This is a genomic window from Sporomusaceae bacterium (assembly GCA_031460455.1).
Lineage (GTDB): Bacteria > Bacillota > Negativicutes > Sporomusales > UBA7701 > Anaeroselena.
In genome coordinates, this window is record JAVKTQ010000001.1 from 1 (window position 1) to 115,343 (window position 115,343).

At 59.1% G+C, this 115,343-nt stretch carries 122 protein-coding genes, 1 other RNA gene and 1 other annotated feature (1 of these 124 running past the window's edge); of the genes, 116 read left to right on the top strand and 7 right to left on the bottom strand.

What is annotated here, in order from left to right:
* From RIN56_00005 to RIN56_00105, 21 genes are all read left to right on the top strand, one after another.
* Positions 1–216, top strand: a 216-nt coding sequence (locus RIN56_00005; GenBank protein MDR7865161.1) for a hypothetical protein, incomplete at its 5' end; no start/stop codon positions are given.
* 4 nt (positions 217–220) lie between these two features.
* Complete coding sequence (locus RIN56_00010) at positions 221–1,681, top strand: phage tail sheath family protein (protein ID MDR7865162.1); 1,461 nt, start codon at positions 221–223, stop codon at positions 1,679–1,681.
* Between the two features lie 15 nt (positions 1,682–1,696).
* On the top strand, positions 1,697–2,218 hold the full coding sequence (locus tag RIN56_00015; GenBank protein ID MDR7865163.1) for a phage major tail tube protein: 522 nt from the start codon (positions 1,697–1,699) through the stop codon (positions 2,216–2,218).
* A gap of 55 nt (positions 2,219–2,273) precedes the next feature.
* Positions 2,274–2,549 carry a phage tail assembly protein gene (locus tag RIN56_00020; GenBank protein MDR7865164.1) on the top strand — a complete coding sequence of 92 codons (276 nt, stop codon included), beginning with the start codon at positions 2,274–2,276 and terminating at the stop codon, positions 2,547–2,549.
* A 179-nt stretch (positions 2,550–2,728) separates the two neighbouring features.
* The gene (locus RIN56_00025; protein MDR7865165.1) at positions 2,729–4,810 is read left to right on the top strand and encodes a phage tail tape measure protein; all 2,082 of its coding nucleotides are present in this window, start codon (positions 2,729–2,731) and stop codon (positions 4,808–4,810) included.
* On the top strand, positions 4,803–5,018 hold the full coding sequence (locus RIN56_00030) for a tail protein X (GenBank protein ID MDR7865166.1): 216 nt from the start codon (positions 4,803–4,805) through the stop codon (positions 5,016–5,018). The genes RIN56_00025 and RIN56_00030 overlap by 8 nt, the downstream gene beginning before the upstream one ends.
* Positions 5,019–6,107 (top strand): contractile injection system protein, VgrG/Pvc8 family, encoded by a 1,089-nt coding sequence (locus tag RIN56_00035; GenBank protein MDR7865167.1) that lies wholly within the window; start codon positions 5,019–5,021, stop codon positions 6,105–6,107.
* Positions 6,097–6,579, top strand: coding sequence for a phage baseplate assembly protein V (locus tag RIN56_00040; GenBank protein MDR7865168.1), 483 nt, complete (start codon positions 6,097–6,099; stop codon positions 6,577–6,579). Before RIN56_00035 ends, RIN56_00040 begins: the two co-directional genes overlap by 11 nt.
* 1 nt (position 6,580) lies before the next feature.
* Complete coding sequence (locus RIN56_00045; GenBank protein MDR7865169.1) at positions 6,581–7,045, top strand: phage tail protein; 465 nt, start codon at positions 6,581–6,583, stop codon at positions 7,043–7,045.
* Positions 7,042–7,359: a hypothetical protein gene (locus RIN56_00050; GenBank protein MDR7865170.1), complete on the top strand. Its 318-nt coding sequence runs from the start codon at positions 7,042–7,044 to the stop codon at positions 7,357–7,359. The genes RIN56_00045 and RIN56_00050 overlap by 4 nt, the downstream gene beginning before the upstream one ends.
* Positions 7,349–8,467, top strand: coding sequence for a baseplate J/gp47 family protein (locus RIN56_00055; protein MDR7865171.1), 1,119 nt, complete (start codon positions 7,349–7,351; stop codon positions 8,465–8,467). The genes RIN56_00050 and RIN56_00055 overlap by 11 nt, the downstream gene beginning before the upstream one ends.
* Entirely contained in the window at positions 8,460–9,107 is a 648-nt protein-coding gene (locus RIN56_00060; GenBank protein ID MDR7865172.1) for a phage tail protein I, read from the top strand. The genes RIN56_00055 and RIN56_00060 overlap by 8 nt, the downstream gene beginning before the upstream one ends.
* Positions 9,107–9,988, top strand: a complete 882-nt coding sequence (locus RIN56_00065; protein ID MDR7865173.1) for a phage tail protein — start codon at positions 9,107–9,109, stop codon at positions 9,986–9,988. The genes RIN56_00060 and RIN56_00065 overlap by 1 nt, the downstream gene beginning before the upstream one ends.
* 12 nt (positions 9,989–10,000) lie before the next feature.
* The gene (locus tag RIN56_00070) at positions 10,001–10,498 is read left to right on the top strand and encodes a hypothetical protein (protein MDR7865174.1); all 498 of its coding nucleotides are present in this window, start codon (positions 10,001–10,003) and stop codon (positions 10,496–10,498) included.
* Positions 10,499–10,516: 18 nt separating this feature from the next.
* Positions 10,517–10,705, top strand: coding sequence for a hypothetical protein (locus RIN56_00075; protein ID MDR7865175.1), 189 nt, complete (start codon positions 10,517–10,519; stop codon positions 10,703–10,705).
* Positions 10,706–10,714: 9 nt separating this feature from the next.
* Entirely contained in the window at positions 10,715–11,116 is a 402-nt protein-coding gene (locus RIN56_00080; protein MDR7865176.1) for a hypothetical protein, read from the top strand.
* A complete protein-coding gene (locus tag RIN56_00085; GenBank protein ID MDR7865177.1) occupies positions 11,097–11,669 on the top strand; it encodes an N-acetylmuramoyl-L-alanine amidase in 573 nt (190 codons plus the stop codon). Before RIN56_00080 ends, RIN56_00085 begins: the two co-directional genes overlap by 20 nt.
* Entirely contained in the window at positions 11,670–12,296 is a 627-nt protein-coding gene (locus tag RIN56_00090) for a hypothetical protein (protein ID MDR7865178.1), read from the top strand. It begins immediately after the preceding gene.
* Between the two features lie 24 nt (positions 12,297–12,320).
* Complete coding sequence (locus RIN56_00095) at positions 12,321–12,548, top strand: hypothetical protein (GenBank protein MDR7865179.1); 228 nt, start codon at positions 12,321–12,323, stop codon at positions 12,546–12,548.
* A 109-nt stretch (positions 12,549–12,657) separates the two neighbouring features.
* Positions 12,658–13,383, top strand: a complete 726-nt coding sequence (locus tag RIN56_00100; GenBank protein MDR7865180.1) for a hypothetical protein — start codon at positions 12,658–12,660, stop codon at positions 13,381–13,383.
* 767 nt (positions 13,384–14,150) lie between these two features.
* The gene (locus RIN56_00105; protein MDR7865181.1) at positions 14,151–14,348 is read left to right on the top strand and encodes a DUF6471 domain-containing protein; all 198 of its coding nucleotides are present in this window, start codon (positions 14,151–14,153) and stop codon (positions 14,346–14,348) included.
* A gap of 206 nt (positions 14,349–14,554) precedes the next feature.
* Here the strand turns inward: RIN56_00105 and RIN56_00110 are convergent, their stop codons facing one another.
* Both RIN56_00110 and RIN56_00115 read right to left on the bottom strand, forming a co-directional pair.
* Positions 14,555–15,157 carry a hypothetical protein gene (locus RIN56_00110; GenBank protein ID MDR7865182.1) on the bottom strand — a complete coding sequence of 201 codons (603 nt, stop codon included), beginning with the start codon at positions 15,155–15,157 and terminating at the stop codon, positions 14,555–14,557.
* Between the two features lie 224 nt (positions 15,158–15,381).
* Entirely contained in the window at positions 15,382–15,654 is a 273-nt protein-coding gene (locus tag RIN56_00115; protein ID MDR7865183.1) for a helix-turn-helix transcriptional regulator, read from the bottom strand.
* Between the two features lie 121 nt (positions 15,655–15,775).
* Between RIN56_00115 and RIN56_00120 the strand changes: the two genes are divergently transcribed.
* The 25 genes from RIN56_00120 (at position 15,776) to RIN56_00240 (ending at position 41,987) form a co-directional block, all read left to right on the top strand.
* A complete protein-coding gene (locus RIN56_00120; GenBank protein ID MDR7865184.1) occupies positions 15,776–15,985 on the top strand; it encodes a helix-turn-helix transcriptional regulator in 210 nt (69 codons plus the stop codon).
* Between the two features lie 274 nt (positions 15,986–16,259).
* Entirely contained in the window at positions 16,260–16,475 is a 216-nt protein-coding gene (locus tag RIN56_00125; protein MDR7865185.1) for a hypothetical protein, read from the top strand.
* A 190-nt stretch (positions 16,476–16,665) separates the two neighbouring features.
* Positions 16,666–16,923 (top strand): hypothetical protein, encoded by a 258-nt coding sequence (locus tag RIN56_00130; GenBank protein ID MDR7865186.1) that lies wholly within the window; start codon positions 16,666–16,668, stop codon positions 16,921–16,923.
* Positions 16,920–17,078 (top strand): hypothetical protein, encoded by a 159-nt coding sequence (locus tag RIN56_00135; protein ID MDR7865187.1) that lies wholly within the window; start codon positions 16,920–16,922, stop codon positions 17,076–17,078. Before RIN56_00130 ends, RIN56_00135 begins: the two co-directional genes overlap by 4 nt.
* Before the next feature lie 50 nt (positions 17,079–17,128).
* Positions 17,129–19,630, top strand: coding sequence for a diguanylate cyclase (locus RIN56_00140; GenBank protein ID MDR7865188.1), 2,502 nt, complete (start codon positions 17,129–17,131; stop codon positions 19,628–19,630).
* 23 nt (positions 19,631–19,653) lie between these two features.
* A complete protein-coding gene (locus RIN56_00145; GenBank protein MDR7865189.1) occupies positions 19,654–19,980 on the top strand; it encodes a GRAM domain-containing protein in 327 nt (108 codons plus the stop codon).
* Positions 19,981–20,010: 30 nt separating this feature from the next.
* Positions 20,011–20,340, top strand: a complete 330-nt coding sequence (locus tag RIN56_00150) for a hypothetical protein (protein ID MDR7865190.1) — start codon at positions 20,011–20,013, stop codon at positions 20,338–20,340.
* 127 nt (positions 20,341–20,467) lie between these two features.
* Complete coding sequence (ytxC, locus tag RIN56_00155) at positions 20,468–21,370, top strand: putative sporulation protein YtxC (GenBank protein ID MDR7865191.1); 903 nt, start codon at positions 20,468–20,470, stop codon at positions 21,368–21,370.
* Between the two features lie 298 nt (positions 21,371–21,668).
* Positions 21,669–23,579 carry a threonine--tRNA ligase gene (gene thrS / locus RIN56_00160; protein ID MDR7865192.1) on the top strand — a complete coding sequence of 637 codons (1,911 nt, stop codon included), beginning with the start codon at positions 21,669–21,671 and terminating at the stop codon, positions 23,577–23,579.
* Positions 23,580–23,647: 68 nt separating this feature from the next.
* Positions 23,648–23,770, top strand: a sequence feature (ribosomal protein L20 leader region).
* Entirely contained in the window at positions 23,733–24,317 is a 585-nt protein-coding gene (gene infC, locus RIN56_00165; GenBank protein ID MDR7865193.1) for a translation initiation factor IF-3, read from the top strand. (Overlaps the previous feature by 38 nt.)
* Before the next feature lie 13 nt (positions 24,318–24,330).
* Positions 24,331–24,528 carry a 50S ribosomal protein L35 gene (gene rpmI, locus RIN56_00170; GenBank protein MDR7865194.1) on the top strand — a complete coding sequence of 66 codons (198 nt, stop codon included), beginning with the start codon at positions 24,331–24,333 and terminating at the stop codon, positions 24,526–24,528.
* Positions 24,529–24,567: 39 nt separating this feature from the next.
* Positions 24,568–24,924, top strand: a complete 357-nt coding sequence (gene rplT, locus RIN56_00175) for a 50S ribosomal protein L20 (GenBank protein MDR7865195.1) — start codon at positions 24,568–24,570, stop codon at positions 24,922–24,924.
* Positions 24,925–25,147: 223 nt separating this feature from the next.
* Positions 25,148–25,996: a class II fructose-bisphosphate aldolase gene (locus RIN56_00180; protein ID MDR7865196.1), complete on the top strand. Its 849-nt coding sequence runs from the start codon at positions 25,148–25,150 to the stop codon at positions 25,994–25,996.
* Positions 25,997–26,165: 169 nt separating this feature from the next.
* Positions 26,166–27,527, top strand: a complete 1,362-nt coding sequence (locus tag RIN56_00185) for a TrkH family potassium uptake protein (GenBank protein MDR7865197.1) — start codon at positions 26,166–26,168, stop codon at positions 27,525–27,527.
* Positions 27,528–27,539: 12 nt separating this feature from the next.
* On the top strand, positions 27,540–28,202 hold the full coding sequence (locus RIN56_00190; GenBank protein ID MDR7865198.1) for a TrkA family potassium uptake protein: 663 nt from the start codon (positions 27,540–27,542) through the stop codon (positions 28,200–28,202).
* The gene (locus RIN56_00195) at positions 28,199–29,011 is read left to right on the top strand and encodes an RNA methyltransferase (protein MDR7865199.1); all 813 of its coding nucleotides are present in this window, start codon (positions 28,199–28,201) and stop codon (positions 29,009–29,011) included. The genes RIN56_00190 and RIN56_00195 overlap by 4 nt, the downstream gene beginning before the upstream one ends.
* Positions 29,012–29,443: 432 nt before the next feature.
* Positions 29,444–30,466 (top strand): phenylalanine--tRNA ligase subunit alpha, encoded by a 1,023-nt coding sequence (pheS, locus tag RIN56_00200; GenBank protein MDR7865200.1) that lies wholly within the window; start codon positions 29,444–29,446, stop codon positions 30,464–30,466.
* 13 nt (positions 30,467–30,479) lie between these two features.
* A complete protein-coding gene (pheT, locus tag RIN56_00205) occupies positions 30,480–32,909 on the top strand; it encodes a phenylalanine--tRNA ligase subunit beta (protein MDR7865201.1) in 2,430 nt (809 codons plus the stop codon).
* A gap of 169 nt (positions 32,910–33,078) precedes the next feature.
* On the top strand, positions 33,079–34,479 hold the full coding sequence (locus RIN56_00210) for an amino acid permease (GenBank protein MDR7865202.1): 1,401 nt from the start codon (positions 33,079–33,081) through the stop codon (positions 34,477–34,479).
* A gap of 87 nt (positions 34,480–34,566) precedes the next feature.
* Positions 34,567–34,836, top strand: coding sequence for a cell division protein ZapA (gene zapA / locus RIN56_00215; GenBank protein ID MDR7865203.1), 270 nt, complete (start codon positions 34,567–34,569; stop codon positions 34,834–34,836).
* 65 nt (positions 34,837–34,901) lie between these two features.
* Entirely contained in the window at positions 34,902–35,564 is a 663-nt protein-coding gene (locus RIN56_00220) for a DUF421 domain-containing protein (GenBank protein MDR7865204.1), read from the top strand.
* 54 nt (positions 35,565–35,618) lie between these two features.
* The gene (locus RIN56_00225; GenBank protein ID MDR7865205.1) at positions 35,619–36,536 is read left to right on the top strand and encodes an alkaline phosphatase family protein; all 918 of its coding nucleotides are present in this window, start codon (positions 35,619–35,621) and stop codon (positions 36,534–36,536) included.
* Positions 36,529–39,027, top strand: a complete 2,499-nt coding sequence (locus RIN56_00230) for a DUF3656 domain-containing protein (protein ID MDR7865206.1) — start codon at positions 36,529–36,531, stop codon at positions 39,025–39,027. Before RIN56_00225 ends, RIN56_00230 begins: the two co-directional genes overlap by 8 nt.
* Positions 39,028–39,074: 47 nt before the next feature.
* Positions 39,075–41,441: an endonuclease MutS2 gene (locus RIN56_00235; GenBank protein ID MDR7865207.1), complete on the top strand. Its 2,367-nt coding sequence runs from the start codon at positions 39,075–39,077 to the stop codon at positions 41,439–41,441.
* An 18-nt stretch (positions 41,442–41,459) separates the two neighbouring features.
* Positions 41,460–41,987 (top strand): DUF2148 domain-containing protein, encoded by a 528-nt coding sequence (locus tag RIN56_00240; GenBank protein ID MDR7865208.1) that lies wholly within the window; start codon positions 41,460–41,462, stop codon positions 41,985–41,987.
* A 62-nt stretch (positions 41,988–42,049) separates the two neighbouring features.
* Here the strand turns inward: RIN56_00240 and RIN56_00245 are convergent, their stop codons facing one another.
* From RIN56_00245 to RIN56_00255, 3 genes are all read right to left on the bottom strand, one after another.
* Positions 42,050–43,234 (bottom strand): PLP-dependent aminotransferase family protein, encoded by a 1,185-nt coding sequence (locus RIN56_00245; protein MDR7865209.1) that lies wholly within the window; start codon positions 43,232–43,234, stop codon positions 42,050–42,052.
* Between the two features lie 208 nt (positions 43,235–43,442).
* The gene (locus RIN56_00250; GenBank protein MDR7865210.1) at positions 43,443–44,000 is read right to left on the bottom strand and encodes a hypothetical protein; all 558 of its coding nucleotides are present in this window, start codon (positions 43,998–44,000) and stop codon (positions 43,443–43,445) included.
* A 12-nt stretch (positions 44,001–44,012) separates the two neighbouring features.
* Positions 44,013–44,333, bottom strand: coding sequence for a YbaB/EbfC family nucleoid-associated protein (locus RIN56_00255; protein MDR7865211.1), 321 nt, complete (start codon positions 44,331–44,333; stop codon positions 44,013–44,015).
* 228 nt (positions 44,334–44,561) lie between these two features.
* On the opposite strand from RIN56_00255, the gene RIN56_00260 reads away from it, so the two are divergent.
* Entirely contained in the window at positions 44,562–44,813 is a 252-nt protein-coding gene (locus RIN56_00260; GenBank protein ID MDR7865212.1) for a hypothetical protein, read from the top strand.
* An 889-nt stretch (positions 44,814–45,702) separates the two neighbouring features.
* Here the strand turns inward: RIN56_00260 and RIN56_00265 are convergent.
* Complete coding sequence (locus RIN56_00265; protein MDR7865213.1) at positions 45,703–47,832, bottom strand: penicillin-binding protein 1A; 2,130 nt, start codon at positions 47,830–47,832, stop codon at positions 45,703–45,705.
* 261 nt (positions 47,833–48,093) lie between these two features.
* On the opposite strand from RIN56_00265, the gene tyrS reads away from it, so the two are divergent.
* The 4 genes from tyrS to RIN56_00285 all read left to right on the top strand — a co-directional run bounded on the left by tyrS (position 48,094) and on the right by RIN56_00285 (position 51,968).
* Positions 48,094–49,314, top strand: a complete 1,221-nt coding sequence (tyrS, locus tag RIN56_00270; protein ID MDR7865214.1) for a tyrosine--tRNA ligase — start codon at positions 48,094–48,096, stop codon at positions 49,312–49,314.
* 113 nt (positions 49,315–49,427) lie between these two features.
* Complete coding sequence (gene pxpB, locus RIN56_00275; GenBank protein MDR7865215.1) at positions 49,428–50,177, top strand: 5-oxoprolinase subunit PxpB; 750 nt, start codon at positions 49,428–49,430, stop codon at positions 50,175–50,177.
* Positions 50,174–51,202, top strand: coding sequence for a biotin-dependent carboxyltransferase family protein (locus tag RIN56_00280; GenBank protein ID MDR7865216.1), 1,029 nt, complete (start codon positions 50,174–50,176; stop codon positions 51,200–51,202). Before pxpB ends, RIN56_00280 begins: the two co-directional genes overlap by 4 nt.
* 4 nt (positions 51,203–51,206) lie before the next feature.
* Positions 51,207–51,968: a 5-oxoprolinase subunit PxpA gene (locus RIN56_00285; GenBank protein ID MDR7865217.1), complete on the top strand. Its 762-nt coding sequence runs from the start codon at positions 51,207–51,209 to the stop codon at positions 51,966–51,968.
* 74 nt (positions 51,969–52,042) lie between these two features.
* On the opposite strand, the gene RIN56_00290 is transcribed toward RIN56_00285, so the two are convergent.
* Positions 52,043–52,411: a small, acid-soluble spore protein, alpha/beta type gene (locus tag RIN56_00290; protein ID MDR7865218.1), complete on the bottom strand. Its 369-nt coding sequence runs from the start codon at positions 52,409–52,411 to the stop codon at positions 52,043–52,045.
* Positions 52,412–52,555: 144 nt separating this feature from the next.
* Between RIN56_00290 and yunB the strand changes: the two genes are divergently transcribed.
* The 65 genes from yunB to RIN56_00615 all read left to right on the top strand — a co-directional run.
* Positions 52,556–53,224 carry a sporulation protein YunB gene (yunB, locus tag RIN56_00295; GenBank protein ID MDR7865219.1) on the top strand — a complete coding sequence of 223 codons (669 nt, stop codon included), beginning with the start codon at positions 52,556–52,558 and terminating at the stop codon, positions 53,222–53,224.
* Positions 53,225–53,436: 212 nt separating this feature from the next.
* A complete protein-coding gene (locus RIN56_00300) occupies positions 53,437–55,389 on the top strand; it encodes a methyl-accepting chemotaxis protein (GenBank protein MDR7865220.1) in 1,953 nt (650 codons plus the stop codon).
* A gap of 136 nt (positions 55,390–55,525) precedes the next feature.
* A complete protein-coding gene (locus RIN56_00305; protein MDR7865221.1) occupies positions 55,526–55,777 on the top strand; it encodes a (2Fe-2S) ferredoxin domain-containing protein in 252 nt (83 codons plus the stop codon).
* Positions 55,774–57,459 carry a [Fe-Fe] hydrogenase large subunit C-terminal domain-containing protein gene (locus RIN56_00310; protein MDR7865222.1) on the top strand — a complete coding sequence of 562 codons (1,686 nt, stop codon included), beginning with the start codon at positions 55,774–55,776 and terminating at the stop codon, positions 57,457–57,459. The genes RIN56_00305 and RIN56_00310 overlap by 4 nt, the downstream gene beginning before the upstream one ends.
* Positions 57,459–58,610 (top strand): SpoIIE family protein phosphatase, encoded by a 1,152-nt coding sequence (locus RIN56_00315; GenBank protein MDR7865223.1) that lies wholly within the window; start codon positions 57,459–57,461, stop codon positions 58,608–58,610. The genes RIN56_00310 and RIN56_00315 overlap by 1 nt, the downstream gene beginning before the upstream one ends.
* Positions 58,611–58,627: 17 nt before the next feature.
* Positions 58,628–58,864, top strand: coding sequence for an NAD(P)H-dependent oxidoreductase subunit E (locus RIN56_00320; GenBank protein ID MDR7865224.1), 237 nt, complete (start codon positions 58,628–58,630; stop codon positions 58,862–58,864).
* A gap of 15 nt (positions 58,865–58,879) precedes the next feature.
* Entirely contained in the window at positions 58,880–60,367 is a 1,488-nt protein-coding gene (locus tag RIN56_00325) for a 4Fe-4S dicluster domain-containing protein (GenBank protein MDR7865225.1), read from the top strand.
* 94 nt (positions 60,368–60,461) lie between these two features.
* Positions 60,462–61,202 (top strand): YebC/PmpR family DNA-binding transcriptional regulator, encoded by a 741-nt coding sequence (locus RIN56_00330; GenBank protein ID MDR7865226.1) that lies wholly within the window; start codon positions 60,462–60,464, stop codon positions 61,200–61,202.
* Positions 61,203–61,445: 243 nt separating this feature from the next.
* On the top strand, positions 61,446–62,021 hold the full coding sequence (locus tag RIN56_00335; protein MDR7865227.1) for a BofC C-terminal domain-containing protein: 576 nt from the start codon (positions 61,446–61,448) through the stop codon (positions 62,019–62,021).
* 205 nt (positions 62,022–62,226) lie between these two features.
* Positions 62,227–62,802: a phosphate propanoyltransferase gene (locus RIN56_00340; protein ID MDR7865228.1), complete on the top strand. Its 576-nt coding sequence runs from the start codon at positions 62,227–62,229 to the stop codon at positions 62,800–62,802.
* A gap of 56 nt (positions 62,803–62,858) precedes the next feature.
* Entirely contained in the window at positions 62,859–63,929 is a 1,071-nt protein-coding gene (gene buk, locus RIN56_00345) for a butyrate kinase (GenBank protein MDR7865229.1), read from the top strand.
* Positions 63,930–64,053: 124 nt separating this feature from the next.
* On the top strand, positions 64,054–64,551 hold the full coding sequence (gene ruvC, locus RIN56_00350) for a crossover junction endodeoxyribonuclease RuvC (protein ID MDR7865230.1): 498 nt from the start codon (positions 64,054–64,056) through the stop codon (positions 64,549–64,551).
* Positions 64,548–65,150: a Holliday junction branch migration protein RuvA gene (ruvA, locus tag RIN56_00355; GenBank protein MDR7865231.1), complete on the top strand. Its 603-nt coding sequence runs from the start codon at positions 64,548–64,550 to the stop codon at positions 65,148–65,150. Before ruvC ends, ruvA begins: the two co-directional genes overlap by 4 nt.
* A gap of 6 nt (positions 65,151–65,156) precedes the next feature.
* Positions 65,157–66,185, top strand: a complete 1,029-nt coding sequence (ruvB, locus tag RIN56_00360) for a Holliday junction branch migration DNA helicase RuvB (protein ID MDR7865232.1) — start codon at positions 65,157–65,159, stop codon at positions 66,183–66,185.
* 5 nt (positions 66,186–66,190) lie between these two features.
* Positions 66,191–66,775: an epoxyqueuosine reductase QueH gene (locus tag RIN56_00365; protein MDR7865233.1), complete on the top strand. Its 585-nt coding sequence runs from the start codon at positions 66,191–66,193 to the stop codon at positions 66,773–66,775.
* Positions 66,739–66,966 (top strand): DUF2905 domain-containing protein, encoded by a 228-nt coding sequence (locus RIN56_00370; protein ID MDR7865234.1) that lies wholly within the window; start codon positions 66,739–66,741, stop codon positions 66,964–66,966. The genes RIN56_00365 and RIN56_00370 overlap by 37 nt, the downstream gene beginning before the upstream one ends.
* Positions 66,967–66,981: 15 nt before the next feature.
* Positions 66,982–68,304, top strand: a complete 1,323-nt coding sequence (locus RIN56_00375; GenBank protein ID MDR7865235.1) for a SpoIID/LytB domain-containing protein — start codon at positions 66,982–66,984, stop codon at positions 68,302–68,304.
* Positions 68,305–68,314: 10 nt separating this feature from the next.
* Positions 68,315–69,334 (top strand): tRNA preQ1(34) S-adenosylmethionine ribosyltransferase-isomerase QueA, encoded by a 1,020-nt coding sequence (gene queA / locus RIN56_00380; protein MDR7865236.1) that lies wholly within the window; start codon positions 68,315–68,317, stop codon positions 69,332–69,334.
* A gap of 25 nt (positions 69,335–69,359) precedes the next feature.
* On the top strand, positions 69,360–70,472 hold the full coding sequence (gene tgt, locus RIN56_00385) for a tRNA guanosine(34) transglycosylase Tgt (GenBank protein MDR7865237.1): 1,113 nt from the start codon (positions 69,360–69,362) through the stop codon (positions 70,470–70,472).
* Positions 70,473–70,530: 58 nt separating this feature from the next.
* A complete protein-coding gene (gene yajC / locus RIN56_00390) occupies positions 70,531–70,809 on the top strand; it encodes a preprotein translocase subunit YajC (GenBank protein MDR7865238.1) in 279 nt (92 codons plus the stop codon).
* Positions 70,810–70,811: 2 nt separating this feature from the next.
* Positions 70,812–71,399 carry a 5-formyltetrahydrofolate cyclo-ligase gene (locus RIN56_00395; GenBank protein MDR7865239.1) on the top strand — a complete coding sequence of 196 codons (588 nt, stop codon included), beginning with the start codon at positions 70,812–70,814 and terminating at the stop codon, positions 71,397–71,399.
* Between the two features lie 37 nt (positions 71,400–71,436).
* The gene (locus RIN56_00400) at positions 71,437–72,141 is read left to right on the top strand and encodes a PP2C family protein-serine/threonine phosphatase (GenBank protein MDR7865240.1); all 705 of its coding nucleotides are present in this window, start codon (positions 71,437–71,439) and stop codon (positions 72,139–72,141) included.
* Entirely contained in the window at positions 72,122–72,529 is a 408-nt protein-coding gene (locus tag RIN56_00405) for a hypothetical protein (GenBank protein ID MDR7865241.1), read from the top strand. The genes RIN56_00400 and RIN56_00405 overlap by 20 nt, the downstream gene beginning before the upstream one ends.
* A complete protein-coding gene (locus tag RIN56_00410) occupies positions 72,495–73,160 on the top strand; it encodes an HD domain-containing protein (GenBank protein ID MDR7865242.1) in 666 nt (221 codons plus the stop codon). Before RIN56_00405 ends, RIN56_00410 begins: the two co-directional genes overlap by 35 nt.
* An 85-nt stretch (positions 73,161–73,245) precedes the next feature.
* Entirely contained in the window at positions 73,246–74,451 is a 1,206-nt protein-coding gene (secD, locus tag RIN56_00415; protein ID MDR7865243.1) for a protein translocase subunit SecD, read from the top strand.
* A 12-nt stretch (positions 74,452–74,463) separates the two neighbouring features.
* Positions 74,464–75,378: a protein translocase subunit SecF gene (gene secF / locus RIN56_00420; protein MDR7865244.1), complete on the top strand. Its 915-nt coding sequence runs from the start codon at positions 74,464–74,466 to the stop codon at positions 75,376–75,378.
* Between the two features lie 134 nt (positions 75,379–75,512).
* Positions 75,513–76,526: a hypothetical protein gene (locus RIN56_00425; GenBank protein MDR7865245.1), complete on the top strand. Its 1,014-nt coding sequence runs from the start codon at positions 75,513–75,515 to the stop codon at positions 76,524–76,526.
* A gap of 42 nt (positions 76,527–76,568) precedes the next feature.
* Positions 76,569–77,030 carry a DUF456 family protein gene (locus RIN56_00430; GenBank protein ID MDR7865246.1) on the top strand — a complete coding sequence of 154 codons (462 nt, stop codon included), beginning with the start codon at positions 76,569–76,571 and terminating at the stop codon, positions 77,028–77,030.
* 161 nt (positions 77,031–77,191) lie between these two features.
* Positions 77,192–78,523: a magnesium chelatase gene (locus tag RIN56_00435; GenBank protein MDR7865247.1), complete on the top strand. Its 1,332-nt coding sequence runs from the start codon at positions 77,192–77,194 to the stop codon at positions 78,521–78,523.
* Positions 78,516–80,276, top strand: a complete 1,761-nt coding sequence (locus RIN56_00440; GenBank protein ID MDR7865248.1) for a VWA domain-containing protein — start codon at positions 78,516–78,518, stop codon at positions 80,274–80,276. The genes RIN56_00435 and RIN56_00440 overlap by 8 nt, the downstream gene beginning before the upstream one ends.
* 155 nt (positions 80,277–80,431) lie before the next feature.
* On the top strand, positions 80,432–80,752 hold the full coding sequence (locus RIN56_00445; protein ID MDR7865249.1) for a LapA family protein: 321 nt from the start codon (positions 80,432–80,434) through the stop codon (positions 80,750–80,752).
* A gap of 103 nt (positions 80,753–80,855) precedes the next feature.
* Positions 80,856–83,309 carry a single-stranded-DNA-specific exonuclease RecJ gene (recJ, locus tag RIN56_00450; GenBank protein MDR7865250.1) on the top strand — a complete coding sequence of 818 codons (2,454 nt, stop codon included), beginning with the start codon at positions 80,856–80,858 and terminating at the stop codon, positions 83,307–83,309.
* Positions 83,310–83,345: 36 nt separating this feature from the next.
* Complete coding sequence (locus tag RIN56_00455; protein ID MDR7865251.1) at positions 83,346–85,553, top strand: bifunctional (p)ppGpp synthetase/guanosine-3',5'-bis(diphosphate) 3'-pyrophosphohydrolase; 2,208 nt, start codon at positions 83,346–83,348, stop codon at positions 85,551–85,553.
* On the top strand, positions 85,550–85,999 hold the full coding sequence (dtd, locus tag RIN56_00460; protein MDR7865252.1) for a D-aminoacyl-tRNA deacylase: 450 nt from the start codon (positions 85,550–85,552) through the stop codon (positions 85,997–85,999). Before RIN56_00455 ends, dtd begins: the two co-directional genes overlap by 4 nt.
* Positions 86,000–86,013: 14 nt before the next feature.
* A complete protein-coding gene (locus RIN56_00465; protein ID MDR7865253.1) occupies positions 86,014–86,637 on the top strand; it encodes an MBL fold metallo-hydrolase in 624 nt (207 codons plus the stop codon).
* A gap of 198 nt (positions 86,638–86,835) precedes the next feature.
* Positions 86,836–87,843, top strand: a complete 1,008-nt coding sequence (locus tag RIN56_00470; protein ID MDR7865254.1) for an AI-2E family transporter — start codon at positions 86,836–86,838, stop codon at positions 87,841–87,843.
* 22 nt (positions 87,844–87,865) lie between these two features.
* Positions 87,866–88,315, top strand: a complete 450-nt coding sequence (locus RIN56_00475) for a Fur family transcriptional regulator (protein MDR7865255.1) — start codon at positions 87,866–87,868, stop codon at positions 88,313–88,315.
* On the top strand, positions 88,305–89,813 hold the full coding sequence (gene hemZ, locus RIN56_00480) for a coproporphyrinogen dehydrogenase HemZ (GenBank protein ID MDR7865256.1): 1,509 nt from the start codon (positions 88,305–88,307) through the stop codon (positions 89,811–89,813). Before RIN56_00475 ends, hemZ begins: the two co-directional genes overlap by 11 nt.
* 15 nt (positions 89,814–89,828) lie before the next feature.
* Complete coding sequence (hisS, locus tag RIN56_00485; GenBank protein ID MDR7865257.1) at positions 89,829–91,094, top strand: histidine--tRNA ligase; 1,266 nt, start codon at positions 89,829–89,831, stop codon at positions 91,092–91,094.
* 1 nt (position 91,095) lies between these two features.
* Positions 91,096–92,883 carry an aspartate--tRNA ligase gene (aspS, locus tag RIN56_00490; GenBank protein MDR7865258.1) on the top strand — a complete coding sequence of 596 codons (1,788 nt, stop codon included), beginning with the start codon at positions 91,096–91,098 and terminating at the stop codon, positions 92,881–92,883.
* Positions 92,884–93,039: 156 nt separating this feature from the next.
* Positions 93,040–93,219, top strand: a non-coding RNA gene (gene ssrS / locus RIN56_00495) — 6S RNA.
* A 313-nt stretch (positions 93,220–93,532) separates the two neighbouring features.
* A complete protein-coding gene (locus tag RIN56_00500) occupies positions 93,533–94,576 on the top strand; it encodes a GntG family PLP-dependent aldolase (protein ID MDR7865259.1) in 1,044 nt (347 codons plus the stop codon).
* Between the two features lie 17 nt (positions 94,577–94,593).
* On the top strand, positions 94,594–95,904 hold the full coding sequence (locus RIN56_00505) for a replication-associated recombination protein A (GenBank protein MDR7865260.1): 1,311 nt from the start codon (positions 94,594–94,596) through the stop codon (positions 95,902–95,904).
* A 170-nt stretch (positions 95,905–96,074) separates the two neighbouring features.
* On the top strand, positions 96,075–96,497 hold the full coding sequence (locus RIN56_00510; GenBank protein MDR7865261.1) for an Rrf2 family transcriptional regulator: 423 nt from the start codon (positions 96,075–96,077) through the stop codon (positions 96,495–96,497).
* 10 nt (positions 96,498–96,507) lie between these two features.
* Positions 96,508–97,716, top strand: coding sequence for a cysteine desulfurase NifS (nifS, locus tag RIN56_00515; protein ID MDR7865262.1), 1,209 nt, complete (start codon positions 96,508–96,510; stop codon positions 97,714–97,716).
* Positions 97,717–97,737: 21 nt separating this feature from the next.
* Entirely contained in the window at positions 97,738–98,112 is a 375-nt protein-coding gene (gene nifU / locus RIN56_00520; protein MDR7865263.1) for a Fe-S cluster assembly scaffold protein NifU, read from the top strand.
* A 4-nt stretch (positions 98,113–98,116) separates the two neighbouring features.
* A complete protein-coding gene (mnmA, locus tag RIN56_00525; GenBank protein MDR7865264.1) occupies positions 98,117–99,205 on the top strand; it encodes a tRNA 2-thiouridine(34) synthase MnmA in 1,089 nt (362 codons plus the stop codon).
* 148 nt (positions 99,206–99,353) lie between these two features.
* Positions 99,354–99,878 (top strand): PRC-barrel domain-containing protein, encoded by a 525-nt coding sequence (locus RIN56_00530; GenBank protein MDR7865265.1) that lies wholly within the window; start codon positions 99,354–99,356, stop codon positions 99,876–99,878.
* Between the two features lie 198 nt (positions 99,879–100,076).
* Positions 100,077–100,277, top strand: coding sequence for a hypothetical protein (locus RIN56_00535; protein ID MDR7865266.1), 201 nt, complete (start codon positions 100,077–100,079; stop codon positions 100,275–100,277).
* A 39-nt stretch (positions 100,278–100,316) separates the two neighbouring features.
* Positions 100,317–101,351: an AI-2E family transporter gene (locus RIN56_00540; GenBank protein MDR7865267.1), complete on the top strand. Its 1,035-nt coding sequence runs from the start codon at positions 100,317–100,319 to the stop codon at positions 101,349–101,351.
* Between the two features lie 112 nt (positions 101,352–101,463).
* Complete coding sequence (alaS, locus tag RIN56_00545; protein ID MDR7865268.1) at positions 101,464–104,088, top strand: alanine--tRNA ligase; 2,625 nt, start codon at positions 101,464–101,466, stop codon at positions 104,086–104,088.
* A gap of 119 nt (positions 104,089–104,207) precedes the next feature.
* Positions 104,208–104,462 (top strand): IreB family regulatory phosphoprotein, encoded by a 255-nt coding sequence (locus RIN56_00550; GenBank protein ID MDR7865269.1) that lies wholly within the window; start codon positions 104,208–104,210, stop codon positions 104,460–104,462.
* Positions 104,463–105,407 carry an aldo/keto reductase gene (locus RIN56_00555; GenBank protein MDR7865270.1) on the top strand — a complete coding sequence of 315 codons (945 nt, stop codon included), beginning with the start codon at positions 104,463–104,465 and terminating at the stop codon, positions 105,405–105,407.
* A 270-nt stretch (positions 105,408–105,677) separates the two neighbouring features.
* Positions 105,678–106,106, top strand: a complete 429-nt coding sequence (ruvX, locus tag RIN56_00560; GenBank protein ID MDR7865271.1) for a Holliday junction resolvase RuvX — start codon at positions 105,678–105,680, stop codon at positions 106,104–106,106.
* A gap of 55 nt (positions 106,107–106,161) precedes the next feature.
* Positions 106,162–106,497: a DUF1292 domain-containing protein gene (locus tag RIN56_00565; GenBank protein MDR7865272.1), complete on the top strand. Its 336-nt coding sequence runs from the start codon at positions 106,162–106,164 to the stop codon at positions 106,495–106,497.
* 90 nt (positions 106,498–106,587) lie between these two features.
* Positions 106,588–107,604 carry an endolytic transglycosylase MltG gene (mltG, locus tag RIN56_00570; protein MDR7865273.1) on the top strand — a complete coding sequence of 339 codons (1,017 nt, stop codon included), beginning with the start codon at positions 106,588–106,590 and terminating at the stop codon, positions 107,602–107,604.
* A complete protein-coding gene (locus RIN56_00575) occupies positions 107,605–108,213 on the top strand; it encodes an O-methyltransferase (GenBank protein MDR7865274.1) in 609 nt (202 codons plus the stop codon).
* Positions 108,200–109,429: a U32 family peptidase gene (locus RIN56_00580; protein ID MDR7865275.1), complete on the top strand. Its 1,230-nt coding sequence runs from the start codon at positions 108,200–108,202 to the stop codon at positions 109,427–109,429. Before RIN56_00575 ends, RIN56_00580 begins: the two co-directional genes overlap by 14 nt.
* Positions 109,422–109,640 (top strand): DUF4911 domain-containing protein, encoded by a 219-nt coding sequence (locus RIN56_00585; GenBank protein ID MDR7865276.1) that lies wholly within the window; start codon positions 109,422–109,424, stop codon positions 109,638–109,640. Before RIN56_00580 ends, RIN56_00585 begins: the two co-directional genes overlap by 8 nt.
* Before the next feature lie 117 nt (positions 109,641–109,757).
* On the top strand, positions 109,758–111,416 hold the full coding sequence (locus RIN56_00590; protein MDR7865277.1) for a penicillin-binding transpeptidase domain-containing protein: 1,659 nt from the start codon (positions 109,758–109,760) through the stop codon (positions 111,414–111,416).
* A 51-nt stretch (positions 111,417–111,467) separates the two neighbouring features.
* On the top strand, positions 111,468–112,808 hold the full coding sequence (locus RIN56_00595) for a TldD/PmbA family protein (protein MDR7865278.1): 1,341 nt from the start codon (positions 111,468–111,470) through the stop codon (positions 112,806–112,808).
* Between the two features lie 81 nt (positions 112,809–112,889).
* A complete protein-coding gene (aroQ, locus tag RIN56_00600; GenBank protein MDR7865279.1) occupies positions 112,890–113,348 on the top strand; it encodes a type II 3-dehydroquinate dehydratase in 459 nt (152 codons plus the stop codon).
* The gene (locus RIN56_00605; GenBank protein ID MDR7865280.1) at positions 113,345–114,403 is read left to right on the top strand and encodes an aminopeptidase P family protein; all 1,059 of its coding nucleotides are present in this window, start codon (positions 113,345–113,347) and stop codon (positions 114,401–114,403) included. The genes aroQ and RIN56_00605 overlap by 4 nt, the downstream gene beginning before the upstream one ends.
* Before the next feature lie 34 nt (positions 114,404–114,437).
* Positions 114,438–114,995: an elongation factor P gene (efp, locus tag RIN56_00610; protein ID MDR7865281.1), complete on the top strand. Its 558-nt coding sequence runs from the start codon at positions 114,438–114,440 to the stop codon at positions 114,993–114,995.
* 129 nt (positions 114,996–115,124) lie between these two features.
* Positions 115,125–115,343: the 5' portion of an AraC family transcriptional regulator gene (locus RIN56_00615; protein MDR7865282.1), read on the top strand. Its footprint extends 210 nt past the window's final position; 219 of the gene's 429 nt are visible here — the first part of the coding sequence; its start codon is at positions 115,125–115,127; its stop codon lies beyond the right edge, outside the window.

Genomic DNA, 115,343 nt, shown 5'->3' on the forward strand with positions numbered 1-115,343 from the left:
AATATCCCAGGCGGAGCGCTGCAGCAGCACACCGTTTTCAAGGGCAAGTTGCCGGCTCACCTGGACCGGCTTATCGAAAAATGCCCGGCGATCAAGGCGCTTTGTGTGCCGGTCAGCAGCCTGGCGGCTACGCAGAAAGATCTGGCCGTTACCGGCAGTCCCGCGCATATCGCCTATGGCCAGGTTCTCGACTATCTCAGAAAAGGAGGTAAGTAAATAAATGGCCTATAAACACGGTGTGTACGCATCCGAAATCCCCACCTCGATCCTGCCGCCCGTGCGCACCAGCGCTGGCTTGCCGGTCGTGTTCGGCACGGCGCCGGTCAACCTGGCGACGGCGCCGGCAGCGGTCAACACCCCGGTGCTCTGTTACACCTACGCCGAGGCTGTAGCCGCCCTCGGCTATTCCGACGACTGGGCCAACTACACCCTATGTGAGTTCATGAATTCGCATTTCTCCCTTTTCGGCGTAGCGCCCGTCGTTTTCGTCAACGTCCTGGACAGCGCTACCCACAAAACTGCGGTCACCAACTCTGCCGCGGTGCTGGTTGCCGGGCAGAAGACGCTGACCGATCTTGGCATCCTGCTCAGCTCGCTGGTCGTCAAGCTCACCGAAGCCGGCCAGCCGCTCATCAAAAACACTGATTACACCGCCGCTTTCGATGACGACGGGAAGGTTCTCATCACCCGCATCGCCGACGGCGCCATCACGACCGATACCACGTCGTTGGTTGTAACCTACGACAAGCTCGACCCGTCCGCCGTCGACAAGGACGATATCATCGGCGGCATCGACGGCACCACCGGCGCGCCCGAGGGCCTGGAGCTCGTCAACAAAGTGTTCCCCTTGTTCCGACTGGTTCCGGGCATGATCTTGGCGCCCGGATGGTCGCACGACCCCGAGGTCGAGGCGGTCATGAAGGCCAAGGCCGGCAACATCAACAGCCATTTCAAGGCCATCGCGGTCGTCGATATCGACAGCACCAGCACGGGCGCCGACCTCTACAGCGAGGTCCCCGCATGGAAGACTACCAACAACTATGTCGACCCGCTGGAAATCGCCTGCTGGCCCCAGGTCAAGCTAAGCACCAAGCAGTATCACCTCTCCACCCAGCTGGCCGGCATCATGTGCAAAACCGATGCCGCCAACGACGATATCCCGTATGTCAGCCCGTCGAACAAGTCCCTCCAGGCTAACGGCGCGGTGCTGGCGGACGGCACCGAAGTGTCGCTCGGCCCCGAGCAGGCGGCCTACCTAAACGGCGAGGGCATCGTGACGGCTCTCAATTTCATCGGCGGCTGGAAGGCCTGGGGCAACCGTACTGGCTGCTACCCGGGCGTGACCGACCCGAAAGATGCGTTTATCCCCATCAAGCGCATGTTCAACTGGATCGCCAACACGCTGATTCTGACCTACTGGCAGAAGGTCGACAACCCCATGAACCGGCGGCTCGTCGAAACCGTCACCGATTCGAACAACATCTGGCTGAACGGTCTCGCCGCCCGCGGCATCATCCTCGGTGGCAGAGTTGCGGTTCTGGCCGAGGAAAACCCGACCACCGACCTGATGGACGGGATAATCCGGTTCCACGTTTACGTGACGCCGCCCGGGCCGGCGAGGGAAATTGACTTCATTCTCGAATACGATCCGGCTTACCTGGCCACGCTGTTTGGGGAATAGGAAGGGGGATAAGAGATGAATCAGGTACCTGAAAAACTCATCTCCTACCGGGTTTATCGTGACGGCGTGGACCTGGTGGGGACTGCGGATGTTCAGCTGCCCGATCTGGAGGCCATGACCGAGACGATCAAGGGCGCCGGAATCGCCGGTGAGGTTGACAGTCCCGTCCTTGGCCATTACGGCAGCATGACGCTCGTACTGAACTGGCGGACGCTGGTCAAGCCAATCGCCTTCCTGTCGCGGCAGGAGGTTCATGCGTTGGATCTCCGTGGGGCAGTCCAGGTGATGGATGCGGCAGCCGGGGTTTACAAGGTCGTGCCGATCAGGGTGGCCATACGGGCTACCCCGAAGAAAACCTCGCTGGGCAAGTTTGACGTCGGCGCACCGATGGAGAGCAGCAACGAGCTAGAGGTGTCCTACATCAAGGTTTCAATCGACGGCGCGGACGTCATCGAGATCGACAAGTACAACTACATCGCCAAGATTGACGGCGTGGATGTGCTCGCCGACGTCCGATCGGCGCTGGGTCTGGTTTAAGAAAAAGGGGGGCTCCGTAAAAACGGGGCCCCTACTTTACGAAAGGGCTGTGAACATGAACATTAAGTTTGGCAAAACCCACACTTTCGAAGGTAAGGAGTACAAGGACCTGAAGATCGACCTCGACGGCCTGACTGGCAAAGACCTTGTCGACGCTTCTCGGGAGGCGCGTCTTCTGGGGGACGCGGGGCAGGTGCAGGAGTTTTCGGCCGTTTACCTCGCCGTCGTGGCCGCCAAGGCCGCTAAGGTACCCGTCGACATGATCCTCTCCCTTCCCGCCAAGGATTTCACGGCGGTGAAAACGGCGGTGCAAAATTTTTTATTAGCATAGACCTTCCCGCGGGAGACCCCGGCTCGTTGCTCAGAGTCGTGTGTGTCCGACTGGCCAAGGCGACGTATACTCCGGCCACGGTCTGGTTCAACACACCGATATTGGAGCTGGCGCAGTGGGTAGACGCATCGATTAAGGTCGCGTGCGAAAAGCCGACCCGTTAGAAAGGATGGTGCCGAATGGCCAGTAAAACTTACGAAATAGCCTTCAACCTCGCCGCTAGGCTCGGCAGTTCGTTCAGCAGCACCTTCTCCGGTGCGTCGCAGCAATTGTCCACCCTGCAGACCAACGTCAAGAGCACCCGGGCGGCGATGCGCGAACTGGAGATGCAGCAGCGGAAAGGTATCGTTTCCACCCTGGAGTATGCGGCAAGTTATGAGAAACTGACCGCGCAGCTCTATAAGGCCGAACAGCTGCAGACGAAACTGGCCAAGGCAGAGGTGATGCAGAGCCGGCTAAAGAACTTCCGTGGGCAAGCGGTCGCAGGATTGGCCGGATCGGCAGCTGCTGGCGCCGTTGTGGCGGCGCCGGTGCTAGCGTTTGCTAAAGCCGAACAGAGCGCTACAGCGTTAAAAGCCGCAATGATGGACTCCACGGGAAGCGTGGGAGAGAGCTTTGCGAAAATCAATAGTTTGGCCGTCGAACTCGGTAATAAATTACCGGGGACCACGAGCGACTTTCACGATTTGTTCCGGGTGATGCTTCAAAATGGCATTGCAGCGGAGCAAATCCTGGGCGGTGTCGGTCAGGCAGCCGCCTACCTCGGGGTTCAATTGAAACTTCCCTACGAAACGGCTGGCCTCTTCGCTGCGCAAATGCAGAAGTCAACCGGGACGGCCGACGCCGACATGATGAAATTTATGGACACGGTCCAGCGACTAACGAATCTCGGCGTTAAAGCCGACGACCTCAACCAGGCGTTTTCAAAATTCGGGCCTACGATGTCTGTACTGAAAGCGCAGGGTCTGGACGGAGCGAATGCTTACGGTACACTGCTTGCGATGCTGACGCAAGTCGGCATGGAGGGCGGTTCCGCAGGCAACTCTCTCGGCAAAGTTTTCCGGGCCGGTTTCGACGAGAAGAAGCTCGGGAAGGCCAATGACTCTTTGGCGGAATTCGGTATGTCGCTGAAATTTACGAATGAGCGGGGCGAATTTGCAGGACTGGACAATTTCTTCACGCAAATGGAGAAGCTGTCGACACTCGACACCACTACACGAGTGGGTGTCATTAAGGAATTGTTTGGCGACGACGCCGAAGTGTTGCAAACCGTTAACATTATGCTTGAAAAAGGACGAGCCGGATATGATGCGTTGCTTGCGAAAACGGCAAAACAGGCAAGCCTCGAACAACGGGTAAACGAGCAGCTAAAGACTATGACGAACACCTGGGATAGTCTTGCCGGTACCGTAACAAATCTTGTGGCTGCATTAGGCGGCCCGCTGGCCGAGAAGCTGAAACCCATTCTTGATGCGGCCAACAGTCTCGTAGGTGATCGCCTCATGCCATGGGTTGAGAATAATGCAGGTCTAGTCGGTACGCTGGGCGCGATTGCCGCGGGGGCCGTTACCCTGAGCGCTGCCTGGTGGGGCATGGGGCTTGCGGCAGCAACAATACTGGCGCCGATGATTACGTTTTATAAATGGATGTTCTTGGGCAGGACAGCCATCGACGGCACGGTCATTGCTTCCAGGGCAGCCATCATCGCGACGCGGGCCTGGACGACCGCTCAGTGGCTGATAAACGCGGCCATGGCAGCTAATCCCATCGGGCTCGTTATAATTGGCGTTACGGCCCTGATCGCTGCCGGCTGGGCGCTATACAAGAACTGGGACACGGTAATTTCTTGGCTTGAAGAAAAGTGGAACAACCTCAAAAACTTATTCGGCGCCGGCATAAACGTCCCGGTCAGTATGCCCGTCGCTGGCGGAGTCGGCGACATCCCGGTTATCCCCCACGCCGCCGGCGGGATATTCTCCCGGCCACACGTCGGTCTGCTCGCCGAGGCAGGGGTACCGGAATCTGCAATCCCTATCGACGGCAGTAGCCGGTCGCTGGGGCTGTGGCAGAAAACGGGGGAGATGCTGGGCGCGTCGGCGGGCGGCGGCGGTACTTTTACCGCCACGTTTGCACCGGTCATCCAAGTGGGCGACAGCGCGAAGGCGTCGGATGTGCAAAAGGTACTCGACGATGAGCGGGCAAAATTCCGTCGTATGTGGGAAGACATGATGCAGGAAGCGAGGCGGCTCAGCTATGCCTAGCACATACACGACCGTCCAGGGCGACGCCTGGGACATCATAAGCCTGAAAGTCTATGGCACCGAAAAGAGTATGTCGACGCTCATCGAAGCCAACCCGGCACACCGTAACACCGTCATCTTCGCGGCCGGGGTGCTTTTGACCGTCCCCACCAGGTCGGTCTCGGCCATCCCCAGCAGTGTCCCCCCGTGGAAAAGGGGCGTGGAGTAGGTGGAGTCCCGGCGCGTGGAAGTCAGCCTGACCTATAATCACACGAAAGTATCCAGCGACATCGCCCGGTTCCTGCTCTCCCTGACCTACACCGACAACTCCAGCGGCCAGGCCGACGATCTGCAGATCACGCTGGAAGATCGCGAACAGCTCTGGGCAAACGGCTGGGTACCGGAGAAAGGCGATACGATTTCGGCGCAGCTGACGGCGCTCAATTTCAACGGCGAGGGCAGTCGCGAAAAACTCGACTGCGGCTTCTTCGAAATAGATGACTTCGAAATGGCCGGACCGCCCAACATCGTGACAGTCAAGGCGGTTTCCGCGGCCGTCTCAGCGGCCCTGAGAGGCGAGGAGAATACCCGTGCATGGGAGAACATCCGCCTCCGCAACATCGCCCAGGACATGGCCGCCAAAGCCGAGATGGGGCTGCAATACCTGGCGGAATACAATCCGCTATATAAGCGCCGGGACCAGACGGAACAGTCTGACCTGGCGTTTTTGCTCGAATGCTGCGAGAAGGCCGGGCTGGCGCTAAAGGTGACCAACGACAACATCGTTATTTTTGACGAGGAGCAGATGGAAGCCCAGGACCCCGTGATGACCATCGAGAAGGGAAAAAGCAACGTCCTCCGGTACCGGTTCAACTCGCGCAGCCGCGACATCTACCGAGCCTGCGTCGTTCAGTACAAGGATCCGTCGACCGGCCAGACATTCAAGCATATTTATGAGCCGCCGAACGCGCCGGCGACCGGCCAACTGCTCAAGATCAACGAGCGTGTCGAGGATGCCGAGGAGGGCAAGGTCCTGGCCAGGAAGCGTCTGCGGGAGAAAAACTGCAAGGAGAACATGGCCAGTCTGACTCTCGTCGGCGACGTCCGCCTGGTTGGCGGGGTGACCGTCCTGGTAAAGGGGTGGGGATCGTTTGACGGCAAATACTACGTCACCCGCGCGCAGCATTCCCTGAACGGCTACACCGTTGCCATCGACATCCACAAAACCATGGAGTACGCCCTGAACGAAGCCAAGACCATTGTCATCGAGAAGAAGGCCCGCAAGCGGACACGGAGGCGGAAGTGGTATGACAAGTAACTTCAAATTCGTGCGCTACGGCGTGGTGTCGGGCGTCGCCGCCGATCGAGTCCGCGTCGCCTTCGAGGACGAGGACGGCCTGGTCAGCGACTGGCTGCCGGTTATCGTGCCGAACACCAAGGGAAATAAGGACATCAAGCCCATGGACGTGGGCGAAGACGTCGTTTGCGTATTCTTGCCGAATGGAGTGTCGTCCGGGTTTTGCCTCGGCGCGTTCTACCGCCAGGGGAACCCCCCGCCACACGCTGACGTCAACGTGCGAAGCGTCAGGTTCTCCGACGGTACCATCGTATCATATGACCGCGAGACCCATGTCCTGGACATAAAATGCGGCACCGGCACGGTTAACATCGTCGCCGGTGGCAACGTCAACGTGACCGGCGACGTGATCGCCGACGGGATAAGCCTGAAGCAGCATGTGCATCCGGAGAGCATCGGCACCCAGACCGGGCCGCCGTCGGGAGGTGCGTAGTTTGGCATTAGGGACTTTGGGCGATATCGCCTTCGAAGTATCAACGGAAAAGATCCGCACTTTTCATAGGCTGCGGCGGCGCGGCAGCGCCAGATTCGCTACCCATGATGTTCTCGGGAAAAAGCCGGTTAAGGAATTTATCGGGCCAGGCCTGGAAAGCATCGGATTTACGATGTTTTTTTCCGTGTCTGCGGGCCTTAACCCGCTGAACGAAATCAAGAAGCTTCGCGAGCTTCGAGACAAAGGCGATCCCCTGGAACTAGTTATCGGCGGCGCGGCCGCGAGCGAAAACCTGTGGGTAATTGAAGAGGTTTCCGAAGAATGGGTACAGCTCGACAATAAGGGCAACCTGTTGTTTGCGAGAATCGACATCGACCTCCAGGAGTACCCGCGCGATTCTGACGCGACCGCCACGGCTACCAACGCCAGCGCCGCAGCGGCGAGCGGAGAGGAGGAATCTGGGTGAGCGAATTCGACGTGACGGCGACGCTGGACAAAATCGACTTCGGCGCCACTGGCGTGAAGGAAATCCTCCAGAACGTCCGGACCATCTTGACTACGCCGATTTACAGCGTACCCCTCGACCGGCTTTTCGGCCTGGACGCCACCATGCTGGACGAACCCCTGCCGGTCGCGCAGGCGAAACTGACCGCGAAGGTCATCGCCGCTGTGCATAAATACGAGCCCCGTTTTCGGGTGACAAGGGTGTTGTATGACGGCAACGCCATCGACGGCGTACTCCGGCCGACAGTGAGGGGGAGGATCGTCAGTGGAGTTTAAAAACTTGCCTCAGATTACTTTCGCTGAGCGCTCGGCCGCGGTGACCGAGGCGGCGCTTATTGCGAAGTACAAGGAGAAAACGGGCAAAACCCTGTACCCGGGCGACCCGGTGAGGCTGCTGCTGGAGGCTGTGGCGTTTATGTTCGCCCAGATCCGCAACGAGATCGACTACACTGGCAAGCAGAATCTCCTGGCGTATACCGCCGGAGACAACGAGGATCATCTGGGCGTGTTGGTCGGCACCGATCGCCTTCAGGCGGCCGCCGCGACCGTGACGCTGCGGTTTACGTTGTCTGCTGCCCAGGCCGGGGCGGTAATCATACCGGCCGGCACCAGGGCGACCCCTGGGGAAAACCTGCTGTTTGCCACCACGGCGACGGCGACCATCCCGGCCGGCCAGACGTACGTCGACGTCGACGCCGCCTGCACCGAAAACGGCGCGAAGGGGAATGATTATGCTCCCAGCCAGATCAACAAGATCGTCGACCCCATCCAATGGGTGGCGTCGGTGACGAACACAACCACCAGCGAGGGCGGCGCTGACATCGAAAGCGACGACGCTTACCGCGAACGGATCAGGCTGGCACCGGAGTCGTTTTCGACGGCCGGCCCCGGCGGCGCTTACGAATACCATGCGAAAAAAGCGTCGGCGCTGATCGTCGATGTCTCGGTTATCTCCCCTGAGCCCGGCACGGTCGAAATCCGCCCCCTGCTGAGCGGCGGCGAAATTCCCGGCCAGGAGATTCTGGACGCAGTGACAGCCACCTGCAACGACAAATCGGTGCGGCCGCTGACCGACCTTGTCAGCGTGCTCGCGCCTACGGTTGTGTCTTACGACGTCGACGCGACGTACTGGATCGACAGCGACAACTCCACAGTAGCAGCGACCATTCAGGTGGCTGTGGAGCAGGCTGTGGCGGACTGGGGGCTTTGGCAGAAATCAAAGCTAGGCCGCGATATCAACCCGTCGGAGCTTAACAGGCGCATGGTCAACGCGGGGGCCAAACGGGTGCTGATAGCGTCGCCGGCATACACCCCGCTGCTAAAATCCCAGGTGGCCGTCGCTGGTACCGTCGCGGCGGCATTCGGAGGTTTTGAGGATGGCTAAGATTCTTCAATCCGTGAAGATGGCCGACATACTGCCGCCAAACCTTCTGGGCGATGAGGATATTCAGGCCATCGCCGAAGCGATAGACGAGGAGATGCAGCTGCTGGTGGCCGACATAAATCAGGGACTGCACCTGCCGCGTCTAAACGAACTGGTCGAGGCGGTCGTCGCCCTGCTGGCCTGGCAGTGGCACGTTGATTTCTACGATTCGGCACTGCCGATCGCGAAAAAGCGTGAGCTTGTCAGGCAGTCGATAGCCTGGCACCGGCGGAAAGGTACCCCCGGCGTTGTACAGGAAATGGTGTCGACAGTTTTATCGAGTGGCGTTGTCTCCGAATGGTTTGAATACGGCGGCGATCCGTACAAGTTCAAGGTCGAAACGGACGAGATAATTTCCGATGAGACGGTTTATGATCGTCTTTTTAGTTTGATTCTGGCTGTCAAAAACGAGCGCTCCTGGTTGGAGAGCGTGACGATCCGGCGGACGTGGTCGGGCGCCGTCTATTTTGGGGCAGCGCAGGTTTTCGGCAAAACTCTGACCTTGTACCCGGTTGCGTTCACTATGGAATCGGTCACTGGGCCGACGTATTTTGGAGGCGCGCTGCATAGCGGTAAAATACTGAGTTTGGAGGTGTCGTGATGGCATTTAACGGTATGACTATGACGACCAAGGGCGTTACCCTGCAGACCAAGGTTCAGGCTGGGGCGACGCTCGCATTTACGAAAATTAAGCTGGGCGACGGCACGTTGCCCGTGGGGGGTACTCTGGAGGCACTGACCGACCTGGTAAGCCCGAAGCTGGTTGTCAATATTGAATCGGTTACGTCCCTGGAGGACGGTACCTGGCGGGTGAGGGGAACGCTCACAAATACCGGTCTTGTGACCGGCTTTTTTGTGCGCGAGGTCGGCCTGTTCGGCACCGATCCGGATGACGGTGAGGTCTTGTACTCGGTAGCCAACGCAGGCAGCCAATGCGATTACCTGCCGGCCGGCGGCGGGGCTGTTGTAGTCGAGCAGGTCGTCGATATCGTGGTGGCTATCAGTAGCTCGGCGACGGTGACGGCGACCATCAACGAAGCGGCGGTGTTCGTTTCACTGGCGACCATGCTGGAGATGCTGGGGCTGTATCTCCCCCTGGCCGGCGGCACAATGTCCGGTGCCATCGCCATGGACAGCAACAAGGTAACCGGACTAGCAGACGGCACGACCATCGGCGACGCCGTTCATTTCGGTCAGTTCGCCAACACCGCGGGTGCCTCGGGGTACCAAAAACTGCCCGGCGGTAAGATTTTACAATGGGGAACGACTGGGTCGCTAACGCATAATACTCCCGCGACTGTTACTTTCCCTATGGCATTTCCAACCGCATGTCGCGGTTTTTTCCCGTGTATTAATGGAGATATTGGTACCACGGCTACCAGCTTACAGGTCACAGCTCTTTCAGCCTCACAGGCGACCGTAAAGCATATTGCGGATACAAGTGCATCCGCAAACTATTTCTATTTGGCGATAGGCGAATAGGGGGAGAGGGACATGGTAAAGGTACATCATGATTCAAGCGGCAATATTCTCGGATTTTACCCCGACGGTGTTGGCTATGCCAGTATCCCGGAGCCGTTTATTGACATTGACGATGCAACCCATGCCGACTGCATCGCCAACCCCGGCCGGCGCCGGGTGGATGTGGCCGCCGGTCAAATCGTGGCATACACCCCGCCCGGCCCGACACCGGAGGAGAGGGCAGAAGGAATAAAGCGAAGCCTTATCAATGTGGTACAGGCTAACATGGACGCAGCCGCCCAGGCGTTGGGCTACGACGATATCAAAAGCGCCGTAACATACGCCGACGAACCTGCCGTGCCGAAATTCCAGGCAGAGGGGCAGGCGTTTCGCGCGTGGCGGTCTCGGGCGTGGCAATACTGCTATGACCAGCTTGACGCAATCACGACGGGCGCCAGGACGAACGTTCCGACGGCGGAAGAACTGATTGATGAGCTGCAAGCTAACGTTCCGCTGGTGCTGCCGGAATAGTAGGAAAGGGGTGGGAGGATGAACCACGAAAGCGTCGGTAGCGAGCTGGCCAAAATTGCGCCGCCGGTAGTTGTCACAGCAGGAGCGAGGTTCGGGTGGTTTACGCTGCAAGAGTGGATGTGCGTCGTCACGATAGTATACACAGTCTTCGGAATATGCTACCTCGCCCTGAAGATCAGAAGGGTATGGAAGGAAAGGAACAAGTAGGAGGTCGATATGGAGATCATCACCGAAATACTTACCTGGCTTGAGCAGCACCTGGCGTGGGCGCTGCTCATCGTTTTTGTAGCCATCAACGTCCTGGTGCTGGTCGTTCACCTGGCTGGCAAATTCGTTCGTGAGAACGGCCTGCCGCCCGGGCCGTTCAAGGACAAGCTGGACAAGATCATCTATGAAATCGACCGGGCCTGCGACAACATGGAGAACCCGACGAAGCGGTCGATGGCCATGATCCAGCTTCAGCAGGTGCTCGGGTGGAAGCGGGTATTCCTGCCGAGTGCAATCATTGGCTGGATTATCGACACCGAAGTGGCGTTTATTCGAAAGGTGCAGCAGGTAACCGGTACCCCGGATCTGCACCAGGAAGGGGGACAGACAAATGGCCAGAATAATGCTTGACCCCGGCCACGATGGAGCGGTCGACCCCGGCGCGATCGGCCAGGCCGGAACCCAAGAGGCCGTCATGGCCATGACCTTCTGCGAGGAGCTCGCACGCATCCTGGCCGGCCGCGGCCACGAGGTGGAGCTGACCCGCTACGGCCCGGACGCCGAGATGGAAAGCCTGACGAAACGGGCGATGAAAGCCAACGACTGGGGCGCGGACGTCCTTTTGTCCGTCCACTACAACGCATTTGTCAGCGCCGGTGCTCACGGCTTCGAGGTATGGACCACCAGCGGCCATACTCGCAGCGATGACCTGGCCACGCTGATATACAACAACATGCTGGCGCTGGTGCCCGAGGTTGACGGCCGGCCGGATATGTCTGACGGAGATCCGGACAAAGAAGAGAACTTCACCGTCATCACGGTGGCCGCCATGCCGGCGGTGCTCGTCGAGTTGCTGTTCATCACCAACCCGACCGAAGAGATGCTGGCCAACGACGCGACCTTCCGACAGCGGCAGCAGGAGGCCATCGCCCTGGCAGTCGATCAGTTTCTGGGGGTGGCGTAGGTGGGTGAGACGCCCGTGTTCCTTTCGACCGGCCTGTCGCCCTCCTGGCGGGCATCAGCAATAGCCTGCATCGTTTTCCTCGTCGTCGGCATCGGTCTCGGCGCGTGGGGGATGCACACCTGGCAGGTGAGCGATCTTCGCACTCAGCTGGCACTCGAAAAAACGAAGCCTCCTGTGGTAAAAGAGACGGTAAAGACGGAGACCAAAACCCAGTTGCAGTACGTTAAGGGAGAAACGGTTTACCTGCCGGCGCCGACGCCGGATAATCCGAACGCCACGCAGGCCACAAAACTTGACGGCAAATTTGTTTTTGAGAAGCCCGAATTTATCTACATGGTCAATGGCAAGCCTGGCCGGTTCACCAAGGCCGACGACGAACGGTTCGTATTCGATAAAAATATGATGCTGTTAACCCAGGCGACTACGATCCGCATCGAGGCGGAAATCCCGACAATCGATAAGACCAGGAACAAAACCGCGCTGCTGGATGCTGTGATTGATATTAAGGACAAGCGGGTTCATCCGGGGGCATCGTTCCAGTACACGAATAAGTCCGGATTTACTGTTGGGGCCGGAGCGACATTCGACGGCAGCCATGCCAGGATCGGCGCTGGCTGGAGTTTCTAATCCAATAAGGAAGGAGGTGCAATTATGTCATACGGGTTCATCAATCCATGCCACGGTGGCGCGGACGGCAACAAATGCCCGAAGCTCGACCAGTGCTCTGACCGGCACGCCATTGAAGGCGCCGTCTACGGTATTCATCAGACCGGGATGGAGAAAGGCCATAAAGGCTGGGGAAACATCGAACTCCAGTGTTCGGCCAAACAGCATCATTTGAGGCAGGCCGAAGAAGCGGCCGGAGAGAAAAAACAGTAAAGCAAATCAACGACGAAGCCCCCGGCTAACGCCAGGGGCTTCGCAATGCTAATATGAAATTACTAATTAATTTGTTATAATATGGATGTGTAGGGTGAGGTGTTATTGAATGGAAAAATATCTTGCTATAATAATGCTTGCAGCACCTGGTTTTATCGCTAAATCAGTTGCTAAACTGCTTGGCGACTCGCCGCCAAAGCGTGGTGAACTAGAATCAGTAATGGTCTATTTTACCTACAGCATTTTTGCACTATTTCTTACAGTCATCTTCGCCTCGTGGTCATGGATAGGGCTAATACCGCCCGGCGCGACGTGGGCGGGTATCGAAAAATTGTTTGAGTCGCCGTCATTTCTAATCAAGTTTTTCTGTGTCTCTCTTATCTGCAGCGTTCTTGTTGGAGCCGCATGGCAACTGGTGTTGGAAAAAAGAATTGTGAAAGGCTTTAATTGGATTAATAAAAAGTTGGGCGGCAATGAGATCTTTTTAAATGGATCGCTCTTTGATCGGCTATTTGTTGATGATAAGAAGGACCACTTTTTGGTTGTCGAGAAGGATGGCAAGATTGTTACAATGGGATTTTTGCGAAGTTGGAATTCGCCTGACTCCGATAGACTAGAATTCTTTGTGGCAGAACGTCCTGCTTATCGAGAGTGGATGAATTATGTAAAAGCAACAGGCATAGAGCATCCACTGAAAAAAATTTTAGGTGTTTATCTCGATGTTACAAACAATACTATTATTCGCGAACACGAATTCCCCCAAGAATGGTTAACAACCTCACCGGGTAGGCCGCCAGGTCAAGTTAACCCGGATTGCTTGGCGGAGGAGTTGTAGGTCTAGCTCCTCCACCAGGTATATTACGAGGGTCCGGCACTGAGGGGGACGTGGGTTTTGGTGTCGGTCTGGGTGTCGACATTATAACCACTCCTTTTAGTTTTGCCGTCTCGGGACGGCTTCTTTTTCATATATTTGGCAAAGAATATCATAATCCTGCAAGTTTCTTATCTGACGACGAAATCCCCCTGGTTGCGGCCAGGGGGATTTTTTACGTTTGTGCGCATGCTGAATAAACGGGTGAGCCCGAATCATGCGCGGCGTTTTCGTTTTTGAAAGAGCAATCTATGTCAAGGGCCAGCATGCACGCCAGCCTCGATGCGGGTTCCCGCGACGCCCTGGTGGGCGTTTCGGCCTGTACCCGGCAGGCCATCGTCAGGCGGGTTTGCCGGCCGGCGCCGGCGTCACTCTGCGATCTGGAATGTAAGAAAAGCGTTTCTCCCCGGGTAAACCACTTGTGAGAGATAAGTTATTTTCCTTCTGCCTTCGGCCGCAACTTTTTTCATGAATTCCGACCGTTTCTTGTCCGTATTGAACGAGATGCAGACCTTGTTATCAATAATCACCTGGTAAACGATGGTTTCGTTTTTGTGCTTGTTATACATCGTCCTCACTCCTTCTGCCGGGGTGGCCGGTCATGCAATTTAATTGCTTGATTAAATTATAAACTGAATAATTAAAGATGTCAATTAATATTTTAACTATTTTCTTAAAAAGTTATCGACAAAGTTTAAAACATTTGATATGCTGTTTTTAGAGGTGATGGTATGTCAAATTTCATCAAGGCAAAAATCGTCGAGTCCGGCATGACAATGACCGAAGTCGTCAAGGCGCTGAATGAGCGGGGCAAAGAAGGCAGCATACAAAACCTAAGCCAGAAGCTGACACGGGGCAGCCTTCGGTATGACGAGGCTGTAGAGATCGCCGATATTATCGGCTACGAGATCCAATGGCATAAAAAATAGGGCAGATTGCTCTGCCCTAGACGATTCCCCCGGCCAGCGCCGGGGTTTTTTATTGCGCAAAAAGGCGACCAGGAGCATAATCTCCTGGCCTTGTTCGATATACGGATTGTCTTTATCATAACCGATAAACATGGGCGGGTAAATAGGATGCTGGGCTCAATAAATAGGATGTTGGTCCTAGACAAGCGCCCCGACGGCAGGCCTTTTTATTTAACCTTTATTTTTGCACCGACGAATTTGACGTATTGCCCATTGGATACATTAACATACTTGTCACCCTGGAAGAGGTCGTTAGCGATAATATCATCAAGAGTATGGCGGCTAGTACGACTTGTCTCTATGTAGCTGTTCTGGGCCTCAGAAATGATCTTGTATTCTCCCGCCGGCAAGTCAACGCCTACTTTATACATACCTGGTGGCAGGAATCCCCCCACGTCTTTTACCTTTGGAGCATCTTTAAGTGCATACAGAACGCATTTTTGGATTTTTAAGAATTGACCGTCAGATACGGATATTATGCTCCTGTTTTGGAAAAGATCATTCGCCAAGATGCTATCCAGCGTCCCGGTCGAATTCTTTGCAATTTCGATATACCCGTTGCCATCGGCAATGGCCACATATTCACCAGCAGGCAGGTCGGCCCCTACTTTGTACTGGCCGGGTTTGTATGTTTTAACACTAGGCTTTTCTGCGGCCTTTTGGCTTTGCGCTTGTGGTGACTGCGAGGAAGTCGTAGGGCTGCCGCCGCACCCTGATAATATGGCGGTTGTCACAAAAATAACTGCCAAAACACTAAGATGCTTTTTCATGGGGTACCTCCCTCAATGGTTTTCCAATTATCTACAGCATACCACTTTGGAAATAATTGGACAAGTGCCAGGTTGTGGCGATATAAGGCGGAATTTGGCGAAAAGTATTTCTATTGTTACACTCGCCAAGGTATTGTTTAGTAAAAAAAGGTATATTATAATAGAACGTGTGTTCGGACAAAATGCCAAACAAAAACCCGGTGACTTTTTACCGGGTTGTTCTGTCAGGTTTTATATTTCCACTTCAGGTATTGTTTAAATAGATTCAATTCTTGTTGGGCTTCAATGGGCAAATCGTTGCTATCTCGGAAAAAGTCCTCCAGAGTAATTCCTAGACCATCGCAAATTTTTTCGATAGTGCTGAGCTGTGTAGTTGATGTTGAACCTGAGACGAGACTTTGAAGTGTAGATTGAGCTATGCCTGATATGTCTGCTAAGTGGTTAACGGATATGTTTAAGGCATCACAATATAGTAATATGCGTTTTGCAATATCCATTAGGCCCTCCAGCTATTTGCATACTAGCCAGATTATACCTAATGTTTTATAATTATTTCCACCGACATGTCGCACGAAAGCGACCGATATACCGGTAAAATGACAAAAAAGGAGAATAACCATGATGGACGACGACCTTGGTAAGTACATTGTAACTCTTCGCCTTCAATCCGATGTTTCGCAGTTAACCTTGTGCCAAAGAATCGGTAAGTCCAGAGGATGGTTAACGCGTCGGGAGAACGGGCGAGCCAGTCTCTCGGCCAGCGACTTATATATTATTGCCCAAGCGTTAAAAGCCCCGGTTGATGCTTTCGCTACAGATTTATCCTAATCCATTTCCTAATCCCGGCCCTTGGTCTTTGTTTTGACCTCCTATAAGCTAAAGTTGATAAAGTCAATAAGTACGCTATTTCTTTACACTTTACATAAATTTATTTACAGCAAAAATACACTATCTTATCGTTGACATCGAGGAGGCCAGCGGTTCGAGTCCGTTTAACCCCACCACCGAAAACCTCCGGCTAATGCCGGAGGTTTTTTTATTGTCCGCTACTCCTGTCAGGGCCGTAACGTGAATATGATTAAATAAAAAAAGGGGGGCCGTCGTGAACAGGCAGGACCTCGATCAGAAAGCCGACCAAACCCTGGTTGCTCCAGGCGCCGCGATAAAAACGGGCAACTATGTCGCCGTTTTCACCATGCTCATTCTCCAGGACATTCTCATCCAACTCACCGTGAATCCTCTCACAAACTTCAATAATATCATCGCTGTGGCCAACAGCATCGCCAATCTGAACGCCAGCATAAAACCCATCCAATAGTATCGATGAACCGGAAGGGACAAACGTACCGATAAGTGTACCGAAAGGTGCGGTTTTTTTCGCTGAAGCGATTGTCAACGGCGTCTATTCAAGAGAAACAGGGGATGGCACGTTTGTTGCATTTTAATCATGAGGCTAAGGAATGCCGGACAAATCATACCGGCTCAATTGTTCTCCGGGAAGTGATACAATGGCTGGAACCGATAAAACAACGCCTTCCGGGAGGCGCGATTCGCAGTATCCACCCCTCGCAGCGGTTGAGACCGCCAAAGTGCTGGCCCTTTCGATCGAAGATGAGCGGCGTAAAATAGGCGAACTAGCCTTTACCGATCTCAGCAGCCTTGCCGTAATCCACCGGATACGAAAACTCGAGCAGTTGATAACTCAATACATGTTAATAACCAATGCCAAAAATGCGCGTCGGAATAAACCGGAAGACGCCAAGTGACCGGGTCTCCCTCCGCGGTCGTCCGCATCGGGGCGGTCGAAGTAGTGATATTGTTCTCCAAGCGGAATGTCGGCTGGTATCGCCTGCCGTCATTCCGCTTTTTCGGCAGGGGTGAAGCACTTGAGGAAGGAAAGCCGGAAATTGGCTCGAATTAGAATGATACGCCATAACAGTAAGCGAAATGACCGTCATTGAGGATACGTACATGAGAATGAACAGCCTGAAAACAAAAATAGCCGTTTCCGTTTCCTTGCTGGTGGTCCTGCTCGCTACATTAACATCTTCTTATATCCTTTCCTATTTCGAAGCAACATTCAAAAAAACGATCGCCGAGCAGGAGTTTACCCTGATTTCCGGCATGGCGCAGGAAATCGACAATAAGCTGGAAACGGTGCATAATGCCCTCATCGCGGTCAGCAAATCGATCGACCCGGTATTGCTGGCCGATCCGGACAAGGCCCAGGCATACCTTGACTCCAAGGCAGGCTTAAATTCATTATTCGATAACCATATTTTTTTCTTTTCCCCTGCCGGCAACATCATCGCCGAATCGCCTTTTGAGCCCGGACGCCGCGGCCTGAGCTTCGCGCACCGCGAATACATCCAGAAAACGCTGGAGTTGGGCAAGCCATACATCGGCGAGCCATACATCTCCAGCCAATCTCATGGTCACCCCGCGATCATGCTCACCGCCCCCATATACGATGCCGACGGAAAGCTTGTCGGTATAATCGCCGGCGGTTTAGATCTGATAAAAGACAACTTTCTCGGTACTTTAACCCGTACCAAGCTCGGCCAAACGGGTTTTTTGTACCTATATGACACTAACCGGACAATGATTATCCATCCCGATACCGAACGGACCCTCAAAAGAGACGTTCCTCCCGGCGTCAACAATTTGTTTGACCAGGCAATCAAGGGCTTTGAGGGGTCGGAAGAAACCATAAGCTCCCGTGGAGTCCATCATCTGGCAACCTTCAAGCACCTGACCAAGACGAACTGGATTTTGGCCGCCCATCATCCCATCAGGGAAGTGTATGATCCGATTATCAAGGCCAGGCAGTACTTCGTTATCGCGCTCGTTGCCGGAGTTCTCCTCATTCTCATAGGTATCTGGTTCATCGTCGGTAATTTTACCGCTCCGCTTGTGGCCTTCACCCGGCACGTCGAAAAAGTCGGCGGCAATCAAGGGGAACGGCGCTTCAGCGCCATATTTCCCAACGATGAGATCGGCGCCTTGTCCACAGCTTTCAACAAAATGCTCAGTGAGCTTGACGGCAAAGCCGCATCACTGGAAAAAAGCGAAGAGCTATACCGCACCATTACCGAGTTTGCCTCCGATATGGTGTTTTGGCGCGGCCCAGCCGGCGAAATGTTTTACATTTCTCCCAACTGCGAACGGGTCACCGGGTATCAAGATTGCGATTTCTATGCACACCCGCGCCTGCTTGACGACATCGTATATTTTGGCGACATGGCCAGATGGCAGGCATATACCGGCAGACTCGGCGATACCGCATCCGGAAGCCTTGAGTTTCGCATCGTGACCAAGGAAGGCAGCGTCCGCTGGATAAACTGCGTAACTCGCCAGGTATTCAACGATAAGGGCGAATTCCTCGGTTTTCGCGGCAGTCATCAGGATATCACCGACCGCAAGCGCGCCGAAGAGCAACTACACTTTGTAAGTTTGCACGATTACCTGACTGGCTTCCGAAATCGGGCCAGTTTCGAAAAGGACCTGGATTTCTTCGCTCATTCCGGCTGCCTGCCGGTAAGCCTGGTCGTCTGCGACGTCGACGGCCTGAAATTCGTCAACGATACTCTGGGGCACAACGCCGGCGACGAGTTGCTGATCAAAGTGGCCGCTATTCTGAAAGAGCACTTTTCCGCCGATGCAGCTATTTACCGTTTTGGCGGCGACGAGTTTATCGCCATCCTGCCGGTCACCGACCAGGAAACCGTCGCCAAACTGTGCCATGGTCTCAGGAGCGCCATCGTCCGTCATAATGACGACAGCGAAATGCCGATCAGCGTGTCGATCGGTTATGCCACCGGCGCTTCGGCCAACATTGACATGGCCACCCTGTTCAAAGAAGCGGACGACAACATGTATCGCGAAAAACTCAATCACAACTTAAACGCCCGCAGCACGACGCTCGCCGCTCTTACTAAAGCGATGGAAGCCCGCGACTCGTTTACAGCGGACAACGCTGCCCGGATGGAGCGGCTGATTGCGTTGTTCGGCGAAAAAGTCGGGTTAAGCGAAAAAGCTAGGAACGATCTGCAATTATTGGCCAAGTTTCACGATGTTGGCAAGGTGGGGATAGACGACAGCATTCTTTTAAACCCCGGTCCTCTTACGGCGCAAGAGCGGATTATGATGCAGCGCCACGTCGAAATCGGCTACCGTATTGCCATTTCCACCCCCAATCTTGCTCCTGTCGCCGAACTCATCCTAAAGCACCACGAGTGGTGGAACGGCGAAGGCTATCCCCTGCAGCTGCAGGGAGACAAGATCCCCCTCGAGTGTCGGGTATTCGCCATTGTGGACGCCTATGACGCGATGGTCAGCGATAGGCCCTACCGGGCTGCTATGACGCACACCCAGGCCCTCGCCGAGATCAAGCGTTGCGCCGGCGCTCAGTTCGACCCCTACCTGGCAGAAGTGTTCGTAGCCGCGATGGCGGTCCGGGAAACAGACGAATAAGGTGTCGTTGCGGGGGGAGTAATATGTACGTATTCAAACTCAACGACAACGAAAGCATTCTGAAGAAAGGCGTCGGTTTTGCGCAAATAGGCGTAAAGGCCGGTTTGGGGGCGCTTTACTTAACGACCGAGCGGCTTGTGTTTATCGGGTACGAGCGTACTTCGATCACCAGCACTGTAGAAGAAGAAGTTCCCCTCGAACACATCGAGGAACTAAAAGCGATGAAAACCTTCGTTCTGCTGGCGAACGCGATTGAAATCAGCACCATCCGCGGGCGGCGGTTCCGCATCAATATCGATGACCGCGACAGATGGATCGAAGCGATTAATGAGCAGATGGACAAAATATAAAACGACGAATTCTTTGGATGAGGTGGTAGCATGTATAGTTTTCCTTTAGCGGACACGGAAGAGATTATAAAAAAGGGCCACGCCAGTCTTCATCTTGAAGACAGCGCGTTTACCGGCGCTTTCTATCTTACCAGCGAACGGCTGGTATTTGTCGGCTACGTCATGAACATCACCCGGAAGTACATAGAGGAAGTACCCCTCACCCATATAAGAGAAGTTCGTGGCGAAAAGACTTTTTTCATCATTCCGAACGGCTTGGCCGTTTCCACCATAACAGGCAAATGCCTCAAGGTTATCGTCGATCCGGGTGACCGCAACGCCTGGCTCAAGGCCATCGACGAGCAGCTGGCAAAAATTTGACTGTGCCCGACGGCTAAGCAAGCAATCCCTCAGGGATTGCTTTTTTTATTTTGTTCGCGCCGCCGCCATCGCTGTCGTATGCCTTCAATCCCGGTCACATATAATAACAGCGAAGGGAGTGAGAAACGTGAAGATACTCTCTCTTGGCTTAAGCGGCGCCCCAGACGAGGTCCGGGCCAGGCTTCAGCGCGACTGCCGGACATTGGTGCAGGAAGGGTTTCGAGTGGCGGTCGACGAGAGCAGCAAAGGGAATTATACCTTTCTTGGCTGTAACATCGCAGAAGGGGAGCTTTCCTTTCGCAACTATGAACACGTCAAAAACATGCTCAAAGCCTATGTCGCCCAAATATTGGCAGAACATATCGTCGTCTATGAAGAGAAAAAGCTTATCCGTAAAATCATCAGCCACAACTATTACTACTTCGGCGAGCATGAGCGCGCAGCCATTTATGACAATGCCCTGAAACTGCTTGGCGAACCAGGCGGCGATTTCGGCTTAACTGACCGCAGTAATAGGATCCTGGTCAAACTCAAGGAATACTTCGACATCCATCACGAACTCGTGCTGGACGGCTTTATTTCCTTCCGCCTCAAGGACTACCACGACCGGCTGACCGAGATCGTGGACAAGGCGGTTGACGAATACATGCTCGACATGGAATACAAAGAATTCATCCGGGTTCTCCGATACTTCGTCGATGTGCAGGAAACCCAGGTTGATGAGGTTCATATCGTCCTCGGCGACGGAGACACCTTCAAAATCCGGGATGCCCGCGGAAGGAACATCCATAATCAATACCTGGAATCCCTGATGATCGGGAACGAGGAAATCAACTACGAGGATCTTTTGATCAGCGCCCTGATTACGATCGCCCCGCAGACCGTCATGCTGCACTTCTCGTCCGAACTTGGCAAAACCCACTCCGCCGTGGAAACCATCCAGAAAGTATTTGCCGGACGGGTCAGCATATGCCGGGGCTGTAGCCTGTGCATCAGCAATATCGGTATCCCCGAGACGGAGAGGAATTGACAGTAAGCATCAAACTGGCTATAATAACCTTAACTAAATACTGTGAACAGTAATGCGGAGGACAAGACGGCAGCGTACGGACGTTGCAGAGAAGAGGTGCCGTGGCTGAGAGCACCTTTACAGACACCTGCTGTTACCCCCTCCAAACTGCGCGGCTGAACAAAGTAAGCTGTGCCGGGTGACGCCGTTATAGTATAACAAGCTGGGCTTCCAATGCCAATCAGGGTGGAACCGCGGGCAACAACCCCGTCCCTACGAGGACGGGGTTTTATTATTTATCGTGGAAAGGGGAATACACGTGGACAAAGTAAAAATTACCCTGAAGGACGGGGCAGTGAGGGAAGCGGCCGCAGGGGCATCGCTGCAGGAAGTGGCGGAATCAATAAGCCGCAATCTCGGCAAAAACGCTCTCGCCGCCAAAGTGAACGGCCAAACCGTCGACCTCCGGCAAAAAATAGAGCAAGACGCTCAGGTAGAATTTCTGACCTTCGAGGATGCCGAGGGCAAAGAGGCGCTGCGGCACAGCGCCTCGCACATCCTTGCCCAGGCTGTCAAAAGACTGTACGGCAACGTCAAACTCGGCATCGGTCCGTCGATAGCCAACGGTTTCTACTACGACATCGACACCGCCCACACATTCGTTCCTGAAGACCTTGAGAAAATCCAGGCCGAGATGGAGAAAATCGTTAAAGCCGATCTGCCCATCGAACGCATGGAAACAAGCAGGGAAGAGGCGCTCAAGCAATTCGGCGAAATGGGCGAGACTTACAAACAGGAACTCATCCGCGACCTGCCTGAAGACGTAACAATATCCCTCTATAAGCAAGGCGAATTTGTCGACCTGTGCGCGGGTCCTCATGTTCCCTCCACCGGCCGCGTTAAAGCGATCAAACTGCAAAGTCTGGCCGGAGCCTACTGGCGGGGCGACCAGCACAACAAAATGCTCCAACGCATCTATGGCACCGCTTTCGAAAAGAAGAGCGACCTTGACGACTATCTGACGATGCTCGAAGAAGCCGCCAAGCGCGACCACCGCAAACTTGGCCGCGAACTTGATTTGTTCAGCATTCAGGACGAGGGTCCGGGCTTCCCCTTCTTTCACCCCAAGGGCATGATTGTTCGCAACGAACTGGAAAACTTCTGGCGCCAGCTACACGTAAAATACGGCTATCAGGAGATCAAGACACCGATCATTCTCCACCAGAAGCTCTGGCAGCAATCGGGCCACTGGGATCACTACAAAAACAACATGTACTTCACCACCATCGACGACGAAGGCTATGCCGTAAAACCCATGAACTGCCCGGGCGGCATCCTTATCTACCGGTCTCAGCACCATAGCTATCGCGAGTTTCCCTTGCGCACCTGCGAACTCGGCCTCGTTCACCGTCACGAACTCAGCGGCGCTCTCCACGGCCTGATGCGCGTACGCAGCTTCACCCAGGACGACGCCCACATCTTCTGCCTGCCCTCGCAGATCAAGTCCGAAATCAAGGGTGTTATCGATCTCTTCAACACAATCTACGGCACCTTCGGCATGAGCTACCATGCCGAACTCAGCACAAAGCCCGAAAAAGCCATGGGCTCGGACGAAGTCTGGGAAGAGGCCACCGAAGCCCTCCGTGAAGCCCTCGAAGAATACGGCATGGTGTATAAGATTAACCCCGGCGACGGCGCCTTTTACGGCCCCAAAATCGACTTCCATCTCCGCGACTCCATCGGCCGGACGTGGCAGTGCGGCACAATCCAGCTTGACATGCAGATGCCGGAAAAATTCGACCTGACCTTTGTCGGCGAAGACGGGCAGAAACACCGCCCGGTTATGATCCATCGCACCTGCTACGGCAGCATCGAACGCTTCATCGGCATTCTTATCGAGCACTATGTCGGGGCATTTCCTGTCTGGCTCGCCCCCGTCCAAGTCAAGATCCTGCCGATAACCGACCGTCAGATAGAATACGCCCATACCCTGGCGGCCCAGATGAAGGCCAAGAATATCCGCGTCGAAATCGACGACCGCAACGAAAAGATCGGCTATAAAATTCGCGAAGGCCAGATGGAGAAAGTCCCCTACATGCTGATTATCGGCGACAAGGAGAAGGATACCGGCACCGTAGCCGTGCGTCAGCGGGGCAAAGGCGACATCGGTTCCGTGCCTGCGGCAGACTTTATCGCCGGCGTTATGGACGAAATCGTCGCCAAGTCCTGATATTATCCGCAACGCACGCTTGACTTTGCCGATCAGTGATGCTAATATTACTAAGTAAACAAAATATTTTTCTAAAGTAGAGGCCATCCGCTTCTCACCTTACAACGCATAGCTGTTCGTAAGGTCAGGCAACCAAGCTGATTATTGCTTTTTATGCGGGTGGTGTATGCCATCCGCATTTTTATTTTGTTACGAATTATTAGGAGGTGTGCCGCGATTAGTAAGGATAACCTTCGGATCAACGAAGAAATCCGCGCAAGAGAAGTCAGGGTCGTTACAGCCAACAACGAACAGTTAGGGGTCATGGTGCTTCGGGAGGCATTGCGTATTGCCGCCGAATCACAGCTTGACCTGGTGGAAGTCGCTCCTCTCGCCAAGCCGCCGGTTTGCCGGATCATGGATTACGGCAAGTACAAATACGAACAGCAGAAGCGAGAAAAGGAAGCCAAGAAGAAGCAGAAGATCGTCACCCTAAAGGAAGTCAAGGTTCGTCCCAACATTGAGGACCATGATTTTCAGGTCAAACTTAAAAATGCCCAGCGCTTCCTCCAGGATGGCGATAAAGTAAAGGCGACCGTCATGTTCAGGGGCCGCGAACTTTCCCACCCCGAATTAGGTCGTCAGGTACTTGTCCGTTTGGCGGGCGAACTCAAGGATATCGCCAACATTGAACGCGACGCCAAACTTGAAGGCAAGAATATGATAATGATTCTCGCAGCAAAACAGCAACAACACTAAGGGGGAGACTGACATGCCGAAAATCAAAACTCGCAGAAGCGCCGCCAAGCGGTTTAAAATCACCGGCAGCGGCGAATTCAAGCGCGCCAAAGCTTACAAAAGCCACATCCTGGAGAAGAAGTCGCCGGCCCGCAAACGTAACCTGCGCAAAGCCGGGCTTATCAGCAAGGCCGACCACGACCGCGTTTCCAAGATGCTTCCGTACGCATAACAAAAATAATTTATCGATTTTTGAATGGGGGTATAAAACATGCCAAGGGTTAAAAAAGGCGTGACTGCACATAGAAGACACAAGAAGATTCTCAAACTCGCCAAAGGATATCGCGGGTCAAAGAGCAAGCTTTTCAAAAAAGCCAATGAAACGGTAATGAAGGCCCTCTACTACGCCCGTCGCGACCGTCGGGCCAAGAAAGGCGAATTCCGCCGCCTCTGGATCGCCCGTATCAACGCTGCCGCCCGTGTCAACGGCATCTCCTACAGCCAGCTGATGAACGGCCTGAAAATAGCGGGCGTACAGGTCAACCGCAAAATCCTCGCCGATCTCGCCATCCACGACAGCGGCGCGTTTACCAAACTGGTCGACACCGCCAAGGCTGCGAAACAATGATAACACAACCCCGGACAGTGTCCGGGGTTTCTTTTTTTCTGCCCTAATTATTGCGGCGACCGCCACCTTGTGGGTTGCATAACCGCGTGCAGAACTGGACACAATGGGTGCAAAACATAATCCAAATTTTTTAGAACATTCCGAAGGTTTTTTTGTCGGCAAGCGCGAATATCATATAACACAATCAGCCTGTATACAGCAATTTGTAAGGGAGGAGTTTAACTTGAGCTTGGTAACTATGCGGGAACTGCTGCAGGACGCCAGGAGAAGGAAGTATGCCGTCGGCGGATTCAACGTATTCAACTTCGAAACACTGAGCGCGGTAATGGAGGTAGCAGAAGAACTCAAAACTCCCCTGGTCCTCGGTATTCCCGAACGCCTCTTCAAGTTTGTCGATGTGGACACCTTGAGCGCCGCCATGGTTCGGGCCGCTCAGAAAACGTCGGTGCCCATCGCATTGCACCTGGATCACGGCCATACCTACGAAGGGGTGCTGAAAGCCATCCGCTGGGGCTTCACTTCCGTGATGTTCGACGGATCGGCGCTGCCTTTGGCCGAAAACCTCAAAAGAACTAAAGATATTACCCGCATAGCCCATACTCTCGGTATTTCCGTCGAGGGTGAACTGGGCTATGTTGGTTTTAACGATAGTAAAACGGATATCAAAGACGACAACATCGTCACCCCCGACATCGCCGCCGATTTCGTGGACAAAACGAAAATCGACGCCCTGGCGGTGGCGGTGGGCAACAACCACGGCGCCTATCGCGGCAGTCCCAAACTGAATTTCTCGCGGCTGAGCGAACTCAACCAGGCCGTCAACGTGCCTCTGGTGATGCACGGAGGATCGCGGCTCAGCCGGGACGACTACCGCAATTCCATCGTATCCGGCATATCAAAGATCAATGTCGCCACCGACATGTCGCAGGCGGCCGCTGAAACGCTCAAAGCGGAATTGCTCAAGAGCCCTAATGCCAACTACATCCACCTCATGTCGGTGGTGAAGAAGGGCGTCAAAGACTCGGTCCGTAAATACATGCTCGCCTTCGACTGCATCTCCAAAGCGGTGTAAACACGCGAAACCACACACCCGCCGTTATCGGCGGGTGTGTCTTTTCCCCAGTCAAGCATATACCGGTAAAATCGCTCATAAATCCCGGTAGACAGCGGGAAACTGTAAGTATATAATAAGTCCGACACACCCGATTCCATATATTCCCGGAAAGAGATGGAAGCAAAGCATGGCTGTACGCGATAACGTAACCGACCTTCTCGACATATCCCAATGGAAGCTCACTCCTTATCAGATCCTGGCGGCCGGCTTTGCCGGCCTTATCATCGCCGGAGCAGCGCTCCTGGCCACGCCGCTGGCGTCCGCCACCGGCGAGCCGCTGCGATTCATCGACGCCCTTTTTACCGCGACCTCGGCCGTATGCGTCACCGGCCTGGTTGTGGCAGATACCGGCACACGGTTCTCGCTGTTCGGGCAAATAGTCATTGTCCTCCTTATCCAGGCGGGCGGACTCGGCATTATGACCATGGCCACCCTGATGGCTTTGCTGATGGGCAAAAAAATCAACCTGCGCGAACGGCTCATCATCCAGGAAGCTATGAACCAGCTGACCGTCGCCGGCGTCGTGCGCCTCACCCGCTATATCATCAAAGCCACCCTGCTGATAGAATTTATCGCCGGTACAATTCTGGCGGTCCGCTTTTACCAGGACTACGGCGTAAAGGGCATCTATTTCGGCTATTGGCACGCCGTTTCGGCCTTCTGCAACGCCGGTTTCGACCTTTTCGGCGAATACCGCAGTCTTACCGGCTATGTCGACGACCTGACCGTCAACCTCGTTATCTCCGCCCTTATCATCCTCGGTGGTATAGGATTCTCCGTCATGGCCGACGTCTGGGAAAATCGCCGTTTCCGGGATTACTCCCTTCACAGCAAACTCGTTTTAACCGTCACAGCCTTTCTCATCACATTCGGCGCCGTCGTCATCTTCGCTTTCGAGCAGGACAACCCGGCCACACTCGGCCCGCTCTCCTGGGACGGGAAAATCCTTGCCAGCTACTTCCAGTCGGTAACGACCCGCACTGCCGGCTACAATACCGTGCCGATCGGCGAGATGGGCAACGCCGCCCTATTCTTCATCGTCATCCTGATGTTTATCGGCGCTTCGCCCGGCTCCACCGGCGGTGGCGTAAAGACAACCACGGCCGGGCTGCTGGCCGCCGCTATCTGGGCGCTCGTCCGCGGCCGGGAAGACGTGGAAATATTCGAGCGTAGCCTGTCCAGATCGATAATTTACAAAGCGTTTGCCCTGGTGTTCATCGCCGCGCTGCTGGTAATCGTGGTCACCATGATACTATGCGTCAGCGAGTCGGCCCCCTTTCTCAACATCCTTTTCGAAGTCGTATCCGCCTTCGGAACGGTAGGGCTCAGCACCGGCATAACCCCGGACCTTTCCGTCACCGGCAAACTGTGGATTATACTCACCATGTTCGCCGGCAGGGTCGGCCCGATAACTCTTGCCCTGGCGCTGGCCCTCCGTCAGCGCAAAGCGATGGTCAAATACCCCGAAGGTAAAGTAATAATAGGTTAGAGGTGACGAACAATGGCCAAGAAAAATAAACAGTTCGCGATCATCGGTTTGGGGCGTTTCGGCACGAGCGTCGCCCTAACGCTGTCCAAGGCGGGCTATGAAGTGCTTGCCATCGACGCCAACGAAGAGCGGGTCCAGAAATTCAGCGACGAGGTCACCCACGTCGTACAGGCGAATACCACCGAGGAAGCGGCCCTCAAGGCCCTTGGCATCCGCAATTTCGACACCGTCGTCGTGGCCATCGGCGAAGACATCCAGGCCAATGTTCTCACAACCCTGCTTCTCAAGGAGATCGGCGTGCCCAACATCGTCGCCAAAGCCCGCAACGAACTGCATGGCAAAATGCTCGAAAAAATCGGCGCCGACAAAGTCATCTATCCCGAAAGGGACATGGGGATGCGAGTTGCCCACAGCCTCGTTTCCGCCAATGTCCTCGATTATATCGAACTGTCCCCCAACCTCAGCCTGGTCGAAGTGGCCGCCCCGGTAACGCTTCAGGGGCGCAGCCTGGCCCAGGCCAACCTCCGCGCCCTATACGGCGTCAACGTCGTCGCCATAAAGCGCGGCGAACAGATCATCGTGCCGCCCCAACCGGGCGAAATGATCAGCGATCAGGATATTCTGATCGTCGTCGGCACCAACGACGGCGTGCAGAAACTGGAGGAACTGGAATGACCGAAATCATCGCCAGCCCCCACAACCAGCTGGTGAAAACGGTCGCGTCCCTGCGGCAGAAAAAATATCGCGACGAACTTGGCCTTTTTACCGTGGAAGGCGTCCGCCTGGCGGAAGAAATCGTAGCCGCCGGCTGGCCAATCGAAAACTGCGTTTTCACCGCCGCCGCGGCGGCCGATTCCCGCGCGGCAGTATTACTCGACGCCCTGCGGGAAAAAAGGTGCCGGCTGGTTCAGGTTTCCGACCAGATCTACGCCAAAATATCCGATACCCAAGAGCCGCAGGGAATCATGCTCGTCGCTGCCAAGCGCCCCGTCTCCTTCGCCGACGTCCTCTCCCGGTCGCCCAAACCCCTCATCGCCGTTCTCGATGGCATCCAGGATCCGGGGAACGCCGGGACGATCATCCGCACCGCCGACGCTGCCGGCTGCAGCGGCGTGGTGTTGCTAAAAGGCTGCGCGGACCTCTACGCCGGGAAAACCGTGCGGGCTACAATGGGCTCGCTCTTTCATCTGCCGGTTGTGGCGAGCCTGGCCAGCGACGAGTTTCTCCGTGACCTTGTCACGGCGGCGATCCCTCTTATCGCCACCGATCTGGCGGGAGCGACAGTCTACTCCGCCGCCCGTTTGTCCGGGCCGGCGGCCATCGTCTTCGGCAACGAGGGCGCGGGAGTTGGCGCCGATCTGCTCGCAAAAGCCGCAGAGCGGATCATCGTACCAATCTACGGCAAAGCCGAATCGCTCAATGTCGCGACAGCGGCGGCGGTAATCCTTTACGAAGCGGCCCGCCAGCGCCTGTCAACCTTGTAATTTCCCGGCCGATATGCTATAATACGTTTTAGCAATGACCTGTAATTTCCATGATGTCAGAGAGGGTGTGGTCTCGTTGCTGGTGACCGCCGATTTCTTCTGGAGAATGTTCGAAGCCACCGGTTCCATTGCTGCGTATTTACTCTATAAAAGACTGATGATCCAATAGGATTGCCTGCCATGACGGAGAGAGTACGCCGGATTCGTTTCCACAGGGAGGATGCCGCCACAGACTGAGAGCGGCGCCGCAAACGGACGGCCGAAGTTCACTCCCGAGCATCCGCGCTGAAGAGGGTTTCTTGCGTAGGCCGGACGGTTTTTCCCCGTTAAAGGAAAAGCGAGGACACTAGTAGGGTGGTACCGCGGAAGCAAAGCTTTCGCCCCTTGGGGCGAAAGCTTTTTTATTTGTAATCACGAACATTGGAGGTAAGTATGGAACAACAACTCAGAGAGCTTCGCCAGGCGGCCGTCGCCGATATACCCCAAGCGGACAGCGTCGATGCCCTCAATGACCTCCGCGTCAAGTACCTGGGGAAAAAGGGCAGCCTCACGGCCATCCTGCGCGGCGTTGGCAGCCTTGGCCCCGACGAAAGGCCGCGGGTCGGCCAACTCGTCAACGAGCTCAGGGCCGAACTGGAAACACTCATCCAGAGCAAAGCGGAAGAACTGAAAAAAGTGGAACTGGCCGGCAAAATCGCCGCCGCCAGGCTCGACGTCACCCTGCCCGGCCGTAGGCCCGCATCCGGCCACAAGCATCCGCTGACGTTGACCCTTGAAAGGATAAAATCCGTGTTCATGCGCATGGGTTTCGATATTGTCGAAGGGCCGGAAATAGAAACCGATTACTTCAACTTCGAGGCCCTCAACCTGCCCCCCGATCATCCTGCCCGCGACATGCAGGACACATTCTACATCACCCAGGACATCCTGCTCAGGACCCATACCTCGCCGGTCGAAGCCCGCACCATGCAAAGCGTTCCCCCCAACTCTCCCGTGCGGATAATCTCCCCCGGCAAAGTCTACCGGGTCGACTACGACGCCACCCACTCGCCCGTCTTTCATCAGGTCGAAGGTCTTGTCATCGACAAAGGGATCAGTTTTGCCGACCTCAAAGGCACCCTGGACCAGTTTGCCAAGGAGATTTTCGGCAGCAGCGTCAAACTGCGCTTCCGGCCCAGCTTCTTCCCCTTCACCGAACCGAGCGCCGAAGTCGATATATCCTGCGTCATGTGCGCCGGCCGCGGCTGCCGCACCTGCAAAGGCACCGGCTGGCTGGAAATCCTCGGCTCCGGCATGACCCATCCCCGCGTCCTTGAAATGAGCAATTTCGACCCCGAGCAGGTCAGCGGCTTCGCCTTCGGTATGGGCGTGGAGCGTATCGCCATGCTGGTATATGGCATCGACGACCTCAGGCTTTTCTACGACAACGACATGCGCTTCCTGGCGCAGTTTTAAGGGGGGATACGTCATGCGCACATCAATCAACTGGCTTAAAGACTATGTAGAGTTTTCCGAAACCCCTGAGAAACTCGCCGACATGATGACCATGGCCGGCGTGCCGGTGGAAAACATTGAATACCGCGGCGAAGGCCTGTCAAAAGTAGTCGCCGGGCGAATTGACGAAATCACCGCTCATCCCAACGCTGACAAACTCCTGGTCTGCAAGGTGGACATCGGCGGCTCCGCGGTCACAATCGTCACCGGCGCCACCAATCTCAAAACCGGCGACGTCGTCCCGGTGGCCCTCGCCGGCGCTAAGCTCGCTGACGGGCTGGAAATCGGCACAGCTAATTTTCGCGGCATCGAATCCCAGGGTATGCTTTGTTCGGGCGATGAGCTCGGCATGGACGCCAAAATTGTCCCCCCCGAGCTGCGCGACGGGATATATATATTGCCCGCCGATACCATGCCCGGCGCCGACGCCCTTGCCGTGCTCGGCCTTGACGACGTAGTGCTGGAATTTGAGCTGACCCCCAATAGGGCCGACTGTTTCCACTCTCTGGGGCTGGCCCGCGAGGTTGCCGCACTCACCGGCGGCACCCTCAGAAAACCCATGCTCATGCTCAAGGAAGAAAGCGCCGATAAGGCCAACGACCTGGCTGCCATAACCATCGATGAGCCGGCGCTGTGCGCCCGCTTCACCGGCCGCATTCTCCAGAACGTCAAGATCGGACCCTCGCCCGCCTGGCTGCAACGCCGTGTTCAGGCCGCCGGCATGCGGCCGATCAGCAATGTTGTCGATGTTACCAACTTCGTTATGATGGAACTTGGCCAGCCCATGCACGCCTACGACTACAACCTGCTCGCCAAGCACCGTATCATCGTCCGGCGGGCCAACCCGGGCGAACGCCTGACGACCCTCGACGGCGTCAAACGCGAGCTTACCCCCGATATGCTGGTCATCGCCGACGCCGTGCAGGCGGTCGGTATCGCCGGCGTAATGGGCGGGCTGGCCACCGAAGTCACAAACGCCACCCGCACCGTTCTCTTGGAAGCCGCCTCCTTCAACGGCGCCAGCATCAGACGCACCTCCAAGGCGCTCGGCCTGCGTTCGGAAGCGTCGAGCCGGTTTGAGCGCGGCGTCAACACCGCCGATATCATCCGCGCCCTCGACCGGGCCGCCCAACTGCTGGAAGAAATGGGCGCCTGCACCGTCTGCCCCGGCATCATCGACGCCTACCCGGATGTCCAACTGCCGCGCCAGATTTCCGTTTCCCCCGCCCAGATAAACGCCCGCCTCGGTGTCGACCTGCCGGCCGCCAAGATGGTCGACATCCTTCGCCGCCTGGAATTCGACGTCGAGACCCAGCCCGACAAGTTGCTCATAACCGTCCCCACCTGGCGGGGCGATGTCAGCAGGCCGGCCGACATCAGCGAAGAAATCGCCCGCATCTGGGGCTACGAAAACATCCCGGCGACCACCCCGTTCGGCAACGCCAAGGCCGGCAGCCAGAGCTACACCCAGACGATAACCGACCGCAGCAAAGACATCCTTGCCGGCCTCGGCTTCAGCGAAATCATCACCTTCAGCTTCACCCACCCCGCGGTATTCGACAAGCTCGGCCTACCGGACGACAGCGCATTGCGCAAAGCTATCCCCATCCTCAACCCCATCACCGATGACTTTCCCGCCATGAAAACCACCCTGATGGGCGGCGTTCTCCAGACGGTGGCCAGCAACCTGTCGCGCAAAAACGACGACCTGAAAATCTACGAACTCGGGGCGGTATACCGGCCTCACAGCCTTCCGCCTACAGAGTTGCCGGATGAGCCGCCGATGCTGTGCGGTGCCCTGTGCGGCAAACGGGCCGATCTCGCCTGGAACCAGTCGCGGGAAACCGTCGACTTCTATGACGCCAAAGGGGCGGTCGAGGTGCTGCTGGCGAAACTCGGCATCACCGGCTACCAGGTGCAGTCAGGCGAATACTACGCCATGCATCCCGGCAAAACAGCGCTGTTCGTTAAAGACGGCGAAATGCTCGGCGCCGTGGGCGCAGTGCATCCTCAGGTGCTTGACGCCTTCGGCCTCGGACGTGAAGTATACGTATTCGAGCTTGATGTCGCCCGCCTCGTAAAGCAGTCCGTTCTCATCGGCGGCTACCGGCCGCTGCCGCGCTTCCCGGCCATTGCCCGCGACTTGGCCGTCATCCTTCCCCAAAGCGTGACAGCCGCCCAGGCGACTGAGGCCATCGTCGCAAGCGGCGGCGAATTGCTCGCCGGCATCCGCCTCTTCGACATGTACACCGGCGAACAAGTGCCGGCCGGAGCGAAAAGCCTCGCGTTCGCCTTGACCTTCCAGGCTACCGACCGCACACTCACCGACGACGAAGTCGACGGTTACTGCAACGGTATCGTTGACCATATGGAAAAAACACTGGCTGCGAAACTGCGGGTATGACCGCGGCGGTTTAGCCAGCCCGTTTTGCCATAAGCAGCGGATCATTGCGTGAAAGATGTCCCCGACAGCAGGAAATGATTGCCCACGGCCAGTATTATTGGCGCCGCCGGAGCAATACTACTGTCAGGGACATCTTTCTGTCGTATTGTGCTGAAAAGGGGGAGAGCTTCTGGACGTTTTCCGCACCAAAAACATCGAAACACTCAAAAAAGGGGCCGCCCGCCAACAACTCAAAAAAACCCTCGGCGCGACCGATCTCATCCTCCTGGGCATAGGCTGCATAATCGGCACAGGAATCTTCGTGCTGACCGGGGTGGCAGCCGCCCAACACGCCGGTCCCGGCATAATGCTCTCCTTCGTCCTCTCCGGCCTGGCGTGCGCCTTTGCCGCCCTCGCGTACGCCGAACTCGCCGCTATCGTCCCCATAGCCGGCAGCGCCTACACATATTCGTACGCCGCCCTCGGCGAAATCGTCGCCTGGATAGTGGGCTGGAACCTCGTACTCGAATACTCGGTCGGCTCAAGCGCGGTCGCCGCCGGTTGGTCCGGATATATGATCGGTCTTCTAAAGGCGGCGGGCGTCGAGTTGCCCAAAGCGCTTACCGCCGTTCCTGCCGACGGCGGCATCGTAAACCTGCCGGCCATCTTCATCGCCATCTTTCTCAGCTTTCTATTGGTGCGCGGCACCAAAGAAAGCGCGTCCCTAAACAGAATACTCGTCATCGTGAAGCTGGTCGCCGTTTTCATCTTTATCGTCCTTGCGGGGCCGAAAGTCAACCCGGCCAACTGGTCGCCGCTGATGCCCTTCGGCTTTAGCGGCGTCGCCGCCGGAGCGGCCCTCATCTTCTTCGCCTATATCGGCTTTGACGCCGTCGCCACCACTGCCGAAGAATGCAAAAACCCCAACCGCGACCTGCCCATCGGCATCATCGGCTCGCTGGTTGTCTGCACCATCCTTTATATCATCGTTTCGGCCGTCCTTACCGGCGTCGTATCCTACACGCAGCTCAACAACGCCGAACCTGTGGCTTACGCTCTCAGAGCCATAGGCTATAACTTCGGTTCCGCTCTCGTCGGCACCGGCGCCATCGCTGGCATAACGACGGTGCTGCTCGTCCTGATGTACGGCCAGACCCGCATCTTCTTCGCCATGAGCCGCGACGGACTTATTCCCGGGGGCATCTGCGCCGTGCATCCCACCTACGGCACCCCCCATATCATCACAATCGTCGCCGGCATCGCCGTGGCCTTGATCGCCGGGTTCACCCCCATCGGCATCATCGCCGAACTCACCAACATCGGCACACTGTTCGCCTTCGTGGTTTCGGCCATCGGCGTGCTCGTCCTCCGCTACACAAAGCCGGAAGTTCCTCGCCCCTTCCGCTGTCCTGCAGTCGGCATAGTCGCTCCCCTGGCCGTGATCTCCTGCGGGTACCTCATGTACAACCTTCCCTATGACACCTGGGTCCGTTTCGTAATCTGGTCGGCCATCGGGTTTGCCGTCTACTTCGTTTACGGACACCGCAACAGTGTGCTTGGTAAGCATGGCGACCAACTGTCAGAGGAATAAAGGGATGAACCGGCAGCCGCCAGGCTGCCTTTTTCTTGCGGCAGGAAAAATAAGGGTGAGGGGCGAATTATACACAATAGACACAGCGTGAGGCAAGGTGAAGAAATGGGCGCGAAGAAGCATAAAGTCGTAGTGCAGATATTCGGCGACAACTACCCTCTCAGGGGCGACGCCGAGCCGGAACGCATAATGAAGGTGGCTGCCCTCCTCGACGAGCGGATGCGCGAGACCGCCTTCAGCAACCCCCGCGTGTCAACCACCATGGTTGCCATCCTCACGGCGCTCAATATCGCCGACGAATACCTGCGCCTGCAAACCGACTATCAGCAGCTGCTCAAGATGCTGAACGACGAGTAAGGTCGCCGGTATACCGCTCCCAGCCGCGGTCAATAATAACACCAGCGGAAGGAGTGACAGCGGCGATGGACTACGGGACCCCCGGTCAGGTAATTCTCAGAATGGCGGCCATCTTCGCCGTGGCGCTCATCGTCGTCCGCGTTATGGGCAACCGCGCCGTGGGTCAGCTTTCGCCCTTCGATTTCGTTCTCATGGTAGGCATCGGCGACATTGTCGCCAACGTAGCTTTGGCCCGCAACGAGAGTCTGCTCATCGGCGCCGAAGGGCTCATCGGCCTGCTCGTCCTCCAGCAACTGCTCTCCCGCCTGGCGCTCAAGAACAAGTTCCTGCGCAAGCTGTTCGAAGGCACACCTGTCGAACTCATCGAGGACGGCCGCATCCTCCGCCAGAACCTGACCAAGACCCAGTTCAACTACGACGACCTCCGTCAGGAATTGCACAAACAGGGTCTCGACTTCTCCAACCTCAAGGACATCAAGCTGGCCCGCCTAGAGAGCTGCGGCACCTTTACGCTTATCAAAAGCCCCGATATGGAGCCGCTAACCCGCCGTGACCTGGAAAACTTTATCCGCAGCCTTTCCGAAAACCCGCTCAGCCCGGCAGGGACCGGATGGGCCAAAATAGAACAGCTGGCAGCCGACGTGCGGATTCTCGCCGACTACGTCCAAAGCCAGCAGTCCGCCGCCCCGCCTAGGGAAAAAGCAACTGCTGAGCACGTATTGCACTAAAGAAGGGCTCGCCCTTCTTCTTTTATTGCATCCGAATGGAGCGTTTGACCTACTATGCGAAGAGTACTGCTCATCTTCATCGACGGCCTGGGACTGGGGGACAACGACCTGGCCGCCAACCCGCTAGTCCGTTTCGACCCGCCTTTTTTCCGCGATCTGTTCGGCACGCCGCTCGTCAGGGAACTTGGTCTCATCCTCGGCGACGAAGCGTGCCTCGTGCCGACCGACGCGTCTATGGGAATACCCGGCCTGCCGCAGAGCGCGACCGGGCAGACCGCCATTTTCACCGGCGTAAACGCCCCGCAGCATATGGGCTGCCACATCCTCGGCTTTCCCGGTCCGGCCCTCGCCGAAATAATAGCCGCGCACGGCCTGCCGGGCGATCTGGCCGCCGGCGGCTTCAGCGTGACCTCAGCCAATATGTACACCGCCGACTACATGGAACTTGTGGCCCGCCGCAAACGCCGCCATTCGGTCACCACCCTCGCCATCCTCGGCGCGGGCCGGCCCTTGCGCTCTCTGGCCGACATGGCCGCCGGCGCGGCGGTCTACCAGGACATCACCAACGAGATGCTGCCGCGGTTCGGTGTGGAAGGTGTGCCGACCGTCAGCCCGGACGAAGCCGGAAGAAGGCTCGCGGCCCTCGCCGGCAAGCACCGTTTTACCATGTTCGAGTACTTCCAGACCGACCGTCAGGGCCATAAGCACGACTGGGAGGAAGCGGCGAAAATCGTTGCCAACCTCGATGGCTTTCTCACCGCCGTCCACCGGGCCGCCGCAGAAACCCTGGTGATAATCACCAGCGACCACGGCAACTTCGAGGACTTCACCACCAAAACCCACACCCTCAACCCCGTGCCGACAATCCTGTTCGGACCTGGGTGCCGCCAGGTCGCCGCAGGCATCCGCAGCCTCACCGACATTAAACCCGCCATCATCGCCTATCTAAAAGAAGGTGTAGAAAATGGTTGAACTACTGGCACCCGCCGGCAACGCCGAAGCTTTCGCCGCTGCCCTAAACAGCGGCGCCGACGCCGTATACCTCGGCGGACGGCAGTTCGGCGCCCGCGCGTACGCCGCCAACTTCAGCGACGAGGAACTGGCCGCAGCGGTGCGAAACGCCCACCTCCTGGGCGTAGCCGTGTACGTGACAGTCAACACCCTTGTCGATAACAGCGAAATTCCCGCCCTGGCGGATTATCTACGCCATCTGTACGAAATCGGCGTGGACGCCGTCATCGTCCAGGACATCGGTGTTGTCGCCGTAGCCCGCCGCGTCGCGCCCGACCTGCCCCTGCACGCCAGCACCCAGATGACAGTCCATAATTTAGCCGCGGTTGAGTTCCTTGCCGGGCAGGGCATCAGCCGCGTCGTGCTGGCGCGGGAACTGTCGCTGGACGCCATTCGCCGGATATGCGAGCGCTCCCCAATCGAAATCGAAACCTTCATCCACGGCGCCCTCTGCATATCCTACTCCGGGCAATGCCTGATGTCCAGCATGATCGGCGGCCGCAGCGGCAACCGCGGGCGTTGCGCTCAGCCTTGCCGCCTGCCTTACACCCTCCTCGATGAAGCGGGCCGGGACGTACTCGCCGGCCAGGACGCCGGGGAATACCTCCTGAGCCCCAAAGACTTCAACACCATTGAGCATATCCCCGAGCTTATCGACGCCGGCGTAGTCTCCTTCAAAATCGAAGGCCGCATGAAGCGGGCCGAATATGTAGCCGTCGTCGTCGACAGCTACCGCCGGGCCATCGACGCCAGCCTCGCCGACCGGAGCGGCTTTGCCGTTCCCGAACAGGACCAGAAGAACATGGCTCAGATATTCAACCGCGGCTTCACCTCCGCCTACCTGTTCGGCAAACAGGGGCGTGAAATGATGAGCGACCGCCGCCCCAACAACCGCGGCGTTCGCATCGGTCGCGTCATCGGCTACGACCCGCGGAAAAAGACGGCGCAGATCAAACTCGACGAACCGCTCGCCCTCGGCGATATTGTCGAGTTCTGGGTTAAAGTCGGCGGCCGGTCGAGCGCCACCGTAACCAGTCTCTCCGTCGACGGCCGCCCCGTCAATACCGCCCCCGCCCTGGCCGTGGCCACCATCCCGGTTGAAGGACCGGTCCGGGCCGGCGACCGGGTGTTCAAAACCTTCGACGCCGCCCTCATGGAAAAGGCGCGGGCCAGCTTCAGCGGCGCCGGCCCGCAGCGCCGTCTGCCGGTTGACGCCAGCGTGGCGGTGGGGGAGGGGCGGCCACTGACAGTCACCCTCACCGACGAAGCCGGCAACACCGGCTCAGGACAGACGTCATTCCTGGCCGAAAAAGCCATCAAGCGCCCTCTTAACGAAGAAACGCTTGCCGCCCAGCTCGGTCGGCTGGGTACGACCGTTTTTGCCCTCCGCGGCCTCGAAAGCCGTATCGAAGGTGAAGTTATGGTCCCGCTCAGCGAACTCAACGAAGCGCGGCGTCAGGCCGTCGAAGACCTGGAGGCAGCCCGCCTGGCCCGCTATTCCCGCCCGCCTCTGGCGGCGACCGTCCCCGACCTGACCGCCTTCCTGCCCGGTCCGCGGAGCGACACTCCCCGCAAGCCCGCCCTGACCGTCAACACCGATACCGTCGATAAAGCCGCCGCCGCCGCCGCCAACGGAGCCGACATCATCATGTTCGGCGGCGATAGCCTCTCCGGCCGGCCGCCCGCCCCGGACGACTACCGCCGGGTAGTAGCCCTGGCCCGCGAGCGCGGCCTCGCCGTCATCCTCAGCACGCCCCGCCTCGTCCAGGACTGGCAGTGGCCTGCCCTCGAAGCCGACCTTGAACTCTTTCGGGACCTTGCCCCCGACGCCGTCGCCGTGGCCAACCTCGGCGCCCTCCGGCGTGCGGGCAAAGTGCCGGGCCTGGCCATCCACGGCGACTGGCCCCTCAACATCTACAACAGCGCTGCCATCCGGTTTTATGCCGCCCAGGGGCTCGCCAGCCTCACCCTTTCCCCCGAGCTTACCTTCGGGCAGGTCGAGGAGCTTGCCGCTGAACCGGACATCGCAATCGAATGCCTCGTCCACGGATATCTAACCCTCATGATCTCGGAATACTGCGTCATGGGCAGCTTCCTCGGCGGCCTTCACATCGGCGCGTGCACAAAGCCGTGCCTCAAAGGCCGCTACCTGCTCAGGGACAGAATGGGCGAAACCTTCCCCGTCGCCGGCGACCAGTTCTGCCGCATGCACATCCTCAACGCCAAAGAGCTCAGCATGCTCCCCCATGTGCCTCGCCTGGCCCGGTCCGGCGCGGCCCGCATCCGCATCGAAGGCAAGGCGGCCACGCAGGACGAACTTGCCAGAACGACCCGCCTCTACCGTGAACTGCTCGACAAGGGAGAGAATCACCCTCTGTTCGTCGGCGACAATATAAAGTCCGTTGAACACAAAGATATCACCCGCGGACATTATTTCCGGGGAGTACTCTAAATCTACAATGTAGCTAACCCAAGGACAAATAGAGGAGAAAACCGCCGATGGATGCATCAGTTCTGAAGACCCTCGAATTCCATAAAATCCGCGCCATGTTGGCCGCCGCCACCGGCTCCTCGCTGGGGCGGGAGGTAGCGGAAGTCCTAGAGCCGGTCAATCACGCCGCCGACGTACAGTGGCGGCTCGACGAGACCCAGGAGGCATTCGACATGTTGGCCGCCGCCGCCATCATTCCCCTCGGCGGCATCCGCGATATCCGCGACCAGCTGCATAGGGCCGCACGGGGCTCCAGCCTCGAGCCGACCGACTTCGTCGCAATCGCCAGCACCCTTTACGCCGCGCGGCGGATGAAGCAATTTTTCGTCGACCTGACCAACCCGGTGCCACACTTGGAAGAAACGGCTGCGGCGATCTCCGTCTTCCGCAGCCTGGAAAGCGCCATCGAAGACACAATCAGCGACCAGGGCGCCGTCCTCGACAGCGCCAGCCCCGAACTGGCCCGCATCCGCCGGGAAATTCGCGTTACCCAGAGCCGGGTAAAAGAAAAACTCGATCACATCATCCACTCCGGCGAATACCAGAAACTGCTCCAGGATGCCATTGTCACCATCCGTGGCGACCGCTACGTCATCCCGGTAAAACAGGAATACCGCCACGCCTTCCCCGGCATAGTGCACGACCAGTCGGCCAGCGGCGCTACCGTTTTCATCGAACCGATGAGCGTCGTCAACCTCAACAACGACCTCAAGCAACTCATGGCCGCCGAAATAAACGAAATCGAGCGTATCTTGCGCCACCTCACCGCCCAGGTTGCCGCCGCGGCCGACCCACTGCTGGAAACCTGCCGGGCCCTCGGCCAGATCGACTTCGCGTTCGCCAAGGCCCGCCTCGCCCTCAACATGCAAGCCGTCCGTCCTCTGCTCAACACCGCCGGCTGCGTCAACCTCCGCCGCGCGCGCCATCCCCTCATCCCCGCGGAAGTCGTCGTCCCCATCGACGTACGCGTCGGCAAGGAATTTACGGTGCTCGTCATCACCGGCCCCAACACCGGCGGCAAAACCGTCACCCTTAAAACGGTCGGGCTCTTCGCCCTCATGACCCAGGCCGGCCTATTCATACCCGCCGCCTCGCAGTCGGAGATGCCCGTCTTCGCCAATGTCTTCGCCGACATCGGCGACGAGCAGAGCATCGAACAGAGCCTCAGCACCTTCTCCGCCCACATGACCAACCTTGTCCGTATCCTCGGCCGCGTCGCCGCCGACGACCTTGTGCTCATCGACGAAATCGGCGCCGGCACCGACCCCGACGAAGGGGCAGCCCTGGCAATGTCCATCCTTGAGTACCTCTACCGGCGCGGCACTCGCGTCATCGCCACCACCCACTACAGCGAACTGAAAACCTTCGCTTACTCCAGACATGGAATCGAAAACGCCAGCGTAGAATTTGACATACAGACCCTGAGACCCACCTACCGGCTGCAGATCGGTATGCCCGGCAGCAGCAAGGCGTTCCTCATCTCCCAGCGTCTCGGCCTGGATGCCGCCATCGTCGCCAGAGCCCAGGAACTCATCGACGAAGACTACGCCGAATTCGACAAAGTGCTCACCGCCCTTGAAGAGCAGAAGCGGCTCTTCGCCGACCGCCAGGATGAAGTACGCCACCTGCAGCGCGAAGGCGAAGAACTCAGACGGAGCCTTGTAAAAGAAAAAGAAGCCCTTGCCGAGAAAAAGAAACAACTTATCGACAAAGCCCAGGCCGAAGCGGAACGGGTGCTGCGCCAGGCCAGGATAGACGCTGAGTCCGTGATCGCCGACCTCAAAGCCCAATTCGCTTCCGAAACCATGCGGGAGAGGCAGCAGGCCATCGACGGCGCCCGCCGTCGCCTCGCCACCGGCCTCGGCGCCGTGCGCGCCCTTGGCGACGAGGCCGACGAGCGGGAACAGGGCGCGCCCGCCACCGCAGATGACCTCGTTCCCGGCGCGAAAGTATACGTCGCCACCCTCGGGCAAAAAGGCACCGTTCTCGCCGTGGCCGGCGACGAGGTCACCGTTCAGCTGGGCATAATGAAGCTCAACGTGCCGCTGGCCAGCTGCCGGCTTGCCGAGTCGGCGCCAGCCCGGAAGGAGAGCCGGAGTCGGGCGGTGATAGACCTGACCAAGGCCCAGCAGGCGTCCCGCGAAGTCGATATCCGCGGCCAGACGGTGGAAGAAGCGGAAGCAGCCCTGGACAAATACATCGACGACGCCATCCTTGCCGGGCTTGGCGAAATAATCGTCATCCACGGCAAAGGCACCGGGGCGCTCAAAAAGGGAGTCAGAACCTATCTCAAAACCCACCGGGCCGTGCGGGACATCCGCATCGGCGAAGCCGGCGAGGGCGGCGACGGCGTTACGGTCGCCAAACTTAAGTAAGCGGAATGGGGGAGAGAAATGATCATCAAGAGCCAGGAAATCGAAGAACGCGCCGGGGCGCGGATCGCCGACCTCATGTGCGTCGCGGCCCGCACCGCACCTAAAGCCAGGGGCGTCGACAACCTCGTTGTCATGCTTGTTAACGCGCGGGAAAAGGACCAACTGGCCGAAGAGATGAGGAAAATCGCCAAAGAAAGCGGGGCGCAATTCTTCGAACGGGATGCGGCCTGCCTCGATAAAGCGGTTGCGGTCATCCTTCTCGGGCAGAAGGCGAAACCGCTGGGAGTTGCCCCCTGCGGCTATTGCGGTCACGGAAATTGCGCCAACTGCGCACAGAAAGACGGCCTGTGCGCCATAAGCATCGGCGACCTCGGCATCGCCATCGGCTCGGCGGTCTCTATCGCCGCCCTCCATCACATCGACAACCGGGTAATGTTTTCGGCCGGCAAAGCCGCCCTCAACCTCGGCCTTTTCCCGGACGACGTAAAGATCGCCTACGGCATTCCGCTCAGCATATCGGGCAAAAGCCCTTTCTTCGACCGTTAATATAGCGCCAGTCTGACTTTTTCTACAAGAAAAGAGGTGTGGATTTCTCCACACCTCTTTTCTCATTTGTACTCCTTGATGACCTGAGCAAGCCGGCCAATCCCCTCGCGGATCCGTTCCTCCGACATATTGGAAAAGTTTAGCCTCAGCGTGTTTTCCACCCGGCCGTTAGGGAAGAAAGAATCGCCGGGCACGAAAGCCACATTACGTTCAAGGCACCTCTTCAAAAGCTCCACCGACTTATAGCCTGCCGGCAGTTCCACCCAGGTGAACAAGCCGCCTTGCGGATAGGTATGCTTCACCCCTGCGGGAAAGAGCTCGTCTATCGATGTCAGCATCGCGTCACGGCGGCGACGGTACACCTCAATAATCTTCTGCACATGGGCGTCAATATCATACAGCTCGAAGTATTTGTCTATCTCCCGCTGGCTGATCGAAGACGTATGCAGATCAGCCCCCTGCTTGATGAGGACGAACTTATCGAAGAAATTCGCCGCTGCCGCGATCCAGCCGATCCTCATCCCCGGACAGAAAATTTTCGAGAAAGTGCTGACGAATATCACCAGACCCGTAGTATCGAAAGATTTAATCGATGGCGGTATCTGTCCCTCGTAGCGCAGCTCGCCGTACGGGTTATCCTCGACGACCGGCATTTCGAACTCCTCAATCAGCGCGGCGAATTGCCGCCGCCGCTCCACCGACCAGGTCCGGCCGCTGGGATTCTGGAAATCGGGAACAACGTAAATAAACTTCACCCGCTCAGTCGAGCGCAGAATTTTCGCCAACTCCTCGATAACCATCCCGTCATCGTCGGTCGGCACCTCCACGAATCTGGGCTGATAGGCGCGGAAAGCGCTGATGGCGGCAAGATAAGTGGGGCTCTCGCACAACACAACATCGCCGGCGTCCAGGAAAAGCTTGCCGGCGAAGTCAAGCGCCTGCTGAGAACCGCTCGTAATGAGAATATTCTCGGGGCCGACCTTGACGGCGAATTTAGCGTCGATTCTTTGCGAAATCTGCCTGCGCAGCGGTTCGTATCCTTCCGTTGTAGAGTATTGCAGCGCCTGGCTGCCAGCCTCGTCAAGCACCCGGATAGCCGCTTGCTTAAGCTCCTGAACAGGAAATACTTCCGGAGCGGGCAAGCCGCCCGCAAAAGAAATTACCTCCGGACGCGCCGTGATTTTTAGGATCTCCCGGATTTCGGACGCTTTCAAAAGCTCCACTCTTGTCGCAAAAGCCACTCCCATAGAATTATCATCCTTCCGCCGGCTTACTGTTATTCCCTATAATACACGGCGGAAAGAAGCATCGTAAATATCCAATCAACTAAAAATGGCGAAATATTGGATATTAGCGTAGCGAAATGGATATTGGCAATATCCAATGTGCGGTAACGGCACAACCAGCGCCATACGGAAAAAAGATGTGGAACAAGCCCACACCTTCCCGAATAGATCAAAAAGTACTTTTCCAGTTTAGATATCTTCCCGGGCCCTTCTTATCCCCCTCGGTCGCCTCGGGGGGGGCCTGCCGTTCGCCCTGCGAATCGAGAGTCATCGTCGCAGCAGTGGGAGTGACGACACGCTTCTCCTCGCCCTTGTCGCCGCCTTTATCAGGTTTTGGAGCTTCCTGCTTGGCCGTATCGCCTTTTTCTCCCTTGTCGCCCATATTGTTGAGCAACCCCATCATTGCGCCGATCGTAGCAGGATTAAGCTTCGACTTCACCTGTGGACTGTTGAGAAGCGGCAGGAGAGAGACAAGTGTTTCCGGCCCCAGCCCGCCGCCCTCGCCCTTGGAAAGATCGCCGAGCAGCTTCTGCAGAGTATTGGCGCCGGCTGCCGGCGCCGCCTGCACAGCCCGTGGCTGCCCGTGGCCGAGGATTGACACCAGGCAGATCAGCGACAGAACGGGGACGAGCGATTCGTAGCCCGCGCCGTCGTTAACAGCCGCATCAATCATCCGCGACACCGATTGCAGCAGAGAACCGGGCCTTTCTACCGGTTCGTTGGCCATAAAAACTCCTCCTTAAAACAACCCGGGAATATTCGGCAGATTAAGGTCGCCGGCAAGTTTGCCCATTGCGGCCTGATGCATCTCACGGGATTTGGCCAGTGCACCGTTAACCGTGGCTACGAGCAGATCCTGCAGCAAGACCGCGTTGCCAGGTTCAAGATACTTTCCGTTCAGCTCGATGGACACCACCGTCTGCTGGCCGTTCACAATCACCTTGACCACATCGCCGCTCGAAACCTCGATCCGTTCGGACTTGAGCTGTTCCTCCGCCTGGCTGACATTCTGCTGCACCTTTTTCACCATTTCCATGACATTGCCAAACTGCTCCCACACATCATTCACCTCCACAAAACTCTACGCTAGCTTATGCGTTGTCCGTCGTCGTGTGTGTGTCCACAAAATTTGCGGGACCGTTCCCCGGTGACCGTCATATATTAAACTAGAAAAAAACGCTGCGGGAGGAATAGATAAATGCGCGGCCAGCGAAAAAATAAACACAGGGCGGCACAATCTCTGCGGGACGTCGAGGGCGGAGATGCAGTAAAACTGGCAAAGCCCGTCATGAAAAACAGACCCCTGAAGATGCTCAAGAGGATGGTCAGCAACCCGGATTTCAGCTACCAATGCATGGTCGTGCTGCTGTCCCTGACCCAGAACAACGTCTCGATGGACCGGCGGATCGACACGATGACATCGTCGCTCGATACCCTCCGGAACATAACCGGCGTGCTGACCAACGCCACCCAATCCCTCAAAACGGCGGCGGAAGCGCCAAGGCAGATTAGGCGGCTGGTCAAACCGGGCGGCAGTTAAATTCATCGCGCGGGTAACACTTTAGAATTCAAACCCATATATTGAAGTAGAAGGGCGGGCGGTACCTGAAGGTGCTGACCATCCACTCCTTGGCACCGCCCTTAATAACGACATACTAAGGGGGAAAGAACGAATGGCTAGAGGTTTTTGCGGCGGCGGGAACGGTTCATTTGTAGTGATCATCATTATCATCATCCTGCTCCTGTTCTTCTTCGAGGACGAAAGCGTCAGCATCTAACACCATACTTACCGCTCAAGGAACACGCGGCCAGCGTGTTCCTAATATTTTACCGCGACGGTAACCGCCGTCGGGCATAATCCATATACTAAACTGAAGGGACCACGATAATGGACCTGACCCGATTACTAGGAGGGAGGACTGAACATGGGTCGTAACTTTGGCGGCTGCGGCGGCAGCGGGTCGATTGTGGTTATAATCATCATAATCATCCTGCTCCTGTTCTTCTTCGAGGATGACGTAACCGGCACCATCTAGCCCGATATTTGCCCCATAAGGGAACACGCTGCCAGCGTGTTCCTAAATTTTCGCGGCAGGGTGACCGATGGACGCCCAACGCCATATATTAGACTAAAAGAGATTCCATATTAACCAGACAGTAGACGAGGAAGGAGGAGTTTGAATGGGTCGCGGATTTTTCGGCGGCTGCGGCGGTGGCAGTGGAGTCGTGGTGATCATTATCATCATCATCCTGCTCCTGTTCTTCTTAGAGGATGATTTCAGCGACACAATCTAACATCATACTTACCGCAGGAACACGCCGGTGCGTGTTCCTATCGTTTGAGGCGTACAAGAAGGCCTGCGGTTGTAATAATCTATATGCTGTCGGCGGCAAAAAAAACACGCGCGAGGTGCGCGTGTTTTTGTTTTCTAATTCTTCTTCGGTGCTTCAGGCTTTGTCGGCGCCGCCGGCTGGGCAGGAGGGGAGGGGGCGGTGGGCTTGGAAGCCGTCGGCGGAGGGGGCAGTGTCCGCCCTCCGTCCGCCGGGGCGGGTTTATCATCGTTCTTCTCCTCGGCCGGCGCCTTCCCAGGTTTAGGTTGCGTGCCCTCGATAAATATCTCGTTGTGGGCGTCCTTGCTCTTCGGATCGGCCAGATTACCGTCCTTGGGGGAAACAGGCGCAGAAACGATGCCGCTCGGCCGGGAAAAATCCTTTACCGGTGACTTGGCGAGAGCCGCCATCATAAAATCATGCCAGATCGTCGCGGGAATATCGCCGCCGGTGATGCCGTTCAGATACTCCGGCGTATCGAAGCCCATCCATACGGCTGCTACGAGATCCGGGGTGAAACCGACAAACCAGGCATCCTTGTAATCGCTGGTCGTCCCGGTCTTGCCGGCAGCCGGCCGGCCGATATTGGCGCCGCCGCCCGTGCCGCGAGTTATGACGCCGCGCATCATATCGGTCAATAGATACGCGCTCCGCTCGTTAACAACCGCCTTCGCCTGCGGCTGGTGCTGTTCCAGCACCTTGCCGCTCCTGTCCACAACCCTGAGAATGGACGTCGGCTCAACCCGCACGCCGTTGTTGGCCAGCACGCCATAAGCTCCGGCAAGTTCCAGCGGCGTTACTCCGCGGGACAAGCCGCCGAGAGCCATCGCCAAGTTTACATCATTCACCGAGCCACGGGTCACCAACGTCGAAATCCCCATCTGCTGAGCATAGTAAAGCGGCTTTGCGGGGCCCACCTGGTTGGCGAGCTTCACCGCGACGACGTTGAGTGAATTCTCCAGCGCCGTGCGTAGCGTCACCCGGCCGCGGAACTTATGGTCATAATTGATCGGCGAGTAACTGCCGAAAGTAACGGGTTTGTCCTCGACGATGGTTGCCGGCGTCATGCCGCTTTCGATCGCCGCCAGATAAACGAACGGTTTGAAAGCCGATCCCGGCTGCCGCTCGGCCAATACCGCCCGGTTGAACTGGTCGGTGCCGCGGCCGCCCACCATCGCCTTGATATGGCCGTTCTGCGGTTCGATGGCCACCAGCGCGCCCTGGGGTTGCTTGATACCTTTAGCGTCGGTGCGGTAAGTCGGCAGTTTGCCCATCGCCTTTTCCGCCGCCCGCTGCATATTCAGATCCAGAGAAGTGTAAACTTTCAGTCCGTCCTTATACACGGCATCGGCGCCGTACTTGTCGATGAGCTGCTGGGTCACGTAATCGACGAAATATGAGGCTTCGCCGCCGCTGCCGGGTGAACGCGCCGTCAGCTTCAACTCGACGGACTTGGCTTTGTTCGCCGTATCCTGGGAAATGAATTCATACTTGACCATCTGATCGAGAACGACGCCCTGACGTTCTTTCGCAGCTTTGAGATTATTAAGCGGCGAATAATAATTAGGGCTTTTAGGAATACCGGCCAGCAAGGCGCATTCAGCCAGATTGAGATTTTCCACATTCTTGCCGAAATAAACCCAGGCTGCCGCCTGAACGCCATAAGCGCCCTGGCCGAAATAAATCTGATTGAGGTATAACTCGAGAATCTCCTGCTTTGTATACTGACGCTCGATCTGGATAGCCAGCACCGCTTCCTGGATCTTGCGCTTCAGCGTCTGTTCCTGGGAGAGGAGGGCGTTTCGCGCCAGTTGCTGGGTAATAGTGCTTGCCCCCTCCGAAACCCCGCCGCCGACGACATTGGCGAAAACAGCCCTGAGGATGGCCCGGGGGTCGACGCCGATATGCTGATAAAAGCGGGCGTCCTCGGTGGCGACGAACGCGTTCTGTAAATCCTTGGGCACTTTGCTAAGCGCGACAGGCAGCCGGTTTTCCACCGAATGGATGGTGGTTATCAGCCTGCCGTTGATGTCGAAAATTTGCGAAGAAGCGGCCGGGCGAATCTCGCCCTTCAGACTGGGCATGGTATGGATGCTGGCCGTCAGGAAACCGAGGCCGGCGCCGGTGATCATTACGATAAAAACAATAATGGCGATTGCGGCGACGGTCAGCCACCTGCCCTTCGAGCGGCGGCTATTCCCGGCGTTGTTGCTGGAGTCGGTGCTCATGGCGACCTCCTTATCCGGCGATTTCCTAACTATTATACCATAATCGTCAAACGAGTCCAGACCTGCGGCGTTTGCAATTTCGCGGTTTATATGCTATAATGCGCCTTGAAGAATCCCAGAATAAGGCAAAATGACATTAACCACAATTAATTATAATTACACGCCCAGCCGGGGAAATCCTGCGCAATAGCGGACGAAAAGATTGACAATCGCCGTCCTGGGCGCATGTTCCACCTAAACCGATGGAGGGATGTTAACCAGATGTCAGTTTACGAAGTGCTCAACGAACGCGGTTTTATTCAACAAGTCACTCACGAAGAAGAAGTACGTGAACTGCTGGCCAAAGAAAAGATCACCTTCTACATCGGCTTCGACCCCACCGCCGACAGCCTCCATGTCGGGCATTTCCTCGGCATGATGGTAATGGCGCACATGCAGCGGGCCGGGCACCGCCCCATCTGCCTAATCGGCGGCGGCACCACCATGGTCGGCGACCCCAGCGGCAAAACCGACATGCGCAAAATGATGACAAGGGAAGAAATCGACGCCAACGGCGAGCTGTTCAAAAAACAGATGCAGCGCTTCCTCGATTTTTCCAACGATCGCGCCCTCATGATCAATAACGCCGACTGGCTGCTCGAGCTCAACTACGTCGAGTTCCTGCGAAACATCGGCATCCACTTCTCGGTAAACCGCATGCTCACCGCCGAATGTTACCGCAATCGCCTGGAAAAAGGCCTGACGTTCCTCGAATTCAACTACATGCTCATGCAGGCGTACGACTTCCTCGAGCTTAACCGCCAGACCGGCTGCGTCATGCAGATGGGCGGCGACGATCAGTGGTCCAACATCCTCGCCGGCGCCGACCTCATCCGCCGCAAAGAAGGCAAACCGGCCTACGGCCTCACCTTCACCCTCCTCACCACCAGCGACGGGCGAAAGATGGGCAAAACCGAAAAAGGGGCCCTCTGGCTCGACCCGGAAAAAACCCCGCCCTACGACTTCTACCAGTACTGGCGCAACATCGACGACGCCGACGTCGGCAAATGCCTCGCCCTTCTGACCTTTTTGCCGATGGAGGAAGTGCGCCGCCTGGGAGCGTTGAAAGACAGCGAAATCAACATCGCCAAAATGACCCTCGCCTACGAAGTGACCAAACTCATCCACGGCCAGGACGAAGCCGACAAAGCCCAACAGGCCGCCGCGGCCCTTTTCGCCGGCGGCGGTTCGCTCGACAACGTGCCGACAACTGTTCTCTCCGCAGCGGACATCAGCAACAAACGCCTGATTGATATTCTCCCCGCCACCGGCCTTGCGGCTTCGCTCGGCGAAGGGCGGCGGCTGATAGCCGGCGGGGGGCTGTATATCGGCGAAGATAAGGTCGAAGACCCCAACCTCGTCCTCGACCTCGCCGCCTTCACGGACAACAGCCTGCTGCTGCGCAAAGGCAAAAAGACCTATCATAGGATAATAATCGAATAACAGTAAGTAAAAACGAACCGTAAGGTTCGTTTTCTTTTGCCCGCAGGGGCAGGAATTGCCACCGTAAACAGGGAAAAATAATTACCAGCATAATCGGAAACAGGAGTGTTTACATGGACGGAATACGATTCTTGAACGCCGGCGAGCAGGGGCTGGTGGTCGAATTCGGCGCAAGCATCGACCCCGACCTCAACCGCCGCGTCCACAGCACCGCGGCGCTCGTCGGCGCCGCCGGCATCCCCGGCGTCCGCGAAGTGGTGCCCACCTACCGGTCGCTGCTCATCTATTTCGACCCGCTGGCGATCACCCGGCGGCAACTGGCCGAGAACGTCAGGGCGCTCGTTGCGGACACAGGCGCGGGACAGGCGGAGATGTCCGCCAAAGTGATCGAGATCCCCGTAGCTTACGGCGGCGAACATGGCCCCGACCTGGACTTCGTCGCCGGCCACACCGGCCTCGCGTCGGAAGAAGTCGTTGCCATCCACACCTCCGTGCCCTACCTCGTCTACATGCTCGGCTTCACGCCCGGCTTCCCCTATCTCGGCGGCATGTCAGAGCGCATTGCCGCTCCGCGCCTCGTGCAGCCCCGCACAGCCATCCCCGGCGGCTCCGTGGGCATCGCCGGCGCCCAGACGGGCATCTATCCGGTCGCCAGCCCCGGCGGCTGGCGGATAATCGGCCGCACCCCCGTCAAACTCTTCGACCCCGGAGCAGCAAAACCATTCCTCTTCGCCGCCGGCGACTACCTCCAGTTCAAAGCCGTCTCCGCCGCCGACTACGCCGCCATCGGCGCACAAGTGGCGGCCGGGGGGTACAAGCCGGTAATCCGGAACGCGGCGGACAAAGGCGGTGAAAAACAATGATCAGCATCGTTACCGCCGGATTGTTCACCACCGTCCAGGACGGCGGCCGTTGGGGCTACCAGGCCTACGGCATGCCGGTCGCCGGCGCGATGGACCGCTGCGCCTACAACCTCGCCAACATCCTCGCCGGCAATCCTTCTGGAGCGGCCTGCCTGGAGATGACCGTGACCGGCGACACCATCAAATTCGCCACCGACGCATATGTCGCCATCTGCGGCGCCGACATGCAGCCAGCCCTTGACGGCAACGCTGTCGCCACCTGGTCGGCCTTCCCCGTGGCCGCCGGCAGCACCCTCGCCTGCGGCTACGCTGCCCGCGGCTGCCGGGCCTACCTAGCCGTCCGCGGCGGCATCGACGTTCCGGCCGTGCTGGGCAGCAGATCGACCTATACCAGGGCGGCGGTCGGCGGCTTGGAGGGCCGAAAACTCAAAGCCGGCGACACGCTCGCCATCGGCAGGGGCGACTTGGCCGACAACCGTCCGCTGCTTCTGCCGGACGCTCACAGACCTGCCGACGCGGGCAGCGAACTCACCCTGCGAGTGCTTCCCGGCCCCCAGGACGATCACTTCACCGCCGCTGGCCTGGCGACCATGTTCACCTCCTCCTACACCGTCACCGACGAAGCCGATCGGATGGGATACCGTCTCGAAGGCCCCAAGATCGCGCACGGCGACAAAGCGGACATCGTATCCGACGCCCTGCCCCAGGGAGCGATCCAGGTGCCCGGGCACGGCATGCCCATCATCATGATGGCCGACCGCCAGACCACCGGCGGCTATACCAAGATCGGCACCGTCATCGGCCCCGACCTCGCCCTGCTCGCGCAAGCCAAACCCGGCGACACCATCCGCCTCCGCCAATGCTCCGATGCGGAAGCCGTCGACGCCCTCAGGAGCGAGCGGGCCTTATACGAGTCGGCCTCCGCCTGGCGCGCGTCGGCCCTCGGCCGTGATCGGTCTCCCGCCCGCCGCTTTACCATGACCGTCAACGGGCAAAACTATTCTATAGAAATACGGGAGGAATGACTCGATGAAAAGAATCGACCTCAACTGCGACATGGGAGAAAGTTACGGCGTCTACACCCTGGGCTTCGACCAGGATGCCATGCCGCACGTCACCTCCATCAACGTCGCCTGCGGTTTCCACGCCTCCGACCCGGTCAACATGATGAAAACCGTTAAACTGGCCAAGAAATACGGCGTTGCCGTGGGGGCCCACCCCTCGTTTCCCGACCTCGTCGGCTTCGGGCGCCGGGTGATGGCCGCCTCCCTCGAAGAGATTAAAGCCGACGTCACCTACCAGATCGGCGCGCTCTGGGCTTTTTGCCTGGCCGAGGGCGTCAAAATGCAGCACGTCAAAGTTCACGGCGCCCTGTACAATGTCGCCGAAAAAGACGTAACCGTAGCCACGGCCATCGCCGAAGCCATCAAAGCGGTCGACCCCGGCCTTTACATGCTTTGCCTCGCCAACTCGTCCATGGTCACCGGCGCCAAGAACGCCGGCGTCAGATACGTCGAAGAAGCCTTCGCCGACCGGGCCTACACCGCCCAGGGCAACCTTGTATCCCGGAAACAGGAGGGGGCGGTCATCCACGATGTCGACCTCGTCGCCCAGCGCGTGCTGTCCATGGTCAAAAACGGCTCGGTCACGGCTATCGACGGCGCGGAAGTGCCCATAAACGCCCAGACCATCTGCGTTCACGGCGATACCCCCGGCGCAGTCGCCATGATCAAGAAAATCAGGGAAAAGCTCGACCAGGACGGGGTAACCGTCAAAGCCTTCGGCCAATAGCCCCAAACAAAAAAAGCCACATCCGGCTTTTTTTGTTTGGGCTGCGAACTCGCAGCCTATTTTAGCCTCTTCGGTCAGGCGCCTTCCGCGCTCGCGGAAATCGCGTCCTTGTCCATTGCCTCGTCGGCTACAGGCGCCATCTGGGATTCGGCCATAGCGACAAGCTCCTTCACCATCTGGCCGCCAATCCGGCCGCCAACCTTGCCGCCGATCTTGCCGACCTCCCCGGTCGTCATATTCTCCCAGCCCGCGTCCTCGATCTTGTCTTTCAGACCGAGCTCCTCGGCAGCTTCCCACTTCTTCCTGTCCAGAGCCGCCTCGTAATTATCGGCGGAAATCTCCGTGTCCATATCGCGGCCAAGCGTTTCGTTGGCCACTTCCAGCTTGAGCTTATCAAGTCCCCGCTTGGCATTCGGCTCCAGAATCCCGTTCTTGCCGGTCACAGAAGCCACCTCCTCCGTTGTTTGTCGATAATAGTATCTCCGCCGCCGGACAAGAAAAACTGCCACATTTTTCGGCGTCTCAGGCACCAATGGCCGGTAAGGGCATATATATAGTAAGCGACATTATTCCGGGAGGGGAGAACGATGCGGTTCTCCGTGCGGAAACGACGACGGCTGCCGAGCGTGGCGACGGCTGTAATCCTGCTGCTCGTCCTCGCCGTCTCCATATTCTGGACCGTTGAAAGCCACCTCAAACCGACCCTCATGGCAATCGCCGAAGCCAGGGCCATCCAGGTCGCCACCCATACCATCAACAACGTCGTTAACGAAAAAGTCAGCCAGCAGATCGACCCGCAGACCCTCGTCAACATCAAGCTTGACAGTCGCGGCCGAGTTGTCTTCATCCAGCCCAACACCCTCGAATTCAACCGCCTGGCCGCCGATACCACCATCAAAGTCCAGGCGGCCCTCAAGCTGATAACAGAAGAAAAGGTGTACATTCCCGTCGGCCAGGTGTTGGGCAGCCAACTGCTCGCCAGTTGGGGCCCGCCCATAGTCGTGACCATCATCCCCATCGGCACCGTTCAGGTGAAAGTCGTCGACAAATTCGAACAGGCCGGCATAAACCAGACCAGGCATATGATCTACCTGTTCGCCACCACCCACGTCCGTATCGTCGTGCCGCTGGTCAGCTCCACCGTCAGCGTCAATACCCAGGTGCCGATCGCCGAATACGTTGTCGTCGGCGAAGTACCCAGCACCTACGTCCAATTTCCTTTCCCGCTCCCCGTAGAACCCAACGGAGGCTCTTGAATCAAATGCCCGCCAGACGGCGGGCATTTGACAATTTATTTAAAAAAAAGGAAAAAAATGCAGGATTATAATGAAAATCCAAGAATTATCTTATGTTAATAAGTGTATGCCTGGGACGGAGCGATGTCCAGGCATAGGCAAAAAATCGCGATATAAAGAGAAGGAGTGATCTTATGGCAGGTATGGGAAAACAGACTCTTGGTGGGTTGGACATGAAGAAGAAACTGATGCTGCTCTTTGTCCTGATCGCTGCCATCCCGCTGGTGCTTTCCGCCATGGTTTCCTCCTACTTCAGCAACCAGGCCCTCGTCAACGGCGTCTACAGCAACAACCAGATGATAGCGAACGCGCTCGCAAGAGACATCGACGCAATGCTCGAAGCCAAAATTAAGGTGCTCACCATCGCCGCCAACAGCCCGGAAATCAAGTCGATGGACATCGCGCGACAACTGCCGGCAATGCGCAGTATCGCCAACCAGTACCACGACATGCCGGGGCTTATCGTCGCCCTGCCCACAGGCGTGCAGACGGTGCGCACCGAAGGCAAACTCGGAAATATAGCCGACCGGGCTTACTTCAAAGAAGTCATGCAGGGCGGCGCTGCTTCCGTAGTATCCGACGTGCTTATCGCCAAAGGCACGGGACAGGCCTCCGTCATTCTTGCCGTCCCCATCACCGCCAACGGACGGACTCCCATAGGAATCCTGCTGGGCGTCGTCGACCTCAACTACCTCAGCAACCATATCATGCAAACCAAAATCGGCACCAGTGGTTATGCCTTCGTCGTCGACAAGAAAGGCGGCGTTGTCGCCCATCCCGACCAAAAACTCGTCAAAGAAATGGTCGACCTCAGCGCCCTAGCGCCCGTCAAAGCCTCAATCGCCGGGCAAGCCGGCGTTGCCGAATACGAATATGAAGGCGCAAAGAAACTTGCCGGCTACAGCTTCGTGCCGATGGCCAAATGGGGTGTCGTTGCCCAGCAGCCTTTGGATGAGGCCATGGCCGGCGTGGTCAAAATCCGCAACACCGGCATCGCCTTCACCATCGGCGGCATACTCCTGGCCGCGCTTGCCGGCCTCTTCGCCGCCGGCTTCCTGACCAGGCCGATAAGGGAAATGGTCGCCGCGACCGACCGGCTCGCCAACGGCGATCTCACCGTAAAAGTCAACGTCACCGCCCGCGACGAACTCGGCCAGCTTGCCCAAGCCTTCAACTCCATGGTCGACAACCTCCAAAACCTGATCCGCGGCGTCATGAGCACCGCCGACCAGGTGGCCGCTTCCGCCCAGGAACTCTCCGCCACCTCGGTGCAAGCCGAACGCGCTACCAACCAGATAGCAGCCACGATAACCGACTTCGCCCAAGGAGCCCACAGCCAAACTGAAGAAATCGAAAAAACCCTGCAGACAGTTGATCAACTCACCGAAGCCTCTCAGGCGGTGGCGGAAAAAGCCCGCACAGCCTCCGAACTGTCGGGTGAAATGGCCGGCGCGGCCAAAACTGGCGGCGTTGCGGCTCAGAGCGCCGTCGACAAGATGAACGAAATCAAGGAAGTAACAACCGCCACCGGCGAAGTAGTAAGCGGGCTGGGAGAAAAGAGCCAGCAAATCGGCCAGATTCTCGACGTCATCAGCGAAATCGCCGGCCAGACAAACCTTCTCGCCCTCAACGCCGCCATCGAAGCGGCGCGGGCCGGCGAACAAGGTCGCGGCTTCGCCGTGGTCGCCGAAGAAGTTCGTAAACTTGCGGAACAATCTCAGGAAGCAGCCCAGCAAATCGCCCTGATCGTGCGCGAAATCCAGGCCCAGACCGATCAGGCCATCGGCGCCATGAACAGCGGCAACGCCAAAGTCAACGAAGGGGTAGGGGTCGTGCAGACTGCCGGCGCTGCCCTCCAGAACATCCTCGGCAAAGTCACCGGCAGCGTCGACATGATCGAAGCAATCAGCGCCGCCGCCAAAGAACAGGCCGAAGGCATGCGGGCAATGGTCCAGGGCACCGAACAAGTCGCCGTCATCGCCCGCCAGTCTAGCGCCAACGCCGAGACGACCGCCGCAGCCACCGAAGAAGTCACCGCCTCCATGGAGGAAATCGCCGGCGCTGCAAACTCCCTCGCCACCATGGCCGGCGAACTGCAAGCGCTTGTCACCAGGTTCCGAATCTAGACACACTGCTATGATAGAGCCGGAAACCCCTTCCGGCTCTATTTGTTTTCCGGAAAAAACAATTGTCACCGGCGTCCTTTTGGAGTAGAATAAGGAGTAGAAAAATAAAGTGAAATATTTCACAATTGGAGACGCCATGACGAAAATCGCAATATGCATCGGCAGCGCCTGCCACCTGAAGGGAGCGCACGGTGTCCTGGGCGCGTTCAGTGCGCTCCTGGAAAAATACCGGCTCTCCGCCGAAATAGACCTTGAAGGTAATTTTTGCCAGGGACGCTGTACCGAAGGCGTCGTCATAAAAATTGACGATGAAATCATCACCCACGTTTCCCAGGAGAAAGTCTTCGCCATCTTTCAGGAAAAAGTGCTTAAAGAGGGGATTAGATGAAAACGATCACAACCCAAAAGGCCAACTGCCGCGACTGCCACCGCTGCATGCGGTCGTGTCCCCTCAAAGCTGTAGGCATCGTCAACGGGCAGGCCCGCCTAATCGACGAGAAATGCGTGCTTTGCGGCCGCTGCGTCGTCGAATGCCCCCAGGGCGCCAAACAGGTTACCAGCCAGGTGTCGGCCGTCAAAGAAGCCGTCGCCGCCGGCCGATTCGTCGCCATGAGCCTCGCGCCGTCGTTTGTCGCCGCCTTCCCCGAATACACCCTGCCGCAGTTGGCTGCAAAGCTCGGCGGCCTCGGCATCAGCCTCGTCGAGGAGACGGCGGTCGGCGCCGAAGAAGTATCGCGGTTTTATAGCCGCCTGCTCACGGCCGCTGAAAAACCGGTCATCTCCGCCTGCTGCCCGGTCGTCGTCAACGTCGTGACCAAATACTATCCCGATCTCATCGGCAATTTGGCGCCGGTCGCGTCGCCGATGCTCGTCCACGCCAAAATGCTCAAACACCGCCTCGGCGCTGACACATTTGTCGTTTTCGCCGGCCCCTGCATCGCCAAACTGGCCGAAAGCCGTGACTCAGCTAGCCTCGTAGACGCCGCCATAACCTTCCGCCAACTGCGCGAATGGTTGGCCGAAACGGCTACCGGCGACAACTCCCCCCCGGCAGCCGCAATCTCCGCGCCGGGGCCGGTGCGTTACTACCCCATCGCCGGCGGCATCCTCAAATCCTTCGTCCGCAGCGAATCCACCGCCACCGACATCATCGCCGTCGACGGCCTCGACAACTGCCTGGAAGTTCTCGCCGCCCTGCGCAAAGGCGAAATCGCCCCGCGCTTCATCGAAGCCCTAGCCTGCTCCGGCGGCTGCATCAACGGCCCGGCCAGCGGCTGCGCCGATTCCGTGCCCGCCAAAAAGCTGAAAGTGGCCGAATTCGCCGTCGCCGGCGCCGCCCGGCACCACAAAAGCCCCGCCGGTCTTGATTTTTCCCGCTGCCATACCCAGGCGCCGGTCCAGGAATTCATCCCGCCCGAGAGCCGCATCCGGGAAGTGCTCAGGCAGACCGGCAAATACAGCAAAGAGGACGAAAAAAACTGCGGCGCATGCGGTTTCAACTCCTGCCGCGAAAAAGCCGTAGCCGTCTGCCAGGGTCTAACAGAAATCGACACCTGCGTCCCCTACATGCGGTCGAAAGCCGAATCGCTGGCCAACTTCATCGTCCAGCACTCCCTCAACGCCATCATCGTCGTTGACAGCAAAATGATCGTCCAGGAATTCAACCCGGCGGCGGAAAAAATGCTCAACCGCCAGCAGGCAATCATCAAGGGCGGCAAGCTCAGCGAAGTCTTGGACAGCCGCGAGATAAGCGCTGCGATCGGCAAAGGGGAGAAAATGACCGACCGGCGGGTTACCATCGCCGGCGGCACCGTCGTCAACCAGACGATCATCCCCGTGCCGGAGCACGACCTGGCCATAATCGTCCTTACCGACATCACCGTCCAGGAAAAAAACGCCCGCGAACTGGAGCAGATGAAGCTCCAGACCGTCGAGAAAGCCACGGAAATAATCAATAAGCAAATGCATGTGGCCCAGGAAATCGCCGGGCTCCTGGGCGAAACGACAGCCGAGACGAAGGCTGCCCTGCTCGAACTAGTCAGCCTGCTGAAAGCGAAGGGCAAGAACTGATGAACCGGCTATATCCGGAAATCGCCGTCGCCCAGCTCTCCAAAGCCGGCGAGGAACTGTGCGGCGACAAAGTCGAAATCGCCCGCACCGAAGCGGCCACAACCGTCGTCATCTCCGACGGGCTGGGCAGCGGCGTCAAGGCCAACATCCTCGCCACCCTCACCACCAAAATAACCTCATCGCTGCTGAAACGGAACGTCCCCATCACCGAAGTCGTCCCCACCATAACCCAGACCCTGCCGGTCTGCCGCGAACGGAAAATCGCCTACTCGACCCTCCAAATCATCAAACTCCTGCCCGACAGCATGGCAACCGTCGTCGAATTCGACAGCCCGACCACCTTTCTCTTCAGGGGCGGGCAGGTCGTGCCTTTTCCCACCGAAGCCAGGAACATTGGCGGCAAAGCCATCCGCGAAGGCCGTCTGCTCCTCGGCGAAGGCGACATCATCGTCGCCGTCAGCGACGGCGTCATCCATGCCGGCATCGGCGGCCTCCTCAAACTTGGCTGGGACTGGCCGGGAATCTCCGCGGAACTCGCGGCGCATTGTTCGCCGGCCGACGACGCCGAGAAAATCGCCGAACATATCCTCGGCTGCTGCAACGGCTACTACCTCGGACAGCCGGGCGACGACTCCACCGTCGTCGTCATCAAGCTCCGCCGTCCCCGCAACCTCACCCTGTTCACCGGGCCGCCGGCCAATCGCGACATGGACGAGCAGATAGTGAAGCGGCTGATGGGCGGCGAGGGGAAGAAAGTCGTCGCCGGCGGCACCACCGCAAACATCGTCAGCCGCGTACTCGGCCTGCCCGTAAACGTCGACCTCAACTACCAGGACCCGGAAATCCCCCCCATCGCCACCATCGACAACCTCGACCTCGTCACCGAAGGGGTGCTCACCCTCACCGCCGCCATCGGCCGTCTCCACGACATCCGCAAACTGCGCGCCTCCGCCCGCCGCGACGGCGCCACCCTGCTGGCCCGCCTGCTCTATGAGGCTGACCGGATCGACATACTGGCCGGCACCGCCGTCAACCCGGCCCACCAGAACCCCAATTTCCCTGCCCAGATAAACATCAAAGCCCAGGTAATTGCCAACCTGCGCAACGCCCTGGAAGACCTCGGCAAACGCGTCACGGTGGAATGGGTCTAACAAGGAGGAACTGTCGCGTGTCCACGCTGCTCGTAGAAATCTGCCTGGGAACCTCGTGTCACCTCATGGGCTCCCAGGACATTATCGACGCCATCGAGTCCCTGCCGCCCGACAAAAGAGGCAAAATCGACCTTCGTGGCGTCACCTGCCTCAAAACCTGCCGCAAAGGCCCCAATGCCAGAATAAACGGCGTCGTTCTGTCGGAAATGACCCCCGAACGCACCCTGGCCGTGATCGAAGACAACTTGCCGTAAAATCAGGAGGAAGAAATGCACGTCAGTGAAGTAACGAAAATCCGCCGGAAAGTGCTGGCCGAAGTAAGCCGCCTGGCACTTGAAGGAACTCTTGAAGAAAATATCGCCGGCATCCTTAGCACCGTCGTCTCCGAGGACGGCCCCCGCTACCGCTGCTGCGTCCATAAAGAACGAGCCGTGCTCAAAGACCGTATCAACATGGCCCTCAGCCAGCCCATCGGCACCCCGCTGGCCGAAGCGGCCGGCAAGGCGCTGGGCGGCGAACGGGCCGACCTGCCGGCGGTCAACCTGCTGCCCGAAGCCTGCGACCGCTGTCCCATAGATAAATTCCTCGTCACAGACGCCTGCCGCAACTGTCTGGCCCATAACTGCATCGCCAGCTGCCCGAAAAAAGCCATCATGGTCGTACAAAACCGCGCCTACATCGATAAAACCATCTGCATCGAATGCGGCATGTGCAAGCGCTCCTGCTCCTACGGCGCTATCATCGAAATCAGCCGCCCCTGCGAGCGGGCCTGCGACCTCAAAGCCATCGTCGCCGGCAGCGACCGCCGGGCGGTAATCGACTACGAAAAATGCGTGCAGTGCGGCGCCTGCAAAGTCGCGTGCCCCTTCGGAGCAATCAGCGAACGCTCCGAGATCGTTCAACTCATCCAGCGGATCAAAGACGGACAACGCGTATACGCCCTCCTAGCCCCGGCTTTCATCGGCCAGTTCGGCCCGAAGGTCAAACCCGAACAAATCATCGGCGCCATCGGCCGGCTTGGTTTTCACAGCGTCAAGGAAGTGGCTCTGGGCGCCGACGCCGTAGCGCTCGCCGAAGCCGGCGAATTTACCCGCGCCGTCCCTGCCGAACAACCCTTCCTGACCACCTCCTGTTGCCCGGCTTTCGTCGCTATGGTCGAAAAACACCTCCCGGACGCCGGTGACCGGGTCTCCACCACCGTCTCGCCGATGATCGCGGCCGCCAAAGCGGTAAAAGAAGAAGACCCGTCGGCGGCGATAGTATTCGTCGGTCCGTGCGTCGCCAAAAAAGCCGAGGCCCGTCGCTACCCCGACCTCGTCGATTTCGTCCTCACCTTCGAAGAACTTGCCGCCATGTTCGTCGGCGCCGGCATCAACGTCGCCGAAACTGAGGCCGGGGACCACCTCACCGCCGCCTCGCGGGACGGCATCGGCTTTGCCAGGGCCGGCGGCGTCACCCAGGCCGTTCTTGACACCGTCGCCCACCTGGCTCCCGGCGCTGCGCTCAAGCCGCAACGGGCCGACGGACTGGCCGACTGCCTCGCCGTCCTCACGAAAATGCAGCAAGGCGCCCTCGACGCCAACTTCCTCGAAGGCATGGCCTGCCAGGGCGGCTGTGTCGGCGGGCCGGGCACCATGGCCGACCAGCGCCTGACCGCTAAACTTGTGGAGCTCTACGCCGGCCAGGCCCCGGTTGCCACCGCACCAGATAACACCGCGGCCCGGCCGGAAATTGACCTGCACCGCCGAAAAAAATAGCCGCGGCGGCAACAAGAATAACCAACCGCTCTTCTCAAAACGGTCCTCTTATGCTAAAATATAGCCTGACTTAACAACAGGAGAGGGGAACGGTATGTCAGGACACTCCAAATGGGCTAACATAAAGCACCGCAAAGGCAAAATGGATGCCATCCGCGGCAAGATAACCACCAAGATCAGCCGCGAGATCACCGTGGCCGCCCGGGCGGGAGGCGCCGACCCGGCCGGAAACATGCGGCTTAAGCTCGCTTTGCAGAAAGCCAAGGAAAACAACGTGCCCAAAGACAACATCCAGCGGGCTATCCAGAAGGGCGTCGGCGCGCTTGATGGTGGCAACTACGAAGAAATCGCCTACGAGGGCTACGGTCCCGGCGGCGTAGCCGTCCTGCTGGAAATCATGACCGACAACCGCAACCGCACTGCGGCCGACATCCGCCATCTGTTCTCCAAATACGGCGGCAACCTCGGCGAAGCGGGCTGCGTATCGTGGATGTTCGACAAGAAAGGGCTCTTCCTTGTCGACAAAGCCGGCGTAAACGAGGAAGACCTCATGCTCATCGCCCTTGAAGCCGGCGCCGAAGACATCAAAAGCGAAGATGACCAGTACGAAATAACCACCGCCCCGGACGACTGGGAGCAAGTCCGCGTCGCCCTGGAAACCGCCAAAGTCGTAACCGCCTCCGCCCAGATCACCATGGTCCCCCAGACCACCGTCGAACTGGCCGGCGACGACGCCGTCAAGATGCTCAAACTCCTGGACGCCCTCGAAGAACACGACGACGTCCAGGAAGTCTACGCCAACTTCGACATACCTGATGATATGATGGACGATTAAGCAGGCCGCCGGCCTGCTTTTTCCTTTGCCAGGGTTGCCGATAAGGCCCCATCTGCGGCGTTGCTCCTCGGCTGCCATCCTCAGCGTACGCACGTGTACGCTTCCGGTGTCATCCTCCGGTGCGTCTTGCATCTGGGGCCTTCTCGACAACCCAGGGCTGCCGACACTGCTTTCGTCAAAATATGTATAATTTTTCCCTCTTCTGGCAATAATGAAGGCATCACATACCAGGGAGGGTTTTGCATGTTGCCCTTTCCCCCAAAGGTTTTAAGGCGTATTCTGCTGGCGGCGGGATTGCTCGCCGCGGGGGCGGCGTTTGCGGCAGCCTACGGCAGCGGCCTTCTGCCCTGGCCGGGAAAAGAAAGCCCGGCGCGGGACACGGAGGTCGCTAAGCAGGATACGAAAATCAAAATCACCGCCACCACCGATTTCACCCAAAAAATCACCTACCTCAAATGCGGCGACGAGGAAACGTTCCATTCCAAGCCGGCCGACAACCTCGTCGGCCTCACCGCCGCTCAGGTACAGAAGGTATACACCGGCTGGACGATGGACAAATTCGACACCCAGGAAGCCGTCCTATCCCTTAAAATCGACAGCTATTGCCGCGAACACGCCAACAACACGTTTATCGGCGTCAAGGACGGGTATGTGGCCGTCTACTCAGGCCGGCCGGGCCCCCGGGCCATCGTCAAAGAAATCACCAGAATCCCCGTCCAGCAACTAACCATCGAAGACATCGAAGAACTGAAGCGGGGCATGGTCGTCAAATCCAGGGAAGAGCTGCTGCGTACCCTTGAAGGGATGCAGGCTCAATAATATCAACAAACTGAGCGTGAGCCGGGTGCTCGCGCTCTTTTTCGTTATCCGTGGCCTCGTCCTCGCGTCAGCCACCGGGATTTGTATTCAAAATACATCACCACAATAGCAGGAAAAAAGACAAATATTATAGAATTTATATTGTGTTCTGTAAATGAGAACGTCGTTCGGCAGACGGAAACGAAATATCAAGGAGTGTTTGTAGATGCCGGGAAAGCTCGTCCCTGTGGGGATCTCGGCCCGGCACGTCCATGTTTGTCAAGAACATATGGACGTGCTTTTCGGTGCCGGGCACAAATTGACACCTTATAAAGACCTATATCAGATCGGTTACTATGCGGCCGCGGAGACCGTCGACCTGGTATCGCCGACCGGGACGATCAAGAAAGTCCGTATCCTCGGGCCGGAACGGAAGACCTCCCAGGTGGAGATATCGCGCAGCGACGCCCTCAAGCTGGGGATATTCGTGCCCGTGCGCGACTCCGGCGATCTTGACGGCTCCCCGCCGATCACCATGGTCGGTCCTTGCGGGTCGGTTACACTGCCGCAAGGCGTCATCGCCGCCTGGCGGCACATCCATATGGACCCGGAGGACGCCGCCGCCTTCGGCGTCAAAGATCGCGACTTTGTTAGGGTCAGGTGCCACAGCGAACACCGACCGCTCGTCTTCGAGAACGTGCTGGTCAGAGTCTTGGTAGGCTGGCTGCTCGAAATGCACCTCGACACCGACGAAGCCAACGCCGCCATGCTGAATAACGGCGACCGCGTCGAAATACTCTAGCCCTTATTCGCCGTACCGCGTACGGCAGAAGACACATTGAGGAGAGTGGGACAGTCATGGCTGAGAGAATCTTGGCGATCAACCCCGGGTCGACCTCGACAAAGATAGCCGTTTTTGCCGGCAGCCACGAGATATTTACCGAAAACCTCAGCCACAGCGCCGAGGAACTGGCCGGGTTTGCCGACATCATGGCCCAAATCCCTTACCGTCTGGCAAAAATACGCGAAATCCTCAAACACAACGGGCTGAACATGAGAGACATCGCAGCCGTCGTCGGCCGCGGCGGCCTGCTCAAGCCGATGCTGAGCGGCACGTATACCGTCAACACGGTGATGCTGGACGACCTGAAAAACGCGCGCTACGGAGCGCACGCCTCCAACCTCGGCGCCATACTGGCCGACCTGCTGGCCGCCGAAGCGTCCATCCCCGCCTATATCGTCGACCCGGTCGTCGTCGACGAACTCGACGACGTCGCCCGGATAACCGGCCGGCCAGAGATAACCAAGAAGAGCATCTTCCACGCCCTTAACCAGAAGGCCACCGCCAAACGGTTTGCCCACGGCATCAACCGTAAGTACGAAGAACTCAATCTCATCGTCGCCCATCTCGGCGGCGGCATCTCGGTCGGCTGCCATCGGCAGGGGCGGGTGGTAGAGGTCAATAACGCCCTCGACGGCGAAGGACCGTTCACCCCGGAGCGGGCCGGCACCGTCCAGGCGGGGCAGTTCGCCGAGCTCGTGCTCGACCGCAGCCTCGGCAAAGGCGACGTGGCGAAAATGCTCGCCGGAAAAGGCGGACTTGTCGCCTGTCTGGGCACCAACGACGCTAGGGAGGTCGAAAAGCGCATCAAGGCCGGCGACAAAGAGGCCGAAACCGTCTACAACGCCATGATTTACCAGATAGCCCGCTACATCGCCGCCGCCGCCGTGCCGGTCTGCGGCAGGGTAGATTACATCATCCTCACCGGCGGCATCGCCTACTCCGAATACCTGACCGCCAAGCTCAAGGAATACGTGGCCTTCATCGCCCCCGTCACCGTCGTGCCGGGCGAAAATGAGCTACAGGCGCTGGCCGAAGGCGCCCTTCGCGTGCTGGACGGCGAAGAGCAGCCGCGGGAATACCGGTAGCAAAACGCATGGCCCACCCTGCCGACAACCGGAGGGTGGGTTTTTCGTCGCCATCGCAGCCCGCTAATATGGAGGAATAAGGTTTCCGGCCGTCGAATTACCGTTTGACAAAGGAGGGCGAGAAATGCTCGTACTCGGCATCGACCCAGGAACCGCTATCTGCGGCTGGGGCGTGGTCCGGCAGGAAGGCAGCCGCATTCAGGCCGTCGCTTACGGAGCCGCGCAAACAAGCTCCACCCTCGACACCGCCGCCCGCCTCGCCGCCGTCTTCCGCGCCATCGACGCGCTCATCAAAGAGCACCGGCCGGATATCGTTGGCGTCGAACAGCTCTTCTTCAACAAGAACGTCACCACCGCCATGACCGTCGGTCAGGCCCGCGGCGTCATACTCCTCGCGGCCGCCCTCAACGACGTCGCCGTTACCGAATGCACCCCCCTGCAGGTCAAGCAGGCTGTCGTCGGTTACGGCAAAGCCACTAAGGAACAGGTCATCTACATGACTCAGAAACTCCTCTGTCTGCCGGCCAAACCGCATCCCGACGACGTGGCCGACGCCCTGGCGGTGGCCATCTGCACCGCCCACACCAGCACATTGAGCAAAATGAGGGACAACAAGCGATGATCGGTTATCTGAAAGGCACCGTCACCCACCTGTATAACGAACACTGCTTCCTCGACGTCCAGGGAGTCGGCTACCGCGTTTTCATCCCCGCCTCCACCAGGCAGCAGCTTGCCGCCGGCGCGGCCGTTACCCTGTTCACCCATCTCAATGTCCGCGAAGACGCCATGCTGCTGTTCGGGTTTGCCACCAGCGGCGAGTACGAACTTTTCCAACACCTCATCACGGTCGCCGGCGTCGGCCCCAAGGTCGCTCTCGGCGTGCTGTCCGCAATCAGCCCGGCCGAATTCCGCGCCGCCATCAGCCAGAAAAACGCCGCCATGCTGACCCGCATCCCCGGCATCGGCAAAAAGACTGCCGAGCGCCTCATCCTCGAACTGAAAGACAAACTCGGCTTGCCGGACGATTTCACCCCCGCCGCCGTCAAAACCGGCCTGTCCGCCGAAATACCGCAGGACGCCCGCCAGGAAGCTGTTCAGGCGCTGATATCCCTGGGCTACAGCCAGGGCGAAGTCGGTTCCGTCCTCCAGAAGATCAAGGCCGACGGGCAGAGCGCCGAAGAAATGATAAAACTCGCCCTCAAAGAGTTCGCCAGGAGGTAGCCCCCCATGGAAGAAGACAGAATCGTCGCCGGCGGCGTCCAGGACGTCGACACCTGGCAGTACAGCCTGCGGCCGCGGCGGCTCAGCGAATACATCGGCCAGGACCAGGTAAAGCAGAACCTCACCGTTTTCATCCAGGCCGCCGCCGCCCGCGGCGAAGCTCTCGACCACGTCCTGCTTTACGGACCGCCGGGCCTGGGGAAGACCACCCTCGCCGGCATCATCGCCAACGAACTCGGCGTTGGCTTCCGGGTCACTTCCGGGCCGGCCATCGAGCGCCCCGGCGACCTCGCCGCCCTGCTCACCAACCTCGCCGACAAGGACGTCCTCTTCATTGACGAAATCCACCGTCTGCCCCGCGGCGTCGAGGAAATCCTCTACACCGCCATGGAAGACTACGCACTCGACATCATCATCGGCAAAGGGCCCAGCGCCCGCTCCATCCGCCTCGATTTGCCGCGCTTCACGCTTGTCGGCGCCACCACCCGGGCCGGGGCGCTCAGCGCGCCGCTCCGCGACCGGTTCGGCGTCGTCTGCCGTCTGGAATACTACGAACAGCAGCACCTCGAATGTATTATAAAACGGGCCTCGGAAATACTGAACATTGCCGTCGACGCCCGCGGCTCCGAGGAAATTGCCCGCCGTTCCCGCGGCACCCCCCGGGTGGCCAACCGTCTCCTCAAAAGAGTGCGCGACTATGCCCAGGTCGCCGCTGACGGCGTCATCACCCAGCAAGTCGCCGACCAGGCCCTGGCCATGCTGGAAGTCGACCGCCGCGGCCTTGACAAAACCGACCGGCGCCTGCTGACAACCATCATCGCCATGTTCGGCGGCGGACCGGTCGGCGTGGAAACGCTCGCCGCCGCCATCAGCGAAGAAACAGCCACCATCGAGGACGTTTACGAACCCTTCCTCATGCAGCTCGGCCTGCTGAGCCGCACTCCCCGCGGCCGCGTCGTCACCCCCGCCGCCTATGACCATGTCGGCATCCCCTACAAGAGCGACAACGGCGAAAAACAAGAAAAGCTCTGGTGAAATAAATGAAGATCCTGCTCCATCTCTGCTGCGGCCCCTGCGCCGCCTTTCCCGTCCAACACCTGCGTGAGGCGGGCCACGAAATCGTGGGCTACTTCTTTAACCCCAACATTCATCCCTACAAGGAATTTACGCGTCGCCTCGAAACCAGCAGGGAATTCGCCGCCAAGGTCGGCCTCGACCTGGTCGTCGATGCCGCGTACACCCTTGAGGACTACCTTGTCCGGGCGCTGGCCGCCGGCGACGACCGCTGCCGCGCCTGCTACGGACTGCGGCTTGAGAAAGCCGCCCGCTATGCCGGGGACCACGGCTTCGACTGTTTCACAACCACCCTGCTCGTAAGCCCATATCAGCGCCACGAGATCATCAAAGAAGTCGGCGAAAGCGCCGCCGCGTCGGAAAACGTGCCGTTCTGCTACATAGACTTCCGGCCCGGCTGGACGGAAGGGGTCAGGATAAGCAAGGAGCTCGAGCTATACCGTCAGCCCTACTGCGGCTGCATCTTCAGCGAACGGGACCGCTACTATAAACCGCGGAAGGAGGATCGCCTGCAATGCCCACAGGCTTCGACTCCCTCGGCAAAACCCTGATGATATTCGGCGCCGTCCTCCTCATCGTCGGGGCGGTGCTTCACTTCGGCGCCAAGATACCCTGGCTGGGGAGGCTGCCGGGCGACATCCACGTCGAAAAGGAAAACTTCAGCTTCTATTTCCCGGTCGTCACCTGTATCGTCATAAGCGTCATCCTGACCGTAGCCTTCAATCTTTTTACCCGCCGTTAGGCTAAAGGAGAATATATGCGCAAAGCTATCCTCATCCTGAGCCTGCTGCTGCTTGCCCTGCTGCCCGCCGCCCTGACCGAGGCCGCTCAAACCTCCCCGCCGCTCATCAAGGTCGGCCTATGGTCCAACCAGACCAGCATCGTTCTTTCCGCGACCGAAGGATTTTCCCTGGCCGACGCCGACAGCAAGGAAACTATCGGCACTTACCAGGCCAAGGAGAAAATCATGGTCACCTATGCGGCTTCAGGCATGGCCATCAACGGTCAGCCGGTCGCGGCCCGCGAACTGGTCACCGTTTTGCCGGCGAAAGCCTCCGCCGCTATTGAAGTCAACAGGCGCCAGTACAGGGGAACGGTCAGCATCCGCCGCACCGTCGGCAAAAACGGTATGACCGTCGTGAATACCCTGCCGCTCGAAGAATACGTCTACGGCATCATCGCCCGCGAAATATCCCCCGCCTGGCCGGCGGAAGCGGTGAAAGCCCAGGCGGTCGCCGCCCGTACCTACGCCCTCTACAGCTACGGCAAACACCGCGACGACGGGTATGACGTCTGCGCCACCACCGACTGCCAGGTTTACGGCGGCAAGACCGCCGAGGACGCCCGCGCCACTAAGGCGGTCGATGATACCCGCGGCTTGATCGTAACCTACAAAGGCAAACCCGTCCCGGCCTACTTTCACGGCAGCGGCGGCGGCTTCACCGAAAACAGCGAAAACGTCTGGGGAAGTCACCACCCCTCCCTCCGTGGCGTCGCCGATTTCGACCAAAGCTCTCCCCACTACAGCTGGGAGAAGCAGATGACCCAGAAAGAAGTGGAAGCTGCCCTGGAAGGCGCCGGCATAAAGATCGGCAGCCTGCAGACCATCGAGCTTTCCCCGCTGACCAAACCGCCGGTCACTAGCTTTGATCGGGGCGTTTCCGGCCGGATAAAAGACCTCCGGCTTGGCGGCAGCGCCGGCAGCACTGTAATCAGCGGCGCCAAGCTGCGCACCATCCTCGGCCTCAACAGCACCCTCTTTGACATCAAAGTGATCCTTCCGGCCGAAAAGGCGGTAAAGTTCGAGATAACCGACAGTTACGGCGACCGCGATACGAAGACTGTACCGATCAACGTTAAACCCCTGCCCAGCAAGGCTGACAAACCCAACATCCGGAGCCTGAGCGGCCGGGCCAACGAAACCATCGTCTTCACCGGCTTCGGCTGGGGCCATGGTCTCGGTCTTTCCCAGTGGGGCGCGAAAGCCATGGCCGAAAAGGCGCCGGCCGGCGACACCGCATATTTCCGAGAGATATTGAAACACTACTACACAGGCGTAGAGATAAGCAAACTCTACTGAGGAGTCCCCTATGCAGCTATCCGAATTCGACTATCATCTGCCGGAAGAACTGATCGCCCAGCATCCCGCAGCAGTCCGCGATCAGTCGCGGCTTTTGGTGCTTGGCAGAGGTAACGGCGCCGTATCGCACCGCCGTTTCTACGACCTGCCCTCATATCTCGTTCCCGGCGATACGCTCGTATTCAACGACACGCGGGTGATCCCCGCCCGCCTCGTCGGCGCCAAGGCCGATACCGGCGGCAAAGTGGAGGTTTTTCTCCTCAACCGGCTGGCGGACGACCGGTGGGAAACCCTCGTCAAGCCTGGCCGCAAACTGCGGCCGGGGACGACGGTAAACTTCGGCGACGACCTGAGCGGGGAAATACTTGCTGTTACCGACTTTGGCGGACGTGTCGTCCGCTTTAGTTTTAACGGCATCTTCGAGGAAGTGCTCGACAGGCTGGGGGAGACGCCGCTACCGCCGTATATACACGAACAATTGCTAGACAAGGAGCGCTACCAGACAGTATATTCGCGAGCTCGCGGCTCAGCCGCCGCCCCTACAGCGGGCTTGCATTTCACTGACAAATTACTGTCATCTCTGGCAGATAACTCTATCAATCTTGCCTTCCTTACCCTCCATGTCGGCCTGGGCACTTTCCGGCCGGTAAGCGCGGAAAACATCCTCGACCATAAAATGCACCGCGAATACTACTCCATCCCGCCGGCGGCGGCCGACACCGTTAACCGCGCCAAAGAACGCGGCGGCCGGATAATCGCCGTCGGCACGACCGCGGTCCGTACGCTGGAAACGGTCGCCAGGGATGGGCGGATCGAGGCCGGCAGCGGGTGGACGGACATCTTCATCTACCCCGGCCACCATTTCCAAATGGTCGACGCCCTTCTCACCAACTTTCACCTGCCGAAGTCGACGCTGTTGATGCTTGTCAGCGCCTTCGCCGGCCGCGAAAACGCCCTGGCCGCCTACCGCGAAGCGGTGGCGGAGCGGTATCGGTTTTTCAGCTTCGGCGATGCGATGCTGATTATTTGAAAAGATTATAGAGAGAGGTTCTCCGATGGCTGTTACGTTCGAACTCATAAAAAAATGCCCGGCTACCGGCGCGCGGGCCGGTCGCCTCTACACCCCCCACGGCGTCTTCGATACGCCGATCTTCATGCCGGTGGGAACCCAGGCCACCGTAAAGGCTATGTCGCCCCACGAACTGGCGGCTATGGGGGCCGGCATCATTCTCAGCAACACCTACCATTTGTTTTTGCGGCCGGGGCACGATCTGGTCGCCGAGGCCGGCGGCCTCCATTCCTTTATGCAGTGGGATCGCGGTATCCTCACCGACAGCGGCGGTTTCCAGGTTTTCAGCCTCGGCCCGCTGCGCAAGATCGGCGAGGAAGGGGTGGCCTTCCGGTCTCACATCGACGGCTCGAAGCAATTTCTGTCGCCGGAGAAGGCGACCGAGGTACAAATGGCCCTGGGGGCGGACATCATCATGGCCTTTGACGAGTGTGTGCCTTACCCGGCCGACCACGCTTACGCCAAAGCTTCCACCGAGCGGACAACCCGCTGGGCGGAACGCTGCCTCAAGACCCATACCCGTAAGGACCAGGCCCTGTTCGGCATCGTCCAGGGAGGGATGCACAAGGATCTGAGGGCGATGAGCGCCCGCGACCTTGTCAGCATGAAATTCCCCGGCTACGGAATCGGCGGCCTGAGCGTCGGCGAACCCAAACCGCTGATGTACGAGATGCTGGAGGAGACGGTCCCCCTGCTGCCGGTAGACAAGCCCCGCTACCTGATGGGCGTGGGCACGCCGGATTGCCTGGTGGAGGGCGTCATGCGCGGTGTAGACATGTTCGACTGCGTTTTCCCCACCCGCGTGGCCCGCAACGGCACGGTTATGACCAGCCGCGGCCGCCTGGTGCTGAAAAATGCCGAGTATGCCCGCGATTTCCGCCCGATCGACCCGGACTGCGGCTGCTATACCTGCAGCAACTTCTCGCGGGCCTATATCCGTCATCTTCTCAAGGCCGAGGAAATCTTCGGCCTGCGGCTTACGACCACCCATAATCTGTACTTTCTCATCAAGTTCATGCGCGATATGCGCAGGGCGATAATCGACGACCGATTCCTTTCCTTCCGTGAAGAGTTTTGGGCTAAATACCCAACCCCTTAGAGGAATTACGGGAAAGGCGCAGAATATATCGGGAGGACAAAACGGGAGGTGATTTGGTATGGAGTTTCTTTCACCGGAAATTATGCAATGGGCGCCGTTTGTAATCATGATCGTTATCTTCTACTTCCTGTTCTACAGGCCGCAGAAGAGAGATCAGCAAAAACGCGCCGATATGCTCGGCAGTCTGAAAAAAGGCGACCGCATCGTCACCATCGGTGGTCTGCACGGCACCATCACTGCGTTCAGCGACGACACCGTAACTATCAAAGTAGCGGAAAAAGTAGAGCTTGACTTCAACCGCGCGGCGATAGCTTCGGTAAAAAGCAAGGCTGATTAGTCATGTCCTCCGGAAAGGAAGCCAAGCAGAGGCTGCGCCGGGAAATGCTCGCCATACGGCGCAGCCTTTCTGCCGAGGAGATCAAAATGGGGAGCGAGGCTATCGCTGCCTATTTTTGTGCGTGGCCGAAATACCGGGCCGCCAAGGTTGTGATGTTTTATCTCCCGATGGCGGACGAGCCTCAGACGGCCGCACTTATCGAGGACGCCTGGCGGGAAGGGAAAATAGTGGCCGTGCCGCTGATGGGCGAGGTTTACGGCGTCATGGAGGCCGCGGTCCTCGACGGCTGGGACGGCCTCGTGACCGGCCGCCTTGGGCTCAAGATGCCCGACCCGGCCAAAACCCGGCGGATTGACCCGGTTGACATCGAACTTGTCGTCGTCCCTGGCGTGGTTTTCGATGCCGCCGGACGCCGTGTGGGTATGGGAGCGGGCTATTACGACCGTTTTCTGCCGAAGGCCGCGTCCGCCTGCCGTATGGGGCTCGCCTGGTCGGCCCAGATAGTGCCGGAGGTTCCTGCCGAAGAGCATGACGTGCGAATGGAGTATCTCTTGACGGAAACCGGCTTTCGGCCCCTGTCGGGCGGATAGCTTCGCAGTGATGTCCGTCTTTTATGGGGGTGGCAAAGTGGAGATCAGGATCGGCATTGCCAAAGCCAACAAATACGCGGTCGCCGAATGCGGCGACAGTTTCGAGGTGGCAGAACGACCACGGGGTGGTATTTCTGCCATTTTCGCTGACGGTCAGGGCAGCGGCAAGGCGGCCAAGCAGACCAGCAGCCTCGTGATCAACCGGGCGGCGTCGCTGATCGCCGAAGGTGTGAGGGATGGCGCGGTGGCCAGGACGGTCCACGATTACCTCTATGCCATGAAAGACGGGCGGGTATCCTCAACCCTGACCATTCTCAGCGCCGATTACGACGCCCAGACGCTGCTATTTTCCCGCAACGCCAACTGCCCGGTGCTGGTGAAGACCGAATTCGGCGTTTCCGTCTACGATGAGGAGGTCCCGCCCATTGGCGTGCACAAATATATGAAGCCGCTGATGAATCAAGTCCCCCTCGATGTGGGCACAATTCTGGTATCCTATACTGACGGCATTCAGGCGGCCGGCCGCAAGCGCGGCAATGCCATCGACCATGGCCGCCTGCTGAAGCTTCTTGAAGACAATGGCCCCGACGACGTGGAATTTATCGCCGAGAATATATTGGAATACGCTCTGACGCTGGATGATTACCGGCCTGGCGATGACATGACCGTAGTGGTCATGGGCATTTCGGACCGGGATTCGACCCACCGGATTCAGCGGTTCAGTGTCTCGTTTCCATACTGAGCGGGTGAAGGCGATGCGGATTGTTGTGGTAGGGCCGTGCGCCAGCGGCAAGACGACCCTGGTCAACCGTCTGCGGGAGTTGGGCCTCGATGCCCACAACGTCGCCCAGGAACATTCGGGGATAAAGGCGCTGTGGCGTAAGAAGAGCCCCGATGTGGTAGTGATGCTGGACGCGTCATTGCCGGTCATCCGCCGGCGGCGTTCCGTTCCCTGGGGTGAAGAGCGGCTTGAGGCGCAGCGCGAAAGGCTGCGGGACGCCCGGGAACACGCCAGCCTTTTCATCCAGACCGATCCGCTGTCGCGGGAAGAAGTAACCGAACGGGTACTGGAGTACATCGCGGGGAGAACTGACAATGGCAGCACTGACTGTGGCAGATCTGAAGGATGATCATGAGGTCGGGGTCTATTTATCCTGCAGCACGGAGTACTTATGCCGGCTGGGTTTCACCGAACACGGCAGGCGGCACGCCGCGCTTGTTTCCGAGCGGGCCCGACGCGTGCTGGCGCAGCTTGGCTACGGAGAGCGGGACCGCGAGCTTGCCGGTGTGGCCGGCTATCTGCACGATATCGCCAACCTCGTCAACCGTTACAACCACGGCGGCACGGGAGCGGTGATGGCGTACGCCATCTTGAGCCGTTTCGGCATGGCTCCTGAGGAGATCGCCCTGGTCGTTTCGGCGATCGGCAACCACGAGGAGGAGCGGGGCAACGCCATCAACCACATAGCTTCGGCGCTCATCATCGCCGACAAGTCGGATGTTCACCGTTCGCGGGTGACTCATACCGATTTCGCCAAGTTCGAAATCCATGACAGAGTGAACTACGCGGCCGAGGACAGCCGCCTGAATATCGACCGCGAGGGCGGCACCATCACCCTCGAGCTGACCATCGACACGGCCATCTGCCCGGTTATGGAGTATTTCGAGATTTTCCTGAACCGTATGATCATGTGCCGGCGGGCGGCCGAATTTTTAAACTGCAAGTTTGGCCTGGTCATCAACGACAACCAGCTGCTTTAGACGCCTTGTTGCGTTAATTGACAGCGGACAGGCCATGAAGATATAATTAAGTTTGTGCAATAGAACAAGATAGGGGGAAAAATCCTTGAGATGGGGTAATCTGACCACTTTCTCGGTGGTTGTTTTGGCCATTTTACTTGTTTTCGGCGTTTACATCTCGCCTCTGGTTATGTCGGTGAAACAGGGACTCGATCTGCAGGGCGGAACGCATGTGGTAATGGAAGCGGTCGAGACGCCGGACGCCCAGGTGAACGAAGACGCCATGCAGCGGGTTGTAAAGGTCATGGAGCGCCGCGTCAACGAGCTGGGACTCACCGAGCCAATTATCCAGCGGCAGGGCGACCGCCGCATCATCATCGAGTTGCCTGGGGTCAAGGATCCCGAGGGCGCCATCGCCCTGATCGGCAAGACGGCGCTGTTGGAGTTCAAGACCGAGGACGGCAAGACCGTTCTCACCGGCAAGGACCTGAAAGACGCCAAAGCCCAGATCACTCAGAGCAACCGCCACGACGTCGGTATCGAATTCACCGACGAAGGCGGCAAGAAATTCGGCGACCTGACGGCCAAGAACGTCGGCAAACATATCGCCATCACGCTTGACGGCCAAGTGCTTACCAACCCCGTGGTCCAGGAAGCCATCCCGAGCGGCAAGGCGGTTATCACCGGCCAGCGCACCATCGAAGAGGCGCAGAATCTGGCCATTCTCCTGCGCTCCGGCGCGCTGCCCGTCAAGATGAATATCATCGAGACGCGGACGGTCGGCCCGACTCTCGGCCAGGATTCGAAAGACAAGAGCAAGATCGCTTTCACAATAAGCATCGCCGCCATCGTGGTCTTCATGATCGCCTTCTACCGCCTGGCGGGCGTGGTGGCCAACATCACTCTGATGCTGTACGTCATGATGCTGCTGGTGGCCCTCAAGATGCTCAACGCCACCCTGACCCTCCCCGGCATTGCCGGCATCATCCTGTCGATGGGCATGGCGGTTGACGCCAATGTGCTGATCTTCGAGCGGTTCAAGGAGGAGTACCGCGGCGGCAAAACGCTGCGGGCCGCCATGGACGCCGGCTTCAACCGTGCGTTCACCACTATCTTCGACTCCAACGTTACGACCTTGTTCGCCGCGATTGTCCTCTTCTTCCTCGGCTCAGGTCCGATCAAGGGCTTCGCCATCACTCTCGGCCTGGGCATCCTGCTGAGTATGTTCACGGCCATTACGGTTACCAAGTATCTCCTCAAGTCGTTGATGAACGCCAACGTGTTCAAAAGCGGCAAAATATTCGGGGCTTAGGGGGTGGGGCAGATGTCACTTAAATTCGACTTTATCGGCAAACGCTACTGGTGGTTCGCGCTGTCGGCGCTGATCTTAATTCCCTGCCTCATTTCCATCGCAATCCAGGGGTTCAACCTCGGCATCGACTTCACCGGCGGCACGCTCCTCGATCTCAAATTCGCCCAGCCGGTTTCCGTCGCCCAGGTACGCGACGTTCTCAAGGACTACGGCTTGGAGGGCAGTACTATTCAGCTCGCGGCCGGCGCCCAGACCGAAACGGCGACCAACGTGTTTATCCGCACCCATGTGCTTGATGAAAGCGAGCGTACGACGGTGCTTGCGGCTCTGAAACAGAAGGCGGGGGCCTTCGATGTCCTCCGCGTTGAGAAGGTCGGCGCCATTATCGGCTCCGAGCTGACCAAGCAGGCGATAATCGCCCTGATTGTGTCCTGGCTGCTGATGATCGCTTATATAACCTTCCGGTTCGAGTTCAAATTCGGCGTCTCGGCCGTACTGGCCATCATTCACGATGTCATCATCGTGCTGGGCATTTTCTCGATCTTCAGGCTTGAAGTCGACGCCGCCTTCGTGGCCGCCATCCTGACAGTCGTCGGCTATTCCATCAACGATACCATTGTCATCTTCGACCGCATCCGCGAGAACCTCAAGACCCACCGTAAGACGGAGAGTTTTCAGGATATGGTCAACCGCAGCATCTGGCAGACGATGACCCGCTCGATCTACACCGTCGTGACCGTGCTGTTTTGCTCGCTGGCCCTCTATTTCTTCGGCGGCGAGACGACGAAAAACTTCGCCTTGGCCCTGACGGTCGGGTTCGTGGCTGGCGCCTATTCCTCGATATGCAATGCCAGCCCCATTTGGGTAACCCTGAAGGAGATGTCCGAGCGTCACCGCGTGGAAGCCAAACTGAAGGGTTCGAAATAAAATACCGCCCCAAAACCCGGGATAATATCCCGGGTTTTTTTGTGCTCCCAGGGGCGGCGGTTTTTACCGTAATACGGGTGCACCAAGCGGCGAATCAGGCAATATCATAGTAGGAGCAAAAAGGTGGTGAGCCTATGTGGATACTCCTGCCGGCGCTGTCGCTGGCAATCGTCCATATCGCCGGCGACAACGCCGGCGTGGTTCCGGACGAAACCTCCAGAGCGGGCGCGGGGATATTCGTCACGATTATCCTGGCCTATAGCGTCTTCGGCGCCGGACTGACAGGGCTTGCCGCCTGGATCGGCGTACGCACCGGAGCCGAATTGGCAGTCGTCGTCCGCCGACTGTTCGGGATGCGCGTGAAAAAGCTGTTCGCGGTCATCACCTTGGGGATTTCAATCCCGGCCAGCGCCCTGACGGGCGGTTATTTCGCCGCGCTGTTGGTGCGCGACCTAACCGGGCTGCCGCAGGCGGCGGCAGCGCCGCTATGCTTGGCCTTATTTACCCTGATGGCGGCCGGTTACCTGGCCGAGCTGCTGATAATAGCCAATTATTGCTCTTTGCTGCTGGTCCCGGCGATCGTCATCCTGCTTGCCTCATCCGGCGGAGGCGGAGCATTGCCGCAGCCGCCGCCGGCGGAAATAGACTGGCCGCTGGTAATGGCGCTGTTCGGCTACAACGCCGGCGGGATGCGGCCCGCCCTGGCGGCGGAAACGGCCGCCTGCCTGGCGAGACGGGGCGGCCGGGCTGTGTGGCTTACCGTGGCCGCCAAACTTGTCGAGGGTGTGTTGACGGTAGCCCTGGCCTATATAGTGCTTGCGGCCGGCGCAACCGGTCCGATGGCCCTGACGGCCGCCGCCGCAGGTGTTTTCGGCCCGACCGGGGGGGCGATTTTTGCCGGCGTGCTGTTTTGCACATTCGCTACGACGATGGTGCCGGCGATGGTCGTAAACGGGCGGCATGTGGCCTGCTGCACCGGCATGGCTTCATGGAAGGCGGTGACAGCCGCGGGCGGCGCCGTTTACCTGGCGACCTTTTTGCCCTATGATACGGCTCTGGGGATTATGGCCTGGACCGCCGCAGCGACGACTATGTTTATCTGCTATACGGCGTATGCAGTACATAAAAACGGCGGCAATCAGCAATAATCTAGGTAGAAACTGCCCAAAAGAGGGGCTCTGGACTTGTTATTGCTGAAAGTCACTGTAATTCTCATAATGCTGGTCGGCCTCGGACTTACGCTGATGCCTCGTCTGCCGGGCACTCTTGTCATCATGGGCGCCGCTGTCCTCTATCTGGGCGCGGCCGGCGCCGCCGCTCCTCCATGGGTAGTGGCGGCGCTTGTGGCACTGGCTTTCGCCGCCGAAGTCGGGGGGCGGATGCTGCGGCTTTATCTCACCCGCCGCTATTCGCTGTCGCGAGTTTTCTGCGTCAACAGTTCGGTTGGCAATATCGGCGGCATTCTTGCCGCCGACGCCCTGCTGGGCCCGGTTCTCGGCCTGGTGGTGTGGGAGTTTTTCGCCGGCAAAACGCTGGCCCCCCGTTGGGATACGGTGGCGCGCGTCCTGCTGCGACTGGCGGCTGTGGCTGCCGTCCGTTTCGGCTGCGGGCTGCTGATGATTGTCCTTGTGCTAGTATATATCATGGGCTGAGAGGGGCGGTTTCGGCCTGTGCTCATATCCAAGGCTGGCGTTTTGCCGGCGGTAACGACTGGCGGCTCGCATGGCGGGGCGCCGATTTTCATGTCCTGGTTCGGGTAGGGGCGGGGTCTGCGGGTTACAATAATACAAACAGGCGGGAGGGCGAGAAAAAGATGTACAACCGGTTGATCCGTCATAACGGCAACAGTGATTTATTCAGGGCCGTAGAGCTGTCGGTCGCGGCGCTGACGAGCCGCCATCCCTTTCACCTTCACGCGGAAGGCTTGCGCGGTACGGGAAAGACCACCATCCTGCGGGCGGCGGCAATGCAGTTGCCGCCGATCGTCCGCGTACAGGGCTGCATCTATAATTGCCACCCGGCGTGGCCTCATTGCCCGGAGCACAAAGGACTCGACGCGGCGGCAATCGACCGGATCGGCCGGGAGGTAGTGCCCTGCCCGTTTTTGGAGATCTCTCAGTCGGCGAAGGTCGGCACCGTTCTCGGCAGCATTGATCTGGGGCGGCTTGTCGACAGTCGCAGTCCGGCGGCCGCTCTTCTCCCCGGTACGATTCTCCAGGCTCATCGCGGGGTTGTTTTCATCGACGAAATCAACCGGTTGGCCGACACCGGACCAGAGCTGGCCGATGTCCTTCTCGATGTGATGGGTACAAAGCCCGGCCGGGTGCAGGTAGAGGAAACGGGGCTGCCGGTTGTGGAGATGCCGGTGGAGGTGACGGTGTGGGCGGCCTCCAATCCCGACGAGGAGCCAGGGGCGCTGGCCCAGGTGCGCAGACAGCTGGCCGACAGGTTCGATATGGTGGTGAATATGGGTAGGCCCAACGATTATCGGGCGGTGGCGGCAATGCTTGCCCAGCGGGAAGGTATGGCTCTGCCGGCGATGGACGAGGCTGGTTTTCGGCTGGGCGACTTCCGGAGCGTGGCGGTCGGCGATGAACTGCGCACAATACTGGCGGCGATTTATGTCGACTTCAATCTCGAGAGCCTGAGAGCCATAGAAGGGTTGGAGACTGCAGCCCGACTGGCGGCTATCCAAGCCGGGCGGCGAAAGGCGCTGGCGGAGGATGTCGCGCTGGTGGCGCCGATGGTTTTAGGCCACCGGACCGATAACGCCACGCTGGCGGGTATCCTCAAGCACTTGCAGGCGGTGGACGGCAACCGGATATCCAGGGTACAGGCCGTTGAAACCGGCAAATCGCCGGACAAAACGCAGACCGAGACGGCCGAAGCCGGCGGTGCGCCTTCGCGCTGGAGCAATTGGTGGGCCGGGCTGAAACGGCGGCTGGAATCGGGACGTTCGCGGCGGGAGTCTTCAGCGGGCAGCGGCGGCGGACAAGGGGCGGCTGGCGGGGAGCAGGCGTCGGCGAGTGCGATAGCCGATCCCACGAATACAAATATCGTCGCTCCGCCCCGCACGGCCGTGCCCCTGGCCGAACTGCCGGCGGAAAAATACGTGAGCGGCGAGGACGGCAACCGCCATGTATGAGACGAAACTCGATTACAACGCCAGTTTTTTCAACGAACTGGAAAGGCCGGTCGCTCTTTTGCAGGCCATGATCAGGGAGAACAGGGGGGCGCGGATAGGCCAGAGCACGGTGGTCAGCCGGAAGATGCACACTTTGGAGGCGGCACAGCCGGAGACGGTGACCATCCTGACGAACGTCGACGCTGGCAGAAAATTTTATAACCGGCAGAACGAAGGCGAAGTATTTCACTTGGATATCTTCCATCAATGCGGCCGGGTCGATCATCGTCAGGTGGCGGCCAGACTGCGGCAGGCTGTTGAGATATACGGTTTCCACAACAATATTTATGCCAGCCACCATTTTGGGTTTAGAGGCGGCGGCGCAGCGGTCAGCGCGGATTTTGTCGATGTCCAGACCGGAACAGGCGGCGGCAGGATTACGGGCAGTCTCAATTACGGGCAGAAGCTTTCCCTGCGGCGGGCCCACGAAAACCACGTGCATGTCACCGCCATGCTGCCCGGCGAGCACGTTGCCGGTTTGTTTTACCTCGTTATGGCGGCGGAGGAAGCTATCCGCGCGGCCGGACTCGAGCTGAGACGCAATGAACGGCTAGTCCACGGCCGGGGTGGGGGCAGCGGCGGCGATCTTTCCCCTTACTGCGATCAGTCGGACTCGTTCCTGCGCGAGAAAGGGGCCGGGGCGACGGAGACGGTGCAGCGGCACCAGTATCTCCAGGATGTCACCGATCTGGCCGACGAATTCGATACTGTACAGGATGTGAAGGATGTGCTTGCTGAGGCTGACGGCGGCGCGGGGGAGCAAAAGTTGCTGCAGTCGCTGGCGCGGCGGGGGAGCGGCGAGCAGGCGCTGCGGCGGCTGGAGCGGCAGGGGATTGTGGCCGTAGAGGGCGGGAAGGTCCGCATCACCGAGTACGGACAAGGATTAAAGTCTTACCTCGACAGGCATCTGCCGGAGATCGAGGCTTATCTGCGGCGAGCCTTCAGGCTTTTTCGCCCTCCGGTATGGCGCCCGGGGCGCAGCAAGCTGCTGGCGGAGGAAGGGCAGGGCGGTAACGGGCCGCGGCAGCTTAAGCCGCGCGACGGCAGCGGGACATGCGGGGAACTGGCCGTTGCCGAGACGGTCAACGCCGCTGCCAGACGGGCCCTTGAAGCGGCGCACGGCGGTCTGGAAATAACCGCCGCCGACCTGCGGGAATTTGTGCGCAAACGACGACAGAAGGCGGAGATATGCCTGGTGGTCGATGCCAGCGCCAGTATGACGGGGCAACGGCTCAGGGCGGCCAAGTTTTTGGCCAGGCATTTGTTGTTGTCCACGCCGGACCGTCTGGCGATTATTGCTTTCCAGGAGGACTCGGCTAAGCTGGTCCAGCCGCTGACCCGCGACTGGCAGCAGGTGGAGGGCAGCCTGCGGGGGATAACGTCCTTCGGCTCGACGCCCCTGGCAGGCGCTTTGACCACGTGCCAGGCTTACCTGCGCGAGGCTAGTGTGCGCAACCCGCTGATAATCCTTATTACCGACGGCATCCCGACGGTGGCCGAACACTCCCGCGACCCGCTGACCGACGCTTTGGAGGCGGCGGCGGCGATAAAGCTGTCCGGCTACGGGTTTGCCTGCATCGGGCTCAAACCGCACCGCGATTTTCTCGCCCAGTTGGCCGAGCGGGCCGGGGGCAGCCTGTATGTGCTGGAGGAGCTTGAGAAGCATGCGATGGTTAATGCAGCGTGGAGCGAGCGCGTGGGCCGCTGCCTCTGAAGGCTGGCAGTGTATTTTCTTTACGGACGACGCATTCGACGGCGGTGATAACGCGGGGCGGCTCGCGTTATTGTTTTTTGCGTTATTGAAAGGTATTATCAACAGCTGGCGAGAATAATAGATACTTAAGTAAATTTACCTGGGGTGGTGGAATTATGCTATCTTTGGTACTGGCGCTTGTTTTTGCTTTACTTGTAGCAGCGTTTGCCATCCAGAATTCTCTGCCGGTGACCGTTTCTTTCGTCACTTGGAGTTTTCAGACTTCGCTTGTCATCGTCATTCTCGGGGCGGCGACTTTCGGGGCGCTGGCCGTGATGTCGCTGGCTGTCCCGATGCAGATCAAGGCGAGGTGGCAATTAAAGAAGGCTCTCCATCGCCAGGGCGAGCTCGAGGCTGAGGCGAAAACGCTGCAGGAACGGCTGGATAAGGAAATGGTCAAAGAACAGGCCCAAGAAGTGAGCAAGAACGGTATATAGCGGTTCGCCGCCTCATCTGCGGGTGGGGGCGGTTGGAGGTTGTATGGCAAGACCAGAAAAATTATGGCGCGTTGGGCCGGCATGCACCGAGCTGGCCGCGCGTTTGGCGCGGTGCCTTGGCATGTCGCCGGTCGTCGCCCAGGTGCTCGTGAACCGCGGCATTGGCGACGAGGCCGAAGCCCGGCGCTTTTTGCACGGCGGCCGGGAGGAACTGCCCGATCCGTATCTGATGCAGGGCATGGAGCGGGCGGCCGGCCGGATCGATGCCGCGCTCAAAGCCGGCGAGCGGATAACGATTTACGGCGATTACGATGTCGACGGGGTGACGGCCACGGCGCTGCTTTACCGCGTACTAGAGCGGCTGGGCGGCGCGGTGGATTATTATATCCCCGAACGCCAGAACGAGGGCTACGGGCTCAACGCGGCGGCGCTGGAGTCGTTGTTTCAGTTGGGCACGCGACTTATCGTCACGGTCGACTGCGGAATCAGCGCGGCTGACGAAGTGGCGGCGTTCGCCGGCAGGATGGATATTGTCGTTACCGACCACCACCAGCCGCCGGAGGTTTTGCCGCCGGCCCATGCCGTGATTAATCCCAAACAGAACGGGTGCTCTTATCCCGAAAAGAATCTGGCCGGGGTGGGAGTGGCTTTTAAGCTTTGCCAGGCGCTCTGGCAGCGGCATATGGGCGACGATGCCGAGCTTTATGATTATCTCGATCTTGTGGCGGTCGGTACGATCGCCGATATTGTGCCGCTGACAGGGGAAAACCGGGTGCTGGTCAAGCTGGGGCTGGCCCGTCTCGCGGTTACGGAAAATATCGGTCTCCAGGCATTAATGAAGGCCGCCGGCCTGCCGGCCGAGAAGATTGATACAGGCAGGGTGGGATTTGGCATCGCGCCGCGGCTGAACGCGGCCGGCCGCCTGAGCCACGCCGCCGCCGGGGTGGAACTGCTGATCACCGGTGACGGCGCACGGGCGACGGAATTGGCCGCCGAACTGGACACCGAGAACAGCCGCCGCCAGACGGTGGAGAAGGAGCTGCTGACGGCGGCGGAGGAGATGCTGGCCGTTACCGGCCCCGGCACCGGAGAGGTGCTTGTGCTGGCGGGCGAGGACTGGCACCCCGGCGTCATCGGTATAGTAGCTTCGCGCCTGCTGGACAGGTATTACCGCCCGGTTGTCATGATCAGCGTCCGTGACGGGGTGGGCAAAGGCTCGTGCCGCAGCATCCCCGGCTTCGATATTTACCGCGCCCTCGAACAGTGCGCCGACCTACTCATCCAGTTCGGCGGACATCAGTATGCGGCCGGACTTACCGTGGAGGCCGCGAAGATCGATCTGCTGAGAGACAGGCTCAGCGCTATTGCCGCAGCGACGCTGACGGCCGACGATTATCAGCCGGTGTTAAATATCGATACCCGCGTCGCCCTGGACGAGATCGACGCCGCGCTTCTCCAGCAATTGGCCGCTTTGGCGCCTCACGGCGCGGGCAACCCCAGTCCGGTGTTCGTTTGCGAGGAATTGGCGGTTACCGGGGTGAGGCCGGTAGGGCAGGAGGGGCGCCATCTGAAGCTGAGGGTGAGGCGGGAGCGCGTCAACGGCGATGTCATTGGCTGGAATCTGGGCGGACTGGCCGCCCGTTTGGAAGGCGACGCGACTATCGATTTGGCGTTTGTACCCGAGTTCAACGAGTGGCAGGGTCAGCGGACCATCCAGCTTAAAGCCCATGATGTCCGCGTGCGGCCGGCGGTGCCCGACCATGTGCGGCTTACAGACGCCCGCGGGGAAGACAAGGACGCTTACCTGGCGCGACTGCTGCCGGGCAGCCGGAAGACCATTATCGTGGTAAATGACCGCCGCGAAGCGGTGCTGCTTGCCCGCAGGCTTCGCAGGCTGCCGGAAACATCCGGCAATGTGGGCTGCTGGCACCCGGCCATGGGGGCGAAACGGGAGCGGCGGCTGCGTGATCGGTATGCAGTCGGGGATGTGCGGGTGCTGGTGGCGGCCGGTTATTACGGTGGCGACGGAGATGATATCGCTGACATCGTATTTTACAGCCCGCCGCTGACGAAAGCGTTGCTCGGCGCCTACTGCCGTTTGGCTGCCGCCCAAAGCGGGCCTGTGACGTTGCATTTTGCCTATGCAGCCGCCGACGGGCGCGAAGCCGGCGCTGTACTTGAAGAATTGTTTCCCGATCGTAAAATGATCGGGTGGGTGTATCTCACCCTCCGGGAGGCCGCCAAACCTGATGGCAGCGTCTGTCTGCCGCCGCGGCTGCTGGCCCGGGCCGTCGCTGCGAGGAGCGGCAAGGCCGTCAGCCCGGAAAGTCTGGCGGCAAGTATCACCGTTCTCGCTGAGATAGGTCTGGCGAGCCGGGACGATAGTAGTGCGAACAAAATTATTCTGGCGCCCGTGCCGGACCGGAAGCAGGACCTGGAGCACTCGGCCGCGTTTTGCGCGGGCATTGCCGCCCGGCAGGGGTACGCCGCCCTCAACACGCGCCTGATCCGCTCGCCGCTCAAAGAACTGTGGAAGATGGCGACAGACGGGGAATAATCTATAGCAAGCAATTTGTCGGGAGGAGGTGTACTCTTGAGCAGCGAACCGGCAATCGGCATCGGTGATCTTATAGGCCAAATAAAGACATATCTGCCGGAAGAAGCGGCGACAACGGTCGAAAAGGCGTATCGCTTTGCTCAGGCTGCCCATGAGGGGCAGAAGCGGGTATCCGGGGCAGAGTATATCTCTCATCCCCTGGGTGTCGCCAAAATTCTCGCCGATCTTCAGCTCGACGCCGTCACCATCGGCGCCGCCCTCCTGCACGACGTTGTGGAGGATACCACGGTTACCGCCGAAGAACTGGAAAAGCAGTTTGGCAAGGAAGTGGCCATGCTGGTCGACGGAGTCACCAAGCTGAGCCGCATCGAATATAAATCCAAGGAAGAACAGCAACTGGAAAACTACCGCAAGATGTTCCTGGCAATGGCCAAGGACATCCGCGTGGTGCTGATAAAACTCGCCGACCGCCTGCACAATATGCGGACCCTAAAGTTTATGTCCGCCGAGAAGCAGCGGGAAACGGCGCGCGAGACTCTGGAGATATTCGCCCCCCTGGCGCACCGGCTGGGTATTTTCCGTGTCAAATGGGAGCTTGAGGATCTGGCTTTCCGTTTCCTGGAACCGGACAATTATTACAAACTCGTCGACGAGGTCAAGCAGAAAAGGGCCGAACGCGAGGAAATGATCGGCGAGGCTGTCGTTCTGCTGCGCGAGCGTTTGGAAGCGATGGGCATCAGGGCCGAGATCCAGGGACGGCCGAAGAATTTCTACAGCATCTTCAAAAAGATGCAGAAAGACCATAAAGACCTCGGCGAGATATACGACCTGTCGGCGGTCAGGGTCGTTGTCGACAATGTTAAGGACTGTTACGGCGCGCTCGGCATCGTCCACACGCTGTGGAAGCCGTTGCCGTACCGGTTCAAGGATTTTATCGCCATGCCGAAGTCCAACCTCTACCAGTCGCTGCACACCACCGTTATCGGCCCCGCCGGCCAGCCGCTGGAAATCCAGATCAGGACCTGGGAAATGCACCGCATCTCCGAATACGGCATTGCCGCCCACTGGCGTTACAAGGAAGGCGGCAAGAACACCGACAAGGATTACGACCAGAAGCTGTCCTGGCTGCGGCAACTGCTCGAATGGCAGCAGGATCTCCGCGATCCGCGGGAATTCATGGAGACGGTCCGGCTCGACGTTCTCACCGACGAAGTCTTCGTGTTCACTCCCCGGGGCGACGTCATCGATCTGCCGGCAGGCTCCAACCCCATCGACTTCGCCTACCGCGTCCACACCGAAGTCGGTCACCGCTGCACCGGCGCCCGCGTCAACAACAAGATGGTGCCGCTGGAGACAAAACTCACCAACGGCGACATCGTCGAGATCATCACCAGCAAACAGGCCGGCGGCCCCAGCCGCGACTGGCTCAATATCGTAGCCTCCACCGACACGAAAAACAAGATCCGCCAGTGGTTCAAGAAGGAGAAGCGGGAGGAGAACATCGCCAAAGGCCGCGAGATGCTTGAGAAGGAGAGCAAGCGGCTGGGCTTCGAAGTGTCCGATCTGACGAAAGGCGACCGGCTGGAGGAACTGGCCCGGAAGCTTAACTGGGGGAGCGCGGAAGACTTGGTGGCCGCCCTCGGCTATGGCGGGCAATCGCTGCCGGGGGTAATGACCAAGCTCGTAGAGGCTTATCGCAAGGCCCAGCGGACTGCCGCTCCCGTCGACCTCGCCACCATCGTGGCCGAGGTGAAACCGAAAAAAGCCAAAAGCAAAGCGAGCCACGGCGTCCTTGTTAAAGGCGAGGCCGGGGTGCTGGTACGGCTGGCCCGCTGTTGCAATCCTGTGCCTGGCGACGAAATCGTCGGCTACATCACCCGCGGCCGCGGCGTATCGGTGCACCGCACCGACTGCCCCAACATCCTCGGCAGCCGCGAGGAATTCGAACGGATGATCGAGGTCGAATGGGACGTCACTCCCGATAACCTCTACCGCGTACCGGTGGAAATCTCCTGTGTCGACCGGGCCGGCGTCCTGTCAGAGATACTGATGATGACGTCCGAAGCCAAGATCAACGTCAGCTCGGTCAAAGCCAAAACCCAAAAGAACAAACTTGCCACCATCTATCTAAGCCTGGAGATCGCCAGTCTCAGCCAGTTGGAGAATATAATGAACAAGATGCGCAAGGTCAAGGATGTATACAGTGTCCAGCGCGCCGCTCCGACGGTGGGAGGGGCGCTGTGAGGGCGGTGGTGCAGCGCACCGACGCCGCGTCGGTGACGGTCGGCGGTAACCAGGTAGCGGCAGTAGGCCGCGGCCTTACCGTATTTCTCGGCGTCGGCGACGGCGACGGCGAAGCGGACGTCCGCTACCTGGCGGAAAAAATTGTCAATCTGCGCATTTTTCCCGATGATCAGGGTAAAATGAATCTGTCCCTCCGGGAGGTGGCCGGCGAATTGCTGGTCGTTTCGCAGTTTACCCTTTACGGCGACTGCCGCAAAGGCCGTCGGCCGGGGTTCGACGCCGCCGCTCCGCCGGCCGTAGCCCAGCAACTATACGAAAAGTTCATCGCCTTCTGCCGGGACACCGGAGTAAAGACCGCAAGCGGCCAATTCCAGGCCGAAATGATCGTAAAACTTGAAAATCACGGGCCGGTAACCATGCTGCTCGACAGCGGCCGCCTGTTTTAAGGAGGAAGGACAACGTGAAAATTGTCAAACTGGAAGTCGGCAGCCTCGGCACGAACTGCTACATCGTCTCTGACGAAGAGACAAGAGAGGCGGCGGTAATCGATCCCGGCGGCAGCGTGGCTGAAATCCTCGCCGTCGTCGGCAGGGAGAAACTTACCGTCAAGTATATCATCAATACCCACGGGCATGCCGACCATGTGCTGGGCAACATGCGCGTCAAGGAGGCCACAGGCGCCCCCATCCTTATCCACGAGGCCGACGCCGGCATGCTTACAAGCGGGCAGCTCAACCTGTCGGCCTGGATCGGCGGCAGCGTTTCCTGCGGCCCGGCCGACACGCTGCTAAAAGAGGGCGACGTCATCAAGGTCGCCGCCGGCCTCGAACTGACCGTCATCCACACCCCCGGCCACACGCCGGGCTGCATCTGCCTGAAGACCGACGGCGTTCTCTTCAGCGGCGACACGCTGTTCGCCGAGTCGATCGGCCGCACCGATTTCCCCGGCGGCTCGTACAGCCAGCTTATCACCAACGTCAAAGAAAAGCTCCTCGTCCTCGACGACAGCGTAAAAGTCTACCCCGGACACGGACCGGAGACGAGCATCGGCTGGGAGAAGAAGATGAACCCGTTCATCCAATAGGTGTCGGCCGTTGATAAACCCCCATCTGCGGCGTTGCTCCTCCGGTGCGCCCCGCACACAATTCGTACCAACAATCGTCACTAGACCTATCGCGCTCGCAAGGCTGGCGAAATCGGAACGTGCACCTGGGGATTTCTGAACGGCCTCAGAATTAACGGGTTGGAGTGATTTCTTGTGCCCAAACCGTATTTTATCTGGATGAAAATAGTCGTTGTTCTGGCGGCGTTCTATCTGCTCAGCAAGGTTACGCCGATTTACCTGCCGATTATCCTCGCCATCGTCTTCGCCTTCATCATCAATCCGCTGGTAAATCATCTCGTCCGTTTGCGGATCGGCCGTCGCTCCCTGGTGCCTCACGGCCTGGCGGTAGCATTGTCGATCGTCGTTGCCATCGGTGTACTGGCGGCGATTGTGAGCTTTATCTTTTCCCCGTTCGTCAGCGAGTTCAACCGGTTGATCGTCAACCTGCCGGTACTGATACAGAAAATCCAGGCTTTGACAGGGCGGCTTGAGGAACAGGCCAGTTCCATAAACCTGCCGGCCAACATCCGGCTGATGATTGACCAGATATTGTCGAGCGCCGCCTCCTACGCCGTCACGATCGGCCGCAGGGCCCTCGGCGCCACCGTGGGCTTTGCCTCCCAGGTCGTGGAGCTCGTGGTCGTTCCGGTGCTGACGTACTATTTTCTTAAAGACTGGCGGGAACTGAAACTGTCGACACTCGAAGCGCTGCCGCCCGACTGGCGGGATAAGGGACGCGTCATCGTCGAGGAGATGGGGGCGACGGTCAGCGGCTATATTCGCGGCCAGGCGGTCGTCAGCGTCGTAATGGGCTGTCTTGCCTTCGCCGGCATGTACTTTCTGGGAGTCGACTACCCGCTCGTCTTCGGACTGCTGACCGCCCTCACCGAAACCATCCCGATAATCGGCCCGATCATCGGCGCCGCTCCTGCGGTATTCCTGGCCTATCTTGCCGCGCCCGAGCTGGCGGTAAAGGTCGTCATCTTTTTCCTGGTGATCCACCAGCTCGAAAATCATATCATCGTGCCCAAGATCATGGGCAAATCGATCGATCTTCACCCAGTGACGGTCATCATCAGCCTGCTTATCGGCGGACAGCTGATGGGGGTCGTGGGCATGATCCTGGCGGTGCCGGCGGCGGCCCTGCTGAAAGTGCTCTACAGGCATCTGTGGCACTACGAGTGAACAGTGGGAAGGGGTTGAGCAAATGAGCATCACAATGGCCGATCTGCGGCAGAAGTTCCGCGACCGCCAGTACAAGCTGACATCGCAGCGTCAGACTATCCTTCAGGCTTTCCTCGATCACCCCGACCGGCACCTTTCGGCCGAGGATGTTTACACCATCGTCCGCCAGCGGGCGCCTGAGATCGGCCTGGCGACCGTCTACCGCACCCTCGAGTTGTTCGGCGAACTTGAAATCGTCCAGCGGCTGGATTTCGGCGACGGCCGGCAACGCTACGAGATCAACGAGACCAGCACCCCCCACCACCATCATCATCTCATCTGTCTTAACTGCGGCAAGGTGAAGGAATTCGGCGACGACCTGCTGGAAACGCTGGAGACGGCCATCGCCAAACGGAGCAAATTCGCCATTGTCGACCACCAGTTGAAATTCTACGGCTATTGCCAGGAGTGCCAGAAGCGACGTGAAGGTTAACGGGTATTACCTGCCGGCTGCCGACGGGGGACTGGCCGGTGCGGTGGCGGACGCCGCCGCGCTGTTCGCCCTCCCCGCCGCCGGTGTTTTAGCGGACGGCGATATTGCCGCCCAGCTCCCTGCAGGCGACGTTTTTATCCGCAACACAGTGACAGACGGAACGGACAGGTCGGTCATAACCGAGGTTTTTTTCTGGCGCGAAGCAGGAGTGTTGGGTTGCCACAGCAGGCGGAAGAGGGCGGCAGACGGGGAGGCCGGATCCGTTCAGCGGCTTGTGCGCCTCAACCTGCATGCAATTTTGCAACGGCTCACCGGACGCAGTCCGGGGCCGTGGGGCATCCTGCGCGGCGTGCGGCCGATAAAGATCGTGCATCGTTTACTGGACAACGGGCTCACGCCCGCGGCGGCGGCTGAAAGGCTCGCCGCCGACTACGCCGTCGACCGGGACAAAGCGCGCCTCCTCGCCGATATCGGCCTCAGGCAGCGTTCTTTCCTGCACGCCGGACCGGAAGGCCGCCGCCTGGTGAGCGTTTACGTCAGCGTGCCGTATTGCCCCTCGCGGTGTCTGTACTGCTCGTTTCCCGCCAACGTGCTGCCCGCCGACCATGCAAAGGTGGCGGCTTTTTTGAGCGCCCTTGAGGCCGACATCGCCGCCGCCGCCGAGCTTATCGCCCGCTGGGGGCTTACGGCCGAGACGGTGTACATCGGCGGCGGGACCCCGACCAGCCTTGGCGACGCCGACTTTGCCCGGCTGCTTGCGAAGGTGCGCGGGGCTTTTGTCAGCGGCGCCACGCGCGAGTTTACCGTCGAAGCCGGCCGACCCGACTGCATCACCGACGGCAAGGTTGCGGCGATGGCGGCGGCGGGAGTGACGCGGGTAAGCGTAAACCCGCAGACGATGCAGGAAAAAACCTTAAAACTTATTGGACGAAACCACACCGTCCGCGATATAATAGTAATGTTTAGGAAAATACGCTCTGCCGCTATCCCGGTTATTAACATGGACATAATCGCCGGCCTGCCGGAGGAGACCGAACAGGATATGGCCGCAACAATGGCGAGTATCGCCGCGCTTGCGCCCGACAATATCACCGTCCACACCCTGGCAATCAAACGGGGGTCGCGCCTGGCCGCCGGCCAGGAGGACGTGACGTTGCCGGACGAGCGCACGACCGCCGCCATGCTTGCCATCGCCGCCGACGGGGCCGGCAGCCTGGGACTTGTGCCGTATTACCTCTACCGCCAGAAGCACATGACCGGCAATCTGGAGAATGTCGGCTACGCCCGTCCCGGCGCGGAATGCCTCTACAACATCCAGATCATCGAGGAACGGCAGACAATCATCGGTGTGGGTCCTGCGGCCGCCACCAAGGCGGTTGCCGCCGACCACCGCCTCGACAGCAGCTACAACCCCAAAGACGTCGACACTTATATCGCCAACATCAACCACTACATACGGCGGCGGGAGGCTCTCATCGCCGCGTTGTTCAGCCGCTAAGGAGGAAAGAATAAGATGGAGATTTCCGCTCCACGGGGCACGAAAGATATATTGCCGGACAGCAGCAGCCACTGGCAGTACGTGGAAAAGACGGCCAGGGAAGTGTGCCGCGACTATGGCTACCAGGAAATCCGCACGCCGGTGTTCGAACACACCGAGCTTTTCCTGCGGGGCATCGGCGAGACGACCGACATCGTCCAGAAGGAAATGTACACCTTCACCGACAAAGGCGGCCGGAGCATCACGCTGAGGCCGGAGAACACCGCCGGCACTGTCCGCGCTTACCTCGAACACAAGCTGTACGGCGAAAACCAGCCGGCCAAGCTGTATTATATCGGCCCGATGTTCCGTTACGACAAGCCCCAGGCCGGCCGGTTCCGTCAGTTCCACCAGTTCGGCATCGAGGCGGTCGGCTCCGCCGGCCCGATTGTCGACGCCGAGATCATCATGGCGGCGGTCGAGTTCTTTACCAGGCTGGGCCTCAAAGACCTCAACCTGTTCATCAACTCGGTCGGCTGTCCCAAGTGCCGCCCGGTTTACCGCGCCAAGATCCAGGACGCCCTTAGAGGGAGCCTCGGCGAATTCTGCGAGGATTGCCGGTCCCGTTTCGACCGCAACCCGATGCGCATCCTCGACTGCAAGAACGAAAGGTGCCAGCAGCTTTCCAAGGATGCGCCCCAACTGAGCGACTGCCTCTGCGACGAGTGCCGGGACCACTTCGCCGGCCTGCAGGCCGTGCTGACCGCCGCCGGCGTCGACTATAAGCTCAACCCGCGGCTGGTGCGCGGCCTCGACTACTACACCAAGACGGCCTTCGAAATACAGTACCCGCCGCTCGGCGCCCAGAGCGCCGTGTGCGGCGGCGGCCGCTACGACGGGCTGATCGAGGAGATCGGCGGCAACCCGACGCCGGCCATCGGTTACGCCATCGGTCTGGAAAGGGTCCTCCTGGCGCTTGAAAAGCAGCAACTGCTGCCGACGGCAGACAGGGGCATCGCGGTATTCGTGGCGGCGTTCGACGACAAGACGCGCGTGCTGGCCTTCAAGCTGGCGACCGAGCTACGGCGGGCAGGCCTCGCCTGCGAGCTGGACTATCTCGGCCGCGGGCTCAAGGCCCAGCTCAAACAAGCCAACCGCTACCCGGCCCGCTTCGTGGCCATCATCGGCGAGGAGGAAGCGGCTCAGAATAAAGTCGCGCTAAAGAATATGCAGACCGGCGAGCAACAATTGGTGGACGCCGGGCAGGTGGAACAGAAGATACGCGCGGGGATGGAGGACTAATATGGACTCGCTTCTTGGTTTGAAACGCACCCATAGCTGTGGTGAACTGACAAAACAACACGCCGGCCAGGAGGTCGTGCTGTGCGGCTGGATGGCCCGCCGCCGCGATCACGGCGGCCTGATTTTCGTCGACCTCAGGGACCGCACTGGAATGGTACAACTGGTATTCTCGCCCGACATCGACCCCGCCGCTTTCCACAAGGCGGAGGCCGTCCGCACCGAATACGTGCTGGCGGTTCGCGGCACCGTGCGAATGCGCGACACCGACACCGTCAACGCCAACATGGCGACCGGCGAAATCGAAGTCACCGGCGCAGAGCTGCGCATCCTCAACGCGGCCAAGACGCCGCCCTTCTATATCCAGGACGATGTCGACGTGGACGAGGTCCTCAAGCTCAAATACCGCTACCTCGACCTTCGCCGTCCCGAGATGCAGCACAACCTCATTCTCCGCCACCGGGTCGCCAAGCTGATGCGGGACTTTCTCGACCGCCAGGGTTTCATCGAGGTCGAGACGCCGATGCTGACGAAAAGCACTCCCGAGGGTGCGCGGGACTACCTGGTGCCCAGCCGGGTAAACCCCGGCAAGTTTTACGCGCTGCCCCAGTCGCCGCAGATTTTCAAGCAACTGCTGATGGTGGCCGGCTACGAACGCTACTTCCAGATCGCCCGCTGCTTCCGCGACGAGGACCTCCGCGCCGACCGGCAGCCGGAGTTTACTCAGCTCGATATCGAAATGTCCTTCATCGACCGCGAGGAAGTGCTGACGATGATGGAGAACATGGTCGCCTACCTGTTCAAGGAAGCCATCGGCGCCGACGTGCCGACGCCATTCCCGCGGCTCGGCTACGACGAAGCGATGGACAAGTATGGCTCGGACAAGCCTGACCTGAGATTCGGCATGGAAATGATCGACCTCACCGAAGCTGTGCGCGGCTCGGACTTCAAAGTATTCGAGAATGTCCTCGCCGCCGGCGGCAAGGTCAAAGCCATCAATGTGAAAGGCTACGCCGCCATCCCCCGCCGCGAGCTGGACGGCCTGGTGGAATACGTCGGCCAGTACGGCGGCAAAGGCCTGGCCTGGATGTGCTATACCGGCGAGGGCATAAAGTCGCAGATCACCAAATTCTTCAGCGAAGCGACGATTGCCAAGGTGACGGCCGCCGCCGCCGCCGAGGAAGGCGACCTGCTGCTCATCATGGCCGACGCGCCCGCGACCCTCAACCCCGTTCTTGGCCAGCTCCGCTTGGAGATGGGCCGCCGCCAGAGCCTCATCGTCGCCAACAAGCTGGCCTTCGCGTGGGTCCTCGATTTCCCGATGTTCGAATACGACCCGGAAGACAAGCGCTGGGTGGCTATGCACCATCCGTTCACCTCGCCCCGCGACGAGGATGTCGCCTACCTGGACAGCGACCCCGGCCGCATCAGGGCCAAAGCCTACGATATGGTCCTCAACGGCACCGAGCTGGGCGGCGGCAGCATCCGTATCTACCAGCGCGACCTGCAGGAAAAGGTCTTCAAGGCTATCGGCCTTGCGGACGAGGAAGCGACCGAGCAGTTCGGCTTCCTGCTGGAGGCGTTCGAATACGGCACTCCTCCCCACGGCGGCATCGCCTTCGGCCTCGACCGGATGGTGATGCTGATGGCGGGCCGGCCTTCGATCCGCGACGTCATCGCCTTCCCCAAGACGCAAAGCGCCACCGACATCATGTCCCAGGCGCCGTCGGCGGTTTCGCCCCGCCAGCTAAAGGATCTCGCCGTCAAGCTGGATATCGTGGTCAAAAAATAAAGAAAAAAGCGGCTCGGATAATTCTCCCAGGCCTTGGCGTACAAGACTTCCTGGCAAAATATCCCGGCCGCTTTCTCCTTGCTTTTCGCCGGCAAGTTTGCTAATATAAAGACGGAATCCGTTAATAACGGAAAAGTCAAATAACTTTCGGTGTAATAACCCCTGCTGTGTGCGTGGGATGCCGATGTTTTGAGCCAACACAGTTACTGCGGGAGCCCGGACTCTGATTGTGGCGTGTATGCCCCTGAACGCCTGGGGACACATAAAGCAGTCAGGAGGGCACCCACCTGCCGAGGCAGGTTCAAAACAGGGGCGATACGGCACGGTGGGGATTATTATGCTTAGCCGGCACTGGCGTGCGGGCTTTTGTTTTATCCGGCAGGAATATCGCGGGGCAGGGGGGAATTTCCTACAATACAGAAATGGAGGGAAGGTAGTGAAAGATTTTCTGCGCAAACTCTGTAGTCCCTGAATATTGATGTGGGTGCTGGTGGCACTCGTTGTGCTCGTCCCGCTGCTGCTCAAATAACGGCCGTCGATAAGCCTAACGCCTGCCTTCCCTTAGGGCGGCGTTTTTTGTTTCGCGCTCATAGGATTTTTGCCTTTTGACCAGAATTAATAAAAGAATAACGAAAGTAGGAGTGATCACGTGCGAGTAGTCGATTTGCGCAGCGATACCGTGACGATGCCGACCGAGGAGATGAGGCAGGCCATGTTTCGGGCCGATGTCGGCGACGATGTATACCGCGAGGATCCCACCGTCACCGCCCTTGAGGAGCTTGGGGCGGCGATGCTTGGCAAGGAAGCCGGCCTTTTCCTCACCAGCGGGACGATGGGCAACCAGGTGGCGGCGATGGCCCACACCAAGAAGAGTGACGAGATCATTTGCGAGATGGAGTCGCATATTTACTATTACGAGGTTGCCGGGCTGGCCTGTCTGTCCGGCGCTCAGGTGCGGCCGGTCATCGGCGATCGCGGCATAATGACCGCCGCCGCCATCCGGGACGCCATCCGCGGCGTCGATGTGCACGCCCCTGACACCGGTCTCATCTGCCTGGAAAACACCCATAACCGGGCCGGCGGTACCTGCTATCCGCTTGCCGAACTTGCCGCTATCCGCAAGCTGGCCGACGAGTTCCGTATTCCCGTACATATGGACGGGGCCCGTATCTTCAACGCCGCGGTCGCTCAGGGCGTACCCGCGGAAGAGATCGCCCGCCACGCCGATACCGTGCAGTTTTGTCTTTCCAAAGGTCTGGCTGCGCCGGTGGGTTCGCTGCTGGTCGGCCCCCGCTCATACATCGAAAAGGCCCGCCGTTTTCGCAAGATGCTGGGCGGCGGCATGCGGCAGGCCGGCATTATCGCCGCGGCCGGCGTGGTGGCGCTGAAAACGATGGTCGGGCGGCTGGCCGAGGACCATGCCAACGCCAGAGCGCTTGGCGAGGCAATTGCCGCCGGCGGCTACACCATCGATATGGGCACAGTGCAGACCAATATCGTCATTTTTTCCATGGACGGCCTGAAAACCGACGCTCCCGCCTTCGTCGCCAGGCTCAAGGACTTCGGCGTCAAGGCCAACGCCTTCGGAGACCGGCGCGTGCGGATGGTGACCCATTTCGGCATCGACCGCGCCGATATCGATTACACCATCGATGTCTTGACCAAGCTAAAGCAGGAGTGCCAGGCAGTTTAGAAGGAAGGACTTTCATAATGAGCCTTTTCGAGGAACAGGAGACCGGGCCGCAGCCGCCGGCGCCGCTGGCGGTGAGGATGCGCCCGCAGACGCTGGCGGAATTTGTCGGCCAGGCCGATCTCATCGCCCCCGGCCGCTTCCTCCGCCGCATGATCGACGCGGACACCGTGCCGTCGATGATTCTCTTCGGGCCGCCGGGCACTGGCAAGACCACCCTGGCCCACATCATCGCCCGTGAGACCGACGCCCAGTTCGAGCAGCTCAACGCCGTTTCGGCGGGGGTGGCCGACATCCGCCGGATCATCGACGGGGCCCAGAAGCGGCTTAGGTTGCTGCGCCAGCGCACCATCCTGTTCGTCGACGAGATTCACCGTTTCTCAAAGTCGCAGCAGGACGTGCTGCTGCCGTTCGTGGAGAACGGGACCGTTACGCTGATCGGCGCCACGACGGAGAACCCGTATTTCGAGGTCAATTCGCCGCTGCTCTCGCGGGCGCGGGTCTTTCGCCTGCTGCCGCTCGGCCATGGCGAAGTCGTATCCCTCCTTGCCGCCGCTCTGGCCGACGGGGAACGCGGCCTCGGCAAAACCGGCATCGCCTGCGCGCCGGAGGTGCTGGCCGCCATCGCCGATTTTACCGGCGGCGACGCCCGCGTAGCGCTGAATCTGCTGGAACAGGCCGCCGCGATGCTGCCGGAGGACGGCCCGCAGGATATAACCCTCGACCTTTTGCGATCGATCGCCGGCGAACGGGTGATCGGCTACGACAAGAAAGGCGACACCCATTACGACGTGGCGTCGGCTTTCATCAAAAGCATGCGCGGCTCGGACCCCGACGCCGCCCTCCATTACCTGGCCCGAATGCTCGAAGCGGGGGAGGACGTCAAGTTCATCGCCCGCCGGATCGTTATCTGCGCCGCCGAAGATGTCGGCAACGCCGACCCGCAGGCCCTGGTCGTCGCCACAGCGGCCATGCACGCCGTGCAGTTCATCGGCCTGCCCGAGGCCCGCATCCCGCTTGCCCAGGCAGTGGTCTACATCGCGGCCGCCCCGAAGAGCAACGCCGCCTATGCGGCTGTCGACCAGGCCATGGCCGACGTGCGGGAAAAAGAGGGCGGCCGGGTGCCGGTGCACCTGCGGGACGCCAGCTATAAGGGCGCCAAGCAGTGGGGCCACGGCAAGGATTACAAATACCCCCACAGTTACCCCGGCGCTTACGTACCCCAGCAGTACCTGCCGGACGAACTTAAGGGCGCCGTCTATTACCGGCCCAGCGACCGGGGCTTCGAGGCCGAGATCGCCCGCCGGCTGCGCGAGCGGGGCAATAAGTGACCAACGAAGACATGAGGTCCGCCGCATCCCGGGCGGACTTTTTACGGCCGGAATAAATCCGAGTAACGGGGTCAAAAATAATAGCGCATCGTCTTTACAACCCGACCTTTTTCTGGTATATTGAATCTAAAGAAATCCTATCGTAATACTCGGAAAAGCGGGTGATCCAAATGAAGTTGTCCACCAAAGGACGTTATGGCGTATCCGCCATGTTCGATCTGGCTCTCCACCACGGGCAGGGGCCGATTTCCCTCAAGAGCGTCGCCCAGCGCCAAGGGATTTCCGAGCACTATCTCGAACAACTGATGGGTACGCTGCGTAAAGCCGGCTATGTCAAGAGCGTGCGCGGCGCCCAGGGAGGATACACCCTCACCAAGGCGCCGGCGGAGATTACCGTTGGCGACATCATCCGGATAATGGAGGGGCCGACCGCGCCGGTGGATTGTCTGCTGGCCGACGCCAAGGACAACAAATACTGCGTACGGGCCGGACATTGCGTGACGCGGGGCGTGTGGGCCAAAGTCCGTGACAGCATCGATGCTGTGCTTGATTCGATTACCCTCGCCGACCTGGCGAATGAAGACAAATCATAGGAGTGATAGCATGAACCGCATTTACTTCGACCATTCGGCCACAACCCCCGTCGACAAGGAAGCGGCAGCGGCGGCGCTGGAATACATGACCGAAAAATTCGGTAACGCGTCGAGCATCCACGGTTTTGGCCGCGAAGCCCGCAAAGCGGTTGACGAAGCCCGCGAGAAGGTGGCCGCGCTCATCGGGGCGACCGCCAACGAAATTTTCTTCACCAGCGGCGGCACTGAGGCCGATAACCTGGCCATCAAAGGCGTGGCGTTCGCCAACCGCAAAAAAGGCAATCATATTATCACCTCGGCCATCGAGCACCACGCTGTGCTCCACACCTGCGAATATCTTGAAAAACACGGCTTTACGGTGACTTATCTGCCAGTGGACGAACATGGCATGGTGCGCATCGAGGATGTGAAGAACGCCATCACCGACAAAACCATCCTTATCTCGATCATGTTGGCGAACAACGAAGTCGGCACCATCCAGCCGGTGAAGGAAATCGGCGCGATCGCGCGCGAAAAAGGCATCTACTTCCACACCGATGCCGTTCAGGCGGTGGGAAACTATCCCATTAACGTCCAGGATATGAATATCGACCTGCTGGCGATGTCCGGCCATAAATTCCACGCCCCCAAAGGCGTCGGCGCCCTCTATATCAGGCGCGGCGTGCGCATCGAGGCGGTTCAGCACGGCGGCGGCCACGAACGCAACCTGCGGGCCGGCACCGAGAACGTTCCCGGCATCGTCGGCCTCGGTAAGGCAGCGGAAGTCGCCAAGCGCGATATGGCCCAAAAGGTCATGTACATCGGCAAACTTCGCGACAAGATAATCAGCGAGGTCATGGCGAAGATTCCCCATGTAAAGCTCAACGGCCACCCGACCGAGCGGCTTCCCGGCAACGCCAACTTCAGCTTCCTCTTCGTCGAAGGCGAATCGCTGCTTCTCAACCTCGACCTCAAAGGCATCGCCGCCTCCAGCGGCTCGGCCTGTACCTCAGGTTCGCTCGATCCGTCCCACGTACTCCTGGCGATGGGGCTTACCCACGAAGTGGCCCACGGATCGCTCCGCATCACCCTGGGACGCGGCAACACCGCCGAAGAGGTGAATTACTTCCTCGAAGTACTGCCGGAGATTATCGACAGACTGCGGGCCATGTCGCCGCTGTTCGGCGAGAGCGCCCAAACCGTTGTCAACAATCCGTGCAGCGAATGCCACATGCATTAATGATAAGATAGGGGCGATACCATGTATACGGAAAAAGTAATGGACCACTTCACCAACCCGCGCAACGTCGGCGATATCAAAGACGCCGACGGCATCGGCGAAGTCGGCAACGCCAAATGCGGCGACATCATGCGGATATACCTGAAAGTGGACGACAACGACGTCATCACCGATGTCAAATTCAAGACCTTCGGCTGTGGCGCCGCCATCGCCACCAGCAGCATGGTCACCGAGATGGTGAAGGGCAAAAAGCTATCGGAAGCCCTGGAGATTTCCAATCAGGCGGTCGCCGAGGCGCTGGGCGGCCTGCCGCCGGCCAAGATGCACTGTTCCAACCTGGCCGCCGACGCTTTGCACCATGCCATCAAAGATTACATCGACAAAAAAGGAAAGTGATAGCGTGACGGCTAAACCGAAAGTGGTCGTCGCCATGAGCGGAGGGGTGGACAGTTCTTTGACTGCCGCCCTTCTCGTGCGCCAGGGCTACGACGTCATCGGCGCGACGATGCAGATTTGGGACAGCGAACGCGAAGACACGGACGATCGGGGCTGCTGCTCGCTGTCGGCGGTGGGTGATGCCCGCCGGGTAGCCGACAAGCTGGGCATCCCTTATTATGTGCTCAATTTCCGCCAGCTTTTTCAGGAGACGGTCGTCGACTACTTCATCGCCGAATACGCCGCCGGTCGTACACCCAACCCCTGCATAGCCTGCAACCGCTACGTAAAGTTCGAGGGCCTGCTGCAGAAAGCGCTGGCGCTGGGGGCGGAGTATGTCGCCACTGGTCACTACGCCCGCATCGGCTACGACGGGGCTAGAGGGCGGTTCCTGCTCCGCAAAGGTTTAGACCCAGCCAAAGACCAATCTTATGCGCTTTACCACCTCAACCAGCATACCCTCAGGCATTTCCTCATGCCGCTGGGTGAGTACACAAAGACGGAAACCCGCCAGATGGCCCGCGAAATCGGCCTCGCCGTGGCCGACAAGCCTGACAGCCAGGAAATTTGTTTCGTCCCCGACGACGACTACCAGAGCTTTCTCGCCGCGAAGGCTCCTGCGAGCCTGAAGCCCGGCGACATCGTCGACACTCACGGCCGGGTGCTCGGCCGCCACAAGGGGCTGCCCCTCTATACCGTCGGCCAGCGCAAGGGCCTTGGCATCGCCGCCGGGCGACCGCTTTACGTCGTCGCCCTCGATACCGACCGCAACCAGGTAATCGTCGGCGACGATAACGACGTTTTCGCCAGCGAGCTGCTCGCCGGCGATCTCAACTACATCGCCTTCGACAACCTGACCGCCCCGCTGGCGGCAGCCGTCAAGATCCGCTACAGCGCCCGCGAGGCGCCGGCGCTGATAACGCCCCAGCCCGACGGCCAGGTTCGGATAAGCTTCGAAACCCCCCAGCGGGCCATCACGCCCGGCCAGTCGGTCGTCTTTTACGACGGTGATATCGTCCTCGGCGGCGGCATCATCGGCAGGGTAATAAGGTAGGGCTGACAGGGGAACAGAAAATTGGAGGATTATCACTGCGAGGCCAAGGAAAAGTTCGTACGAACTTTTCCTTGGCCTTTTTAAATAAAAGACGGCGAATCCGGCCATAATACTAACGCAGTCTGTTTCCACGGAAAGGCTGGCCTGTATGCAGAATCTGCGCCGTTTGCTCGGCCTGCCGGTGCTGGAGATCGAACAAGGCACCCAGATTGGCGAAGTACAGGAAGTGGTCCTGAACGTCGGGCAGGCGGCCGTCACCGGTTTGGTGATCGCCGAGCCAACCTGGTTCAGCCACGAACGGGGCATCTTCTTCGCCGACCTTTACAGCATCGGGCGCGACGCGGTAACCGTCAGGAGCGCGATGGCGGTGAAGGACTTTTCCGCGGCCATGGCCGCCTCCGGGGTTGACAGACTATCGGCGTTGTGCGACAAGGAAATCTACACCGAGACAGGCGACTATCTCGGCGTGATGACCGATGTCTCCTGGGAACCGGCGACAGGGGAAATCCGTTTCTATGAGCTGTCGGACGGATTCATCACCGATTTCCTCAGCGGTCGCTTGATCATGCCGCTGCCGCCGGCCCAGGTGGTAGGCAAGGACAAGCTGATCGTGCCGGAAACAATGATCGATCTGCTCCAGACGGCAAATCACGATCCGGGTGGTGTGTGTTAATGGTGACTTGCCCTGTGTGCGCAAAGCGCGCGGTCGGCAAGGTCGGAGCGGACCAGTATTACTGCTGGGACTGTTGTGTGGAGTTCGTCGTCCGCGGTCCGCGCGTGACGATCTTCAACGTCGAACCTGACGGCAGTCTGACACTGTACGCCGACCCCATGGCTGGGGGCGTAAATTTAGGGATGCAAGAGGGGGGATATGATGCGCAGCAAATTCATGCACGGGTTAATCTGGGGTAGCGTTGTCGGTACCGTAATCGGCGCCATCATGAGTCCCATGCTGAGACCGCAAAGGAAACCGCTGATGGAACGGGGCGCCGAAGCCCTTGAGCACACGACGCGGGATCTTATGCGGGAAGCCCGCCGGGCCAGGAAAAGGATTATGAAGAAACTTGACTGAAGGGCAGGGGAGACCAGAAGGTCTCCCCTTACCTGTGGGGTGAAACACTTGCATATAAAGCGGACAACGATTCGGGTCGCACTGCTGCTTTTTGCCGCGCTCGCCGTCGTCTATTTCTTGTGGTTGGTGCGCGGCGGGCTGTACCCATTTTTAATCGCGTTCTTTCTCGCCTATATCCTCAATCCCGCGGTCGATTATATAGAGGGGAAAGGCTTAAAAAGGGTATGGGCAATTGCGTGCGTTTACGTGCTATTGTTTATATGCCTATTCATCGTCGGCAGCCGGTTAATCCCGGTATTCATCCGCGAACTGGAAAGCTTCGGACAGGAACTGCCCCTAATGACTGCCAAGGGGGAAGAACTGATCGTCTCCCTCCAGTCGCAGTATCAGCAATCCGCGTTGCCCTACTCGCTGCGCATCGCCCTCGACAACGGCCTCATAACCCTTCAGGAGACGCTGCAGGCGCTTGTCGCCGGTATCGTCGCCGGCATCGTGCACGCCCTAACCCATTTCATCGGGCTGGCGATCAGCCCGGTGCTGGCTTTCTATCTTCTCCATGACTGGCACGAACTGATCGCGACCGTGCTCCGCACGCTGCCCGCCCGCTGGCGCCACGAAACCGTCCTCATCCTCCGCGATGTCGACCGCGTGCTGTCCGGCGTGATCCGCGGCCAGGTTACGGTGGCCGTAATCGTCGGCATCCTCGTCAGCACAGGTCTATATCTCCTTGATGTCCGCTACGCCCTCATCATCGGCATCCTCGCCGGCGCACTCGATGTCATCCCCTACTTCGGGGCCTTCATCGGCGCCACCCCGGCGGTCACGGTCGCCCTGCTTTCGTCGCCTGTGCTGGCCCTAAAGGTCGCCCTGCTATTTTTCGTCATCCACCAGCTTGAGGGAACGATCATCGGCCCCAAGATCCTCGGTGAAAATGTCGGGCTCCACCCCCTGTCCGTTATCCTCTTCCTGTTCATCGGCGAAGAACTGGGCGGACTGGCGGGCATGCTGCTCGGCGTGCCGGTGGGGGCGGTGGGGAAGGTGCTGCTGAGCCACTTATTGCGTATTATGATATAATACCGCTCCAGCGTTTTCCGACGGCTGAGAGATCGTTGACGGAGGCCCATTAATTGACAACAAAGCTTAAATTATGTATAATTCCAGGAGAATGTTTGCCTAATTGTGGAGGTTGATAAACTTGACCGGAAACGAACTGCGCAAGAAATTCCTGCAGTTTTTCGCCAGTAAAGATCATCTCGTGCTCCCCAGCTATTCGCTTGTTCCCGAAAACGACCCTACCTTGTTGCTAATCGGCGCCGGGATGGCACCGTTCAAGCCTTTCTTCACAGGCAAAATGAAGCCTCCCCACCTGCGTATCGCCACAAGCCAGAAATGCGTGCGCACCGGCGATATCGAAAATGTTGGCCGCACCGCGAGACACCATACTTTTTTCGAAATGCTCGGCAACTTCTCCTTCGGCGATTACTTCAAAAAGGAAGCCATCGCCTGGGGCTGGGAGTTCATCACCAAGGAACTGAGCCTGCATCCCGACAAACTGTGGGTCACCATCCACACCAAAGACGACGAAGCCTTCGAAATATGGCGCGATGACATCGGCGTACCCACTGACCGTATCATCCGCATGGAGGACAACTTCTGGGAAATCGGCCCCGGCCCCTGCGGCCCCTGCTCGGAGATCTATGTCGACCTCGGGCCGGAACGCGGCTGCGGCAAGCCCGGCTGTGCCGTCGGCTGCAACTGCGACCGTTACCTGGAAATATGGAACCTCGTCTTCACCCAGTTCGACCGCGACGAAGCGGGCAACTACACGCCGCTCGCCAAGAAAAACATCGACACCGGAGCCGGCCTCGAGCGCATTGCGTCGGTGCTGCAGAACAAAAAATCCAACTTTGAGACCGACCTGCTCTTTCCGATCATCGAGTACATGGAGAAGGTCGCCGGCGTCAAATACGGCGTCGCCGCGTCAACCGACGTCTCTCTGAAGGTCATCGCCGACCACGGCCGCAGTATGGTGGTAATGATCGGCGACGGTATCCTGCCCGCCAACGAAGGACGGGGCTACGTGCTCCGCCGCATCCTCCGCCGCGCCGTCCGCCACGGACGCCTGATGGGAGTCGACAAACCCTTTCTCGCCGACCTCGTCGATGTGGTCGCGGGTATCTTCGCCGAGCCCTATCCCGATATCGGCGAAAAGCGGGCCTATATCAAGAAAGTCGTCCAGATGGAGGAAGACCGCTTCAGCGCCACCCTCCTCCAGGGTCTCGAACTTCTCAACAAGCACGTCCAGGAAATCAAGGCCGCCGGCGGCAAAATGCTGGACGGGGCTTCGGCTTTCCGCCTCTACGACACCTTCGGCTTCCCCTGGGAACTCACCGAGGAAATACTGTCCGAAAACGGCATGTCCATGGACAAGGCCGCCTTTGACGACGCCATGACCCAGCAGCGGGAGCGCGCCCGCGCCGCCCGCAGCGAAAACGCCCGCATCGATCTGCCTGACCTTACCGGCGTCCTCAGTGAGCCTGTGCTTCACGACCCGTGCGCCGAAACCGCCAAGATCATCGTCATCCTCAAGGACGGCAAGGTCATCGAAGAAGCCAACGACGGCGAGGAGGCGGCCGTTATCCTCAGCGTCACCCCCTTCTACGCCGAAAGCGGCGGCCAGGTCGGCGACGCCGGCGTAATCGCCGGGCCCCTCGGCAAGATGCAGGTCAGCGCCGCCCAGAAGCTGCCTGACGGCACCATCTACCACGTCGGCTACATCGAAGAAGGGTTGCTCAAGACCGGCGACGCCGTAAAGGTGGCGGTGGAAATGTCCCGGCACCGGGCCACGGCCCGCAACCATACCGCGACCCACCTTCTCCACGCCGCCCTCAAACAGGTTGTCGGCGGGCACGTCAATCAGGCCGGTTCGTTGGTCGGCCCCGACCGGCTGCGTTTCGATTTCACTCACTTCGCGCCGGTCAGCGACGCGGAGCTGGCCGAGGTCGAGAAGCTGGTCAACCAGGCCATCCTCGACAACATCCCGGTCGCGGCTATCGAAACCACCCAGGACATTGCCAAGGACATGGGCGCGATGGCGCTGTTCGGCGAAAAATACGGCCATAAGGTCAGGGTAGTCGTCGCCGGCGATTTCAGCAAGGAACTGTGCGGCGGCAGTCATGTCGGCAGCACAGCCGAAATCGCCCTGTTCAAGATCGTCAGCGAAGCGAGCGTCGGCTCCGGCCTGCGCCGGATCGAGGCGGTCACGGGCGGCGGCGCGCTCGAATATATCAACAATCGCGAACGCATCCTCGCCACTGCCGCGGCGGCTCTCAAAACCCGGCCGGAGGAGCTGGCCGGCAAGATCGAAGCCCTCACGGCGGAAATCAAGGAAGTGGAGCGCGAACTGGCGAAGGCCAACGCCGAAAAGGCAAAGGGCGAAGTCCATCGCCTGGCGGAAAATCCGGCCGTCATCGGCGGCTGCCAGGTTATCAGCGCCGAGGTCGCCATTCCCGACATCGAAGGATTGCGCAACCTTGCCGACATGCTGCGCGACAAGCTGACCGGCAAGGCCGGCGTGATCGTGCTTGGCGCCAAGCAAGGCGACAAGGTCAGTTTTGTGGCCACAGCTACTCCCCAGGCCGTCAGCCTCGGCGCGCACGCCGGCAACATCGTCAAGGCCGCGGCGGCGGTCGCGGGCGGCGGCGGCGGCGGCCGCCCGGACATGGCCCAGGCCGGCGGCAAGCTCCCCGAAAAATTGCCGGAAGCTCTGAAAGCGGCCGAAACCGCCATCGGCAGCCAGGTTAACAAGTAGGCATCAGGGGCGGGCCGGCGGCCTGCTCCTGTTTTTTTCCTTCACACACAGGAAATTAATAGCCAGAGTAGAATATAATGGTATAACATAGGAAATACTAAAGGGGAGGAGGGTGTCCCATGGCCAATCCGTCCGAGCAGACAATGATGTTCAAGGTCGACGGCGAGGAGAAGAATGCCGCCGCCATTATCAACGCCGTTTATGAAGCGTTGAAAGAGAAAGGTTACAACCCCATCAACCAATTGGTAGGATACCTTCTGTCGGGAGACCCGACCTACATAACCAGTTATAAGAACGCCCGCACGCTGGTCCGCAAGCTTGAGCGGGACGAATTGCTTGAAGAGCTGGTCAAGGCCTACCTGGAAAAGAAGTAGATGGAATACCGCGTTCTCGGCAATACGGGCCTCAAGGTGTCGCGCCTCTGCTTTGGAGCGCTCACCATTGGCCCATTGCAGGCAAACTTGCCTCTGCAGAGCGGCGCCGCCGTTATTCGGGCGGCCCTGGATGCAGGGGTTAATTTTATTGACACTGCCGAGCTCTACGGCACATACCCGTATATCAAGGCCGCCTGTGGTTCCGCCGACAATGTCGTCGTGGCTTCGAAATCCTACGCTTACACGTACGAGGACATGCGCCGCAGTGTGGAAGAAGCCTGTCGGGCCATCGGCCGCGACTATATCGATATTTTCCTGCTCCACGAGCAGCCCAGCCGCCTTACGCTTGCCGGCCACGCCGACGCCCTGGCCTACCTGTCCGACGCCAAACGGCAGGGAACGATCAGGGCGGCGGGAGTATCCACCCACACCGTCGAGGTGGCGAGGGCGGCGGCGGCGATGGCGGAGATCGATGTCATCCATCCGCTGTTCAATATGCGCGGCATCGGGATAATGGACGGCACGGCCGCCGACATGGCAGCCGCCGTAGCCGCCGCGGCGGCAGCCGGCAAAGGCGTCTATACCATGAAGGCTTTAGGAGGCGGACATCTTATCAAGGACGCCGCCGCCGCTATCTCCTGGGTGCTTGATGCCGCCGGCGTCAGCGCCGTGGCTGTGGGGATGCAGTCGGCCGACGAGGTCGCATTTAACTGCGCAATATTCGCGGGGGACAGGCCTGGCAGTGAGCTGGCAGCCCGCCTGGCGGGCCGCACGCGTCGCCTGCTGGTGGAGGATTGGTGCGCAGGCTGCGGGCGCTGCGCCGAAAAATGCCCGGCCGGGGCGCTGCGCCTCAGCGACGGGCGTGCCGCGGTCGACCCGGCGAGATGCCTGTGTTGCGGGTATTGCGGGGCATGGTGTCCTGAGTTTTGCCTCAAAATAATATAGTCGGCCGCCCAGCAGCGCCCATCTGCGTCGTACCCGCAAGGGGCAGGCCGCAGTTCTAAGCGCTAAAGCGCTAAGAACTCGCGCACTTGTTCCACCGGCCGCTTGCTAGCGTACATCCGAGTACGCGTCGGCCGGGCGCTTGCGCCATCCGTGGCGCGCCCGGCACTAGGCCCATCCAGGGCCGGCGCGGCGCGCCCGGCGGAGCCGCCTAGCATTTGGACGCTTCTGAACGGCCTCGAATTTAAAACTATAACATAAACAGGTGATGTTATGCGCATACTAGCACTCGACGTCGGCGACAAGACGATCGGCATCGCCGTCAGCGACGAACTGGGGCTGACCGCCCAAGGGGTGGAGGTCATCCGCCGGACGTCGTCCACGGCCGACTTTAGGCGTCTGGCGGAGCTCGTCGCCGCCTACAGGGTTGACACCTTCCTCATCGGCCTGCCGAAGAACATGAACGGCACGATCGGCCCGCGGGGCGAGGCTGTCCAGCGGTTTGCCGCCGAAGTGGAAGCCGCTTTTCCGTCGTGCGCCGTGAAACTGTGGGACGAGCGCCTGTCCACGGTGGCTGCGGAGCGGTCGCTGATCGAGGCCGATGTCAGCCGGCGGCGTCGTCGCGAGGTGATCGACAAGATGGCGGCGGTGTTCATTCTCCAGGGCTATCTCGACAGCCTGCCGGCCCAGAAACTTCCTTGACAGGCTATTTCTTCTGGGCTACAATTACAGTGACATAAGGAAATGAGGTGACAAAATGGCCGATTTTGAAAAGGACGACATGGAAATGGAAGACGAACCCGTTGTCGTGATGACCGACGAAGAGGGCAACGAATATTACTACCGCGAAGAAGTAATAATTCCCGTGGGCGAGAAGAAATTTGCCATCCTGGTGCCCATCAACATCGATGAGGACGAGGAAGAGTGCGGTTGCGGTTGCGGCTGCGAGGAAGAAGAAACCGACGTCTATATCGCCCGTATCGACATAGACGAGGACGGCGAAGAAATCTACGTCGATCCCACCGACGCCGAATTCGACGAAGTCCGCCAGGCTTACGAAGATCTGCTCGCGGAAGAGGATGACGAAGCATAGTCGGAATGACCGATTGCGATGGAGCCATTAATGGCTTCATTTTTTTTGTCCGAGTGTGTATAATATACTTTGCAAGTGAGGTGATTTATAATGCTGCAAATTGACAAGCAGATGCAGAAATGGCTTATTCTCCTGATTATTGCCGGCGTGTTCGCCATCCTGGCGGGCAGCGCCGTTTATAGCTTTGCCAAGCCGGTCAACGCCGCCGCCGGCGACGCCGTGATGGTTGTCGTGAAGCCGGGGATGACGACTCAGGCCATCGGCGAGCTTTTATACGAAAAAGGCCTGATCAAGAATGTTCTGCTATTCCGCATCGTGGCCAAACTCGAAGGCGCGGAAGGCTCGCTTAAGGCAGGCGAGTACGCTTTAAGCAAGGCGATGACGGTCAACGAAATGATCGGCAAGCTGACGAGGGGCGAGACAGCCTACAAACAGTTCACCATCCCCGAAGGGTTCACTATCGACCAGATCGCCGCCTTCCTTGAAAAGAACAATCTTGCCTCGGCGGCCAAATACAAGACATTCGCCGCCGGCTACGCGCCGTACGACTATATCAATCCCGCCGCGAACGCCAAATACAAGGCCGAAGGGTTTGTTTTTCCCGACACCTACCGGATCGCGGCCGGCACCAACGAAGAACAGCTGGTTAAAATGATGATGTCCCAATTCGACAGTCAGTTTACGCCGGCCATGCGGCAGCGGGCGGCGGAACTCGGCCTGTCTGTGCGGGAAGTGGTCATCTTGGCCTCGCTGGTTGAAAAGGAAGCTCAGGTGGCCGCGGAACGGCCGGTCATTGCCGGCGTTTTTATGAGGCGGCTGAAGCTGGAGATGCCGCTGCAGTCGTGCGCAACCATCCAGTATATCCTTGGCTACCCGAAACCCGAGCTGACGGTGCAGGACACCGAACTGCCTTCGCCTTACAACACCTATCAAAACATGGGTCTGCCGCCCGGACCGATTGCCAGCCCGGGGCTGGCGGCCATCAAAGCGGTGCTTAATCCGGCCGACACCGATTACCTGTATTTCTTCGCCAACAAGGACGGCAGCCACGTATTCAGCCGGACGTACGACGAGCACCTCGCCGCCATCAATCGGGACGGCAATTAGATGGACGAACTGCTGAGGACGATGGAGGAATACGCCGCCATGAGGACAATCCCGGTCATCGGCCGCGACAGCGCCGCGCTGCTGGCCGCAGCGGTAGCTGACGCCAGGCCGAGGGCTATCCTCGAGATCGGTACCGCCATAGGCTATTCCACGTTGCTGATGGCCGAACAAGCGCCGGCCGATGCGGTGATAACGACCATCGAAGTCGATGCCGACCGGGCGGCGGCAGCCGAGGCTTTCTTCCGCCGCTCGCGCCATGCCGGCCGTATCAAGCTGCTGGTGGGCGACGCTGCGGCCGTCCTCCCCGGTTTGGCTGGCGCCTACGATTTCCTGTTCATCGACGCGGCCAAGGCCCATTACCTCGACTACCTCGCCAAGGCGCTCGGCAAACTCCGGCCGGGCGCGGTTATCTTCGCCGACAATGTCCACTTCTACGGCCTTGTGACGGCCGAAAGACCGCCGCGCCGCATGCGGACGCTCGTCAAGAGGATGCGCGCTTATCTCGATTTCGTAAACAGCGACCCGCGTTTTTCCACGACCATCCATCCGATAGGCGACGGCGTCGCCATTTCCCGTTTTCAGGGGGACGAAACCAATGCACATTCCTGAGCTGCTCGCACCCGCCGGCAACCTCGAAAAGCTCCGCGTCGCCCTGGCGTACGGCGCCGACGCCGTATATTTCGGCGGCAAAAACTTTGGACTCAGGGCTTTCTCCGATAACTTCAGCGACGAGGAACTGGCCGACGCCGTCGCTATCGTCCATGAAGCCGGCAGGAAAGCTTACGTCACCGTCAACATTTTTCCCCATAACGAAGACCTGGCGGCTCTGCCCGCTTACATAGCATTGCTGCGCGATAGCGGCGCCGACGCGGCGATCGTTTCCGATCCGGGCGTCTTCCGGCTCGTCCGCCAGGTCGCGCCTGCGCTCCCTGTCCACATCAGCACCCAGGCAAACACCGTAAACTGGTCGGCCGCCCTGTTCTGGCAGGAACTGGGCGCCCGCAGGATCGTGCTGGCCCGCGAGGTCTCCCTGGACGACATCAGGCAGATTAGCGAACAGACGGCGATAGAGTTGGAAGCCTTCGTTCACGGCGCAATGTGTATCTCCTATTCGGGACGTTGTCTGCTCAGCAATTACTTCACCGGGCGCGACGCCAACCGGGGCGAGTGCGCCCAGGCCTGCCGCTGGCGCTACCATGTGGTCGAAGAGACGCGTCCGGGCCAATATTTCCCTGTCCTCGAGGACGACCGCGGCACGTATATGTTCAATTCCCGCGACCTGTGCCTGCTGCCCCATATCCCCGCCATGATCGACAGCGGGCTGGGCAGCCTCAAGATCGAGGGACGGATGAAAAGCGTCCACTATGTCGCCACCGTCGTCAAGGTATACCGTGAGGCGCTCGACGCCTACGCCGCAGATCCCAGGCATTTCTCGGTCCGGGAGGAGTGGCTGGCCGAGCTGGCGGCAATCTCCCACCGCCCGTACACCACCGGTTTCGCTTTCGGCAAAACCGGTCCCGACGACCAACTCTACGGCGGCGGCACCTACAGCCAGAGCCACGACTTCGTGGGACTGGTGCGGGGCTATGACCCGGCCCGCGGCCTGGCGGCGGTGGAGCAGCGCAATAATATGAAGGTCGGCGCAGAGATCGAGATTCTCTTGCCGCGGGGCAAAAATTTCCGCCAGACGATCACCGCCATGTTCGACGCCGACGGCAATCCCATCGAGGTCGCCCCTCATCCCCAGCAGCTTGTTTACATACCTATGGAGCGGCAGGTGGAAGAGCTGGCCATGCTGCGGCGAAGGGTGGCCGGCGATGTTTGACGCCAACACCATCTTCATCCGCGTCGACCCGCGCGACGTTAACTTCGTCAACCGGATAATGGAAGGCCACGAATACCTGGGCGTCGTAACGACGGTCGACAAAACCCGCGGCATACTGGCCGTTAGGGCCACCGCCGACACCGCCGCCGATGCGCGGATCATTCTCGGACGCCTGCCGGTGGCGCTCGCCTTCCTTGAAAAACCTGAATAATACACAAGCCCCCGGCTGCGCCGGGGGCTTGGTGCGTACTGCCGCCATGGCGCTGCCGTGTGGTTAAGCAGGCAACAAATGGAGAAACTAAGGGTAAAGAAGCACGCGAGGTGACCCATGTTCTCCAGCAAAAGGATTTTCGGCTTGGCCGTACTGTTTTCCATCCTCTGCAGCTTACTTGCCGGTCGGCTCGTTTATCTCCACATTGTCGCCGGGCCGCGCCTCGCCTTACAGAGCCTGGGCGGACGCGTCCAGGAAGTGCCGGTCGATGTAGACCGGGGTGAAATCCTCGATCGCGGCGGCGTGCCGCTTACCAACACAGCTCAGCATTTCAGCCTGGCGGTTTTTCCCACCCAGATCGCCGATGCGCGCCAAACAGCCGAGGAGCTTGCCGACCTGACGGGATTCGACGCTGCGAAAGTCGCCGCCCGTATCGGCCGCGACGGTCGGCCGTTCAAGCTGAAAACCGACATGGACGCTGTGAGCGCCAGGAAGGTCAACGGCCGACGCATCCCCGGAGTTATGGCGGTCGCCGAGAAGGTGCGGTACGGCTACAGCTCGCTGGCCGCCCATGTAGTCGGCTACATTAACGCCGCCGACAATCGCGGCGTCAGCGGCATAGAAGGCATGTACGACGATATTCTCCGCGGCAGCCAGCCCACTTACCTCGTGGCGGTCGTCGACGCCGGCCAGCAGCTCATCCCCGGCCTTGGTTACAAGCGGTTAAGGCTGACGGACAGCAGCGGCCCCAGCCATGTAGTCCTCACCATTGACAGCAGGGTGCAAAAAATCGTCGAAAAAGTTATGGATGAAAATATCGGCAAAGGGGCGGTCGTCGTCATGCGCCCCGGTACAGGCGAAATACTGGCGATGGCCTCCCGGCCGGGCTTCGACGCTAACAACCTCGGCGAGTACTTGGGCCGCGGGACGGCGCCGCTTCTCAATCGGGCGGTGGCTGCTTATCAGCCGGGGTCGGTGTTCAAGCTCGCGTTGGCGGCGGCCGCTCTCGAAGAGCAGGTGGTTAAGCCGACCGACCAATTCTACGATCCAGGCCATATCGACGTGAACGGTCTGCGGTTCAAGGGCTGGGACTACGAAAAAGGCGGGCGCGGCCCACTTACATTTGCCGAAGCCATGGCCCACTCCAGCAATCCGGTGATAATCCAGGTGGGGATGAAGCTAGGGGCGGCCAGACTGATTGACTACGCCGGCCGGCTGGGTTTCGGCCGCAAAACCAGGTTGGAGTTCGACGGCGAAGCGGACGGCAACCTGCCCTTGCCGGACAGCGTCTACCCCGGCGACCTGGCCAACCTTTCCATCGGGCAGGGGACGCTTGAAGCCACGCCGCTGCAAATCGCCTGTCTGGTCGCCACCATCGTCAACGACGGCATAGCCGTCGATCCTTACATTGTCAGCAGGCTTACCGCCACCGACGGGACGGTCGTCAAGAGTTTCCCGGCCTCGCGCGGGCACCGCGTGCTTTCCCGGCAGACGGCGAGACAGATGCGGGAAATGATGCAGGCCGTTACGCGCATCGGCACTGGTCAGGCGGCGTATATCGAGGGCGCGGGCAGCGCCGGCAAAACGGGCACGGCGGAAACAGGCCGCTCGGGGCCCGCCGGCAAGGGTGTCAATCACGCCTGGTTCGCAGGCTACGCCCCTCTTGATAATCCGCAGTATGTCGTGGTAGTATTTGTAGAAGACGGTATGTCGGGCAGCGATGTGGCCGCCCCCATTTTTAGGGAGATAACCGCGCGGATTCTGACCGGCGGCTGACCGTGTATGTCGCCCGCCAGATAGCGGATAATAAGGTTAACGGAGGTTACCGTGGACAATCTCGAATTAGCCCGTCACGCTGTGCGCGAGGCCGCCAGGCAAGGCGCGCACGCAGCCGAGGCGTACCTGCTCGACTCCAAATCGTTGCTCGTCGAAGTTGCCGAACAGGTTGTGGAAACTCTCAGATTCGCCAACGACACCGGTGTTGGGGTGCGAATCGTCTCCAGCGACGGTAAGGTCGGGTTCGCCTTCGCCACCGACGTTTCCGCCGCCTCGCTTGACGCCACCGTCAGGCAGGCGATCGCCAACAGCCGCAGCACCTTCCCAGACAGGTACAATATCTTACCGACGCCCGCCGGAGACACGCCAGCCCTGCGCCTCATCGATCCGGCGATCGCCGCCGCCTCAGTCGAGAGCAAGATCGAACACGCCAAAGCGGTGGAAGCGGCCGCGCGCCGCGCCGACAGCCGGGTGAGGCGTACGGAGCGGTGTGTGTACGAGGATGCCGAATACGGCGTGGCCATTGCAAACTCTAACGAACTGGCCGTTTCTTACCGCTCGGGCTACTGCGGGCTGTACGGCGTCGTGCTGGCCGAGGACGGAGGCGACATCCAGACCGGCATGGGGCTCAGCTATGCAAGGGATTTAGCCGCCTTAGACCCCGACGAAACCGGCCGGGAAGCTGCCCGCGAGGCTTGTCGCCTCCTGGGCGCGAAAGAAATCGGCACAGTCAAGGCGGCTATCGTGCTGCCGCCCTATGTGGCCACCAGTTTCCTCGCGGTCCTCGTTCCCGCACTGAGCGCCGACGCGGTGCAGAAAGGTCGTTCCCTCTTCCGGGACAGAGTCGGCAAAAAAGTGGCGTCGCCGCTCGTTTCGCTTATCGACGACGGCCGCCTTGAGGGCGGAGTCGCCAGTTCGCCGGTCGACGGCGAGGGTGTGCCGACCAGGCGCACGGAGCTGATTGCCGGCGGCATGTTGCAGGGATTCCTTCACAACACTTACACCGCCGGGCGCGCAGGCGCGGCCAGCACCGGCAACGGCGTGCGCCACTCGTTCAAGGGCATGCCGGAAGTCGGCGCGACCAATATCTTCTTCGCCAAGGGAGAAACGCCTTGCAGCGACCTGATCGGCGGCGTGCGGGAAGGGCTTTACGTCACCAGCGTCATGGGCATGCACACCGCCAACCCGATCTCCGGCGACTTCTCGGTGGGCGCGGCCGGCGTCTGGATCAAGGACGGCCAGTTCGCCCAACCGGTGCGGGGCGTGGCGATCGCCGGCAACATCCTTGATATCCTCGGCGAGGTTGACGCCGTCGGCGACGACCTGCGGTTCTTCGGCCCCCAGGGAGCGCCGACGCTCAGAATAGACAAAATAACCATCAGCGGAACTTGACCTGGCGCGAAATCTAGGCAAGTGAGGATAATTGTGGTAAAATATCTTAGTTAGCAAGCATAGCTGACGGAGGATTGATGAATGAATAACGCCAGACCGCGGGTGCTTGTCATCCACGGACCAAACCTCAATCTGCTCGGACGCCGGGAAACCAATGTTTACGGCTCGCTGTCCCTGGAGGACATCGACCGCCGCCTGCAGGAAAAAGCCGCTGCGCTCGGGCTGGAGCTGGAGATTGTCCAGACAAACCATGAAGGCGTGATGGTCGAAACCATCCAGAAAGCCATGCAAGGTTACGCTGGCATCGTCATCAACCCCGCCGCCTTCACCCATTACAGCATCGCCGTGCGCGACGCTCTCGCGGCCGTGCCCGTGCCGGCCGTCGAAGTCCATCTATCCAACATCTACACCAGGGAGGAGTTTCGCCGCCATTCGGTCGTCGCTCCGGTCGTAAAAGGGCAGATCAGCGGCCTGGGGCCGCAGGGCTACCTGCTCGCGCTGGAGGCTGTCGCCGCCTTGGCCGACGGAGGAAATCAATGACCGACCGTCTGCACTCTTTACGCACTTTTATCGCTGCACAGGATTTGACCGCCGTCATCGTCGCCAAGCCGGAAAACCGGCGCTATTTCAGCGGGTTCACCGGCTCGTCGGGCCTGCTGCTCGTCAGCGCCGCCGCGGCCAAGCTGATAACCGACTTTCGCTATATCGTGCAAGCCGGGCGGGAGGCGCCCGATTTCACCGTCGTCCGTCACGGCAGCGACCTCTACGAGACGCTGGCGGCGGAGATAAAAGCCCTCGGCGGCGGAAAGATCGGCTTCGAAAGCGACTTCACCGCCTGGGACGCTTACCAGAAAATGAACCGCTTCATCGTTCAGCCTGCCCCCGTGCAGTTGGACAAGCTGCGGATGGTGAAGGACGAGACCGAACTTGCGGCTCTCCGCACAGCGGTCAGACTGGCTGATGACGCCTTCAGCCACATCCTCGGCTATCTCCGGCCCGGGATCAGCGAACGCGATGTCGCTCTCGAACTGGAATTTTTCATGCGGAAAAACGGGGCGGAAAAAGCCGCCTTTGGAATAATCGTCGCCTCCGGGCCGCGCTCGGCCCTGCCTCACGGGCGGGCCAGCGAACGGATAATCGCCGCCGGCGACTTAGTAACTATGGACTTTGGGGCAGTATACCAGGGCTATCATTCCGACATCACCCGCACTGTCGTCATCGGCCAAGCGTCGGCAAGGCAGCGCGAAATATACGATCTCGTGAGCGCCGCCCAACAGGCCGGGCTCGATGCGGTGGCTGCCGGCAAGACGGGGCGCGAGGTCGACGCTGCGGCTCGCCGGGTCATCAGCGACGCCGGCTACGGGGACTATTTCGGCCATGGCCTCGGCCACGGCGTCGGGCTTGATATCCATGAGGATCCGCGCTTGTCGCCGGTGGGCGGCGAAGTGCTTGCCCCCAACATGACTGTCACGGTCGAGCCGGGGGTATACATCCCCGAATGGGGCGGCGTGAGGATCGAGGACACTGTGGTTGTGACCGCCGGCGGCGCGCAGGTGCTTACGGCGAGCAGCAAGGAATTCATACAGATAAACTAGTGGACAAAAAGACTAGTATATTGGAGGTTATGCAATGATTTCAAGCAACGATTTCCGTAATGGCACGACCATCGAACTTGAAGGCGGTGTCTGGCAGGTCGTCGATTTTCAGCATGTCAAACCCGGCAAGGGCTCGGCCTTCGTCCGCTCGAAACTCAAAAACGTCAAAACAGGCGCCGTCGTCGAACGCACCTTCAATGCCGGAGAGAAAGTGCCCCGCGCCCACCTCGACCAGCGCCAGATGCAGTACCTGTACGAAAGCGACGGAGCTTTCAACTTCATGGACAACGAAACCTACGAACAGATCGCCCTCAATAGCGACCAACTGGGCGACGCCACGCGCTTCCTTAAGGAAAACATGAGTATCGGCGTCCTCTTCTTCCAGGGCGTCGTCATCGGCATCGATATGCCCAACTCGGTCGAACTGGAAGTGGTCGAAACCGATCCCGGCATCCGCGGCGACACCGCCACCGGCGGCACCAAGCCCGCCAAGCTTGAGACCGGCTACGTCGTCAGGGTGCCGCTGTTCATCAACACCGGCGATGTGCTCAGGATCGATACCCGGTCGGGGGACTATATCGAACGCGCGTAATAAACCGGAGGCTGTCATTCGTGACAGCCTCCATTTTTTGAACAGGCGGCAAACTCCCCGAAAGTTATGATTTCGTGCGTATGTGGTAATACTACCACCAGCGCCGGATAGCCAAAAAGGGGGGTAATCATGGGCAATATAAAGGAAAAAGTAGCTTATTTGCAAGGACTTACCAAGGGTCTGAATGTCAGCGGCCAATCCTCGGAAGGCAAATTGCTGCTCAACATGGTTGATGTGTTGCAAGACATGGCCGACGAGATCGATTGCCTGCATTCCGGGCAGGACGACCTGGAAAACTATGTGGAAACCATCGACGAAGACCTTACCGACCTTGAGGAGGAAGTATTC

Excerpts from the sequence above, each read along its gene's own strand:
- pheS (MDR7865200.1), top strand. The coding sequence starts at position 29,444 with ATGGAACAACAACTCAGAGAGCTTCGCCAGGCGGCCGTCGCCGATATA.
- efp (MDR7865281.1), top strand. The coding sequence starts at position 114,438 with ATGATTTCAAGCAACGATTTCCGTAATGGCACGACCATCGAACTTGAA.
- RIN56_00575 (MDR7865274.1), top strand. The coding sequence starts at position 107,605 with ATGGACGAACTGCTGAGGACGATGGAGGAATACGCCGCCATGAGGACA.
- secF (MDR7865244.1), top strand. The coding sequence starts at position 74,464 with ATGTCACTTAAATTCGACTTTATCGGCAAACGCTACTGGTGGTTCGCG.
- RIN56_00365 (MDR7865233.1), top strand. The coding sequence starts at position 66,191 with ATGAAGATCCTGCTCCATCTCTGCTGCGGCCCCTGCGCCGCCTTTCCC.
- RIN56_00115 (MDR7865183.1), bottom strand. The coding sequence starts at position 15,654 with ATGGATATTGCAAAACGCATATTACTATATTGTGATGCCTTAAACATA.
- RIN56_00040 (MDR7865168.1), top strand. The coding sequence starts at position 6,097 with ATGACAAGTAACTTCAAATTCGTGCGCTACGGCGTGGTGTCGGGCGTC.
- aroQ (MDR7865279.1), top strand. The coding sequence starts at position 112,890 with ATGAATAACGCCAGACCGCGGGTGCTTGTCATCCACGGACCAAACCTC.
- RIN56_00315 (MDR7865223.1), top strand. The coding sequence starts at position 57,459 with ATGAACCGGCTATATCCGGAAATCGCCGTCGCCCAGCTCTCCAAAGCC.
- RIN56_00565 (MDR7865272.1), top strand. The coding sequence starts at position 106,162 with ATGGCCGATTTTGAAAAGGACGACATGGAAATGGAAGACGAACCCGTT.
- RIN56_00555 (MDR7865270.1), top strand. The coding sequence starts at position 104,463 with ATGGAATACCGCGTTCTCGGCAATACGGGCCTCAAGGTGTCGCGCCTC.
- RIN56_00340 (MDR7865228.1), top strand. The coding sequence starts at position 62,227 with ATGCCGGGAAAGCTCGTCCCTGTGGGGATCTCGGCCCGGCACGTCCAT.
- RIN56_00130 (MDR7865186.1), top strand. The coding sequence starts at position 16,666 with ATGGCTGGAACCGATAAAACAACGCCTTCCGGGAGGCGCGATTCGCAG.
- RIN56_00015 (MDR7865163.1), top strand. The coding sequence starts at position 1,697 with ATGAATCAGGTACCTGAAAAACTCATCTCCTACCGGGTTTATCGTGAC.
- RIN56_00445 (MDR7865249.1), top strand. The coding sequence starts at position 80,432 with ATGCTATCTTTGGTACTGGCGCTTGTTTTTGCTTTACTTGTAGCAGCG.
- RIN56_00305 (MDR7865221.1), top strand. The coding sequence starts at position 55,526 with ATGACGAAAATCGCAATATGCATCGGCAGCGCCTGCCACCTGAAGGGA.
- queA (MDR7865236.1), top strand. The coding sequence starts at position 68,315 with ATGCAGCTATCCGAATTCGACTATCATCTGCCGGAAGAACTGATCGCC.
- RIN56_00310 (MDR7865222.1), top strand. The coding sequence starts at position 55,774 with ATGAAAACGATCACAACCCAAAAGGCCAACTGCCGCGACTGCCACCGC.
- ruvC (MDR7865230.1), top strand. The coding sequence starts at position 64,054 with ATGCTCGTACTCGGCATCGACCCAGGAACCGCTATCTGCGGCTGGGGC.
- RIN56_00300 (MDR7865220.1), top strand. The coding sequence starts at position 53,437 with ATGAAGAAGAAACTGATGCTGCTCTTTGTCCTGATCGCTGCCATCCCG.
- tyrS (MDR7865214.1), top strand. The coding sequence starts at position 48,094 with ATGTCAGTTTACGAAGTGCTCAACGAACGCGGTTTTATTCAACAAGTC.
- RIN56_00510 (MDR7865261.1), top strand. The coding sequence starts at position 96,075 with ATGAAGTTGTCCACCAAAGGACGTTATGGCGTATCCGCCATGTTCGAT.
- mltG (MDR7865273.1), top strand. The coding sequence starts at position 106,588 with ATGCTGCAAATTGACAAGCAGATGCAGAAATGGCTTATTCTCCTGATT.
- RIN56_00535 (MDR7865266.1), top strand. The coding sequence starts at position 100,077 with ATGATGCGCAGCAAATTCATGCACGGGTTAATCTGGGGTAGCGTTGTC.
- RIN56_00145 (MDR7865189.1), top strand. The coding sequence starts at position 19,654 with ATGTACGTATTCAAACTCAACGACAACGAAAGCATTCTGAAGAAAGGC.
- RIN56_00095 (MDR7865179.1), top strand. The coding sequence starts at position 12,321 with ATGTCATACGGGTTCATCAATCCATGCCACGGTGGCGCGGACGGCAAC.
- RIN56_00225 (MDR7865205.1), top strand. The coding sequence starts at position 35,619 with ATGCGAAGAGTACTGCTCATCTTCATCGACGGCCTGGGACTGGGGGAC.
- RIN56_00550 (MDR7865269.1), top strand. The coding sequence starts at position 104,208 with ATGGCCAATCCGTCCGAGCAGACAATGATGTTCAAGGTCGACGGCGAG.
- ruvA (MDR7865231.1), top strand. The coding sequence starts at position 64,548 with ATGATCGGTTATCTGAAAGGCACCGTCACCCACCTGTATAACGAACAC.
- RIN56_00440 (MDR7865248.1), top strand. The coding sequence starts at position 78,516 with ATGTATGAGACGAAACTCGATTACAACGCCAGTTTTTTCAACGAACTG.
- RIN56_00110 (MDR7865182.1), bottom strand. The coding sequence starts at position 15,157 with ATGAAAAAGCATCTTAGTGTTTTGGCAGTTATTTTTGTGACAACCGCC.
- RIN56_00335 (MDR7865227.1), top strand. The coding sequence starts at position 61,446 with ATGTTGCCCTTTCCCCCAAAGGTTTTAAGGCGTATTCTGCTGGCGGCG.
- RIN56_00410 (MDR7865242.1), top strand. The coding sequence starts at position 72,495 with ATGGCAGCACTGACTGTGGCAGATCTGAAGGATGATCATGAGGTCGGG.
- RIN56_00605 (MDR7865280.1), top strand. The coding sequence starts at position 113,345 with ATGACCGACCGTCTGCACTCTTTACGCACTTTTATCGCTGCACAGGAT.
- yunB (MDR7865219.1), top strand. The coding sequence starts at position 52,556 with ATGCGGTTCTCCGTGCGGAAACGACGACGGCTGCCGAGCGTGGCGACG.
- RIN56_00245 (MDR7865209.1), bottom strand. The coding sequence starts at position 43,234 with ATGGGAGTGGCTTTTGCGACAAGAGTGGAGCTTTTGAAAGCGTCCGAA.
- RIN56_00190 (MDR7865198.1), top strand. The coding sequence starts at position 27,540 with ATGGCCAAGAAAAATAAACAGTTCGCGATCATCGGTTTGGGGCGTTTC.
- hisS (MDR7865257.1), top strand. The coding sequence starts at position 89,829 with ATGGAGATTTCCGCTCCACGGGGCACGAAAGATATATTGCCGGACAGC.
- RIN56_00220 (MDR7865204.1), top strand. The coding sequence starts at position 34,902 with ATGGACTACGGGACCCCCGGTCAGGTAATTCTCAGAATGGCGGCCATC.
- RIN56_00505 (MDR7865260.1), top strand. The coding sequence starts at position 94,594 with ATGAGCCTTTTCGAGGAACAGGAGACCGGGCCGCAGCCGCCGGCGCCG.
- pxpB (MDR7865215.1), top strand. The coding sequence starts at position 49,428 with ATGGACGGAATACGATTCTTGAACGCCGGCGAGCAGGGGCTGGTGGTC.
- RIN56_00150 (MDR7865190.1), top strand. The coding sequence starts at position 20,011 with ATGTATAGTTTTCCTTTAGCGGACACGGAAGAGATTATAAAAAAGGGC.
- RIN56_00070 (MDR7865174.1), top strand. The coding sequence starts at position 10,001 with ATGGTAAAGGTACATCATGATTCAAGCGGCAATATTCTCGGATTTTAC.
- RIN56_00475 (MDR7865255.1), top strand. The coding sequence starts at position 87,866 with ATGAGCATCACAATGGCCGATCTGCGGCAGAAGTTCCGCGACCGCCAG.
- aspS (MDR7865258.1), top strand. The coding sequence starts at position 91,096 with ATGGACTCGCTTCTTGGTTTGAAACGCACCCATAGCTGTGGTGAACTG.
- infC (MDR7865193.1), top strand. The coding sequence starts at position 23,733 with ATGCGGGTGGTGTATGCCATCCGCATTTTTATTTTGTTACGAATTATT.
- RIN56_00100 (MDR7865180.1), top strand. The coding sequence starts at position 12,658 with ATGGAAAAATATCTTGCTATAATAATGCTTGCAGCACCTGGTTTTATC.
- RIN56_00085 (MDR7865177.1), top strand. The coding sequence starts at position 11,097 with ATGGCCAGAATAATGCTTGACCCCGGCCACGATGGAGCGGTCGACCCC.
- RIN56_00370 (MDR7865234.1), top strand. The coding sequence starts at position 66,739 with ATGCCCACAGGCTTCGACTCCCTCGGCAAAACCCTGATGATATTCGGC.
- RIN56_00235 (MDR7865207.1), top strand. The coding sequence starts at position 39,075 with ATGGATGCATCAGTTCTGAAGACCCTCGAATTCCATAAAATCCGCGCC.
- rplT (MDR7865195.1), top strand. The coding sequence starts at position 24,568 with ATGCCAAGGGTTAAAAAAGGCGTGACTGCACATAGAAGACACAAGAAG.
- RIN56_00580 (MDR7865275.1), top strand. The coding sequence starts at position 108,200 with ATGCACATTCCTGAGCTGCTCGCACCCGCCGGCAACCTCGAAAAGCTC.
- nifU (MDR7865263.1), top strand. The coding sequence starts at position 97,738 with ATGTATACGGAAAAAGTAATGGACCACTTCACCAACCCGCGCAACGTC.
- RIN56_00020 (MDR7865164.1), top strand. The coding sequence starts at position 2,274 with ATGAACATTAAGTTTGGCAAAACCCACACTTTCGAAGGTAAGGAGTAC.
- RIN56_00280 (MDR7865216.1), top strand. The coding sequence starts at position 50,174 with ATGATCAGCATCGTTACCGCCGGATTGTTCACCACCGTCCAGGACGGC.
- RIN56_00250 (MDR7865210.1), bottom strand. The coding sequence starts at position 44,000 with ATGGCCAACGAACCGGTAGAAAGGCCCGGTTCTCTGCTGCAATCGGTG.
- buk (MDR7865229.1), top strand. The coding sequence starts at position 62,859 with ATGGCTGAGAGAATCTTGGCGATCAACCCCGGGTCGACCTCGACAAAG.
- RIN56_00265 (MDR7865213.1), bottom strand. The coding sequence starts at position 47,832 with ATGAGCACCGACTCCAGCAACAACGCCGGGAATAGCCGCCGCTCGAAG.
- RIN56_00425 (MDR7865245.1), top strand. The coding sequence starts at position 75,513 with ATGTGGATACTCCTGCCGGCGCTGTCGCTGGCAATCGTCCATATCGCC.
- ruvX (MDR7865271.1), top strand. The coding sequence starts at position 105,678 with ATGCGCATACTAGCACTCGACGTCGGCGACAAGACGATCGGCATCGCC.
- tgt (MDR7865237.1), top strand. The coding sequence starts at position 69,360 with ATGGCTGTTACGTTCGAACTCATAAAAAAATGCCCGGCTACCGGCGCG.
- RIN56_00080 (MDR7865176.1), top strand. The coding sequence starts at position 10,715 with ATGGAGATCATCACCGAAATACTTACCTGGCTTGAGCAGCACCTGGCG.
- RIN56_00470 (MDR7865254.1), top strand. The coding sequence starts at position 86,836 with ATGAAAATAGTCGTTGTTCTGGCGGCGTTCTATCTGCTCAGCAAGGTT.
- yajC (MDR7865238.1), top strand. The coding sequence starts at position 70,531 with ATGGAGTTTCTTTCACCGGAAATTATGCAATGGGCGCCGTTTGTAATC.
- RIN56_00375 (MDR7865235.1), top strand. The coding sequence starts at position 66,982 with ATGCGCAAAGCTATCCTCATCCTGAGCCTGCTGCTGCTTGCCCTGCTG.
- RIN56_00195 (MDR7865199.1), top strand. The coding sequence starts at position 28,199 with ATGACCGAAATCATCGCCAGCCCCCACAACCAGCTGGTGAAAACGGTC.
- rpmI (MDR7865194.1), top strand. The coding sequence starts at position 24,331 with ATGCCGAAAATCAAAACTCGCAGAAGCGCCGCCAAGCGGTTTAAAATC.
- RIN56_00230 (MDR7865206.1), top strand. The coding sequence starts at position 36,529 with ATGGTTGAACTACTGGCACCCGCCGGCAACGCCGAAGCTTTCGCCGCT.
- RIN56_00060 (MDR7865172.1), top strand. The coding sequence starts at position 8,460 with ATGGCTAAGATTCTTCAATCCGTGAAGATGGCCGACATACTGCCGCCA.
- RIN56_00585 (MDR7865276.1), top strand. The coding sequence starts at position 109,422 with ATGTTTGACGCCAACACCATCTTCATCCGCGTCGACCCGCGCGACGTT.
- RIN56_00330 (MDR7865226.1), top strand. The coding sequence starts at position 60,462 with ATGTCAGGACACTCCAAATGGGCTAACATAAAGCACCGCAAAGGCAAA.
- RIN56_00395 (MDR7865239.1), top strand. The coding sequence starts at position 70,812 with ATGTCCTCCGGAAAGGAAGCCAAGCAGAGGCTGCGCCGGGAAATGCTC.
- RIN56_00075 (MDR7865175.1), top strand. The coding sequence starts at position 10,517 with ATGAACCACGAAAGCGTCGGTAGCGAGCTGGCCAAAATTGCGCCGCCG.
- RIN56_00140 (MDR7865188.1), top strand. The coding sequence starts at position 17,129 with ATGAGAATGAACAGCCTGAAAACAAAAATAGCCGTTTCCGTTTCCTTG.
- RIN56_00065 (MDR7865173.1), top strand. The coding sequence starts at position 9,107 with ATGGCATTTAACGGTATGACTATGACGACCAAGGGCGTTACCCTGCAG.
- RIN56_00530 (MDR7865265.1), top strand. The coding sequence starts at position 99,354 with ATGCAGAATCTGCGCCGTTTGCTCGGCCTGCCGGTGCTGGAGATCGAA.
- RIN56_00030 (MDR7865166.1), top strand. The coding sequence starts at position 4,803 with ATGCCTAGCACATACACGACCGTCCAGGGCGACGCCTGGGACATCATA.
- RIN56_00590 (MDR7865277.1), top strand. The coding sequence starts at position 109,758 with ATGTTCTCCAGCAAAAGGATTTTCGGCTTGGCCGTACTGTTTTCCATC.
- RIN56_00120 (MDR7865184.1), top strand. The coding sequence starts at position 15,776 with ATGATGGACGACGACCTTGGTAAGTACATTGTAACTCTTCGCCTTCAA.
- pheT (MDR7865201.1), top strand. The coding sequence starts at position 30,480 with ATGCGCACATCAATCAACTGGCTTAAAGACTATGTAGAGTTTTCCGAA.
- RIN56_00325 (MDR7865225.1), top strand. The coding sequence starts at position 58,880 with ATGCACGTCAGTGAAGTAACGAAAATCCGCCGGAAAGTGCTGGCCGAA.
- RIN56_00010 (MDR7865162.1), top strand. The coding sequence starts at position 221 with ATGGCCTATAAACACGGTGTGTACGCATCCGAAATCCCCACCTCGATC.
- nifS (MDR7865262.1), top strand. The coding sequence starts at position 96,508 with ATGAACCGCATTTACTTCGACCATTCGGCCACAACCCCCGTCGACAAG.
- RIN56_00185 (MDR7865197.1), top strand. The coding sequence starts at position 26,166 with ATGGCTGTACGCGATAACGTAACCGACCTTCTCGACATATCCCAATGG.
- RIN56_00105 (MDR7865181.1), top strand. The coding sequence starts at position 14,151 with ATGTCAAATTTCATCAAGGCAAAAATCGTCGAGTCCGGCATGACAATG.
- RIN56_00260 (MDR7865212.1), top strand. The coding sequence starts at position 44,562 with ATGAAAAACAGACCCCTGAAGATGCTCAAGAGGATGGTCAGCAACCCG.
- RIN56_00025 (MDR7865165.1), top strand. The coding sequence starts at position 2,729 with ATGGCCAGTAAAACTTACGAAATAGCCTTCAACCTCGCCGCTAGGCTC.
- ruvB (MDR7865232.1), top strand. The coding sequence starts at position 65,157 with ATGGAAGAAGACAGAATCGTCGCCGGCGGCGTCCAGGACGTCGACACC.
- RIN56_00285 (MDR7865217.1), top strand. The coding sequence starts at position 51,207 with ATGAAAAGAATCGACCTCAACTGCGACATGGGAGAAAGTTACGGCGTC.
- RIN56_00435 (MDR7865247.1), top strand. The coding sequence starts at position 77,192 with ATGTACAACCGGTTGATCCGTCATAACGGCAACAGTGATTTATTCAGG.
- RIN56_00240 (MDR7865208.1), top strand. The coding sequence starts at position 41,460 with ATGATCATCAAGAGCCAGGAAATCGAAGAACGCGCCGGGGCGCGGATC.